Genomic DNA, 104,896 nt, shown 5'->3' with positions numbered 1-104,896 from the left:
AGGCGAATCGATTCGCCTCCACCGCACGGCCCAGAACCACCTGCCCCACCCTCCCGCTGCGGGGGCGGGACGCCGGCCCGGCCGACGTCCCGCCCCCGTCGCGGTTCCTCCGGGGGCGGGTTACCGCTCGTCGCCGTCCTCGCCCTGGTCGTCGCCGTCGCCCCGGTGGAGCCCGGTGGGCTTGGCGAACACCTGGTAGTGCTCGCCCGCCGGGCCGTTGCTGCCGGCGACCAGGTTGCCGCCGGTCGAGTCGAACACCACGGTGGTGCCGGCGGCCGACACGAACGGCTGGTTCGACGCGCCGTTGCCGAACGAGCCGTCCGGCGCGGTGGCGACCCGCTCGGTGCGGCCGGTGCGCAGGTCCTGGCGGTAGACGTCCCAGCCCGGGTGCTGCGGGCCGGGGACCAGGTTGTCGGCGGCGGACTCGAAGTACAGCCAGCGGTTGTCGGCGGTGATCGAGCCGTGGTCGGAGGAGCCGACCGAACTGGTGCCGGGCAGGCCGCCGCTGACCTTCGTCACGACACCCGTGCGCAGGTCCCGGACGTGCAGCACGGTGTGGTACCGGTGGCCGCCGGTCGAGCCGCCGGGCTCGGGCAGGGTGTAGATCGCGTGCCGCCCGTCGGGGCTGATCGTCGCCTCGAAGCTGGAGTGGCCGATCGCGCCGTCGAGGCCCACGCTCACCGGCGTGATCGTCCCGGAGCGGACGTCGTAGGTGTAGTAGACGGCGGAGGTCGGGTTGGACGCGAGCGGCTGCGCCACGTTCCGCGGGGCGCTGTGGCGCGCGGCCTCGGCGGCGCCCGGGGTGAGCTCGACGTCGGCGGCCGCGGCGGCCGCGGCGGCGAGGTCGGGGGTCTGCTCGGGCGGCAGCAGGGCGGAGATGGAGCCGAAGCCGATGGTGCGGCCGTCCGCGCTGATCGTCGGGCGGAAGGACGTGAGCTCGCCCGGCCTGCCGTTCACGTCGTGGGAGACCAGGCGGGTGGTGTGGGTCCAGCGGTCGGTGAGGTAGACGTTGATCTTCCAGGTGTACGGCCTGGCGAGCGAGGGGCCGGTGGTGGGCTCCGGCTCCACGACGGTCGGGTCCAGGTCGTTGCGCGAGGACACGTAGACCACGTACCGGCCGTTCCCGCTGACCTGCGCGTTGTACGAGTAGTGGTACTTGTCCTTGTCGGTGTTGGTGGGGCTGCTGCTGACCAGCTCGGTGCGGCCGGTCCTGCGGTCCCTGATGTACACCTCGGTGCGGTCCTTGACCTGCGCGCCGGGCGCCACGTTCTCGCCTTCGCTCTCGAAGACGACGTAGCGGCCGTCGGCGCTGATCCCGGCCTGGTCGGTCGAGCCGCTCGGCGCCGCACCCGAGTCGGACAGGTTGACCTGTTCGACGCGGCCGGTGCGCAGGTCCTTCACGTAGGCGTTGCTCCAGCCCACCGGGGGCTGGGGCAGCAGGTTCGTGGCCCGGGACGTGAACAGCGCGTAGCGGCCGTCGGCGCTGAGGCCCTGGGCCGAGGACCCGTTGTCGGGCGCGGTGCCGTCGACCCCGGTGCTGACCTGTGCGGTGCCACGTGGCGGCGGGGCGGCCTGGGCGGGCGCGGCGGTGACGGCCAGTACGGCGGCGGCGGCCAGCACGCCGCCGCCCGCCGACCACCGGTTGCGGGTGGTACGTGTCATGAGGTTGTTCCTCCCCAGCGATCGCCCGGCCGGGCTCCCTCCCGGCGACGGGCTTTCGCAGAGCCAATCGTCGGGAGGGCCGAAGGGTCAACGTCCTCGGTTGATGTCGGCGGAAAATACGTCAACGGACGTATGCGGAACGGGAGTCAGGACGTCACAGGTGGCGCAGGTAGACGTCCTGCCGGTCGCCGGTGTTCCCCGGCACCAGGTTGCCGCCGACGGCGGTGAAGATCACCGTGTTCCCGGCGGCGTCCACGGCCGGGCTGTAGGAGGAGGCGCCGGTGGTCTGCTCGCCGTCCCGGGTGAGGCTGACCCGTTCGATCAGGCCGGTCCTCAGGTCGCGGCGGAACACGTCGGTGCTGTCGTTGGTGTCGCCGGGGACGAGGGTCTCGGCGCCGGAGGCGAAGTAGACCCAGCGGTCGTCGAACGTCATGACGCCGCCGAAGGACGACCACTTCGTGCTGGTGCCCGGCAGGTCGGTGTTGACCTTGGTGACCTTGCCGGTGGCCAGCTCGTGGACGTACACGTCCATCCGGATGCCGTGGGCCGGGCCGGGGAAGCCGCCGATGAAGATCGGGAGGCTGTAGACCGCGTAGCGGCCGTCCGGGCTGATCCGGCCGTCCCGGGAGCCGATCAGCTCCCCGGTGTCGTCCAGGCTGCCGCCGACGATGCCGGTGGCGGCGTTCCAGACGTAGTAGCGGTAGTAGCGGGGCCCGGTCAGGCCGGGTGCCCCGCCGTCGGGTGCGGACTCGGCGTCGGCGGTCGGGTCGGTCGCCGGGTCGGTGGTGGGGTTGCCGGCCGGGTCCGGCGGTTCCGGGAGCAGGTTGCCGGCCCGGGAGGTGAAGCCGACCGTGGAGCCGTCCGCGCTGATCGTCGGCTCGAAGGAGTTGTTGTTCGCGCCCTCGCCGTCCGCGCCGACGGTGACCAGCCGACTGGTGTGGGTCCAGCGGTCGGTGATGTAGACGTTGTTCTTGCCGCGCCGCAGGACGCCCGGGGCGAGGTCGCTGCGGTTGGAGACGTAGGCGACGTAGCGGCCGTCCCGGCTGATGCTGGGGCTGAGGGCCCCGTAGCGGCTCTGGTCGTCGGTGCTCGGCAGGGCGGCGGCGGTGACCAGTTCGGTGTGGCCGGTCCAGCGGTCGCGGACGAAGACGTCGCTGGCGTGCTGCACCTGGCCGGGCACCACGTTGGTGGCGGTGGTGCTGAACGCCACGTAGCGGCTGTCGCCGCTGATCGAGGCCTCGGTGGTGGGGGCGTTCAGCGGGGAGCCGTCGTCGGCGACGCTGGCCCGCTCGATGTGCCCGTTGCGCAGGTTCCGCACGTAGATCTCGTCGGAGTTCGGGGTGCCGGCCACGGGCAGCAGGTCGGTCGCGGCGGACGTGAAGAGCGCGGAGCGGCCGTCCTCGCTGAGCCCGAGCGCGGACGAGGGGCCGTTGAGCTGCTCGCCCTTGGGGCCCTCGCTGACCTTGGCGGTGTCGCCCTTGGGCGGCTTGGCCTCGGCGGCGGGCATCGCGGCGCCGGCCACGGCGGTGGCCGCCAGGACGGCGGCGGTGCGGGCCAGCCATCGGCGGGTGCGTGCGGTGGTCATGGATCGTCCTCCCCTGGGGTCGCCCGGCCGCGCTCCCTCCCGGCGGCGGGCTTCCGCAGAGCCAACCGTCGGGAGGGCCGGTGGTCAACGGCCGTGGGTGATCCCGTCGGGAAATACGTCAACAGGCGTATCCCGCAGGGGAGTCAGGCCGTCACAGGCGGCGCCGGAAGACGTCGGTGGTGGCGCTGTCGACGACGGGCGCCAGGTTGCCGTCCTCGGCGCTGAACAGCAGCGTCGTGTCGTCGTCGTCGACCTGCGGGAAGAAGGCGGAGGTGGTGCTCTGCGAGCCGTCCTGGGTGAGGGGGACCCGCTCGGTGAGTCCGGTGCGCAGGTCGGTGCGGAAGATGTCGGCCTGCCCGTTGGTGTCGTCGGGGACCAGGTCGGTGACCTCGGAGGTGAAGTACACCCAGCGGTCGCCCAGCGACATCACGGGGTTGTAGGACGATTCGAGGGTGCTGCCGGACAGCGGCCGGTCGACCTTGGTGGTGCGGCCGGTGGCCAGCTCGCGGACGTGGACGTCCTGGTGGCGGCCGTGCGAACCGGGCCGGCCGCCCTCCTCGTAGACCGTGTAGAGCGCGTAGCGGCCGGAGGGGCTGATCCGCCCGTCGCTGCCGGTGCCGACGAGCTCGCCGGCCGCGTCGTAGCTGGCGCCGGCGATCTTCCCGGTGCGGGCGTCCCAGACGTAGTACGGGTAGGCGCGGATCCCGGCCAGCTCGGCCTGGGCGCCGGCGCTCCGCGGGGCCTGCGGGGCCTGCGGGGCCTCGGCGGCGGGCGCAGCGGCCGCGGGCGGGGTCCGGTCGGCCGGGAGGAGGTTGCCGGCCCGTGAGTTGAAGCCGATGACGGTGCCGTCGGCGCTGATCGTCGGGCGGGAGGAGTTGTTGTCGGCCGGGGTGCCGTCCGCCCCGGTGGAGACCAACCGGGTGGTGTGGGTCCGGCGGTCGGTGACGAAGACGTTGAACTTGCCGCGGCGCACGCCGGGGGCGAGGTCGGTGCGGTCGGAGGAGTAGACCACGTAGCGGCCGTCGGCACTGATGCCGGCGTCGAAGGCGTTGCGGCCGCTCTGGTCGTCGCCCGCGCCGGAGCTGCCGTCGCCGGTGGTGACCAGCTCGGTGCGTCCGGTCCGGCGGTCGCGGACGAAGACGTCGGTGGGGTGCTTCGGCTGGCCGGCCACCACGTTGCCGGCGTAGCTGCTGAACACCACGTACCGGCCGTCGCCGCTGATCGCCGCGTCGTTGGTGCCCGCGTCCAGCGCGGAGCCGTCGGGGGCGACGCTGATCCGCTCGGTGTGGCCGTTGCGCAGGTCCCGGACGTAGACGTCGCCCACCGCCCCGGCGCCGCCGGGCAGCAGGTCGGTCGCCGAGGAGGAGAACAGCGCGTAGCGGCCGTCGCCGCTCAGACCGAGTGCGAACGAGGGCCCGTTCAGCGCCTCGCCCTTGGCACCCTCGCTGACCCTGGCGGTGTCGCTCTTGGGCGGCCGGGCCTCGGCGGCGGGCATCGCGGCCCCGGCCACGGCGGCGGCCACCAGGACGGCGGCGGTGCGGGCCAGTCGGCGGCGGGTGCGTGCGGTGGTCATCGATCATCCTCCCCAGATGACGGCCCCGGGCCCTCGGCCCCCCGTGGCCCGGTCGGTACGAGCCAAGCGCCGTACGGATGGTCGGTCAACGACCTGGAGCGATCTCGTCCGGAAATGCGCCTCCCGTGCCGCCTCCGGCCGAAACCGCTGCTCCGGGCACTGCCGCCGCAGCTCCGGCCGGTCCGGCGTGCCGCGCCGCGCTGGCAGAATTGGTGCGTGATCGACGCACGACGGCTGCGGACCCTGCGGGCCGTGGCGGACCACCGCACCGTGACCGCCGCGGCGGCCGCCCTCTACCTGACCCCCTCCGCGGTCTCCCAGCAGCTGGCCGCCCTGGAGCAGGAGACCGGCCACCACCTGCTCGCCCGGGAGGGCCGGGGCGTGCGGCTGACCGCCGCCGGGGAGATCCTGCTCGGCCACGCCGACGTGGTGCTCGCCCAGCTGGAGCGCGCCGAGGCCGACCTCGCCGCGTACAGCGCGGGCGTCTCCGGGGAGGTCACCGTCGCCTCCTTCGCGACCGCCATCGCCTCCGTGCTCTCCCCGGCCGTCGGCCTGCTCGCCGAGCGCGCGCCCGGGGTGCGGCTCAAGGTGCTGGACGCCGAGGGGGACGCCAGCCTGCCGATGGTGCTGGACGGCCGGGCCGACCTCGCGGTGGCCGTCGAGTACCGGGGCGCGCCGCGCGCCGACGACGCCCGGCTGACCAGGGTGCCGCTGTACGCCGAGCCCTTCGAGGCCGTGCTGCCGCTCGGCCACCGGCTGGCCGCCGAGTCGGGACCGCTGGCCGTCGCCGCGCTCGCCGACGAGCCGTGGATCGGGCCGTACCCGGGCAACCCCTGCCACGACGTGGTGCTGCTGGCCTGCGAGCACGCCGGGTTCCAGCCCCGGCTGCTGCACTCCTCGGACGACTTCCGGGCCGTGGTCGCGCTCGCCTCGGCGGGCCTCGGGGTGGCGCTGGTGCCGCGCTCGGCACTGCGCGGTGTGGACCTCTGCGAGGTCGCGGTGCGCCCGGTGGACAGCGAGCTCGCCACCCGCAGGGTCTTCGCCGCCGTCCGGGCGGGCGCGGACGGGCATCCGCTGGTGCGGCCGGTGCTGGACTCCCTCGCCGAGGCGGCCGCCGCGGGCGGGTGAGCCCGCCGGGCGCGTACCGACCGCAGGACGGCACCGACCTCAGGACGGTACCGATCGGTGCCGTTCGGCGTCGGGGGTGGTTAGGATCTGCCGCATGGCAGTCAACGCGAGGGCGCGCCTGCTGAGCACGGCCGAGTCCCTCTTCTACGCCCACGGGATCCGCGCGGTCGGGGTGGAGCGCATCCTCTCCGAGTCCGGCGTGGGCCGGGCCTCCTTCTACCGGCACTTCGCCGGCAAGGAGGCGCTGGTGACGGCGGTCCTGGAAGGCCGCGACCTCCGGTGGCGGGAGTGGCTCACCGAACGGGTCGCGGCCCACGGCGGCCACCCGCTGTACGTCTTCGACGCGCTGGCCGAACGCTTCGCGGCGCAGGACTTCCGCGGCTGCGTCGCGATCAACACGATGACCGAGCTCGCCGACCCGGCCAGCCCGGCCCGCCGGATGGCGGCCCTGCACAAGAGCCGCGTCATCGAGCTGGTCGAGCAGCTGATGCGGGGCGCGGACGTCCCCGAACCCGGGGAGCGGGCGCGGCAGTTCGCGCTCCTGATGGACGGCGCCATCGTCACCGCCCTGCGCGAGGGCACCCCGGACGCCGCCTGGCGGGCCCGGGGCATCGCCGAGGCCCTGCTGGCGGCCTGACCCGCCGCCGGAGGCCGGGCGAGCCTCCGCCCGACCCGCCCCATAGGGTGGGGGCGGCCGACGACCGCGCACCACAGGAGCCCTCATGAGTTCGACCGCCGCACCCGAGACCCGGCTCCCGGTCGGGGTGATCGGCCTCGGCGACATCGCGCAGAAGGCCTACCTGCCGGTGCTCACCGCGCTGCCCGGCCTCGACCTGCGGCTGATGACCCGGGACGCGGCCAAGCTGGACCGGCTCGGCGAGGCCCACCGGATCGCCCCCGAGCACCGCTTCACCGACCTCGGCGCGCTGATCGACGGCGGCATCCGCGCCGCCTTCGTGCACGCCGCCACCGACCAGCACGTCCCGATCGTCGAGCAGCTGCTCACCGCCGGGGTGGACGTCTACGTCGACAAGCCGCTCGACTACACCCTGGACGGCGCCCGCCGGCTGGTCGACCTCGCCGACCGCACCGGCCGCTCGCTGATGGTCGGCTTCAACCGCCGCCACGCGCCCGGCTACGTCCAGGCCAGGGAGCGCCCGCGCGACCTGATCGTCCTCCAGAAGAACCGCGAGGGCCTGGCCGAGGCCGCCCGCACCCTGGTGTACGACGACTTCATCCACGTCGTGGACCTGCTGCGCTTCCTGGCCCCCGGCGAGATCGAGCACGTGGACGTCCGGGCCCGCACCCGGGACGGGCTGGTCGAGCACGTGGTGCTCACCCTCGGCGGGGCGGGGTTCACCGCGCTCGGCATCATGAACCGGGTCTCCGGCTCCACCGAGGAGGTGCTGGAGGTCTCCGGCGGCGACTCCAAGCGCGAGGTGCGCAACCTGGCCGAGGTGATCGACCACCGCGGCCAGCCGACCGTCCGCCGCCGCGGCGACTGGGTGCCGGTGGCCCGTCAGCGCGGCATCGAGCAGTGCGTGCTGGCCTTCCTGGCGGCCGTCCGCGCCGGGCAGACCCTGGACGCCCACGACGCGCTGCGCACCCACGAGCTGTGCGAGCTGGTCGTCGAGCGGATCGAGGCTTCCTGGGAGTCCGCTGGGAGCGGGCTGTGAGGGGCTCGGACTGACCGTGCGTCACGTCACCCCGGTGGAACCGACAGTTCACCGGCAGGGTCTTGTCGGGGCATTTTCTACGCGCGTATCTTGAGGGGCGCCGCGGGGGGCGGGAGTCCGTCCTCCGCTTCTTCCCCATGCGAGCAGCGCGCGCTCGAAGCGCGCCTCCGCCCGGACCGCCGTGCCACACCAGTGCCGCACGGCGGAGCTAGGAGTCCTGCCCCGGTGACCACCGCCCCCGCACCCCGCCCCCGCAGAGCCCTGCTGCGCGCCGCCCTGATCCCGGCGTCGCTGGCCGCTTCGCTGGTGCTCGTCCCGCTGCCGGTGGCCACCGCCGCCTCCACCGCGACCCCCGCCCCGACCGAGGTCGGCCCGCTGCGGATCCACGACATCCAGGGCAACACCCGGATATCCCCGCAGGCGGGCAAGCCGGTCACCGGCGTGCCCGGCATCGTCACCGGCGTGCGCGCGTACGGCAGCTCCAAGGGCTTCTGGATCCAGGACCCGAACCCGGACGCCGACCCGGCCACCAGCGAGGGAGTCTTCGTCTTCACCGGCGGCAACCCGACCGTGAAGGTCGGCGACTCGGTGCTGGTGAGCGGCAAGGTCACCGAGTACTACCCGAACCTCGGCGGCGGCTCGCAGTCCCTCACCGAGATCTCCGCCCCGGGCATCACCGTCCTGTCGGCCGGCAACCCGCTGCCCGCCCCGGTCGTCGTGGACACCCGCAACATCCCCGGCACCTATGCCCCGCCGGCCGGTGCGGACGGCTCCATCGACGGCGTGAAGCTCGACCCGGAGAAGTACACCCTGGACTTCTACGAGTCCCTGGAGGGCATGCTCGTCCAGGTCAAGGACGTCCGGGTGATCCAGGCGACCGACAAGTACAACGAGCTGTGGGTCGCCGCCGACAAGCAGGACCAGCGCAGCAAGCGCGGCGGCGTGCTGTACGAGTCCTACCGCGAGCCCAACGTCGGCCGCCTGATGATCCAGCAGCAGGCCGCCGTCTCCCAGCAGCCCTTCCCGGTGGCCAACGTCGGCGACGAGCTGACCGGCGCCACCACCGGCCCGCTGGACTACAACAACTTCGGCGGCTACACCCTGGTCGCCGGCACCATGGGCACGCTGAAGGACAACCACCTCCAGCGCGAGGTCACCGCCCAGGCGACCGACCGCGAACTCACCCTCGCCACCTACAACGTGGAGAACCTGGCCCCGGGCAACCCGGACGCCAAGTTCGCCGAGCTGGCCCAGGGCGTCGTCACCAACCTGCGCTCGCCCGACATCGTCGCCCTGGAGGAGATCCAGGACAACAACGGCGCCAAGAACGACGGCACCGTGGACGCGAGCCAGACCGTCGCCAAGTTCGTCGCCGCGATCAAGGCGGCCGGCGGCCCGGCCTACGACTGGCGCTCGGTCGACCCGCAGGACGGCAAGGACGGCGGCGAGCCCGGCGGCAACATCCGCCAGGTCTTCCTGTTCAACCCGCAGCGGGTGTCCTTCACCGACATCCCCGGCGGCACCGCCACCACCGCCGTCGGCGTGACCGGCACCGGCGCGAGCACCGCGCTGACCGCCTCGCCCGGCCGGATCGAGCCGAACGACGAGGCCTGGACCAACAGCCGCAAGCCGCTGGTCGGCCAGTTCTCCTTCCGTGGCAAGAAGGTCTTCGTCATCGCCAACCACTTCAACAGCAAGGGCGGCGACCAGGGCATCGACAGCCGCTTCCAGCAGCCGACCCGCAGCTCCGAGGTGCAGCGGATCAAGCAGGCCACCGTCGAGCAGGCCTTCGTCGCCCAGCTGCTGGCCGCCGACAAGGAGGCCAAGGTCGTCTCCCTCGGTGACTTCAACGACTACCAGTTCTCGCCCGCGCTCGCCGCGCTCACCAAGGGCGGCGTGCTGCGCGACCTGGTGAACGAGCTGCCGGAGACCGAGCAGTACTCGTACGTCTACCAGGGCAACTCGCAGGTGCTGGACCACATCCTGGTCAGCCCCGAAGTCGGTTACGCCAAGTACGACGTGGTGCACATCAACGCCGAGTTCGCCCAGCAGGCCAGCGACCACGACCCGCAGGTGGTCCGCATCAAGCCGTAGTCCCACCCGTAGCTCCACCCGCGGTTTCACCCGTGGTTCCTCCCACGGTTCCTCTCGCGGCTATCCTGCCTCCGCCGCCGGTGATCACCGGCGGCGGAGGCGGTGTCGTGTGACGGGGGAGAGCATGGAGTACCGGATCGAGCGGATCGGGCGGGGCGACTGGCAGCGCCTGCGGAAGGTCCGGCTGGCCCAACTCCTCGACACGCCCCTGGCGTTCGGCGAGACCCACGAGCACGCGAGCCACCACGGCGAGGGCGAGTGGCAGGCCCGGTGCGGCTGGCTCAACGAGCCCGAGCGGCTCGGCCTGGTCGCCGTGGACGCCGCGGGGGAGTGGGTCGGCACCATGCTGTCCGCCCCGAACCGGGCGCAGGTCGGCGCGCTCGACCTGATCGGCGTCTGGGTGGACCCGGCACACCGCGGCCGCGGGCGCGGCGTCGCCGACGCCCTGCTGGACGCGGTACTCGCCTGGGCCCGGGTCCGGGGCGCCGGGCGGATGCTGCTCGGGGTGCACGAGGCGAACCCCCGCGCCGCCGCCTTCTATCTGCGGCGCGGGTTCGCCTACACGGGGGAGGACACCCCGTACGTCCTGGACGCCTCGGCGCGGATCCTGGAGATGGCCCTCCCGCTCGACCCGGCCGCGGCGGCCCGGCCCAGCTAGGACGGCTCAGCCGGGGTAGGACGGCCCGGCTCAGCTAGGACGGCTCAGCCGGGGTAGGACGGCCCGGCTCAGCTAGGACGGCTCAGCCGGGGTAGGACGGCCCGGCCGAGGCAGGACGACTCAGCCCAGGTAGTCGGCCAGCGCCTCGCCGGTCAGCGTGGAGCGGGCCGCGACCAGCTCGGCCGGCGTGCCCTCGAAGACCACCAGCCCGCCGTCGTGGCCGGCGCCCGGGCCGAGGTCGATGATCCAGTCGGCGTGCGCCATCACCGCCGGGTGGTGCTCGATCACGATGACCGACTTGCCGGACTCGACCAGCCGGTCCAGCAGCCCGAGCAGCTGCTCGACGTCGGCCAGGTGCAGCCCGGTGGTCGGCTCGTCGAGGACGTAGACACCGCCCTTGTCCGCCATGTGAGTGGCCAGCCTGAGCCGCTGCCGCTCGCCGCCGGAGAGCGTGGTGAGCGGCTGGCCGAGGCTCAGGTAGCCGAGCCCGACGTCGGCGAGCCGCTCCAGGACGCGGTGCGCGGCCGGGAGCTTCGTCTCGCCCGAGCCGAAGAACTCCTCCGCCTCCGTCACCGACATCGCCAGCACCTCGGCGATGTCCCGCCCGCCCAGGTGGTAGTCCAGCACCGCGGGCTGGTACCGCTTGCCCTCGCAGTCCTCGCAGGTGGTGGCCACCCCGGCCATCATCGCCAGGTCGGTGTAGACCACCCCGGCGCCGTTGCAGGTCGGGCAGGCGCCCTCGGAGTTGGCGCTGAACAGGGCCGGTTTCACGCCGTTGGCCTTGGCGAAGGCCTTGCGGATCGGCTCCAGCAGCCCGGTGTACGTGGCCGGGTTGCTGCGCCGGGAACCCTTGATCGCGCCCTGGTCGACGGAGACCACGCCTTCCTCTGCCCGGATCGAGCCGTGGATCAGCGAGCTCTTGCCCGACCCCGCCACCCCGGTCACCACCGTGAGCACCCCGAGCGGGACGTCCACGTCCACGTCCCGCAGGTTGTGGGTGTTCGCGCCGCGGATCTCCAGCGTGCCGGTGGGCTTGCGCACGGTGTCCCGCAGCGCCGTACGGTCGGCCAGGTGGCGGCCGGTCGCCGTGCCGCTGGTGCGCAGCCCCGCCACGTCGCCCTCGTAGCAGACCGTGCCGCCGGCCGTACCGGCCCCTGGGCCGAGGTCGACCACGTGGTCGGCGATCGCGATGGTCTGCGGCTTGTGCTCCACCACCAGCACCGTGTTGCCCTTGTCCCGCAGGCGCAGCAGCAGCCGGTTCATCCGGTCGATGTCGTGCGGGTGCAGGCCGGTGGTGGGCTCGTCGAAGACGTACGTGGTGTCGGTGAGCGAGGAGCCGAGGTGGCGGATCATCTTGACCCGCTGCGCCTCGCCGCCGGACAGGGTGCCGGAGGGGCGGTCGAGCGAGAGGTAGCCGAGGCCGATCTCCACGAAGGAGTCGAGGGTCTGCCGGAGCGTGCCGAGCAGCGGCGCCACCGAGGGCTCCTGGAGGTCGCGGACCCAGGCGGCGAGGTCGCTGATCTGCATCGCGCAGGCGTCGGCGATGCTGATGCCCGCGATCCTCGAGGAGCGGGCCGCCGCGCTGAGCCGGGTGCCCTCGCAGTCGGGGCAGGCGGTGAAGGTCACGGCCCGCTCCACGAAGGCCCGGATGTGCGGCTGCAGCGCGTCCTTGTCCTTGGACAGCATGGATTTCTGGATCTTGGGGATCAGGCCCTCGTAGGTGAGGTTGACGCCGTTGACCTTGACCTTGGTCGGCTCCCGGTACAGGAAGTCCTGCAGCTCCTGCTCGGTGAACTCGCGGATGGGCTTGTCCGGGTCGAGGAAGCCCGAGTTGGCGTAGACGCCGACCGTCCACCAGCTGTCCGTCTTCCAGCCGGGGATGGTGAACGCGCCCTCGGAGATCGACTTGCCGTCGTCGTACAGCTGGGTGAGGTCGATGTCCGAGACGGTGCCGCGGCCCTCGCAGCGCGGGCACATGCCGCCGGTGATGCTGAAGCTGCGCCGCTCCTTGACCGTCTTGCCTGCGCGTTCGACGGTGACGGCGCCGGCGCCGCTGATCGAGGGGACGTTGAAGGAGAAGGCCTTGGGGGAGCCGATGTGCGGGGTGCCGAGGCGGCTGAACAGGATGCGCAGCATCGCGTTGGCGTCGGTGGCGGTGCCGACGGTGGAGCGCGGGTCGGCGCCCATCCGCTGCTGGTCGACGATGATCGCGGTGGTCAGGCCCTCCAGGACGTCGACCTCGGGGCGGGCCAGGGTGGGCATGAAGCCCTGGACGAACGCGCTGTAGGTCTCGTTGATCAGCCGCTGGGACTCGGCGGCGACGGTGTCGAAGACCAGGGAGCTCTTGCCCGAGCCGGACACCCCGGTGAACACCGTCAGCCGGCGCTTGGGGATGTCGACGCTGACGTCCTTGAGGTTGTTCTCGCGTGCGCCGTGCACGCGGATCAGGTCGTGGCTGTCGGCGACGTGCGGCCGCGCGTCCGTCCGGTTGGGCATCGTTGTCTTCGCTCCCTGGCTCTCGGTGGTCCGTGGGTGTCCTGAAGGGTACGGGTACCGGCGGGGGTCAGCCCAGCTCGTTGAAGCGGACCATGTTGCCCGCCGGGTCGCGGAACGCGCAGTCGCGGACGCCGTACGGCTGCCGGGTCGGCTCCTGGACCAGCTCGGCGCCGCCGGACTTCAGCCGGTCGTAGACGCCGTCCAGGTCGCGGGTGCCCAGGACGATCCGGGCGAAGGTGCCCTTGGCCATCATCTCGGTGACGGTCCGCCGCTCCTCCTCGGTGCGGCCCGGGTCGGCGGACGCCGGCTCCAGCACCAGGGAGACGTCGGGCTGGCCGGCGGGGCCGACGGTGATCCAGCGCATCGGGCCGCCGCCGATGTCGCTGCGCACCTCGAAGCCGAGCAGGTCGCGGTAGAAGGCGAGGGAGGCCTCGGGGTCGGTGTGCGGGAGGAAGGTCCAGTGAATGGTGATGTCGCTCATGACTGCAACGCTAGGCGCGCACCCCGGTCGGGCGCTTCTCGAATCCTGATCGGTCGGCGCGGGCCCTGGCCGGTCGGGGCGGGGCCTGATCGGCGGGGCGGGGCCTGATCGGTCGGCGCGGGCCCTGGCCGGTCACGCGCGGGCGCCCCGGGAAGACGCGACCGTGCCGGCCGCACCACCTCGTCGGTGGCCGCGGCCGGCACGGTCGGCCCGCTCCTAGCAGTCGGGGATGGTCGTGCCGTTGTTGTCCTTGGCCGTGTCGCTGCCCCAGCGCGACAGGTAGTACGCGGACACCCACTGGCCGGCCGGGCCGCCGTCCGCGTCCGTCTTCAGCCACCAGTGGTTGTAGCTGCTGCCGTTCGACACCTCGCGGCCCCAGGCCTTGCAGTAGACGTAGTTCGTCCCCTGGTTCAGCGTCCCGGTGGCGTTGGTGGAGGTCGGCGAGGCGTAGACGCTCGCGCTGGTGAAGGTGTCCACCCAGTACTTCCCGGTGGCGGGCGGGGCGCCGCCGCCGGCGCAGGTCGGGATGGTCGTGCCGTTGTTGTCCTTGGCGACGTCGTTGCCCCACCGGGAGAGGTAGTACGCGGACACCCACTGGCCGCCGGGGCCCACGTCCGGGTCGGTCTTCATCCACCAGTGGTTGTAGGCGCTGCCGTTGGAGACCTCGCGGCCCCAGGCCTTGCAGTAGACGTAGTTGGTGCCCTGGTAGAGGGTGCCCGTGCTGGTGGTGGAGGTCGGGGAGCCGTACACCGGAGCGTTGGCGTTGGTGTCCACCCAGTACTGGCCGCCGTTCGACGGGGGCGGCGTGGTGGGCGGGGTGGTCGGGGTGGAGTTGCCGGGGCCGTACAGGCGGATGGCGCCGTAGTAGTCGCTGTGCGAGGAGAGCGCCACCACCCGGACGTAGCCGCCGGAGTACGGGGCCTCGACGATCCAGCCCTGTCCGAGGTACATCGCGACGTGGTGGATGGTGGAGGCGGTGTTGCCGAAGTACACCAGGTCGCCGGGGAGCAGCGGTGCGGTCCCGTCCGACTTGTAGTAGCGGGCGACGGCCCGCGAGGTCGGCCACTGGGTCCGCGTGGTGCCGTTGATGACGTCCGTGCCGACGGCCAGGTAGTACGCGTAGCGGACCATGCCGGAGCAGTCCAGGCCGCGGACGTTGCAGTCGTTGGGCGCGCCGTTGGCCGAGTCGCAGAGGCCGTACGTCGGGCCGGGCTGGGAGCCGTGGCCGCCGCCCCACGAGTACGGGGTGCCTATCAGGCCGCAGGCGGAGCGGACGGCGGCGTCGGCCTGCGAGGCCGCGCCGGTGGAGAGCACCGCGCAGGAGGGCGCCGCCTGGGCCTCGCCGGCGCCGGCGAAGAACACCCCGACCGACACCAGCAGCGACAGCAGGGCCGCCAGCCGGAGCGGGGCGATCAGCCGTCTTGACAGAAGGTTTACGCGCGTAGTCATGGTGGCGCATCCTTTCGGAACCGCTGACTCCGGGTCAATGGTTGTGGCCCACACACCCCCTGTGGCCGTCCGACCTGCCGGTTTACGGCTCGCGGGCCCCGTCGGCGGCAACTGTGCGGCAAGTTGCCGGAAGGGCCGCCGGGCCTCCCGCCCGGCCAGGGGTCGCCGGTCCGGAGCCCGGCTGTCCACCGGTTCGTGAGCCCCGATCGGGTGACTGTGGCTGGTGCCGCACAGAGCAGGGCCTCCTGGCAGCTCGAAGGTTGTCTACGCCAACAGGCTGTCCGGAAGGCCCTGCTGCCCCGCTCCTACGCTCCCGCCGCCGATCGCGGCACGTGCTGCGGCGTGTCGCGCAACCCGACGCGGCTCAGGTCGGAGCGCACGTCGGTCGGAGCGCCGAGGAGCTTCGAGTGCTTCGCGGCATCGACGGAACCGAGACCGTGGATGGTGAGCTCGAAGTCACGATGCGCCTTGGCGTCCAGGGCCAGCGGCAGGTGGATACGCCCGTCCCCGACCATGCGTCGTACCCTACTGCGGCTCAGACCGAGCCCGAGCATGAGCAGTCGTTCGACCCGGACCGGCGCGGGCAGCTCGAAGCTGACCAGGACCTTGAGCGGTGCCGGGTCGTCGAGTGCGTAGAGGGGCGTGCGGGTCTCCACCTCCCACGTACCGGTCCAGTCGAGGCGGTATCCGTTCTTCGCGGCCAGCGACGCACTCATCGTCAGCTCCCGTACCACGGCTGGGTCGTTGTTCTCGTACGCCACCAGGCGAGCGGGCTCCAGTGAGGAGACGTGGGCGCGCTCGTGGACGGGCACCTTCGAGGTCCGGTCGCACCCCGCACAGCTCAGGAGAAGCCAGACGTCGAGGAGTTTGCCGCTCGCGTTGACACGGATCTTGCCCGAGGGGCGGTGCCGGCTGCCGGAGCAGTCCGGGCAGGGGCGTACGACGGTGGGCAGCGCGGACTCACGCACGGCCCACAGGGCCTTGCGGTCGGTATTCATGGATGTGGTTGCTTTCAGGACTGACCAGGAACTCTCGCAGGCGAGGCTGCGGCTCCTGGGATATGACGGATGCACACGAGGGCGCGAGTCATCGCCTCGGGGCCGAGTCGTCAGGCTCCGGGGTCAACCGCGCGACAGGTTGGCTTTGCTACGTGGCAGCCGTTACAGGTCCATGCGGGCGATCATGATCGAGGCCACGGCCCGCGAGCAACCCGTTTTTCGCGGGCCGTGCCGTGCGCCCGCCGCGTCGGCTGTGAAGATCCGCGTGCGGTCGCCTGGAGCACGGGGATAGACATCCGGCGTGGAAAAGAATCTTGAGTTCCCTGACCTGCTGCGACTGATCGATGAACGGTCGACCGCCTTCCGCGCCGCGGTCGCCGCCGCGCCCGGTCTCGACGCACAGGTGCCGACCTGCCCCGGGTGGACGTTGTTCGATCTGGTGAAGCACCTGGGTGGGGGAGACCGTTTCTGGGCCGCCATCGTCGGCGCGGGGCCTGCCGACGGGCCCCCCCGGCCGAGGCCGCCGTCGCGCGCGCCGCTCTGGAACTGCCGCGGGAGCGTGAGGCCCTGCTGGCCTGGCTGGACGCGTCGACGCAGCTTCTGCTGAGCGACCTGCGCGAGGCGGGACCGGGGAGCGGTTGCTGGACGTGGTGGCCCGCGTCGCAGTCGCCGCAGACGTCCGGTGGTGTCGCCCGGCACCGGGTCCAGGAGACCGCGGTGCACACGTACGACGCCGAGCTCAGCGGGGGCGCCCCGCAGCCGCTGCCGGTCGAGTTGGCACTCGACGGTGTGGAGGAGTTCCTGTTCACCGTCTGCGCGACGCCGAGTGCCTGGCCGCACAAGCCCACGGCCTTCGACTTCCACGCCGCGGAGGGCCGCTCCTGGCGCCTCACGGTCGACGGCGACGGCGCACGCGTCACCCGCATCCCCGCGCCCACCGCCGCGACCGGTGAGGACTCGGACGCAGCCGCGCCGCCGTCCATGGCACGGCCAGTGAGCTGGTCCTCTACCTGTACGACCGGATCAAGGCCGACTCCTTGCACGTTGACGGAGACGCAGGGCTGCTCGACCTGCTCCGCGCCTGGGAGCCGGAGGAGAAGTAGGACGTAGCGGGGGCGGTTGGCCGCGCCTCGAACCGGTAGGACACGGCTCGTCGCCAGGTTCGTCGGTCCCGGCACCGGGCTCAAACCCGCGAGGCGGCCGCGGGGCGTCACCAAGCCGATCGGCTACCCGGTCAGGGCTCGAACTCACGACCTCCGCACGATCAGAGACGAGTACATCGACAGCCGGGCAACCGCAGGCCGGCTCGCTCTCCGTACAGAGCGAGCCGGCCGTTCTGCGTCGCGCCCCTGGCCGCGCTCGTGGTCCCACGAACCCGCCAGATGATCATCCCGTGGAACGGATTCCGGCAAGCCGTCCGGAGCGAGTCGGGGTGCGGGACCGGCTCCCACCACGGCGAAGTCCGGAGCCGCCCGCAGATAGGTCAGAAGCACCACGCACTGTTCGCCGGATGCCCCGAGAAGCCGATGTCGGAAAAACAAGCAAGCATGATTGCTTTTTTCTCGGGGCGGTGCCACGCTGCTGGTCGGCGCCGCCCGCCCGAGGGTGCGCCCAACTCACCGGCAGGGGAGGCGCATTGGCGCGCGACGGCACGGTACTGCGGATCGGCAACGCCTCGGGGTTCTACGGGGACCGCTTCGCGGCGGTGCGGGAGATGCTCACCGGGGGGCCGCTGGACGTGCTCACCGGGGACTATCTGGCCGAGCTGACCATGCTCATCCTCGCCCGGGACCGCTTGAAGGACCCGTCGCTCGGCTACGCCAGGACCTTCCTGCGCCAGATGGAGGAGTGCCTCGGCCTGGCCCGGGACCGCGGCGTGAGGATCGTGGTCAACGCGGGCGGCCTCAACCCGGCCCGGCTCGCCGAGGAGTTGCGCGCGCTGGCCCGGCGGCTCGGCGTCGAGGCGGCCGTCGCCCATGTCGAGGGTGACGACCTGCTCCCGCGCCGCGCAGAACTGGGCCTGCCCGAGGGCCTGTTGGCCGCCAACGCCTACCTCGGCGGGTTCGGCGTCGCGGCCTGTCTGGCCGGCGGCGCCGACGTGGTGGTGACCGGCCGGGTGACGGACGCGGCGCTGGTCGTCGGCCCCGGGATCGCCCATTTCGGCTGGACCCCGCAGGACCTGGACGCCCTGGCCGGCGCCGTGGTGGCCGGGCACGTCCTGGAGTGCGGCGCCCAGGCGACCGGCGGCAACTACGCCTTCTTCCACGAGCACGACGTCACCCGCCCCGGCTTCCCGCTCGCCGAGCTGCACGCCGACGGCTCCAGCGTGATCACCAAGCACCCGGGCACCGGCGGCGCCGTCACCACCGGCACCGTCACCGCCCAACTCCTCTACGAGACCGGCGGATCGCACTACCTCGGCCCCGACGTCACGGCCCGGCTGGACACCGTGCGGCTCACCGGGCAGGGCCCGGACCGGGTCCGGATCGACGGCGTGCGCGGCGAGGCCCCGCCGCCGACCCTGAAGGCGGGCCTCAACCGGCTCGGCGGCCACCTCAACGAGGTGGTGTTCGTCCTCACCGGCCTGGACATCGAGGCCAAGGCCGCACTCGTCCGCCGGCAGTTCGACGACGCCCTGTCGCCCGCCGCCCGCCCCGCCGAACTGCGCTGGACGCTGGCCCGCACCGACCACCCGGACGCCCCGACCGAGGAGGCCGCCTCCGCGCTGCTCCGGCTGGCCGCCCGGGACCCGGACCCGGCCAAGGTCGGGCGTGAACTAGGCAAGGCGGCCGTGGAGTTGGGGCTGTCCGGCTACCCGGGCTTCCACCTCACCGCCCCGCCGGGGCCGGGTGCGCCGTACGGGGTGTTCAGCGCCGCGTACGTCGACGCCAAGGCCGTCGAACACACCGCCGTCCTGCCGGACGGCCGCCGGATCGCCGTACCGCCGCCGCCCGTCACCGGGCAGGCCCGCCCGGTGGAGGGCGAGCTGCCCGAGCCGCTGCCGGCCGGCCCGACCCGGCGGGCCCCGATCGGCCTGGTGGCCGGCGCCCGCAGCGGCGACAAGGGCGGGGACGCCAACCTCGGCGTCTGGGCCCGTTCCGCGGACGGCTGGCGCTGGCTGGCGCACGCCCTCACCGTCGAGAAGCTGCGCGAACTCCTCCCCGAGGCATCGGAGTTGACCGTCACCCGGCACGTGCTGCCGAACCTGCGCGCGGTCAACTTCACCCTCACGGGACTGCTCGGCGAGGGCGTCGCCGCCCGGCACCGCTTCGATCCGCAGGCCAAGGCCCTCGGGGAGTGGCTGCGCTCCCGTCACCTCGACATCCCGACCACGCTCCTGGACAGCCCGGAGGCCCCGCTGTGACCGTCCTGACCACCCGCGTCGACCCGGCCGGGCCCGAGTGCGCCGAGCACCGCGCCGCGATGGTCGGCCGGCTCGCCGAGCTCGCCGCCGAGCACGCCAAGGCGCTGGCCGGCGGCGGCCCCAAGTACGTGGAACGCCACCGCAAGCGCGGCAAGTTGCTGGCCCGTGAGCGGATCGAGCTGCTGCTCGACCCGGACTCGCCCTTCCTGGAGCTGTCCCCGCTGGCCGCCTGGGGGAGCGACCACCCGGTGGGCGCGGCGCTGGTCACCGGCATCGGCGTGATCGAGGGCGTCGAGTGCGTGGTCACCGCCAACGATCCGACGGTGCGCGGCGGCGCCAGCAACCCGTGGACCCTGCGCAAGGCCCTGCGGGCCAACGAGATCGCGCTGAACAACCGCCTCCCGCTGGTCAACCTGGTCGAGTCCGGCGGCGCCGACCTGCCCAGCCAGAAGGAGATCTTCATCCCCGGCGGCGCCCTCTTCCGTGACCTCACCCGGCTGTCCGCCGCCGGGATCCCCACCGTGGCCGTGGTGTTCGGCAACTCGACGGCCGGCGGCGCCTACGTGCCCGGCATGTCCGACCACACCGTGCTGGTCAAGGAGCGCGCCAAGGTGTTCCTCGGCGGCCCGCCGCTGGTGAAGATGGCCACCGGCGAGGAGGCCGACGACGAGTCGCTCGGCGGCGCCGAGATGCACGCCCGGGTCTCCGGCCTGGCCGACCACTTCGCGGTGGACGAGGCGGACGCCCTGCGGATCGCCCGCCGGATCGTCGCCCGGCTGGACCACCGCAAGCCCGGCCCCGCCCCGGACCCGTCCGCCGAGCCGCCGAAGTACGCCGAGGAGGAGCTGCTCGGCATCGTCCCGGGCGACCTCAAGGTGCCCTTCGACCCGCGCGAGGTGATCGCCCGGATCGTCGACGGCTCCGACTTCGACGAGTTCAAGCCGCTCTACGGCAGCAGCCTCGCCACCGGCTGGGCCCGCCTCCACGGCTACCCGGTCGGCGTCCTGGCCAACGCCCAGGGCGTGCTGTTCAGCCAGGAGTCCCAGAAGGCCGCCCAGTTCATCCAGCTGGCCAACCAGCGGAACACGCCGCTGCTGTTCCTGCACAACACCACCGGCTACATGGTCGGCAAGGACTACGAGCAGGGCGGCATCATCAAGCACGGCGCGATGATGATCAACGCCGTCGCCAACTCCAGGGTCCCGCACCTGTCCGTGCTGATGGGCGCCTCCTACGGGGCCGGCCACTACGGCATGTGCGGCCGCGCCTTCGAGCCGCGCTTCCTGTTCGCCTGGCCGAGCGCCAAGTCCGCGGTGATGGGCCCGCAGCAGCTCGCCGGAGTGCTGTCGATCGTCGCCCGGCAGTCCGCCGCGGCGAAGGGGCAGCCGTACGACGAGGACGCGGACGCGGCGATCCGGGCGATGGTCGAGCAGCAGATCGAGGCCGAGTCGCTGCCGGTGTTCCTCTCCGGCCGGCTCTACGACGACGGCGTGATCGACCCGCGCGACACCCGTACGGTGCTCGGCCTGTGCCTGTCCGCGATCCACAACGCGCCGGTCGAGGGCGCGCACGGCTACGGCGTCTTCCGCCTGTAAAGGACCCCCGAGACAATGATCACCAACCTGCTGGTCGCCAACCGGGGTGAGATCGCCCGCCGGGTCTTCCGCACCTGCCGGGAGCTCGGTATCGCGACCACCGCCGTCCACTCCGACCCGGACGCCGGGGCCCCGCACGTGCGGGAGGCCGACGCCGCCGTCCGGCTGCCCGGCGCCGCGCCCGCCGACACCTACCTGCGCGCCGACCTGATCGTCGGGGCCGCGCTCGCCGCCGGGGCCGACGCCGTCCACCCCGGGTACGGATTCCTCTCCGAGAGCGCCGAGTTCGCCCGGGCGGTGCTCGACGCCGGCCTGGTCTGGGTCGGCCCGCTGCCGGCCGCGATCGCCGCGATGGGCTCCAAGACCGCCGCCAAGCGGCTGATGGCCGAGGCCGGGGTGCCGGTGCTGGGCGCGCTCACCGAGCCCGCCGAGGCCGACCTGCCGCTGCTGGTCAAGGCCGCGGCGGGCGGCGGCGGGCGTGGCATGCGCGTGGTGCGGAGCCTGGCCGACCTCCCCGGCGCGCTGGCGGCCGCCCGGGCCGAGGCGGCCAGGGCCTTCGGCTCGGACGAGGTGTTCTGCGAGCGCTACCTGCCCGCCGGACGCCACGTCGAGGTCCAGCTGCTGGCCGACGCCCACGGCACCGTCTGGGCGGTCGGCGACCGCGACTGCTCGCTCCAGCGGCGCCACCAGAAGGTGATCGAGGAGGCTCCGGCCCCCGGCCTGCCGGCCGGGGTCCGCGCCGAACTGCACGCGGCGGCCCGCGCCGCGGCCCGGGCGATCGACTACACCGGCGCCGGCACCGCCGAGTTCCTGCTCGCCGAGGACGGCCGGTTCTTCTTCCTGGAGATGAACACCCGGCTCCAGGTCGAACACCCGGTCACCGAGGCCGTCACCGGACTGGACCTGGTGGCCCTGCAACTCGCCGTCGCCGAGGGCGCCGCGCTGCCGCCCGAGCCTCCGGCCTCCCGCGGGCACGCGATCGAGGCCCGGCTCTACGCCGAGGACCCGGCCAGGGACTGGCAGCCCGCCACCGGCACCCTGCACCGGCTCGAACTGACCCTCCCGTACCAGGAGTTCACCGGTACCGGAGCCGGTACCGGAGCCGGAGCCGGAGCCGGAGCGGGCACCGGACTGCGGCTGGACTCCGGCGTGGCGGCCGGCAGCGAGATCACCCCGCACTACGACGCGATGCTCGCCAAGGTGATCGCCTGGGCGCCCACCCGTGCCGCCGCCGCCCGCCGGCTCGCCGACGCGCTCGCCCGCGCCCGCGTCCACGGCCCCGCCACCAACCGGGAACTGCTGGTCCGCGCCCTGCGCCACCCGGCGTTCCTGGCCGCGGAGCTGCACACCGGCTTCCTGACCGAGCACACCGCCGAGCTCACCGCCCCGGACACCAAGGGCGCCGACCGCGCCGCCCTGGCCGCCGCCCTCGCCGACGCGGCCGGCCGCCGCGGCGCCCTGCCCTCCGGCTGGCGCAACCTGCCCTCCCAGCCGCAGCTCAAGCGCTACCGGGCCGAGGACGGCACCGAGTCGGCCGTCCGCTACCGGCTCACCCGGGCCGGCCTGCTGGCCGAGGACCACCCGGGCGTCGAGCTGGTCGAGGCCGCGCCGGACCGGGTCGTGCTGTCCGAGGACGGGCTCCGCCGCACCTACCACGTCACCCGGTACGGCGACCGGGTGCACGTCGACACCCCGGCCGGCTCCGCCGCGCTCACCGCCCTGCCGCGCTTCCCCGACCCCACCGTCCGCACCGACCCCGGCGCCCTGCTCGCCCCGATGCCCGGCACCGTCGCCCGGGTCGTCGCCGCCGTCGGGGACACCGTCACCGCCGGCCAGCCGCTGCTGGTGCTGGAGGCGATGAAGATGGAACACCGCATCGCCGCCCCGACCGACGGCACCCTCGTCGAACTGCGCGCCGCCCCCGGCCGGCAGGTCGAAACCGGCACCCTGCTGGCCGTCGTCCAGCCCACCGAAGCCTGAGGAAGGACCCCGCATGTCCACCATCGGCAGTCAGCTCCTGGAGACCCCCGAACGCCAGGCCCTGCGCCGGGCCGTCGGCGACCTCGGCCGCCGCTACGGCTCCGCCTACTACCTCGCCAAGGCCCGGGCCGGCGAGCCCGCCGACGAACTGTGGGCGGAGGCCGGCAAGGCCGGCTACCTCGGCGTCAACCTGCCCGCCGAGTACGGCGGCGGGGGCGGCGGCATCACCGACCTTGCCATCGTCCTGGAGGAGCTCGGCACCGCGGGCTGCCCGCTGCTGCTGCTCATCGTCTCCCCGGCGATCTGCGGCACCGTGATCGCCCGCTACGGCACCGAGGAGCAGAAGCGCCGCTGGCTGCCCGGCCTGTCCGACGGCAGCCGCAGGATGGCCTTCGGCATCACCGAACCCGACGCCGGTTCCAACACGCACCGGATCTCCACCGTCGCCCGCCGGGACGGCGAGGACTGGCTGCTGACCGGCCGCAAGGTCTTCGTCTCCGGCATCGACCACTGCGACGCGGTGCTGTTCGTGGCCCGCACCGAGGACGCGCGGACGGGCAAGCTGAAGCCCTGCCTGTTCGTCGTTCCGCGCGAGACCCCCGGCTTCGAGTACCGGGCGATCCCGATGGAGCTCGTCGCCCCGGAGAAGCAGTTCCAGGTCTTCCTGGACGACGTGCGACTGCCCGCCGACGCCCTGGTCGGCGACGAGAACGCGGGCCTGCTCCAGCTGTTCGCCGGCCTCAACCCCGAGCGCGTCCTCACCGCCGCGTTCTCGCTCGGCCTCGCCCGCCAGGCCCTCGGCAAGGCCGTCGAGTACGCGAAGACCCGCACCGTCTGGTCCACCCCGATCGGCGCCCACCAGGGCCTGGCCCACCCGCTGGCCCAGTGCGCGGTGGAGATCGAGCTGGCCCGGCTGATGACCCAGAAGGCCGGGCTGCTCTACGACGCCGGCGAGGACCTCGCCGCCGGGGAGGCCGCCAACATGGCCAAGTACGCCGCCGGCGAGGCCGCCGCCCGGACCGTCGACCAGGCCGTGCAGACCCTCGGCGGCAACGGCCTGACCCAGGAGTACGGGCTGGGCGCGCTGCTGGCCGCCACCAGGGTCGGCCGGGTCGCCCCGGTCAGTCGGGAGATGGTGCTCAACTACGTGGCCCAGCACACCCTCGGGCTGCCCAAGTCGTACTGAGCCCCGACGTCGCGAACGGACGTGCGGACACCCGCGCACCGGTCCCGGTGACCGGTGCGACGGCCCGTGGTCGGGGGAGGTCCAGGGGCGCACGGCCACGGTGCACACCGCCGCGTCGGGCGCCCCCCGGGAGCAACCCGCGCCACACGAGGTCCCGCACGGGTTCCCCACAATGGCCGAGCCGGACCCCCGACTGTCCGTATGCTCCTGAACGCGCCCCGCACGGAACTGCTCGCCGGTTTTGTTGCTACGTCAACTTCCTTACTGGAGGCTCACCTTGGTGTTCCGCAGCGAGTTCCCCGACGTTCCGGTGGTCGACCTGCCGATCCACGAAGCGGTGCTCGGCGCCGCGGCGAGGTACGGCGACCGCCCGGCCCTGATCGACGGCGTCACCGGCGACATCGTCACGTACGCCCAACTCGCCATCACCGTCGAGCGGATGGCCGCCGGGCTGGCCGACACAGGCGTCCGCCGCGGTGACGTCGTCGCCCTCTTCAGCCCCAACTCGACCGCCTACCCGATCGCCTACTACGGCGCGAGCAGGGCCGGCGCCACCATCACCACGGTCTCCTCCTTCGCCACGCCCACCGACCTCGCCGGCCAGCTGAGCGACAGCGGCGCCCGCTGGCTGGTCACCGTCTCCGCCTTCCTGCCGACCGCCCGTGCGGCCGCCGAACTCCTCGCCGAACAGGGCCGCCCGCTGGCCGAGATCGTCGTCCTGGACGGCGCCGAGGGCCACCGCTCGCTCACCGACCTGCTGACCACCACCGCCCCCGTCCCCGAGGTCGCCGTCGACCCGGGCGAGGACATCGCCGTGCTGCCGTACTCCAGCGGCACCACCGGCCTGCCCAAGGGCGTCATGCTCACCCACCGCTCGATCGCCACCAACCTCGCCCAGTGCGACGCCCTCTACCACCCCGCCGAGGGCGAACGGGTGCTCGCCGTCCTGCCGTTCTTCCACATCTACGGCCAGGCCGCGCTGCTCAACCAGCCGCTGCGCTGCGGCGCCACCGTCGTCGTGCTGCCCCGCTTCGACCTGGAGCAGTTCTGCCGCACCGTCCAGGAGCAGCGGGTGCAGGCCCTGGTGGTGGCCCCGCCGATCGCCATCGCGCTCGCCCGGCACCCGATCGTCGACCAGTACGACCTCTCCTCGGTCGAGTACCTGCTGTGCGCCGCCGCCCCGCTCGACCGCGAACTCGCCGACGCCTGCGCCCGGCGCCTGGGCCTGCCGCACCTGCTCCAGGGCTACGGCATGACCGAACTCTCCCCGGTCACCCACGTCGTCTCCCCGCGCGAGGGCGACCCCTCGCCCGGCTCCGTCGGCCGGATGCTCCCCTCCACCGAGCTGCGGATCGCCGCCCTGGACGGCTCCGACGGCGACCTCGGGCCCGACGAGCGCGGCGAGCTGCTGATCCGCGGCCCCCAGGTGATGAAGGGCTACCTCGGCCGCCCCTGCGAGACCGCCGCCGTGGTCGACGCCGAGGGCTGGCTGCACACCGGCGACGTCGGCTTCGTGGACGGGCGCGGCTACCTGCACATCGTCGACCGGGTCAAGGAACTGATCAAGTACAAGGGCTACCAGGTCGCCCCCGCCGAGCTGGAGGCCGTCCTGCTCGGCCACCCGCAGATCACCGACGCCGCCGTGATCGGCGTCCGGGACGCCGAGGGCACCGAGTGCCCCAAGGCCTTCGTGGTCCGCGCCCCCGGCAGCACCCTCACCGAGGACGAGGTCACCGGGTACGTCGCCGGGCAGGTCGCCCCGTACAAGAAGGTCCGCGTCGTGGAGTTCGTGGACACCGTCCCCAAGTCCGCGGCCGGCAAGATCCTCCGGCGCGAACTGCGCGCCCGCGAGGCCGCCCGCACCGCCGTCCGCTGACCGGCCCCGGGCGCCCCGGCGGCCGCGGACCCGCGCCCGTCTGTGAGGATCTTCCTGCCGCGCCCCGACCGGGAGCCGCCGCGCCCCGACCGGAACAGGAACCGCCCGCCGCCATGACCAGCCACCCCGCCGCCCGCACCCCGCAGCAGGACCGCAGCCGAGCGACCAGGGCCCGGCTGCTGGCGGCGGCCGTGGACTGCCTGGCCGAGCTCGGCTGGCACGGCTCCACCGTCGCCGTCGTCGCCGAGCGGGCCGGGGTCTCCCGGGGCGCGGCCCAGCACCACTTCCCGACCCGCGAGGACCTCGTCACCGCGGCCGTCGAGCACGTCACCGCCGAGCGGCTGGCCGCCGTCCGCGCCCACGCGGACGAGCTGCCGGCCGCCGGACCGGACCGCACCCGCGCCGTCGTCGACATGATCGTGCGCCTCTACACCGGCCCGCAGTTCCGCGCCGCCCTGCACCTGTGGACCGCCGCCGCCACCGAGGAGTCGCTGCGTGAGCGGATCATCGCCCTGGAGGGACACGTCGGCCGCGAGGCCCACCGGGCCGCCGTGGAGTTCCTGGACGCCGACGAGAGCCGCCCCGGCGTCCGCGAATCGGTGCAGGCCACGCTGGACCTCGCCCGCGGACTGGGCCTCGCCAACCTGCTCACCGACGACAGCCACCGACGTTCCGGAGTGATCCGGCAGTGGGCGGGCGTTCTGGAGAGTACGCTGCGGCCGGTACGCCCATGACGCCCGTACACCCGGAGCGGCCGGAGGCCCCTGACCAAGGGGTCGCCGGGCGGCCGATGTCCGTGCAGTCTGGAGAAGAACCCGGCCGGCACGGACCGCGAGGCCCAACCGGCCGGGCACGAGCCGAACCGGGGTGCTGCCTGATCATGCACGGACACGAGTGGGACGCTGCCGACGCCGCCGACCCGGCACCGGGCGGTACCCCGGGCCGCCCCGAGGGCGCGCACCCCGAAGGCCACCGGCTCGTCCCGTTCGCGACGGCGCTGCTCCAGGGCGACGGACTGATCCTGCACTGGAGCGAGGACGCCGAGACCCTCCTGGGATACACCGCCGAGGAGGCCGTCGGCAGCTACGCCGCCCAGCTGCTCACCGACGAGTCCGACCGCTCCGAGGTGCTCGAACTCTTCCAGCGGATCATGAGCGGCACCGGCTGGTCCGGTGTCTTCCCGGTCCGCCACCGCGACGGCCACAAGGTCGACCTGGAGTTCCGCACCTACCCGATCGCCGGCCCGGCCGGCACCCTGCTGCTGCTCGCCACCGCCTCCGACACCCGCGCCCTGCACGCCGTCGAGGCCGACCTCGCGGTGCTCGACGGCATCTTCGACCGCTCGCCGATCGGCATGGCCGTCTACGACACCGAGCTGCGCTACGTCCGGATCAACGAGGCACTCGCCCGGATGAACGGGGTACCGGTCGCCGCCCACCTCGGCCGCCGGATACCCGTCGTCCTGCCCGGCATCAACAGCGCCGAGATCGAGCAGATCATGCGCCAGGTGCTCAAGACCGGCAAGCCCGCCCTGGACGCCCGCTCGCACGGCAGGGTCCCCGGCGACCCCAAGCGGGACCACGCCTGGTCCGCCTCCTACTTCCGGCTGCAGGACTCCACCGGCCGGATCTTCGGCGTCTGCTCCTCGATCATCGACGTCACCGAGCGCTTCCAGGCCGAGGCCCGCGCCGCCCGCGCCCAGGAACGGCTCGCCATGATCGCCGAGGCGACCGCCCGGATCGGCACCACCCTCGACCTCCAGCGCACCGCCGAGGAGCTGATCGAGGCCGTCGTCCCCCGGTTCGCCGACTTCGCCACCGTCGATCTGCTGGAGCCGGTGCTGCGCGGCGCCGAGCCCACCGCGATCCCCTCCGACCGCAACATCACGCTGCGCGCCGTCGCCGTCGGGGAGTCCTACGAGACCGGCCTCGCGCACGCCGTGGACGTGATCGGCGAGACCTCCGAGTACGCCCCCGACCGCAGCTACGTCCAGTGCCTGCGCAGCGGGAAGCCGCTGCTGCGCGCCCGCGTGGACGAGGAGGCGCTGCGCGGACTGGTGGCCAGCGAGGACCGGGTGGCCCCCGGCATGGCGGCCGGCATCCACTCGTACCTGATGGTGCCGATCACCGCCAGGGGCATGGTGCTCGGCGGCTCCGAGTTCATCCGGATGCGCAACCCCCAGCCGTTCACCGCCGCCGACGTCGCCCTCGCCGAGGAACTGGTCGCCCGCACCGCGCTGGCGCTCGACAACGCCCGGCTCTACCGCCGCGAGCGGGAGACCGCCCTGACCCTCCAGCGCAGCCTGCTGCCGCAGGAGGTGCACCGCACCCTCGGCCTGGAGATCGCCTACCGCTACCTGCCCAGCAGCGTGGTCAGCGAGGTCGGCGGCGACTGGTTCGACGTGGTGCCGCTGTCCTGCGGGCGGGTCGCCCTGGTGGTCGGCGACGTGATGGGCCACGGCATCCGGGCCGCCGCCACGATGGGCCAGCTGCGCACCGTCGCCCGGACCCTCGCCACCCTCGACATGCCGCCCGAACAGGTCCTCACCCGACTGGACGAGACCGCCTCGGGAATCGGCGAGGGCCAGTTCGCCACCTGCATCTGCGCGGTGTACGACCCGCTGGAGCGCACCGTCCAGGTCGCCTCGGCCGGACACCTGCCGCCGGTCCGGGTCGCCCCCGACGGCACCGCCACCCGGGTGGACGTGCCGCCCGGGGTGCCGCTGGGCGTCGGCGGGGTGGCCTTCGAGTCGATCGAGTTCACCATCCCCGAGGGCGGCATGGTCACGCTCTACACCGACGGCCTGGTCGAGCGGCGCGGCCAGGACCTGGACGCCGGGATCGACCAGCTCGCCCGCACCCTGGCCGGCCCCGGCCGGACCCTGGAGGAGAGCTGCGACGCCGTCCTCGCCGCGCTGGTCACCGACGGCACCGAGGACGACATCGCGATGATCATGGCCCGGGTGCTCCCGCTGCCCGCCGACCGGATCGCCAGCCTGCCGCTGTCCGGCGGCGGCCGGCTGCCCGGCAGGGCCCGCCGCTTCACCCGCGCCACCCTCGAGGCCTGGGGCCTGTCCGCGCTCACCGACTACGCCGAACTGCTGGTCAGCGAGCTGGTCACGAACGCCCTGCTGCACGCGGACGCCCCGCGCCGGCTGAGACTGTTCCGCGACCGGGTGCTCACCGTGGAGGTCTCCGACGCCGGCGGCCAGACCCCGCAGCTGCGCCCGTTCGCCGAGCAGGACGAGGGCGGGCGCGGGATGTTCCTGGTCAGCGAGCTGGCCCAGCGCTGGGGCAGCCGGCTCACCCGGGACGGCAAGGTGGTCTGGGCGGAGCTGGAGCTGCCCTTCGGGGCCTCGTAGGAACGACCGTTCCGCGGACGAGAACGGCCGTTCCCCAGGGGGAAACGGCCGTTCTCATCCGTTCTCGGGCGCCCTTGCGGGTCGCTACGCGTCGACCTTCGGCTGGACGGCCGGCGCGTCGACCGTGCCCTCCGCGCCGGTCTCCGCCCCGGCCCGCCGCTCGGAGAGCCCGCGCAGCAGCCGCCAGGCCATCACGGCCGCACCGACCAGCAGCGCGGCGGCCAGCAGTCCGGCGCTGTTCATGCCGTGGACGAAGGACTCCCGGGCACTCGCCAGCAGCGGCTGGGCGAGCTCCGGCGACAGGCCCTGGGCCGTCTCGACGGCCGAGCCCAGCGACTCGCCGGCCCGGGCGGCGGCCGCCGGGTCCGTCCCGGCCGGGACGGCCAGACCGCTCGCGTACATCGAGCCGACCACCGAGCCCACCAGCGCGATGCCGAGCGCGGTGCCCAGCTCGTACGCCGTCTCCGAGACCGCCGAGGCGGCGCCGGCCTTGTCGGCGGGCGCGGCGCTCAGCACCAGGTCGGCGCCGAGCGTGTAGACGACGCCCTCGGCCGTTCCGACCAGCAGGAAGGAGGCGGCCAGCAGCAGGTAGGTGGTGTCCTGCGACAGCCAGCCGAGCGCGCCCACGCCCAGACCCATCGCCAGCAGACAGGCCGTCAGCGCCTTGCGGGCGCCGAAGCGCCGGGCGATCGCGGCGGTCAGCAGTCCGCCGGCCACCGAGCCGGCGAAGGCCGGCAACTCGGCCAGGCCGGCCTGGAGCGGCTGGTAGCCGCGGACCAGCTGGAGGTACTGCGAGACCACGAAGATCACGCCGGAGAGTCCGACCAGGGAGATCAGCGAGGCCGAGACGGCCGCGGTGAACCGCCGGTCGCGGAACAGCCGGACGTCGAGCAGCGGGGTCTCCAGCCGCAGCTGGCGGCGGACGAAGGCGAACAGCGCGGCGGCGCCCAGCACGAAGGCGACCGGCACGTCCCAGCGGTCCACGCCGTGTGCGGCGGCCTCCTTGACCGCGTACACCACGCCGATCACACCGGCCATCGACAGGAACACGCTCAGCACGTCCCAGCGGCCCGGCTTCGGGTCCTTGGACTCCGGCAGCAGCCAGGCGCCGGACACCAGCAGCAGGATCAGCACCGGGATGTTCATCAGGAACACCGAGCCCCACCAGAAGTGCTCCAGCAGCACCCCGCCGACCACCGGCCCGAGGGCGGCGCCGGCGGTGGCCGCCGCACCCCAGATGCCGATCGCGGTGGCCCGCTCCCGGTCGTCCGGGAAGAGCCCGCGGATCAGCGAGAGGGTGGAGGGCATGATCGTCGCCCCGGCCACGCCGAGCAGCGCGCGGGCCAGGATCAGCCAACCGGCGCTCGGCGCGTACGCGGCCAGCAGCGAGGCGGCGCCGAACGCGGCGGACCCGGCCAGCAGCAGCTTCTTGCGGCCGATCCGGTCGCTCAGGGCGCCCATGCTGACCAGCAGGCCGGCCAGGACGAAGGAGTAGGAGTCGCCGATCCAGAGCAGCTGGGTGCCGCTGGGGCGCAGCGTCTCGCTGATCGACGGGATGGCGAGGGAGAGGACGGTCGCGTCCAGGGCGACCACGGTCACGGCCAGGACGAGGACGGCGAGGCCGGTCCAGCGCTGGCGGGCGGTCAGGGTGCTCACGCTCCCACCTCGCTTCGCTCGGCAGGCGCTTCGCACAATGCGCGCCTCTTGATGATTCGTTCGCTTCGCTCACTCATGGAATATCGGTGTCCGGCCTGTGGTCGGCGGTGCTGTGGGTGGGGGAGGTGGCGGCGGGAGTGCAGGCGTCCGGTCTGCGCAGCGCGCCGCCGAGGAACAGCTCGGCGAGCGAGAAGGCGGCGTCGCGCGGGGCGAGCCGGCCGTCCTGGATGGCCCAGCCGACTCCGGCCACCAGGTCGAAGAAGGCCTCGCTCAGCCAGGCGGCGCTCAGCTCGATGCGGAACACGCCCTGCTGCTGGCCGCGCAGGAACAACGCGTGCAGCCGGGCGATCTGGACCTCCCAGAGGTCGTTGATGTCGTCGTGCTCGTAGAGCTGGTTCTCGCCGGCCAGGAAGGCGCAGAGTGTGGCGTCCGGGACGGAGGCGTCCACCAGGCGGCGCAGCGCGGCCTCGGCGTCACCCTGCTCGACCTCGGCGGTGTCCAGCGCGGTGGCGAACCGGCGCAGTCCGAGCAGGCCGATCTCGCGGATCAGCGCGTCGCGCCCCGGGAAGAGCCGGTGCAGCGTGGCGCGGCTGATGCCGGCGGCGCGCGCGATCTCGTCCAGGTGGGCGGTCGGGCGGCGGGAGAGCACGCCGACGGCGGCTTCCAGGACGGTGTCGCGATCGGTGGCCATGAGTCGAGTCTAGTTCATGTGAGACATGGATGTCTCATTATTGATTTCCGGCTCTCAGCTGAGGCGTGGGGGATCGGTGTCCGGGCAGCAAAAAACCGGGGACGGTGGGTGTACCGTCCCCGGTTCCGGGGTGTCGCCGTCGCGGCTCTGCTCGGCCCTGTTGCGGCGGCTCAGCTCTGGTTGTAGAAGCCGGTGTCGTCCATCGGGCGGTCGATCACCATGACCTCGACGTCGGCCGGGGTGAGCAGGAACACCCGCTTGGCGATCCGCTCGATGCCGCCCCTGGTGCCGAAGATCAGCCCGGAGGCGAAGTCGACCATGCGCTTGGCCTCGGCCTCCGCCATCTCGGTGAGGTCCATGACCACCGGGGTGCTCGCCCGGATGTGCTCACCGACCGTCCGGGCCGCCTCGAAGCCCGTCGGCCGCAGGGAGACGATCTTCGCGGGCGCGGGGACGGCCGGAACCGTCTCCTGATCGACCCACTCGTCGTCGTACACCGCGGCCGGGTAGTTCCCCGAGGGCATCAGCCACCCGTTGTGGTGCTCGTCGCGAAGTGCTCCCATGCCGCGCCTCCCTGCCTCGTCCCGTCCTGGTCCCCCGGGGTCGCGTGCCGTTCTTGACACGTCATCCACTCGTCGGAACTGTCCGAGTATCGCACTGTTCACCGGTCCCGTGCCCGCTCGCAACCCCCGTACGAGTCGTGCCGCGCCGGAAACCCGGGCGAACCCGGGCACTCCCACTGACGCGGCGCAGCGTCGTACGGTTGCGCGCGTTGACCTTATCGGTCGCCGTCACGGCGTAATTGACCTTCTGTCAACAATGCGGAAACGATTTCACCCGCGGCGTCACTCGCCGGTCGCACCGTCGATCAATTCGCGCAGAAGATCCGCGTGGCCGTTGTGTCGCGCGTACTCCTCGATCATGTGGGTGAGCATCCAGCGCAGCGTCACCGGCTCGCCCCGGCGCGGCTTCTTGCCGACGGTGTCCAGCGGCAGGCCGGCGGCGGCGCCGCGGGCGGCCTCGACCTCGGCGCGCCAGGTGGCGAAGTCGGCCGCGACGTCGGCGGTGTCGACGTCGTCGAAGTCGCCGTCCTCGTTCTCCTGTGTCCAGAAGTGGCCGTTGGTGATCTCCTGCCCGAGCAGGACGGACTGGAACCAGTACTGCTCCACCTCGGCCATGTGCCGGACCAGGCCCAGCAGCGAGAGGTTGGACGGCGGGACGGAGCGCAGCCGCAGCTGGTCGTCGGTCAGGCCCTCGCACTTCAGCGCGAGGGTGTCGCGGTGGTAGTCGAGGAAGGCGGTCAGGGTGGCGGCCTCGTCGGCCGTCGTCGGCGGGTCCACCCGCGGGTCCGTTTCGGTCATGCGCGCCATCCTGGCGTCCGGCCGCGCCCGGGCGCGAACGATTTTACGCCGCGGGGGCATGGTGGCTTGCTTGCGCCGGGTTCAGCCCGCCGTCGCTTGGCGTCGGGTGCGGGCCGTCCGCCACAGGCCGACCACGCTGCCCAGCACCAGCAGCGCGATCACCCCGGCCGACAGCAGGAAGGCCGCCGAGCCCGGCCGGCCCGCGCTGGCCGCCGCCGTGACGTACACCGCGGTGGTCGGCACCACGCCGATCGCGGTGGCCAGCACGAAGGGCAGGAAGCGGACGCCGGAGAAGGCCGCGCCGTAGTTGGCGGCCTGGAACGGCATGCCCGGCAGCAGCCGCAGCACCAGCACGCTGCGGAAGCCCTGCTCGGTGAACCGCCGGTCCAGCGTCCCGAGCACCTTGCCGCGCAGGTACGGGCGCAGCGCCTCGCGGCCCAGGCCCCGCCCGAGCACGAAGGCCAGGGCGGCGCCCACCGTGGTGCCGAGCACCGCCAGCAGCACGCCCTGCTGGATGCCGAGCAGCAGCCCGGCCGCCGCGTTGAGCGCCGGCCGGGGCACGAAGGCGAGTGTCCCCACCGCGTAGACCAGGGCGAACAGCGGGCCGAACCAGTACCCCGGCATCCGCTCCGACAGCCCGCCGGACAGCAGCTCCGTCGGGCTCCACAGCAGCAGCGACCCGGCGGCCGCCGCGAGCACCGCCACCAGCAGGGCGAACCGCCACCAGGGCGAACGCGACTGGACGGCGGCGGGCGCCGGCGGCGCGACGGGCGGCGCGGGAAGGGCCACGACGGGCGGCGCGGGAACGGCATCGGGCTCGAACACCGCCCGAGCCTAACCGGTGCCCGGGCCCCGCCCGCGCCGGGTCCCGGCTCAGCTGTACGGGCTCTTCTCCGGGTTGTAGTGCCAGTACTGGTTGTAGGCGCCCGAGAGGTACTGCCACTGGATCACCGGGGTGCCGTTGTCGATGACGCCGCCGGAGACGTCGAGGACCTGGCCGCTGTTGGCGTTCACGATCCGGCGCGGGGTGCCGGGGTGGCTGGCCGGCGGGTCGCTCCATTGCTGGTTGCGGCCTCCGTTGCAGCTCCACTGGCTGGCCTGGGTGCCCGGGACCTTGCTGAAGGCGGCGATCTCCAGGCACTTGCCGCTGTGCAGGTTGATCCAGCCCTGGGCGGTCTGGGTCCACTTCTGGTTGTCGCCGCCGGTGCAGGTCCAGATCCGGACCGGGGCGCCGTTGTCGGTGCGCCAGTCGGCGACCTCCAGGCAGAGGTCGTTCGGCCCGGCGTACATCCCGGTGCGGATCTCGGCGGGCCCGAAGTCGGCGGTGGTGGAGGCAGAGGTGGCGGTGGACGCGGTGGCGGGCGGGGCGGTGAGGGCCACCGCCGCGGTGGCGAGGACGGCGGCGGCGGTGGAGAGACGGGCTCTGAGGGGCATCTGTTCGACCTCCGTGGTCAGTGCACCTGACGCGGCCGGGCGAGGAATCCCAGCAGGCGTTGCCAGGAATCCCTGGCCGCGTCGGCGTGTTCGACAGCGGAGAGTTCGAAGAAGTTGTGCGGTGCGCGTGGATATTTGACGAACTCGTGCGGGCAGCCGGCGGTGGTGAGGGCCGCGTCGAAGGCCGCGACGGTGTCCGCCGGGATGTGCTCGTCGGCACCGCCCCAGAAGGCGAGGATCGGGGCGGTCAGCTCCCCGGCCAGCTGGGTGGGCCCCGGGGCGCCGTTGATGGCGTCCGGGTAGCCGTAGTAGCCGACGGCGCCGGCCAGGCCGAAGCGCGGCGCGGCGGTACGGAAGGCCTGCCGGCCGCCGAAGCAGAAGCCGAGCGCGACCACCTCGGCGGGCCCGACGGCGCGCAGCCGGGCCAGGGCGGCGGTGATGTCGGCGTCCAGCCCCTCGGGGGTGAGCGCGAGCAGGTGGGGGAGCAGGTTCGGCAGTTCGCCGAATTCCGCCGGCCGCTTTTCCGGGAATGCGCCGGCGGTGCGGCCGTAGTAGTCGAGGACGAGCGCCGGGTGGCCCTGTTCGGCGAGTCGGGCGGCGGTCTGCCGGTAGAACGCGGAAAGGCCCTTGTTGTCCGGCAGGACGAGCATGCCCGGCCCGGTGGCGATCTCCGGGCGGGCCAGGAAGGCACCGAAGCGGGTGCCGTCGGCCGAGGTCAGGACCAGTGGGGCGGCCTCGGCCAGCGGCCACGGGGCGGGTGCGAAGGCGGGCGGGGCGGCGTCCGGGTCGTAGCACACGGGGAATCCCTCTCGCGGAACACGAAGAACCGCCGGGCGCGGCTGCGCCCGGCGGTTCGAGACCTTAGCCGGGAATTCCCTCGGGAATTCACCATCATATCGCGTGGAGATCTTTTCCGGAAGGCTTTTCCGGTGACGGTGTGGTCACGTTTTCACCGGGCCCGCTTTTGCCGGCGGCGTTTTTCCGGGGGTGCCTTCGCGGCCGGAATTCCGCTCGGCCAGCCGCAGCGCCCCGGCGCTCAGCAGCAGGGCGCAGGCGAGCGCGGTGACCAGCCCGAAGGAGACGGTCAGCGAGGTGGCCTGGGCGAGGGCGCCGATGACCGCGGGGGCGATCAGGCCGGAGGTGTAGGTGACGGTGGCGACACCGGCGATGGCCTGGCTGGGATTGGTGCCGATCCGGCCGGCCGCGGCGAAGGCGAGCGGGACGATCACCGCGATGCCGATGCCGATCAGGCCGAAGCCGGGGATGGCCAGGGCCGGGCTGTCGGCGGCGACCACCAGCAGGCCGCCGGCGGTGGCGACGGCGCCGCCGATGCGGGTGGTGCGGACGGCGCCGAGGCGGCGGATCACCGCGTCCCCGGCGAGCCGGCTGACCGCCATGGTGAGCGAGAAGGCGGTGTACGAGGCGGCGGCGACGGTGGCCGAGGCGCCGGTGACGTCCCGCAGGTAGACGCCGCTCCAGTCCATCGAGGCTCCCTCGGCGAAGACCGCGCAGAAGCCGACCAGCCCGATCACCAGCGAGCTGCGCGGCGGCAGGGCGAACCGCGGCGGCTCCTCCGCGCCCTCGTGCGCCCGGATGTCCGGCAGGCCGCGGCAGACGGCCTGGGCGAGGACGAGCAGGACCGCCGCGGTGACGGCCAGTTGGAGCCGGGCGTCGAGGTCCAGGTGGGCGGCGAGGATGCCGAAGGGGGAGGCCAGCAGACCGCCCGCGCTCCACATCCCGTGCAGGCCGGACATGATCGGGCGGCCGAGCCGCTCCTCGATCTCCACGCCCTGGGCGTTCATCGCCACGTCCGCCATCCCCGAGGTGGCGCCGTACGCCAGCAGCGCCACGCACAGCGCCGGCAGCGAGGGGGCGAGCGCGGGCAGGGCGAGGGCGAGGCACCAGAGGGAGAGCAGTCCGCGCACCGCGGCCCGGCCGCCGTAGCGGTGGACGAAGCGGCCGGCCAGCGGCATGGCGAGGGAGGAGCCGATGGCGGGCATGACCAGGGCCAGTCCGAGCTGGCCGGCCGAGAGGTGGAGGTGGTTCTGGATCCAGGGGATGCGGGTGACGAAGCTGCCGGTGACGGCCCCGTGCACGCAGAAGACCAGGGCGATGCTCGCCCGGGCCCGGCGCGGCGCGGTCAGCGGCTCCGGCGGTGGTGGTGTGGTGGTCCCGGTCATGCGGTGTCCCTCCCGGTCGCGCGGCGCGGGCGCGACAGTGCCCTTGACGGTCGATAAATTATCAGGGAGGGATCCTGATAGAAAGGCTCTGGAAGGATGATCTGCCATGACCACCGCGCGTACGGCCACGCCGAGCACCGCCCGGGCGATCAACGACCGGCTGGCGCTCAACCTCCTGCTCGAACAGGGGCCCCTCACCGCGACCGAGCTGCGCGACCTCACCGGCCTGTCCCGGCCGACCGTCGCCGACCTGCTCGAACGCCTCCAGCGCACCGGCCTGGTGGCCGTCGTCGGTGAGCGCGGAGAACAACGGCGCGGCCCCAACGCCCGGCTCTACGCGCTGGTCGCCTCCCGGGCGCACCTCGCCGCCGTCGACGTCCGCTCCGGCGGCGTCAGCCTGGTCGTCGCCGACCTGGCCGGGCGCAGCCTGGCCACCGCCGAGGTCCCGGTCGACGGGGACGGCGGGCCGGACACCGCCGGGGCGATCGTCGCGACCCTGCTGGAGACCGCCCACGGCGTCGGCGTCGAACGGCTGCACACCGTCGCGGTCGGCGCCCCCGGACTGGTCGACCCGGCCACCGGGCGGCTGCAGAGCACCGGCAAGCTCCCCGGCTGGCACGCCGAACTCCTCGCCGCGCTGCAGGAGCTGCCCGGCACCGAGGTGATCCCGGAGAACGAGGTCAACCTGGCCGGGCGCGCCGAGTACCGGGTCGGCGCCGCGCGCGACCGCGACACCTTCGTGCTGATCTGGCTCGGCCACAGCGTCGGCGCCGCCGTGATCCTGGACGGCCGGCTGCGCCGGGGCTTCTCCGGCGGCACCGGCGAGATCTGCTTCCTGCCCGTCCCCGGCACCGTCGGCCTGCCCAGCGCCGACAGCTGCGAGGGCGGCTTCCACGGCCTGGTCGGCAGCGCCGCGATCTGCGCGCTGGCCCGTGCCCACGGACTGCCCGCCGACCAGGCCGGGGACGCCTCCGCCGCCGAGGCCGCCATACGGGCCGCCCTGGCGGCCGGCCCGGCGGGCGAGGGCTTCCTGGACGAGCTGGCCGAGCGGATCGCACTCGGCGCGGCGAGCGTCTGCGTGGTGCTGGACCCCGGCTGCGTGGTGCTCGGCGGCGAGGTCGGCCGGGCCGGCGGGCCGGAGCTGGCCGGCCGGGTCGAACGGCGGCTGGCCCTGCTCTCCCCGCTGAGCACCGAGGTGCGGGCCGGTACGGCGGGCGGCGGCGCGGTGCTCGCCGGCGCGGTGCTCACCGCCGGCGACGCGGTGCGGCGCGACCTCTTCGGCGAGCCGTGACGGCCCTCGCGTAACCGTCCGTGCCGCCGGTACGGCAGGATGGCGCGGGGGCGCACGCCTCCCGATCCCGAACCACCGTCAGGAGACGCACATGGGCCAGCCCGAGGCGCCGGCCAACCCGTACCGCATCGGCGAGGCCGCGGCGCTGCTCGGCGTCAGCGCCGACACCATGCGGCGCTGGGTGGACGCCGGGCGGGTCGCCGCCGCGCGGGACGAGAACGGGCACCGGATCATCCCGGGGGCCGAGCTCGCCGCCTTCGCCCGGGAGCTGGCGCGGCCGGAGAACGCCGAGACGGAGGGCCGGCCGTCCTCGGCCCGCAACCGCTTCCCGGGGATCGTCACCGACGTGGTGCTCGGTGACGTGGCCGCGCAGGTGGAGATCCAGGCCGGGCCGTTCCGGGTGGTGTCGCTGATCAGCCGGGAGTCGGCGGAGGAGCTGAACCTGGTGCCCGGCGCGCCCGCCACGGCGGTCATCAAGTCCACCAATGTGATGATCGAACGGCGCTGACGCTCCCCGCAGGAGCCGTCGCACCGAGTCGCCGCAGGAGTCCCGCACGAGTCCCCGCAGGACTCGCCGCAGGACCCCCGTCACGAGTCCCGGAACCGAACGAGAGGCCCGGATGCCACCCCCGCACCTGCCGACCACCCAGAGCGCCGTGCTCGCGATCGAGGCCGTGGCCGCCCGGCACGGTCGCACCGTCCGCGCCCAGCACGACATCGGCCGCGACCGGACCTTCGCCGGGCTGGTCGGCCCGGACGGCCCGGGCGACGAACTCGACGGGGCCTGCGGCGCCATCCCGCACGAGGCGCTGCTGGAGTTCGACGGCAGCCCCGCCGTCACCGTCCGGCTGTTCACCCACGACGAGGTCACCGTCACCGTCGAGGGCATCGCCTTCGACGTCGACCGCGACCGCGTCCCCGGCTTCCTGAACGCCGTCTGGTCCGACCTGGTGCACGTCAGGGCGCGCACCTTCCCGCCGTCCACCACGCTGATCGTCAGCGTCCCCGGGGAGCCGAGCCACCGCGAGGACGTCGGCGTCCGCGACCTCACTCCCTGGCTCGCCGGAAGGATCCGTTGACTTCCTCCCGCCTCCTGCAGGGAGGCGGTTTCCCCTCAGCCTCGCGGCTGAGCCGCAACGCGAGGGCGCTGCGGTCGGGAGGTTTCCTGCTTCATCGACGACTGCCCGCCCGGAGTGTTCCGTTGAGGTCCTACGCCGTCTCCACAGGCTGTCACCGCCAGTCCGGCGGCCAGGATGTTGAGGGCTGCGTTCACGTCCCGGTCGTGGGTCGCACCGCAGCCGCACGTCCACTCGCGGACATTGAGCGGCATCGTACTCCGCAAGGTGCCGCAGGCGGAACACAGCTTGGAGGACGGAAACCATCGGTCGACAACGACCAGTTCTCTGCCGTACCAGTCGGCTTTGTACTCCAGCATGGACCGCAGCTCGGACCACGAAGCACCAGCGATGGCGCGGGCAAGCTTGTGGTTCTTGAGCATGTTCTGAACAGCCAGGTCTTCGATCACGAGCGTTTGGTTCTCACGCACGAGAGCGGTTGTGACCTTGTGCAGGAAATCCCTGCGGCGGTCCGCGATACGGGCATGTGCCCGAGCGACCTTGATCCGCGCCTTCGCCCGGTTGTTGCTGCCTTCGGCCTTGCGGGACAGGTCGCGTTGGGCCTTTGTGAGGCGGGCACGGTCCTTCTGTTCGTGCTTCGGGCTGCGGATCCTCCCCTGGTCGTCGGTCAAACCCGCGATGGGGCGGGACAACGTGAGCAGGAAGGTGAGTCCGACATCGATGCCGACAGCGGTGTCCGTCACCGGCATCGGTGCGAGCCGATCGATGCACAGCAGGGAGACGAACCAGCGTCCGGCACTGTCCTGCGACACGGTGACGGTGCTCGGATCGCTGCCCTCCGGCAGTGCCCGGGACCACACGATCGCCAGCGGCTCCGTCATCTTCGCCAAGGTCAGCCGGCCGTCCCGGAACCGGAACGCCGAGCTGGTGTACTCGGCGGAGCGGCGGGACTTCTTCCGGGACTTGAATGTCGGGTACCCGGCCCGCCTCTGAAAGAAGTTGGTGAAAGCCCCTTGCAAGTGCCGCAGTGTCTGTTGCAACGGGACCGACGACACCTCGGCGAGGTAGGCCAGTTCCTCGGTCTTCTTCCAGGCGGTCAGCATCGCGCTGGTGGCGTTGTAGCCGACCCGCTCCTGACGAAGCGTCCACGCCTCCGTTCGGGCCTGCAACGCCATGTTGTAGACCTTTCGCACGCACCCGAATGTGCGCGACAGCTCAGCTGCCTGCGCATCGGTCGGATAGAAGCGGTACTTGAACGCCCGTCTCACCTGACGCGTGGTCATGTTCACAAACTAGTGCGGCCGCCGGTGAAGACCAAACCTGCCGGTCACGGCACCGCGGTTCGCACTTGATAGTGAATCACCTGTTGTCCCGCTCCGCGGGAGTCTCGCTTTCTCCCCTGACTGAATCCGGGGGTATCCACCAATGAGGACTCCGATGAACACCGCAGCCAAGCCGCTCGCCGTCGCCCACCGCGGCGACCCGTTCCGCTTCCGCGAGAACACCCTGCCCTCCGTCGAGTCCGCGCTCGCCGCCGGGGCCGACGCCGTCGAGGTGGACGTCCAGCTCACCCGCGACCGGGTGCCCGTGCTGCTGCACGACCGCACCCTGGGCCGGCTCTGGGGCGACCCGCGGTCGATCGACCGGGTCACCGCCGAACAGCTGGAGGAGCTGCGCCGGGGCCCGCTCGCTGTCCCCACCCTCGCCGAGGCGGTCAAGGCGGTGGCCGCCGTCGAGGGCCGCCGGCTGCTGATCGACCTGGACGACGCCGGGCCGGCCGCGGCCACCTGGGAGGTGGTCACCGGCCTCGGCGCCGAACGGGCCGTCGCCTTCTGCGGCCCCACCACCGCCATGCTCGCGGTGCGCGAACTCAGCCCCGACGCCGAGATCGCGCTCACCTGGAAGCAGCCCCGGATGCCCGTGCGCGCCCTGCTGGACGACCTGCGCCCGCGCTACCTCAACCCGCCGTTCGGCCTGGTCACCCCCGACTTCACCGCCGCCGCGGCGGGCGAGGGGCTCGCCGTGTCCACCTGGACCGCCGACCTGCGCCGCACCATGCGCCGACTGCGCGACACCGGCGTCGCCTCCATCACCTCCAACCGGATCGGCGTGCTGCGCTCGGTGCTGGACGGCCGCCGGTGACCGAACCGGCCCTCGGGCGGCGGGCGCTCGGCCGGGTCCTGCCGGCCCGCCGGCACCTGCTCGCCAGCACCGACCTGGCGCCGGCCGCGCCGGTCCACCACCTCGGCGGCCGTCGGGCCGATCGGCGGGCGACGGAGGCCGGGGCGGAGCGGGTGCCGGCCTTCGCGGGGGCGGGTGAGGGCGGGTCCGTGCGGTTCGGGGAACCCGGGTAGCTCGTTCGGGTGCTCCCGGTCGATCCGCCGCGCGGGCCGTCGGAACCTCTGCTGAGCTGGGGCGGTTCGGAAACGTCGACGACCCCCGGCGGAGGTGGCCGTGCCCGTGGAGCGTGCGCCCGGTGAGGAGCCGCGGCCGGACCACCGCAGGCCGTACCTGATGCTGCCGCCCGCGCTGCGGCAGGCGGCGGCCTGGTCGCTGGCGGTGATCCTGCTGATCGCCGTCGCCTCGCTGGTGGTCTTCGCGCTGGTCGAACTGCGGGCGGCCACCGTGCCGTTCATCCTGGCCCTGCTCGGGGCCTCGCTGCTCCACCCGGTGGTGCCCTGGCTGGTGCGCCGGGGCGTCGGACGGAGCCTGGCCGCCGGGCTGACCTGCGCGGTGCTGGTGGCCGCGGTCGGCGGGGTGATCGCGCTGCTGGTCAACTCCCTGGTGCACAGCGCCCCGCAGATCGCCTCCTCGCTCCCGGCGGCCGGGCGGCGGCTGGCCGGCTGGCTCGGACCCTTCGGGGCGAAGATCGAGCACGCGCTGAGCAACGCCAGGGGCGAGACCAACTCGCTGATCTCCACCCTCACCAACGGGGTGCTCTCCGGGCTCGGCCTGCTCACCCAGGTGATCACCGGCGGGGTGCTGGCGCTCGCCCTGGTGTTCTTCTTCCTCCGGGACGGGCATCGCACCGGCGACGCCATCCGCGCCTACCTGCCGGAGCGCAGCGCCACCACCGTGATCGCCTGCGCGGAGCGGGCCTTCGAGGCGATGGCCGGGTTCATGCGCGGCACCACCCTGATCGCCCTGATCGACGCGAGCTTCATCACCATCGGCCTGGTCGCCCTCGGCGTGCCGGGTGCGCCGGGGCTCGGCGCGCTGGTCTTCATGGGCGCCTACATCCCCTTCGTCGGCGCGTTCCTGTCCGGCACGGCGGCGGTGCTCGTGGCCCTCGCCAACGGTGGCCTCGGTACGGCCCTGTGGGCGCTCGGCGTGGTGCTCGCGGTGCAGTTGATCGAGGGCAACATCCTCCAGCCCGTCATCCAGAGCCGCACGGTCGAGCTGCACCCGGCCACCATCATGGTCGCCGTGGTGGCCGGCGCCGGCATCGCCGGCATCATCGGCGCCCTGCTCGCCGTCCCGGTCTGCGCCGCCGGCATGGGTGTCGTCACCGTGCTGCGGGGCGACCGGGAGCGGGCGGGGAAGTCGCTTGCCGGGCCGTGAGTCGCCGTGTGATCATCACTAATGCGAAACAAGTCGCAATAGTGCTTGAGGGGGCGTTCATGGAGCTGATCGAGGTGGCCGGGGCGGGGGCCGGGCCGTACGGGGTGGCGGTGGGGGCCGACGGGGGTGTCTGGTTCACCCTGGTGCACGGCGGGGAGATCGGACGGCTGGCTCCCGACGGGGCGGTGGAGCGGTTCGGGCTCGGGGCGGCCGGGTGCGGGCCGGCGGTGATCGCGGCGGGGCCGGACGGGGCGATGTGGTTCAGCCGGTTGCGGGACCACCGGATCGGGCGGATCGACGCGGGCGGGGCGACGGCGTCCTTCGCGCTGCCGACGGCGGACGCCGGGCCGTACGGGATCGCCGCGGGGCCCGACGGGGCGCTCTGGTTCACCGAGTTGAACGCGAACCGGGTCGGGCGGATCACCGTCGACGGCGAGGTGACGGAGTACCCGCTGCCGGTCGACGGGGCCTTCCCCTCGCTGATCACGGCCGGGCCGGACGGCGCCCTGTGGTGCACGCTCCACCAGGCGGACGCGGTGGCGAGGGTCGCCACGGACGGCGAGGTGACCGTCCACCGGCTGCCCACCGGGGGCACCGCGCCGGTCGGGATCGCTGCCGGGGCGGACGGGGCGCTCTGGTACGTCGGGATCGGCGGCGGGCTGGTCGGGCGGATCACCGTCGACGGGGAGGTGACGGAGTACCCGCTGGCCGACCGCTCGGCCAGGCCGCACGCGATCGCGGCCGGGCCGGACGGCCGGCTCTGGTTCACCGAGTGGGGCGCCGGGCGGATCGGGGTGCTCACGCCGGACGGCCGACCGGACGGGTACCCGATCTCCGGCGAGCGCGCCGAGCCGCACGGCATCGCCGTCGCCCCGGACGGCACGGTGTACGCGGCGCTGGAGCGCGGGCAGATCGCCCGGCTGACGCCGTAGCAGCGCCCGACGGCCGGTCAGGAGGTCCCGGTCGCCCGGTCGGGAGGTCCCGGTCGCCCGGTCGGGAGGTCCCGGTCGGGGCCCGGGAACTCGGGCCCAGCGGCCCCGGGCGGGCGGGCCGAAGGGCCCTGGGGTGCGGAGGCGGCGAATTCGGATCATGGATCGCCATCCATTCGCACGACGTTCCGAAGGAGTGCGTCCTTGAGCGCCACCCAGGCACAGGGCGACCCCACCTCACCGCCAACGGCCATCCCCGCGGGGACGGTCAGGGCCAGGAGGCCCGGCTCGGCCCTGGTCAGGCTGCTGACCACCACCGACCACAAGACGATCGGCACCATGTACCTGGTGTCATCGTTCGCGTTCTTCCTGATCGGCGGCATCCTCGCCCTGGTCATGCGCGCCGAGCTGGCTCGTCCCGGGACCCAGATCCTGTCGAACGAGCAGTTCAACCAGGCGTTCACGATGCACGGCTCGGTGATGCTGCTGCTGTTCGCCATGCCGCTGTTCACCGGCTTCGCCAACTGGATCATGCCGCTCCAGATCGGCGCCCCGGACGTCGCCTTCCCGCGGCTGAACATGCTGTCGTACTGGCTGTTCATGTTCGGCTCGCTGATCGCCGCGGCCGGCTTCGCGACCCCGCAGGGCGCCGCCGACTTCGGCTGGTTCCTCTACGCGCCGCTGTCCGACGCGATCCACTCGCCCGGCGTCGGCGCCGACATGTGGATCATGGGCGTGACGCTGTCCGGCTTCGGCAGCATCTTCGGCGCCGTCAACTTCATCACCACCATCATCTGCATGCGCGCGCCCGGAATGACCATGTTCCGGATGTCCATCTTCTGCTGGAACGTGCTGCTCACCTCGGTGCTGGTGCTGCTGGTCTTCCCGGTGCTGGCCGCCGCGCTGCTGGCGCTGGAGTGCGACCGCAAGTTCGGCTCCCACGTCTTCGACCCGGCCAACGGCGGGGCGATGCTCTGGCAGCACCTGTTCTGGTTCTTCGGGCATCCCGAGGTGTACATCCTGGCGCTGCCGTTCTTCGGGATCGTCTCCGAGGTCATACCGGTGTTCAGCCGCAAGCCGATGTTCGGCTACGCCGGCCTGATCGCCGCGACGGTGGCCATCGCGGGCCTGTCGGTGACGGTGTGGGCGCACCACATGTACGTCACAGGACAGGTCCTGCTGCCGTTCTTCTCCTTCATGACCTTCCTGATCGCCGTCCCGACCGGGGTGAAGTTCTTCAACTGGGTCGGCACCATGTGGAAGGGCTCACTGAGCTTCGAGACCCCGATGCTCTGGACGGTCGGCTTCCTGGTCACCTTCCTGTTCGGCGGCCTGACCGGCGTGCTGCTCGCGGCCCCGCCGATCGACTTCCACGTCTCCGACTCGTACTTCGTGGTCGCGCACTTCCACTACACGCTGTTCGGCACCGTGGTCTACGCGATGTTCGCGGGCTTCCACTTCTGGTGGCCGAAGATGACCGGCAAGAAGCTCGACGAGCGGCTCGGCCGGATCACCTTCTGGACGCTGACCATCGGCTTCAACGCCACCTTCCTGGTCCAGCACTGGCTGGGCGTGGAGGGCATGCCGCGCCGCTACGCCGACTACCTGGCCTCGGACGGCTTCACCACCCTGAACACCGTCTCGACCATCGGCTCGTTCCTGCTCGGCCTGTCGATCCTGCCGTTCCTCTACAACGTCTGGAAGACCGCCAAGTACGGCGAGAAGGTCACCGAGGACGACCCGTGGGGCTGGGGCCGCTCGCTGGAGTGGGCCACCTCCTGCCCGCCGCCGCGGCACAACTTCGTCAAGCTGCCGCGGATCCGCTCCGAATCCCCGGCCTTCGACCTCCACCACCCGGACATCGCGGCCCGGGACATCCTGGAGAACAGCGGCAAGCCCGCCACGCACCTGGGTGACGTGGAGCCGGCGAAGTACGACCGGCCGCTGAGCCGGGCGGACCGGGCGGCCGCCGCCGTCGCCACCAAGGACCCGGACGCCGGGCCCACCGAGGGCGGCTGATCCCGCCCCCCGAACGCCGTCCCCGCCCGCGTCGCTGCCCCCGGGCGGGCGGGGACGGCCCCTCCGCTCCTGATCTCTCCCCTCTCCTCACCCCTTCGTGACCAGGAAGGCCGGGTCGTGAACCACACCGTTCTCGCCATCGGCACCGCCGCCCTCACCGCGAGCGGCTGTGTCTGGTACCTGCCCGCCATCGCCGACCTCCAGGCCGGCGCCGACCGGCCCCGCTCCACCCGCACCGCCGCCGCGGCGTGCGTGCTGTGGTGGGCCGGGCTCGCGCTCGCGGGCGGGCTGCTGCTCGTCATCACGGACTGGCGGCCCGCCGCGCAGGTCGCGCTCGCCGGACTGGTCGGCGGCGCGGCGCTGCGGCTGCGGGCCCTGTGGGACCGCCGCCGGGAGGTGCGCGAGACGGCGGCCCGCTGGGCCGCCCTGGACGCCGGGCCCGCCCCGCGCTCCAACCGCCCGCCGGCGCTGGCCCTCGCCGGGTGGCTGGTGGTCGGTACGGCCGTCGCCCTGCTCGGGGCGGTGGCCATCCTGCTGTCCGGCGGCGGCGAGGTCGTGCCCAGGGTGGCGCTCGCGGCGGTCAGCGGCGCGGGCGTCGCGCTCGCCTTCCTGCTGATGGGGCTGGGCAACGTCCGGCGGCAGGGGCGCTGAGACGCGCCCGCCGGCCGGGTCCTGTGTCCCGGTCGCAATGGGGCCCTTGGGCCCTGGGCCGGCCGGCGGGCCGTGCGGGATGATGCCCTGGGCCCCGCTGGGAGTGTGCGGGGGTGACGAAGGTGGAGCCGCGTGATGGCGACCAAGACGGAGGGTGCCGAGGCCTCGGCACCGGTCCGGGTGTTCCTGCTGGACGACCACGAGGTGGTGCGCCGCGGGGTGCACGACCTGCTGGACGGCGAGCCGGACCTGGAGGTGGTCGGGGAGGCGGCGACGGCCGAGCAGGCGCTCGTCCGGGTGCCCGCGCTGCGGCCCGACGTGGCCGTGCTGGACGTCCGGCTGGGCGACGGCGACGGCGTCTCGGTCTGCCGTGAGCTGCGCTCGCGGATGCCCGGCCTCGCCTGCCTGATGCTGACCTCCTTCGACGACGAGGAGGCGCTGCTGGACGCCGTGATGGCGGGCGCCGCCGGATACGTGCTCAAGCAGATCAGCGGGACCGACCTGGTCGCCGCCGTCCGCACCGTCGCCTCCGGGCGCTCGATGCTGGACCCCGGCGCCGCGACCCGCCTCCTCAACCGGCTGCGCAGCGACGCCGAGCCCGCCCAGCCGGTGACCACGGGACCCGGCCTGACCGTGCGCGAGCAGGAGGTCCTCGAACTCATCGGCGAGGGCCTGACCAACCGGCAGATCGGCGAGCGGCTCTACCTCGCCGAGAAGACCGTCAAGAACCACGTCTCGCGGCTGCTCGCCAAGCTCGGCGTCGAGCGGCGGGTGCAGGCCGCCCTGATCGCCACCGAACTGCGCCAGGCCGCCGCCCCGCAGTCCTCCGGGCTGCGCTCCGGCCGGTACTGACCCGGCCGTTCGCGGCTGTCCGGGCCCGTTCGGCGTTGTCCGGGCCCGTTCGGCGTTGTCCGGGCCCGTTCGGCGTTGTCCGGGCCCGTTCGGGGCCGAACGGGCCTTCGGTCCCGGGGTCGGCGGTCCTCGGGGCGGGGCCCTCACCGGGACCATCGGCCCTCGCGACCGGGCCCGGGCCCGGGCGAGCATCGCTCGCATGAACCGCGACCACGTCCCGTCCCCCCGGCCCGTCCCGTACGACCTTCCCGAACTCCGCGAACTCGACCGCAGGCGCTCGCTGGAGCTGCTGGCCAGGGCCGACGTCGGCCGGGTGGTCTACACCGTCGACGCCCTCCCGGCCGTCCTGCCGGTGCCGTTCCGGCTGGGCCCCGGCGGCGTGCTGCTCTCGGCGCCGGCCGGCTCCGAACTGGCCCGGGCCGTCGACGGCGCGGTGATCGCCTTCGAGGCCGACGAGGTGGACGGCCGGGACGGCTCCGGCTGGTTCGTCACCGTCCTCGGCCGCGCCCAGGTCCGCCCGGCCACCAGGAGCACCGATCCGGGCGACACCGTACGGATCCGGATCCGCCCGGAACTGGTCATCGGCCGCTGTCTGGCCTGAGCCCGGCCCGGGCCCCATCGCGGGTCACGGCCCCAGCAACGTCTTGGCGGTGCGCAGGAGTTCGGCGTCCGCCGCCGCGTCCGGGCGGCCGGCCAGGCCGGAGCGGAAGAGCGAGGCGCCCTCGACGAGCATGATGAACACCCGGGCTCGGGCGTGCCGTTCCTCCTCCGCCAGGGCCGGGTGCCGTTCGGCGAGGAAACAGGCGACCAGATCCCGGTAGCGGTCGTAGAAGGCCTGGACGGCGGCGGCCACCGAGGGGTCGTGGGCGGCCAGTGCCCACAGTTCGGCGAACAGCCGGACCAGCCGGACGTCCTGCTGCTCGGCGAGGAGTTCGCGGATCAGGGCGTCCTCCTCGCGGGCCGGATCGAGCAGTGGGTCGAGCCGTTCCACCGAGCGGCCCAGGACGCGTTCCAGGACGGCGGCCACCAGCTCGGCGTGGGTCGGGAAGTAGTGCTGGAGGTGGCCGAGGCGGACGCCCGCGGCGGTGGCCACCGCCCGCATGGACAGTTCGGTGCCGCCCGCGGTGACCAGCAACTCCTCTGCTGTGTCGAGTAGTTGCTCCCGGCGCTGGGCGCCCTTGCCGCTCAGGCCGCGGACGCTGCTCATGCCGCCGCCTCCGTGTCGCGCCGCTCGTCGGCGGAGGTGACCGTGACGGTGACGTTCAGTGCCGCCAGGTCCGCGAGCACCTGTCCGGGGCGCGGGGTCTGCTCCGGGAAGGCCACCCCCTCGGGCGGCGGGGCGCCGTCCGTACCGAGCGCCCGGCGCAGCGCGAGGAGGGCGCCGACGGCGGTGAGCCGGGCCTGGCCGGCCCGGTCCTCCACGGTGGCGGTGAGGGCGCGTCCGCCGTGGCCGACGTCGGTGCGCAGCAGGGCGGTGCCGCCCTCGCCGGGGGAGTACAGCAGGGCGCGGCGGGCCGGCTCCCAGCGGTCGCCGCGGCCCCAGCGGAACAGACCGACGCGCCGGGCCGCCAGCAGGGCGGTGGTGGAGGAGCGGGAGCTGAAGCCGATCCGGGTGGCGGCGGTGGTGGTGCCCAGGGTGAGCGGGAGGGTGAACTGCTCGGGGGTGTCGATCCCGGCGACCAGGGTCGGGGCGTCGCCGATCCGAACGGTCCGCGGGCGGCTGAGCGGGGCGACGGAGCGGCGCCGGCCGTCCTGCACCACCTCGTAGTCGAGCCCGAGGCGGTCCATGAACTCCACCGAGTCGGCGCCGGCCCGGTCCGCGAGGTCCCAGCGGATGGCGGTCTCGATCCGCTCGGCCCCGCCGAGGCGGTCCGCCAGGGCGGCGGCGACCAGGCTGGTCACCCCGCCCATCCAGGCGGAGGAGAGCAGCACCGGGGCGGTCGGGCGCAGCAGGGCGGCGAGGGTGGCCGCGCGCTGGAGCCGGGCGGTCCAGCGGGTGACGTCCACGTACGGGACGCCCGCGCGGACGGCGGCTCGCAGCACCCGGTCGTCCGGGTCGTTGACCACCCCGACCACCGCCCGGACGTCTGCGGTGAACGGTGCGGGGTCGCTGAGGTCCCAGCGGCGGGCGGTGGCGTCGTCGAGTTCGGCGGCGAGGGCGGCGCCGCGTTGCTCGGAGCGGCCGGTGAGCAGCAACGGCCAGGCGGGGGCGGCGAGTCGGGCGAGTTCGGCGCCGACGGTGCCGTAGCCCCCGACCAGCAGGACGGGTCCGTCGGGGTTGTGGCCGAGGCGGTCGGAGGGGAAGGTGGGGTGCGCGGGGCCGTCGGAGACGGGTTCGATGCTCATGCGGACAAATATAGGTCGTCTGACCTAAAATTGTCGTCATGACTGAATCCACCGCTACCGGTTCCCCTGACGACCTGCGCTCCTTCGACAGCGGCCACGGCCGCCTCGCCCACCTCGACGCCGGTACGGGCGAACCGCTGGTGCTGCTGCACGGCGGCCTGCTGGACCACCGGAGCTGGGCGGACCAGCTCCCCGCCCTGCTGCCCGAGTACCGGGTGATCGCACCGGACACCCGCGGCCACGGCGCCTCCGCCAACGCGAGCCGGCCGTTCCGCCCCGCCGACGACCTGGCCGACCTGCTGCGCCACCTCGGCCTCGGTCCCGTGGTCGTGGTCGGGCTCTCCATGGGCGGGACGATCGCCCTCGACCTGGCCCTCGAACACCCCGAGCTGGTCCGCGCGCTGGTGATCAGCGGCAACGGCACCGGCGAGTCCGAGTTCAAGGACCCGTGGCTCGGCGAACTCCGCGACGAGCAGAACGCTGCGCTGGCCGAGGGCGACGGCGAGCGCTGGCTCGACTCGTTCACCCGCCTCGCCTCCGGGCCGCACCGCCGCCTGGACGAGGTCGATCCCGAAGTGGTGCGCCGGCTCAAGGAGATGACCCGGAACACCGTCGCCAAGCACACCCCCGACGAGCCCCAGTACCTGGTGCCGGTGACGGACACCTGGAAGCGGCTGACCGGGATCACCGTCCCGCTGCTGGCGATCAACGGCGGCATCGACTCCGTGGACCACATCGGCCTGGCGGAGCGGGTCGTCCGCACCGTCGTCGACGGGCGCGCGGTGATCGTCGAGGACACCGGGCACTACCCGAACATGGAGCGGCCGGAGGAGTTCAACGCCCACCTGCTCGGCTTCCTGCGCGCCCTGCGGGGCTGACGGCCCGGGCCCGTCGGTGGGCGGCCGGCACCCGGTGGCGGGCCTCCGGCGGTGGGCCTCCGTGTCGGGAGGGGTCCTCAGGACCCGATCGGGGCCTCCCACACCAGCCGGGTGCCGCCGCCCTCGGCCGGGTCGACGGTGAAGGAGCCGCCGGCCCGGTCGGCGCGCTCGGCGAGGTTGCGCAGCCCGCTGCGCCGCCCGCCCTCGGGCACGCCGACACCGTCGTCCGTCACGGTCAGCACCACCCGCCCGGCCAGGGCGCGCAGCGTCACCTCGACCCGGGACGCCCGGGCGTGCCGGGCGGCGTTGCTGAGCGCCTCGGCGAGGACCGCGACCACGTGCCCGGCCAGCTCCTGCGGCACGTCGGTGTCCAGCAGGCCCTCCATGCTCAGCCGGGGCGGGAACCCGAGCGTGCCCTGGGCCTCGGTGACCACCCGGGTGGCGCGGGCGCGCAGGCCGCGGTCCGGCTCGCTGTGGGCGCGCAGGCCGAAGATGGTCGAGCGGATGATCTTGATGGTCTCGTCCAGGTCGGCCACCGCCCGGGCCACCCGGTCCGCCGCGGCCTGGCTCTCGATCAGCCGGCCCGCGCTCTGCAGCGTCATCCCGGTCGCGAACAGCCGCTGGATCGCCAGGTCGTGCAGGTCCCGGGCGATCCGGTCCCGGTCCTCCAGAAGGTTCAACTGCTCGGCGTCACGCCGCCGTTCGGCCAGCTCCAGGGCCAGCGCGGCCTGGTCGGCGAAACCCAGCAGCGGGCCGGTCTCCTCCGGCCCGAAGGCCGGCTGCCCCTGCGCCCTGGCCAGCAGCAGCACGCCCCGCCCGTACCCGGCACCGGTGCCCAGCGGCACCGCCACCGCCGCGCCCAGCCCGTCGAAGCGGCCCGCCGGGCCGGCCTTGAACCGGGCGTCGCAGGCCAGCTCGTCACTGGTGGCCGGCGAGCCGGAGGCGTACGCGGCACCGGACAGCGTGCCGTCCACCGGCACCGTCACCCCCAGCCGCGCCGACGGCGTGCCGCCCAGCGCGACCTCCACCGTCAGCTCCTCGGCCCGCTCCTCCGGGCCGGCCAGCGCCACCGAGACGTCCGCCAGCTCGGCGCCCGAGATCTCCCGCGCCCGGCGGGCGATCAGCTCGACCACCTCCAGCCGCGGCGCCCCCGACAGCAGGCTGCGGGTGATCTCCGTGCTCGCCCGCAGCCAGCGCTGGCGCAGCTGCGCCTCCTCGTACAGCCGGGCGTTGTCGATCGCCACGCCGGCCGCGACCGCCAGGGTGGCGATCACCGCCTCGTCGTCCTCGTCGAAGTCCAGTCCGCCGCGCTTGTCGGTCAGGTAGAGGTTGCCGAACACCTCGCCGTGCACCCGCACCGGCACCCCCAGGAAGGTGTGCATCGGCGGGTGGTTCGCCGGGAAGCCGATCGAGGCCGGGTGGTCGGACAGCACCGGGCAGCGCAGCGGCTGCGGCTCGCGGATCAGCTCGCCCAGGATGCCGCGGCCCGACGGCGGTGGGCCGATCTCGGCGATCTCCTCCTCGGTCAGGCCCACCGTCAGGAACTGCGACAGGGTGTGCCCGTCCGGCCCGATCACCCCGAGCGCCGCGTACCGGGCGTCCACGAGGTCGGCCGCCGCCTCCACGATCCGGTGCAGTGCCTGCGCCAGGTCCAGCTCCCGCCCGACCGCCAGCACCGCCTCCAGCAGGCTGTGCACCCGGTTCTGGGTGCCGCGCGCCGCGTCGATCCGCCCCTGGAGCTCCTCCAGCAGCTCGTCCAGGCGCAGCCGTGGCATCCGCGCGCCGCCACCCGTCGCGCTGCCGTCCGCTCCGCCCACCGCTGTCCTCCTCGTCGTGCCGCCCTGACCGGCCCGTCCACCGTCCGGACGTGCCCCATCCGCCCTGCGGACGGCCGCTCCCACCGCCCGGCCCGGCTCGGGCGCCGTCCGACCAGCGGGAATGTCCATTACACGATAGACCGAACGGGGGACCCGACACCGGGCCGGGGAGGGATCCGGGCGGCCGACGGGCCCGAGGTGTCAGTGGCGTGTGCCGGCCTTCCGGTGGGCGCGGGACGGAACGGGACGGAACGGGACGGCGGTGAGGTGGTGACGACGCGGGGCGGAACGGGACGGCGGTGAGGTGATGACGACGCGGCAGGACGCCGTGGGGAGCGGGGCGGTGGGAGCCGGGCACCGGCTGCCGTGTCATTGGTGGGGACGGCGGGGTCGGCCGTAGGCTCCGTCGGGCGGGGCCTTTCGTCCCGCCGCAGGGGGTCCTGCGGCCTCTGCCGCCGGTCCTGCGTCGCTGCAAGGGTGGGGGAGGAGCGGACGGGGCGTCAGAACGCACCGCGGCCCGCACCGAACCGCCGAGCGTCGACAGCGTGTCGACAGTGTGGAGGAACTCTCATGACGTCAACCGTGCTGGCCGGGGTCGACGGCTCGCCGCAGAGCACCGCGGCCGCCCACTGGGCCGCCGCCGAGGCGGTGCGCCGCGGCGCCTCGCTGCGCCTGGTGCACGCCTGGCCGTGGCTGACCGACGGGGTGTCCTCCTTCGCCGAGCAGGACGACCTGCCCGCGGCCGTCCGCCGCACCCTCGCCGAGGCCGCCGAGGACGTCCGCCGCCTGCACCCGGACCTGATCGTGGAGACCGACGCCGTCCTGGACGCGCCGGTGGACGGTCTGGTGGCCGCCGCCGCGGAGGCGGAGCTGCTGGTGCTCGGCTCGCGCGGCCGCGGCGGCTTCACCGGCCTGCTGCTCGGGTCGGTCAGCATGTCGGCGGCCGGGCGCAGCAGCGTGCCGCTGGTCGTGGTGCGCGAGGAGGGCGAGGCCGGCGAGGGCGAGGTGGTGGTCGGCGTCGACGCCCACACCCCCGAGACGGAGGTGCTCGACTTCGCCTTCCGCGAGGCGGCCCTGCGCGGCGCCCGGGTCCGGGCGGTGCACGGCTGGGACCTGCCGCCGGTGTTCGGCTACGCGGGCGGCGCCGTCCCGGCGGCCGAGCTCGCCCAGCTGGAGGCGCTGGAGGCCAAGCTGCTCTCGCTCGCCCTGGCCGGCCCGCGCGAGCAGCACCCGGAGGTCGAGGTGGTCGAGGACGTGCAGCTCGGCGCCGCCCGCGCCCTGGTCGAGGCCTCCGCCGGAGCCGCGCTGGTCGTCGTCGGCCGTGGCCGCCGCCCGATCGAGATCGGCCCCCGGCTGGGCCGGATCGCGCACGCCGTACTGCACCACGCCGAGGCCCCCGTCGCGGTCGTCCCGCACGGGTGACGGAGCGGCCCGTCCGGTGGATCCGCCCCCGTCCCGGATCCACCGGACGGGCCCGATGACGGGCCGAAGGAGGGGCCCAAGGGCCCTGTCCTCGGGCACCACAGGGCGCGCACGCTCGGAAGCAGCGGGACCTCCTGGCGGGTGCGCGTGCCCGGAGGCGAAGCCGACGCCCCGCGGTTGAAGGAGTGGATCGCCATGACGCTCGACCCGGCTCTCACCCAGATGCTCAGCGCGGCCGACCTGCGCCTGCTCGCCGCCGCCGGCGGCGCGGCGCCGTCGCTGCACAACAGCCAGCCCTGGCGCTTCGTGCCGACCCCGGACGGGCGCGGGCTCGCCGTGTACGCCGACACCGCGCGCTCCGTACCGCTGGCCGACCCGGTCGGTGCCGCCGCGCACATCGCGGTCGGCGCGGCCCTGTTCAACCTGCGGGTGGCGGCCGGGCAGCTGGACCGGGAACCACTGACCCGGCTGCTGCCGGACGCCGACGAGCCCGAACTGCTCGCCGTGCTCGACCTCTCCCGCCCGGCCGCCGCGCTCACGCCCTTCGGCCGGGACCTCTACCCCGCCATCGCCGCCCGGCACTCCAGCCGCGAGCCGTTCGCCCAGCGCGACGTGCCCGAGGCGGTGATCGGTGAGCTGATCGACGCCGCCCGCGAGGAGGGCGTCACGCTGGCCGCGCTGGAGGAGGAGGGCGTACGGCGGGTGGAGGCGCTCACCGCCGAGGCCGAGAGCCGCAACGCCGCCGACCCGGGCCGTGCCGCCGAGTCCCGGGCCTGGCTGCGGTCCGACGACGGCACCGCCGAGGACGGTATCCCGCACGCCGCGCTCGGCCCGCAGGACCACGACGCCCGGGTGCCGATGCGCGAGTTCGGCGGCCGCCCGCCGGAGGCCCCCGCGCAGCCGTCCCAACGCTTCGAGGCGCTGCCCCAGCTGTGCACCCTCACCACCCCCGGCGACGGCCCGCTGGACTGGCTGCGCACCGGGCAGGCGCTGGAGCGGGTCTGGCTGCTGGCCACGGCGCACGGCGTCCGGCTCTCCATCTGGCACCAGGCGATCGAGTGGCCGGACACCCGCTGGGCGCTGCGCGACCCGGACACTGGGCCGGGCCACGTCCAGCTGGTGCTGCGGGTCGGCTACGGCCCGTCCGGCGCGGCCACCCCGCGCCGGACGGTCGAGGAGACGCTCGGGGAGCGGCCTTCCTGATCGCTGCCCCGAGTCGGTGGGAGTGGCCGGAGCCGACAGGAGTGGCCCGGGCCGGTGGGAGCGGCCCGGGCCGTCGCCGTCGCTCGTCGCGGTCGCTCAGCGCGGTCGCTCGGCCGCGGGCAGCACCCGGGCGCCGAGCCGCAGCGGCGGGCTGTGGCGGAAGGTGAGGGTGAACTCCACCCACTGGCCGGCCCGCAGCGGCGGCGGGTCGGCGATCATCAGGTCCGCGTCCTCCGGGGTCATCCGCAGCTCGCCGCGGCCCGGCACCGGCAGCGCCGACGCCGGCTCCCAGCGGCCCGCCGCACCCTGGTGCAGATGCCGCTTCGGGGTGATCCGGCCGCCGAACTCCCAGCTGGCGCCGGTCAGTTCGTCGGGCACGTCGCCCGGGTTGCGGACCGTGAAGAAGGCCGCCGTGGCGGCGGACGCGCCCGCCGTCGGCAGCAGCACCCAGCCCGGCCCGGCCTCCACCGGGCGGGTGCGGCCGGCCCCGCCGACCGCCGTCCACCCGGTGAGCAGGACCAGCGCCAGTGCCGCCGCGCCGACCGGCGGGCCCGCCACCCCGAACCTCTCGGACAGCTTCACCGGCGTCCCCCTCGGCTCTTGCCCCGGCCCGGCTCCCAGGTGCGCAGCCGCAGGCTGTTGCCCACCACGAGCAGCGAGCTGAGCGACATGGCGACCGCCGCCAGCATCGGGTTGAGCAGTCCGACGGCCGCCAGCGGGATCAGCACCAGGTTGTAGCCGAAGGCCCAGAGCAGGTTGGCCCGGATGGTCGCCAGGGTCTGCCGCGCCAGCCGTACGGCGTCCACCACCGCCTCGATGTCGCCGCGCACCAGGGTCAGCCCGGCCGCGCCGACCGCGGCGTCGCTGCCGGAGGCCAGCGCCACCCCGAGGTCCGCCGAGGCCAGGGCCACCGCGTCGTTGACGCCGTCGCCGACCACCGCCACCGTCCGTCCGGCGGCGCGCAGTTCGGCCACCACCTCGGCCTTGCGCTCGGGGGAGGCCGAGGCGTGCACCCGCTCGATGTCCAGCTCGGCGGCCACCGTCCGGGCGGCGCCGGGGCCGTCCCCGGTCAGCAGGACGGTCTCCAGGCCCAGCCCGCGCAGCCGGTGGAGCGCCCGCCAGCTGCCCGGGCGCAGCGTGTCGCCGACCGTCAGCACGGCCGCCGGCCGTCCGTCCAGCTCGACCACGACGGCCGTGCGGCCGGCCTTCCCGGCCCGCGCGACCGCCTCGGCCAGGTCCGGCGGCAGGACGGTGTCGTCCGGCCGCACCACCCGTACGGCCCGGCCCTCGACCGCCCCGGACACCCCGAGCCCGGTGGCGGCCCGGAAGCCCTCCACCGCGGGCAGCGGCCCGCAGCGCTCCCGCGCCGCCTGCGTGACCGCCCGGCCGATCGGGTGCTCGGAGCGGTGCTCGACCGCGCCGGCCAGGCGCAGGGCCTCGTCCCGGGTGAGGCCGCCGGTGGTGGTGACGTCCGCCAGTTCCATCCGGCCGGTGGTCAGCGTCCCGGTCTTGTCCATCACCACCGTGTCCACCCGGCGCAGGCTCTCCAGCACCTCCGGGCCGCGCACCAGCACGCCCAGCTCCGCGCCCCGCCCCGTCGCCGCCAGCAGTGCCGTCGGCGTGGCCAGCCCCAGCGCGCACGGGCAGGCCACCACCAGCACCGCGACCGCCGCCGTCACCGCCGCCTGCGGGGCCGCGCCCGCGCCCAGCCAGAAGCCCAGCACGCTCGCCGCGACCGCCAGCACACAGGGCACGAACACCCCGGCCACCGCGTCCGCCAGCCGCTGCGCCCGCGCCTTGCCGGCCTGGGCCTCCGCCACCAGGGCGGTGATCCGGGCCAGTTGGGTGTCCGCGCCGACCGCCGTGGCCCGGACCACCAGCGCACCGCCGACGTTCACCGTCGCACCCGCCACCACGTCCCCGGGGCCGACCTCGACCGGCACGCTCTCCCCGGTCAGCAGGCTCAGGTCGAGCGCCGAACCCCCTTCGACCACCACCCCGTCGGTGGCCACCCGCTCGCCCGGCCGCACCACGAACTCCTGCCCGGGCAGCAGCAGCTCGATCGGCACCAGTCGCTCCTCGCTGTCCGCCCCCCGCAGGCACACCTGCTTGGCGCCCAGCTCGGCCAGCGCCCGCAGCGCGGATCCGCTGCGCCGGCGCACCCGGCCCTCCAGCAGCCGCCCGGCCAGTACGAACAGCGGCACGCCGACCGCCGCCTCCAGGTACACGTGCGCGGTGCCGCCGCCGTCGGCGGTCAGCGAGAACGGCATCCGCATGTCCGGATCGCCGGCCCCGCCGAGGAACAGCGCGTACGCCGACCAGCCGAAGGAGGCCACCACGCCCAGGCTGACCAGGGTGTCCATGGTCGCCGCCGCGTGCCGCAGCCCCTGCCAGGCCCGGCGGTGGAAACCGGCCGACCCCCAGGTCACCACCGGGACGGCGAGCGCGAAGCAGACCCACTGCCAGGCGGTGAACTGCGCCGACGGCACCATCGACAGCACCAGCACGGGGACGGCCAGCAGGGCGGTGACCAGCAGCCGCCACCGGTCGTCCGGCTCCTCGGCCGCGACCCCGACCGGCGCCCCCGCGGGCAGCGGCTCGGCGGTGTAGCCCGCCCGCTCGACGGCCGCGACCAGCTCCGCGACCGGCACCCCGGCCGGATGCAGCACCCGGGCCCGCCCGGTCGCCAGGTTCACCCCGGCCGTCACGCCCTCGATCCGGGCCAGCCGCTTCTCGACCCGGCCCACACAGGCGGCGCAGGTCATCCCGCCGACCGCCAGATCGGTGGCGACCACGGGCTCGGCGACGGCGCTCATCGCATCCCGCCCATGTCGTGCCCGCCCATCCCGGGCGAGGCGCCGCCCCCGCTGCTCGGCCGCAACCCGGGCGCCACCGGCCCGACCTGCCGTCCCACCCCGTAGGCCACCACGAACACCACCACCAGCAGCAGGACGAACCCCGCCAGCACACTCAACGGCCGGACACCCGGCGACTTCGCACTCACGTCCCAGCAGTCGGACGGGCACCGCGATCGGTTCCCGTACGGTCCGAAGTCGGAGCGCCGATCAATTCGGATGACGGCCGCGGCCCGAGCGGGTAGCGTCCCGGACGGCGCCTCCCGATGCGCCCCGGCCCCGGTTACTTCCTGACGAAACCAAGTGCACCCGGTGCCACTTCTGATCCCGGGAGGCGCCCGCTTCAGCCCGTGCCCGCTTCAGCCCGTGCCCGTTTCGGCCCGTGCCCGTTTCGGTCCGTGCCCGTTTCGGTCCGTGCCCGTTTCGGTCCGTGCCCGCTTCAGCCCGTGCCCGTTTCGGCCCGTGCCCGATTCGGCCCGCACCCCGCACCCCGCACCCCGCACCCCGCACCCCGCGCCTGCGCGCCCGCCTCAGCCTGACCACCCACCAGGGGGACCTCTGCATGACCCGGTTCAACCGCCAACGGACCAAGGCCGCCACCAGGGCCGAGATCCAGCGAGAACTGCCGGGACTCACCAGGCGAGGCGTGTCCTCCCCGCTCGCCACCGGCGACCTGTGGCCGATTCCGGCGATCGAGCACCTGCGCTCGGCACCGCCCCCCGTCGTCCGCAGGGCGGGCACCGCGAAGGCCGCCCCGGGAGCGGCGGTCACCAACCACCAGGGCGGCACCGGCCACCTCCGGGAACCGAAGGAGGAGCTGTTCCTGCTGGCCGTCACCCACCTGTACGGACAGGAGAGCTTCTACGAGGCGGCCGCCGAACGCGACGAGCGCTACCGGCGACTGATCCGCGAGCACGCCGTGAGCGACCCCGAGTGGACCCTCGACCTGCTGCGCCGGCTGCGCACCGAGTTCCGCATCCGTACCGCCGCCCTGGTCGGCGCCGCCGAGTTCGTCCACGCCAGGGCCGCGGCAGGAGCCGCCGGACACTCCCGGCAGGCCGTCGACGCGGTGCTCCAACGCCCCGACGAGCCGGGCGAGTTGCTGGAGTACTGGACGGGCCGGTACGGCCGCCGGCTGCCCCAGCCGCTGCGCCGGGGCATCGGCGACGCGGTGCGCCGGCTCTACACCGGCCGCGCCCTGCTGAAGTACGACACCCCCTCGCACCGCTTCCGCTTCGGCGACGTCCTGGAGCTCACCCACCCCGCGCCCGACCCGGACAAGCCCTGGCAGGGCACACTGTTCCGGTACGCCCTGGACCGCCGTCACCACCCGGACCGCGCCCAGCCGCCCGCCGGCGAGCACCTGCTGAGCGCCCACCACGCGCTGCTCGCCGTCCCGCGGGCCGACCGCCGCGCGCTGGTCACCGAGCCCGGCGGCGCGCGGCGCCTCGCCGACGCCGGGATGACCTGGGAGGCACTGGCCGGCTGGCTGCATGGCCCGCTGGACGCCGCCGTCTGGGAGGCCGTCATCCCCTCGATGGGCCTGATGGCACTGGTGCGCAACCTGCGCAACTTCGACCAGGCCGGGGTCGGCGACGAGGTGGCGGCGCGGGTGGCCGACCGGATCGCGGACGACGAGGAGGTTCGGCGCTCCCGGCAGTTCCCGTTCCGGTTCCTGGCCGCCCACCGCGCGACCGGGTCCTCGCGCTGGTCCGAGGCGCTGGAGAGCGCCCTCGGCCACTCGCTGGCCAGGGTTCCCGCGCTGCCCGGCCGCACCCTGGTGCTGGTGGACCGCTCGGGCTCGATGTTCGACCGGCCGTCGGCCCGGACGCGGCTCAACCGGGCGGACACGGCCGCCCTCTTCGGCACCGCGCTGGCCCTGCGGGCCGAACAGGCCGACCTGTTCCAGTTCGGCACCGGCAACCGGGCGGTCGAACCGGAGCCGTCGGTGCTGGGGACCCTGCGGCTCTTCCGGAACATGGGCGGCACCGACACGGCCGCCGTGGTCCGCCGGCGCTACCGGGAACACGACCGGGTGGTCGTGGTGACCGACGAGCAGGCCCACCAGTCGCGGGCCGACCCGTTCGCCTCCGTCCCCGAGGACGTTCCGGTGTACACGTGGAACCTCGCGGGCTACGCCACCGGCCACACCGCCCCGGGCCCGCACCGCCACACCTTCGGCGGGCTCAGCGACGCCTCCTTCGAGCTGATCCCGCTGCTGGAGAGTGGCCACCCCGCCGGCCACCCCTGGGAGCGGTCGGCTCCGTACACCGCGCGGCCGGTGACGGTGGCGCCCGGGCCGGTGTCCTCCGGGCAGGCGTGCTCTGTCGGTGGGGCGTCGTAGGTTTGCTCCGTACGTCGAACACCAGGCGTACGACCGAGGGGCACCGAAGGGGGAATCAGCGGTGAAGCGTATGAAGAAGCACAGCTTCGTGGCGGTGGCGGGGGCGGTGGGGGCGGTTCTCGCCGTCGCCGGGACGGCGGTGGCGGAGCCGGCCACGGGTGGGGCCGCGGCTCCCGTCAGGGCTCTGGGCCAGCCGGGGACGGGCGAGATCCTGCCGCACCCGGGGCCGGAGGGGCTGCTCTGGATACCGGACTGGATCGGCGACGGCGGCGCGGTGTCGGCCTCGGTGAACCCGTCGCTGCCGTTCACGTTCACGCTCGGCTGCCGTGGCGGAGGCTCGGTGGACGTGCACATCGGCGGCGAGGCGCCGGCCGACTTCACGGTCCAGTGCCCGGCGGACTCCACCGGCATCGGCTCGGTGGAGGTCCCCGCCCGCCCGGGCCGGGACCTGCTGTTCACCGCGCACACCTCGGACCCGTCCATCCACTGGGGCATGTACGCCGTCCAGGCCGACTGAGGTCCTACAGCCGCACGCTGCGCGGCCCGGTGACGGTGGCGCCCAACGCGCCGACCCGGGCCCGCAGTTCGCGGTCGGCGGTGGCGACCAGGCAGGTGCGGGCAGGGTGTCGGGCCTTCTCGCCCCGGACCAGCTCCACGATCCGGTCGTCCCCGCTCCCGCTCGCCTCCACCACCCGCACCCCCGGCACCCCGGCGACACCCCGGGCCGCGCCCTCCACCACCAGGACCACCTCCAGCGGGCCCGGCAGCTCCGGCACACCCCGCCCGGCGACGGCGACCAGCGCGTCCCGCAGCCGCTCGGCGGCGCCCCGCCGGTCCCGCCACCAGCCGTCCGGCACCGATCCGACCACGTTCGCGCCGTCGACGACCAGCAGGGGGAGCGGCGCGGCCTCGTTCTCGTCCATGGCCGTCAGCCTGCCACCCCCGCCCGCGGGACTCCTCAGGGAGTGGCGGTCCGGCGGACCGGGTGGCCCGAGGAGTCGGTGGTGAGCCAGGAGCCGTCACCGAGCGGCAGGAGGTCGTACGGCTCCGCCGTGCGGGCGTCGAACTCGCCCAGGATCCGGCCGGACCGGGCGTCGACGAGGTAGTGCCCGAACCAGTCCTGCTCGTCCTCGGTCTCGCCGACGAGGGTGGCGACGAGGGTGTCCGCAGTCAGGTAGCCGCCGCTCCACTCCAGGTAGACGGCTTCCGGGTCGTGCCCGAAGTCCTCGGCCGTCAGGGTGAACGCCACCTCGCCCCCGGGGAAGGCGTGCACGGCGAGGTCGTTCTGCGCGTGGTCGACGGTCAGGAACCGGTGGCCGTCGGGCGAGAGGTCGATGAGGCACCGGTCGACCCAGGGGTAGCCGACGAGATCGATCCGACCGTCGGCCAGCGACGCGTGGTGGACGACCGTGCCGTCCTGCCCCTCGCCCACGTTGAGGAAGATCCGGCCGCTCGCCGGGTGCGGCAGCTGGATGCCGCCGTGCCCGGCCGTCTCCAGGTCCGTCCGGGCGAGGACCTCTCCCGTCGCGGCGTCCACGGCGACCCACTGGTCCGGCCGGTCGCGGCCCGCCAGCACGTCGGGCCGGTAGACCCAGAGCACCCGTCCGTCCGGGGACAGCTCGCAGGCGGGCCGGTGGCCGTGGACGGGGTGCGCCTGCGGCTCGAACCGCGACCGCCAGACCTCGGCGCCGTCCGCCGTCGCCACGCAGACGGCGGCGTCGAGCGTCGTGTAGTAGGCGTGCCGGAGGTCGGCGGCGACGGTGTGGCCGACGACCTCGTCCCCGGCGGCCGGCCGGCAGGCCACGGCGGGCGACAGCACGCCCACGGCGTCGGGGGCGGGGGCGTAGGCGCAGACGAGTCCGTCGACGAGCCGGGTGGTGGGCCGAACGGGGCGGGGAGAGGAGGCCATCCCCGGAGGCTAGCGAACCCGGTCCCCCGCCCGTCCGTCCGCCCGGGCCGGTCCCCGGTCGGGGTCAGTCCGTGAGCGTGATCCGGATGCCGACGGTGCCGCGCTCGCCGCGCCGCAGCCGGCTGCCGAGCAGGGTGAGCACGCCGAGCAGGCCGTACTTCTGACGCAACAGGGTGCGGTAGGCGGAGGTGCGCTCGGGGCCGAGGATCTCGGCGGTGGCGGGGTACTGCTCGCCGGTCGGGCGGCCCTTGACGTCGCACGGGCCGACCAGCACGTCGGCGTGGTTGCGGATCCGCTTGACCTTCCAGGAGTCCGCGACCGTCCAGACGCCCAGCGCCTCCCCGTCGCGCACCACCCACACCGGGGTCGGTACGGCGGTGCCGTCCTTCTTGTACGTGGTGACGAGCAGGTAGCTCCCGGCGGAGAGCCGGACGATCCGGTCGAGCCGGGCCGCGGGGGAGGAGTCGGGCGTGGTCATGGCCGGAAGTCTAGGGCGTGTCTGACAATGCCCGCCTGGCGCGAATTGTCAGACACGCCCTGGGGCCGGTCGGCGCGGGACACCCTGCGGGGCCGTCCGGCGAACGACGGTCACCGGCGGGCGGCCCGCCAGGCCGGGATGTCGGCCTCGGTCACCGGGGTCCGCGGCCACGGGCGGTACGGACCAGGGCGCGGGCCCGGCGGGTGAGGTCGCGCGGGCCGTGCCCGCCGACGCCGGTGGCGCCGCCGCGGGCGGTCGTGCCGCCGCCGGACCCCGGGGCGGCCGCGGATTCGCCCGGCGCTGTGCGGCGGCGGGCGGCGACCCGGGAGATGACCCAGGCGACGAGGGCGGTTCCCAGGATGGCGGCGGTCCAGACGGCGGGGGCGAGGCCGGGGCCGGATCCGCCGGCCACCGGCGGGCGGGACCAGGGCGGCAGCTGCTCGTCGGTGTCGGACCGGCCCTGGGCCGTGGCGCTGGGGGAGAGCGCGGCGGTGTCGTCGACCAGCTTGCCGACCGGCTGGACCTTCCCGGCGGCCGCGAAGCCCCAGTCGAGCAGGCTGGCGGCCTCGTCGTACACCGCGCCCTGCACCTTGGGGTGCATCACCGTCACCAGCAGGGTGCGGCCGTCGCGTGCGGCGGCGCCGGTGAAGGTGGCGCCCGCGTTGGTGGTGTAGCCGTTCTTGACGCCGATCAGGCCGGGGTACTTGCCGAGCAGCCGGTCGGTGTTGGCGATGTCGAAGCTGATGCGCTGGCCGGTGATCTTGTCCAGCCCGCCGGGGAAGCGCGCGGTGCGGGTGGAGCAGTAGGAGCGGAAGTCGGCGTTGCGCAGCCCGGCCCGGGCGAAGAGCGTGAGGTCGTAGGCGGAGGAGACCTGGCCGTCCATGTCGTAGCCGTCGGGGGAGATCACCTTGGTGTCGCGGGCCTGGAGCGTCCGGGCGCGCTCCTGCATCTCGGCGACGGTCCGCTGGATGCCGCCGTTCATGTGGGCGAGCACGTGGACGGCGTCGTTGCCGGAGCTGAGGAACACGCCCCGCCAGAGGTCCTCGACCCGGTACGGCAGGTTCTCCTTGACGCCGACCAGGCTGCTGCCGACGCCGAGGCTGGCGAGCTCGGCCGGGGTGACCTGGTGCTCCAGCGCCCGGTCGAACTTGGGCAGCACGGTGTCCGCGAACAGCATCTTGAGGGTGCTGGCCGGAGGCAGCGGCAGGTGGGCGTCGCGGGCGGCGAGCACCTCGCCGGTGGACGCGTCGGCGACCAGCCAGGAGCGGCCGGTCAGCTCGGACGGCAGCGCGGGTGCCCCGGCCAGCGGCGCGACCTGGACGGCGGTGCGGCCGAGCCGCTCCCCGCCCACGGCGGGGACGGCGTCCCGGGCGAGGGCGGACGGGGCGACGGCGGTGAGCACCAGGGCGGAGGCGGCGGCGCCGGCCGCGACCCTGGTGACGGAACGTTTCTTCTGCGCCGCGTGGGTGGGGAGCACACGGCGAACGTACCCGGGCCGCCGCCGGGGCGCCGGGCCTGCTGCTCCGTCCGGAGCCACGCGGGGCGGGGACGACTTTGGTGGCGCCGGACCGCACCGAAAGTCGGATGTCCGGCCGTGGGCGGCTTCCTAGGCTCGGGAGCATGAAGACCCTGCTCGGCTACCTCGGTTTCGTGTTGATCGTCGGCGGCGCCTCCGGCCTGGTGTCCGGCTGGGTCGCCGGCTTCCGGCTGTTCGGTTTCGTCCGGTTCCTGGTGCCGGAGGGCCACGAGACCGCCGGGTACGCCGTCCTGGTGGCGCTCGGCGTCCTGCTGGCGATCCCCGCCGCCCGGCGGGGTTAGGCGGTCTCCGAAGGGTCCTCCGCCGACGGCTGCCGCGCCGACGGTTCCCCCACCGACGCTTCCCCCGCCGACGGCTGCCGCGCCGACGGTTCCCCCACCGACGCTTCCCCCGCCGACGGCTGCCGCGCCAACGGTTCCCCCACCGACGGCTGCCGCACCGCGATGCCGTCGAGGAGCACGGCGAGCCCGCTGCGGAAGGCCTCCCGGTGGCTGTCCTGCGGGGCGCCGCCGCCCGTGCTCTGCAGGGCCACGAGCAGCGGGAAGCGTTCCGCGAAGTCCGGTGCCAGCTCGGCGAGTCGGGCGGAGCGGCCGGCCCACCACTCCTCGTCGGCGACCCCGGTCGCGGCCGCCGCGCCGCGCGCGTCGGCGGTGGTGGCGGCCAGGCCGCGGACGAACTGCCAGAGCGCGGCGACCGCCCCGCGCAGCCGCAGCGGCGACAGCCCGGCCGGTCGCAGCGCGCCCAACAGCGACTCCATCGCGGCCAGTTCGGCCGGGCCGAGGACCGGGCGGGCCTGCGAGACCTGGAGCACCCAGGGGTGGCGCAGGTAGCAGGCGTACAGTTCCTCGGCCCAGGCGGTGACGGCATCCCGCCAACTGTCCGACGCCCGCTGCCCGGTGGGGATTTCGGCGAGCGCCCGGTCGTGCATCAGGTCCAGGAGTTCGGCCTTGCCGGGCACGTAGGTGTAGAGCGCCATCGCGGTCCGGCCGAGCCGTTCGCCCACGGCGCGCATCGAGAGCGCGGCCATGCCCTCGGCGTCGGCGACCGCGATTCCGGCGGACACGATCGCGTCCACGCTCAGGCCGGGCTTGGGGCCGCTGCGCCCGGCGCGCGGTTCCTCGGGTGCGCCCCAGAGCAGGGCGAGTGAGCGGTGGGCGTCGCCCTGCCCGGCGTAGACGGTCATCCGGCATCTCCTTATGGCGTAAAGTATCGTCGCGACGGCAACTCTTTATGCCGTAAGGTTATCAATCGAAGGGGTTTCGCGATGACATTGCCCGTCACCTTCGTCGAGGTCGTCGAGGTCCGCCGGATCACGCCCCGCACCGCCCGGATCACCTTCGCCGCCGAGGAGCTGTCCGACACCGTCGGCACCGTCCCCGACCAGCAGCTCAAGCTCTGCTTCCCGCGCCCCGGGCAGCGCGAGCCGCTGCTGCCCGCCCGGCAGGACGACCCGATGGACTGGTACCGGGCCTACCTGGCGATCCCCGAGGAGCAGCGCCCGCTGCTGCGCAGCTTCACCCTGCGCGGCCGCCGCCCCGGCACCCGGCTGGTCGAGATCGACTTCGTGCTGCACGGTGACACCGGCCCGGCCGCCGCCTGGGCGCTGCGCGCCGCGCCGGGGGACCGGCTCGGGATGGTCGGCCCCTCCGCGCTGTACGCCCCGCCGGTGCCGTTCGCCGAGACTGCGGCCGCCGCCGACTGGGTGCTGCTGGCCGGGGACGAGACCGCGCTGCCGGCGCTCGCGACGCTGGTCGGGGCGCTGCCCGAGGGGGTGCGGGCGTACGCGTGGATCGAGGTCGCCGACCGGGCGGAGCGTCAGGAGCTGGCGAGCCGCGCCGAGCTGGAGGTGGTGTGGCTGTACCGCGACGGGGCGGCTCCGGGCGCCGTGCTGGCCGAGGCGTTTCCGAGCGGCGTGCTGCCGGCCGGCGAGCCCTTCGTCTGGCTGGCCGGGGAGGCGGGGGCGGTCCGGGCGATCCGGCGGCACCTGGTCGAGCGGGAGGGGGTGCCGAAGCAGAACATCGACTTCACCGGCTACTGGCGCCACCGACTGACCCAGGACGACGCGCCGACCGCCGAGGACCTGGCGGACGCTCAGGAGCGGGCGGCCGGGTACTGACCAGGGGGAACGGGGCCGGATCCGCTCGGGGCCGATCGGCTGAAAGATGTGGATTCGGCCCGATTTCCTCCCTGAATTTTACTGATTGATGGTCAACTTTACTTTCTGATGGGGATTTACCCCCTTGTCGTGATCCTCTCAGGTGCGTTGGAATGCGTCAGCTATCCATTCGACTACCCATCTGACGAGAGGATTTATATGATCGGCTGGCGCAAAACCCAGCTAGCAGCCGCCGTCACGGTCACCGCCGCGTCCATGGTCCTGAGCCTCGGGACCATCGCGAGCGCGGCCCCGGCCCCCGACCCGCAGAACGCCCGGGCGGCGTCCGCGGACGGGGCTCCGGTGCCGGTGATCGTGATCCTGAAGGACCAGGTCGCGGACGCCCCGGCCGACCACGGCCACCTGGGTGCCCGGCAGCAGAAGACCGCCTCCGCGCAGGCGCCGCTGCTGAACAAGGTCAAGGCGGGCGGCGGCACCGACATCAAGAGCTTCGTGGTCGGCAACGCCTTCTCGGCCACGGTCAGCCCCGCCCTGCGCGCCCAGCTCCAGGCGGACCCGGCCGTCTCCTCCGTGGTGGCGGACACCCAGGTCCAGGTCGCCCCGCCGGCCGCCGCCAAGGCGAAGGCGGCCAAGGACACCGCCGCAGGTGCCGGCGCCAAGGCCCCCAAGGCCGACGCCGCTGCGCAGGCCGTTACGGGCAGCAACGGTCAGGGCGCCGAGGAGAACGCGACCAACACGGTCTGCCCCTCCGACCCGGGCAAGCCGCTGCTGGAGCCCGAGGGCCTGTACTCCACCCGGGCCGTCACCGGCAACGGCAAGCCCGGCGTGGAGGACCTGGCCACCGGCAAGGGCGTCAAGGTCGCCTACATCGCGGACGGCCTCGACCCGAACAACCCGGACTTCATCCGGGCCGACGGCTCGCACGCCGTGGTCGACTACCAGGACTTCGCGGGCGACGGCTGGGACGCGCCGACCGGCGCGGCCGAGGCCTTCGGCGACGCCTCGGCGGTCATCGCCCAGGGCCGCCAGGTCTACGACGTCTCCAAGTTCGTCAACTCCTCGCACCCGCTGCCGGCCGGCTGCAACATCCGCATCCGCGGCCTCGCCCCGGACGCCGACCTGGTCGCGCTGAAGGCCGGCGGCGAGATGATGTCCAACTCCTCGATCCTGCAGTCGATCGACTACGCGGTGCGGGTCGCCCACGTCGACGTGCTGAACGAGTCCTTCGGCGGCAACGTCACGCCGGACAGCGGCGCGCACGACACCATCTCGCTCTTCAACGAGCAGGCCGTCAAGGCCGGTGTCACCGTCGCCGTCTCCAGCGGTGACGCCGGGATCAGCGGGACCATCGGCACCCCGGCCACCGACCCGTACGTGATCGCGGTCGGCGCCTCCACCGACAACCAGAACTACCAGCAGACCGGTTACGCGGCCTCCAAGTTCTCCAACGGGACCTGGAGCGACAACCGCATCTCCGCGCTCTCCTCGGGCGGCTTCACCCAGGCCGGCCGGACCGTCGACCTGGTCGCGCCCGGCGAGTCGGACTGGGCGCTGTGCACGCCCGACACCAGCAAGTACACCGACTGCACCGGCTACAACGGCCAGCCCTCGCCGATCCAGCCGTTCGGCGGCACCAGCCAGTCGGCCCCGTTCGTCACCGGCGCCGCGGCCCTGGTCATCCAGGCCTACCGCGACACCCACGGCGGCGACTCGCCGTCCCCGGCACTGGTGAAGAAGTTCCTCACCGGCACCGCCACCGACCTCGGCGTGCCGGCCGAGGAGCAGGGCGCCGGCCTGCTGAACGTCCGCGCCGCCGTCGAGGCCGCCCGCGGCTACGACGACGGGGACGGCACCGACGGCGCCAGGACCGTCGTGGTCGACACCGGCCAGGTCGACATCGCCGGCGCCCCCGGCTCGACCCACACCGCCGACGTGACCGTCACCAACACCGGTGACAGCACCCAGACGGTGAGCGCCGCGACCCGCAGCTTCGTCCCGCAGTCGGGCGACCGGCAGACCGTCCAGCTGGACCCGTCCTCGAAGGACACCTTCAAGTACGCGACCAACGGCTCGGACTGGGTGCAGAAGCAGGTCAAGTTCACCGTCCCGGCCGGCGCCGACCGCCTCGCGGCCTCGATCGCCTGGCAGGGCGCCCCCAACCCGGTCACCAACGGCCCGGTGGTCCGTATGACGCTGCTCGACCCCTCGGGCCGCTTCGAGACCAACACCCGTCCGCAGGGCGGCGCCACCCCGGCGAACTTCGGCCTGGTGGACGTCCCGCACCCGGTGGCCGGCGAGTGGACCGCGATCCTCTACACCCCGGCCGGCAAGGCCGGCTACAGCGGCGCCGTCCAGCTCGGCACCGCCACCCAGCGCGCGGTGCCGGCCGGCGCCGTGAGCCCGAACACCACCGACCTGAAGCCGGGCCAGACCAAGACCCTCAAGGTCCAGCTCGCCACCCCGGCCACCAGCGGCGACTCCAGCGAGGCCGTCCTGGTCTCCGGCTCCAACGGGAACACCACCAGCGTCCCGGTCGTGCTGCGCAGCCTGGTGCCGGTCAACCAGGGCAAGGGCACGTTCACCGGCACCATCACCGGTGGCAACGGCCGCAGCTCCTCGCCGACGCAGAGCTTCTCGTACGCCTTCGACGTCCCGAAGGGCCAGCGGGACCTGCGGGTCGGCCTGACCGTCGCCAAGGACCCGAAGCTGCTCATGCAGGGCGCGCTGATCAGCCCGAACGGCACCCCGGTCGACATCGAGGGCAACGGGCAGTTCGACGCCCAGGGCAACCTGGCCGGCACCGGCAACGGCGTCTCGGCCACCGCCGTCAACCCGGCCGCCGGCCGCTGGCGGTTCGTCCTGAACGTGCTCGGCCCGGTCAGCGGCCAGGAGCTCGCCCAGGACTTCACCGGCACCGTCGCGTTCAACCAGAACCAGGCCACCGCGGCCGGTCTGCCGAACGACCCGCGCACCGGGCTCGCGGCCGGCAAGCCGGTCACCGTCCAGGTGAACTACACCAACAACACCGTCGCGACCCAGCGGATCGCGGCCGACGGCCGACTGGACCGCCGGGTGGACGTGCCGCTGGTGCCGCAGGGCTCCTCGGCGACCGTCAGCCTGCCGCTGAGCCTCAGCTCCGCCGTGCCGTCCTTCCTGGTGCCCCCGGGCACCGACCGGCTCAAGGCCGTGGCGGCGTCCTCGACGCCGGCGCAGATCGAGCTGAGCGCCACCACCGGCTCGCCGGACCTGTTCGGCGACCTGAAGAAGGCCCAGGACGGCTCGACCGTCTCGGTGGTGACCGACAACGGCACCCCCGAGCAGCCGGTCGTCCCCGGCACCTGGGGCACCTTCGTCCAGCAGATCGGCCCGTTCGGCAGCGGCTCCGCGCCGGCCGGCACCTCCACCATCACGGCCACCGCGCACACCCAGGCCTTCGACCCGGCGCTGACCTCCAGCACCGGTGACCCGTACGCCGCCTCGGTGAACGCCTCGGCCGCGGCCGCCACCCCGGTGACCGTCGCCCCCGGCGCCACCGGTTCGCTCCAGGTGACGCTGACCCCGACCGGCCCGAAGGGCAGCACCGTCAAGGGCGTGCTGTACCTGGTGTCCGGCCCGACCGGCGTGGCCACCGCCAACAACGTCCTGAACACCACCGGTTCGGTGCTCGCGGCGATCCCGTACAGCTACACCGTGAACTGACGAAACGTCAATTCATCTGAAGCCGAGGCCGTCCCGGAGTTCCGGGGCGGCCCCGGCCGCTTCCGGTGGGCCGCGTTCCGCGGAAACCTTCGGGTGCTGCCGGTCGTTGGGCCGGGCAGGGGCCGTTGCGGCCCGACCGACCGACCAGGGAGCGGGAGTTGAACGACGCGATCAAGCACGGCGAGGTCGAGGTCAACGGCGTACGGCTGCACTACGCGGAGCAGGGCGAGGGGCCGCTGGTCCTACTGCTGCACGGCTTCCCGGAAAGCTGGTACTCCTGGCGGCACCAGTTCGCACCGCTCGCCGAGGCCGGGTACCGGGTCGTCGCGCCGGACCAGCGCGGCTACGCCCGCAGCTCCCAGCCCGAGCGGGTGGACGCCTACACCCTGCTGCACCTGGTCGGCGACGTGACCGCGCTGATCGGCGCACTGGGCGAGGAGCGGGCCGTCGTGGTCGGCCACGACTGGGGCGCGCCGGTGGCCTGGACCACCGCGGCGCTGCGGCCGGACCTGGTGCGCGGGGTGGCCGGACTGAGCGTGCCGCCGCTGCCGGTGGGCGGGCCGCCGCCGCTCGAGGCCGCCCGGGAGGCCTTCGGCGAGGGCTTCTACCAGGTCTACTTCCAGGAGCCCGGAAAGGCCGACGCCGAGCTGGCCGCGGACGTCAAGTCCAGCCTGCGGCGCATCCTCTGCGGCAAGCAGCCGGACGGCGTGCCGCGGCCGTGGATCGTCCCCGATGGCGGGAAGCTGCTGGACACCGTCCCGGAACCGGAGCGGCTGCCCGACTGGCTCACCGACGCGGACCTGGACGTCTTCACGGCCGACTACGCCGCCCACGGCGAGCGCGCCTTCACCGGCGGCCTCAACTGGTACCGCAACCTCGACCGCAGCGCCGAACTCCTGGCCGCCTTCAGCGGGGTGACGGTCGAGGTGCCCGCGCTGTTCGTGGTGGGCGAGCAGGACCTGGTCAACGCGCTGGTCCCGCGCCCGGTGCTGGACCACCTGTTGGGCCGGCTGCCCAGGCTGCACGGCCACGTCCGGCTGCCGGACACCGGGCACTGGACGCAGCAGGAGCGCCCGGCCGAGGTGACCGAGGCGCTGCTGGACTTCCTGGCGCACCTGGACAAGTAGTCGGGCCGGGCGCCGTCCGCGGCCGTCCGCAGTCGTCGGCCGCGGCCGTCCGGGGACGGAGGGCCGCGGCCGGCGGCGTCAGACCGGCAGCAGGCGGGCGATCAGCTCGCCGAGGCGGCGGGCGTTGCGGCAGGAGTGCATCTCCACCACGCCCGCGTAGGCGAGCGCGGCGGAGTCGCCGGTCGGCCAGAGCGAGGGCTGCTCCGGGTTGAGCCAGAACACCCGGCGGGCCCGGCCGGCGATCCGGCGCAGCGCGTCCAGGTTGGGGTCGCGCTGGTTGTTCCTGGCGTCGCCGAGGACCAGCACGCAGGTGCGCGGGCCGACGGCGTCCAGGTGCCGCTCGGCGAACTCGCCGAGCGCGGCGCCGTAGTCGCTGTTGCCGTGGTAGCCCGTCACCTTGGCCTCGGCGAGGATCCGGGCGGCCAGCCGCGCCGGGTCGTCGCCGCCGCGCAGCAGTCCGGTGACCTCGGCGGTGCGGTTGACGAAGGCGAACACCCGGACCTTGCTGAACTGTTCGCTCATCGCCTGCACCAGCAGCATGGTGAAGTCGGCGAAGCCCGCCACCGAACCGGAGACGTCGCACAGCAGCACCAGCTCCGGCCGGGCCGGGCGGCGCAGCCGGTACGCGGGGCGCAGCGGCACCCCGCCGGTGGTCAGCGAACGGCGCAGGGTGCGGCGCAGGTCGATCTCGCCGCGGGCGGCACGGCGGCGCCGGGCGGCCAGCCGGGTGGCCAGCTTGCGGGCCAGGGGGTGGACGGTGCGGCGCAGTTCGGCGAGCTGGGTGCGGCCGGCGTAGAGGAAGTCGACCAGGTCGGTGGTCGGGGCGACGGCGCGTTCGGCGATCCGCTCGGGGCCGCGCAGCTCGGCGACCCGGCGGCGGGCCTCGCCGGCGGCCATGGCACGGAAGTCCCGGATGCGGCGGCGGATCTCGTCGGCGAGCACCCGGTCGGAGAGGTCCCGGGTGTTCTGCCCCTCGCGCAGGGCGGCGAGGACGCGGGCGAGCAGGGTGTCGGGGGCGAGCCGGCCGAGCGCCTGCTGGGCGGACCAGCCGTCGGAGCCGGGTGAGCTGCCGACGCCGTACCGGCCGAAGGCCTCCAGCACCTCGCCGGCCAGCCGGGCCTGGGCGGCGCGGTCGTCGGCGGCCAGCGCGGCGGCGAGCCGGTCGCGCAGCTGATCGCGCAGCGGGTCGGGGCGGCCGAAGCGCGGCGGCTCCGGGTCGTCCGGGATCGGCGGCGGGTCGGCCCGCACGGCCTCCGGGGTGCCGACGCCGAGCGGGAAGAACAGGTCGAAGGTGGCGTCGAAGACCGCCCGCTGGCTCTGCGAGCGCAGCAGGGCGGCGGCCAGGCCGGCCCGCATCGGCTCGCGGTCGGTGAAGCCGAGGACGTCCAGGACGGCGGCGGCGTCCACCGTCTCGGCCGGGCCGATCGGCAGGCCGTGGCCGCGCAGGGCGCGGACCAGGCCGGTGAGGCGGGCGGCGGTGTCGGCTTCCGGGGGCGGCGTCGTCACGCGAGGGTGAGCTTCTGGGTGGCCTTGCGGACGTCGTCCTGGTGCTTGAGGATCACCCCGAGGGTGTCCCGTACGACGGCGTCGTCCAGGGTGTCGGCGCCGAGGGCCAGCAGGGTGCGGGCCCAGTCGATGGTCTCGGCGACGGACGGCGCCTTGCGCAGCTCCATCGCGCGCAGCGCGCCGACCACCCGGACCAGCGACTCGGCCAGCGTCTCGTCCAGCCCGGGCACCTTGAGCCGGACGATCTGTCGCTCCAACTCGGCCTCGGGGTAGTCGAGGTGGAGGAAGAGGCAGCGGCGGCGCAGCGCCTCGGAGAGCTCGCGGGTGGCGTTCGAGGTGAGCAGGACGAAGGGGCGGCGGCTCGCGGTGATGGTGCCGAGCTCGGGGACGGTGACCTGGAAGTCGCTGAGCACCTCCAGCAGCAGCGCCTCCACCTCGACGTCGGCCTTGTCCATCTCGTCGATCAGCAGCACGGTCGGCTCCTCGCCGCGGATCGCGGTGAGCAGCGGGCGGGTGAGCAGGAACTCCTCGCCGAAGATGTCGGTGCGGGCGTCCTGCCAGCCCTCGTCGCGGCCGGCGGTGATCCGCAGCAGCTGCTTGGCGTGGTTCCACTCGTAGAGCGCGCGGGCCTCGTCGATGCCCTCGTAGCACTGGAGCCGGACCAGCCGGGCGCGGCCGATCTCGGCGACGGCCTTGGCGAGTTCGGTCTTGCCGACCCCGGCCGGGCCCTCGACCAGCAGCGGCTTGCCGAGCCGGTCGGCGAGGAACACGGTGGTGGCCACGGAGGTGGAGGCCAGGTAGCCGGTGGCGGCCAGCTGTTCGGCGGCGTCCGCCACCGAGGTGAAGAAGCCCGTGCCGTTGTCGCTCATCCGTCTGCCCCGTTCCGGTTCGCCGTCTCCGTGCGGCGCCACCCTACCGGCCGGTCACTTCGCTGTCTCGGGTTCGTTGGCTCGGCGTTCGCCGTCTCGGGGTTCGCTGCCTCGGGGACGGGGTGGTGGCTTCGGTGCGGTGCAGTGCAGTGCGTGCGGTGTGTGCGGTGCCGGGGCACGGCGGTGCGGCGGCGTACGGCTCCGGTGAGGGTGCCGTACGCCGCCGTCGTCACGACGGGCCGGGTGGGCCCTGGTGTCAGTTGACGAAGAGGACCGGCTGGCCGGGGGCGGTGATGTCGATGACCTGGCCGTAGGTGGCGCTGAAGAAGCCGGTCGAGAAGCACAGGCTCGGGCCGGAGACCAGGGCGAACGGCTGGCCGGAGAAGCCGATGGTGTTGCCGGTGTTCGAGGTGGTGCCGTTGATCCCGGTGCTGTTCTGGTAGTTGCAGCTGATGCTGCCCAGGATGGTGTTGAGCACCACCGTGGTGCCCATCACGCCGGCCGCGCCGGGGGTGAGCTTGACCGGGTTGCCGGGCGCGTCGCTGACCGTGTTGGTGAACGGCAGGTTGGTGACGCTGATGCTCTTGACGCCGGTGACGCCGATGACGTTGGACGTGCAGGACCCGAAGCTCTGGGTGTCGAGCCGCTCGACGGCGCTGCCCGGCGCGGCCGGGTTGGAGGTGACGGTCGCCGAGAAGGAGGAGGCGGCACACTTGACGCCGGTCGTGCCGGTGGCGCTGTTGTAGAAGGTCGCGTAGGTGCCGGAGACCAGGTTGGCGGTCAGTACGTCGCCGACGGCGACGGCCGGGCCGCTCGGGCTGCCGGTGGTCAGGACCGCGCCGGCGGCCTGGGCGGGGGCGACGGCCGCGCCGGTGAGGGCGAGCGAGGCGAGTGCGGCGGTGGCGAGGGTGCGGCTGATGCGCATGAGGGTGCCTCTCTCCGTCCGGTGGACGGGTGGGGGAACCCCCGCGTGCGGGTGTGGTGGTGTGCACGGCGGGGGAGGTGCATGGCGTACCGGGGGCTTCGTACCGGCGGCCGGTGCCGAACGCCGCTTCGGAGGCCTGGAGTCGCGGGCGTCGTCCGGTGGGCTTCGGCACAGGCCGAGGGGCGGGCGGGCCCGGCGCCACGGGCCCGTCCGTGCGGTACGGCGGTGCGGACGTACGCGAGGGTGGGCGCGTACGGCGGTGCGGTGGTACGACAGTGCGGTGGTGCGGTGGTGCGGTGGTGCGACCTTGCGGTGGAACCGCGGTGCGGTGGTGCTGACGTGCGTACGGGCGGCGGCGTGGACACCAGCGGCACTGCGCCGTTCGGTCGGGGACGTGCGGTGCCGTGGGGCACGTGGACGGCTGCCACCGTCGCGTCCCCGCCTCCGCCGTGGTCCCGTGGCCTGGGCGTTCGCCCGGGCCGTCGGAGCCCCCGGAGGGTCCGTCCGGTGGTGGCCTGCTGGCCCACCGGTTGGAAACCTGTCAGTGTTGTAAGCCCGGTGTTCCGTCAATGTCAATACAGGACACAGGAGTTGGTGATGGATCGGAACTACCTCCGCGGAGCCGACGTGGTCCTGCTGCCGGGTGCCCGGACAGGCCGCGATCCGGCCCGCTCGATCAAGCCCGGGCCGCGCCGACTGCCCGCCGGCGTGGTCGCCGCGACCCAGCGCGAACGGCTGCTGGACGGGCTGGTGCGGACCGTGGCCGAACGCGGCTACCAGCACGCCACGATCAGCGACATCTGCCGTGCGGCGGGCGTGACCAGGCCGGTCTTCTACGAGCTGTTCAGCGGCAAGGAGGACGCCTTCCTGGCCGCGCACCGGTACGGCACGGGCGTGGTGATCCGCCGGATGGCGGAGGCCTACACGGCCGAAACCGACTGGTGCCGGGGCATCCGCAAGAGTCTCGGGGTGATGCTCCAACTGCTCGCGGGAACACCGGCGTTCGCGACGATGGCGGTGATCGAGGTCGAGGCCGTGGGCCCGGCCGGCCGCTGGGAGCGGGCCCAACTGCTCACCAGGTTCCGCACGTTCTTCTCCGAGGTGCCCCAACTCCCGGGCGGGGTGGAGTCCAAGGAGATGGTGGACGCCGTGGTGGGCGGCGTCTACAGCGTCATCTACCGGCGGATCGACTCCGGAAGGACCGAACAACTGCTGGAGATCCTCCCGGTGTTGACCATGTTCTGTCTTTCGTCGTTCCTCGGCCCGGCGGAGGCGGCCGAGCGGCTGGGGGTTCGGGACTGGCCGAAGCGGGTCGCGGATTGGTCAACGACCCGGGACTGAGGTTCCAGGCTTGCAGTTCACCGTGTGTCCGACGGGTCGCCCCGTCCGTGGTGTCCGCGTCTGACCAGCGCTCTACGTGAGAGTGCTGGTGGGGGCGTTGACTGCTCCCCGCTTCCACGCATCAGCCGCACGGTGGCGGATGTTGCGGGAGCCGTTGATGTCCGCATGCATGGTCACGCCGCAGGAGCGGCACGCGAACGTGGCCTGGTCCACTCGGTTCTGCCTGTGGGTGTGCCAGCAGACGGAGCACTGCCGGGAGGTGTTACGCGGGTCCACGTGGACCAGGGGCACACCCGCCCGCTGCGCCTTGTACTCCACGAACGCTCCGAGCTGGGCGAACGCCCAGGAGTGGAGGCGGTACCGCTGGTCCTTCTTGGCCTTGACCCTCTCGCGGATGCCCGTGAGGTCTTCCAGGGCGATCCCGCGCGAGGTGCGTTCAGCGGTGGTGACGATGGTCTTGGAGATGATGTGGTTGGTCTCGGTCGCCCGGCGCGACTCCTTACGGCGCTGCCGCTTCAGGACCCGCTTGGCAGACTTGGTGCCCTTGGAGCTTGGCGCGCAGCGCCACCATGCGGGCGCGGTGGCGGTTCAGGCCTCGTCCGGCCATGACCTGGCCGTCGCTGGTGGTGGCGATGTTGACGATCCCGAGGTCCATCCCGATCCAGTCGACGGGCTCCGCGACGGGCTGCACGGGAATGTCGCAGGTCGCGAACAGATACCAGGTCCCGTCACGGAACACCAGGTCGGACTCGCCCCGTCGATGCTCGGCCAGCATCGCGAGCGCGTCCTGGGAGCAGCGAAATCCGATGCCCTTCAACCGGCTCGCCGTGGTCCAGATGCTCACGGTCTTCGTGTCGGTGTTCCACGACAGCATCCGGTCGTCGAACGGCTGGGCGGCGTCCTCGCGGAATCTGATCGGCTTGGACTCGGCCTTGTTGCGACGCTTGCTCCCCTTCGGGCCGAGGTTGCCGGCCCGAAGGTTCGCCGTCAACGCCGCGTAGGCGTCACAGACCTTCTTCACCGACCGCACAGCGGCCTGCGCCCCGAGGTCGTATTCGTCCTTGACGTACCGGTACACCAGCGGCTGCAACCCGTTGCGCCGGATCTCACCCTTGGCGAACGCCACCTGCGAGATGTGGTTCGCGGCCCGGTTGCACGTGCGCAGTGTCGCAGCGAGCGCGTCCGCCTGGTACGGCGACGGCTCCAGCTTCACCCGGACCACGATCTTCATGCGCAGGAAGGTAGTTGACCCAAAATCGAACGATCAAATCGGAAGGTCAGAACACATGGAAGAGGACTCCGCCGCTTCGCGGCTCCGGTCCAAGGAGCCGATTCGCCCCCGCAAGCGGGAGGTACCCCCACTCAGGGCTGAAGCCCTGGGCTTCCTCGGCAGAAATCAGGTGAAGATCCTTCGTGCACCCGTATTGACCCGGCCAATACCGAGCAGTAGCTTCCCAGTTACTTACCGCGTGCTGACCGGAAGAACCCCGCTGCCGAGGGGTTGACGGCCCGGTCGCGCCGAAGAACGCTGTCCGCGCCAGGACAACGTGCCAAGTGCCTGCACACCCATCCACCCACAGGGAGCACACACATGGCCATGTCCGAGGACGCCGCCACGGCGGCCGAGGCCCCGCAGACGCCGGGCACGCCGAGAAGAGGCCGGGTCCGCCTCAAGCGCACCGCCCTGATGGCCGTACCGGCCATCGCGGCCGGTGGCGTCCTGATGGCGCTCACCGCCCAGGGCGTGCTCGCCGCCCAGTTCTCCATCTCCGGCATGCCGTTCACCATCACCGCCGACAAGCTGGAGGGCGAGGGCTTCGCCCAGTTCGGCGCGCTGGACTCGATGATCCCCGACAGCCCCAACGCCGGCTCCACCGGCGGCCAGGTGCTGGTCGCGGTGTCGGCGATCAAGAAGGCCGAGATCACCAACCTCTGCCAGAGCGTCGACCTCGGCGGCGTCAACCTGGTGATCCACGCGGGCGACGGCGGCACCCCCGTCTCCGCCAGCAACCTCACCACCGACTCCGACCTGCTCTCCGGCGACGCGGAGTTCACCAACATCGAGATCGGCGGCGACGCCAGCACCTACACCAAGGCCGGTCCGATCGGCAAGGGCGGCCCCGGCGTGTTCGGCCAGCAGGCCGACACCGTCAAGCTCACCCACCTGAACCAGCACAACTACGCGAGCACCGCCGTTGGGTTCAAGCTGCCCAACCTGCGGCTGAGCTTCAGCTCCACGGGCTGCTGACCATGACGGAGTCCGTACCGGAGCCGGCCGGCACCGGCGAGGGCACCGCGGCACGGGCCGAGGGGGTGGCCGCCGAGGGGACGGCGGCCACGCCCGCCCAGGCCGTGGCGGCCCCCGTCGCCGCGCCCGCCGCACACCCGGTCAAGAACGACTGGCGGGGGCGGCGACCGTTCTGGGGCGGGCTGCTGGTGACGCTCGGCGGCGCCGAGATCCTGTTCACCCTGAAGGCCCCGCTGCCCGTCCTCCTGCACATCGGGATGGAGGGGCTGGCCGGGTACCTGGTGCCCGCGGTGATGGTGCTGTGCGGCCTGCTGATCCTGTTCAACCCGGCACAGCGGCTGTTCTACTCCATCCTCGCCGTGCTCGCCTCGCTGGCCACCTGGGTCACGTCCAACCTGGGCGGCTTCGTGGTCGGGATGATGCTCGGGGTGGTCGGCGCCTGCCTCACCTTCGGGTGGCTGCCCGAGCAGCCGCTGCGCCAGGGCCGGCAGCGGCGGCTGGAGCGCCGGGAGGCGCGCCGGGCGGCGGTCTGACGGCGGTGCCCCGGGTCCTGGTGGTGGGAGAGCACCAGGGCGTGGGGCACCTCACCGTCGGCGCGCCCGCTGCGGTCGCTGTGCCCGCAGCGGTCCGGGGTGGTCCGGGGTGGCCGAAAACCATCCCGGACCGCACGCACCGACGCAATGGGCCGAAGGTCCCGGGTCTCTCCGGGGCGATCGGCCCTTCTCGCGTTCGGCGGCCGGGCAGTTGACTGGACAGGACATGGACAACAGCAGCAGCATGAGCACTGGCACCGCCGCCACCGCCACCGCCGAGTACGACCGCCTGATCGCCCGCCATCACGCGATGCGCCTGCGACGCCAACTCCTCGCCCCGTCCTCCTCGGGCGGCGGCGAATTCGGGTACGGCGCCTACGGCGAGGACGGCGGCTACGACGGCGCCGCCGACCAGCACCTGATCCGGCGCGACCTCGACCTGATCTCCCCGCTCTCGGACCTGATCGACCACCTCTACGCGGTGATGTTCAGCCACCGCCCCTACCTGCGACCGCTCTTCCCCGCCTCGATGGAGTTCCAGCAGCTCCACCTGGAACGGATCTTCCACCACCTGATCGACCACCTCGACCGCCCGGCGGAGCTGGAGCAGACGCTGCGTCAACTCGGCCGCGACCACCGGAAGCTGGGCGTCCGGCCGGTGCACTACGAGGCCTTCGAGGAGGCCCTGTGCGCGGCCGTCCGGCACCGGGCCGGCGAGCGCTGGACCGAGGACCTGGAGGGCGCCTGGGTGCGGATGCTGCGCTTCGCCGTCGGCGCGATGGTGGCCGGCGCCGACTCCGCGCTCACCGAACCGCCGTACTGGCACGCCGTGGTGACCGGGTACGAGCGCCGCCGCCCCGACCTCGCCGTGCTGCGGGTGCGCACCGGCGAGCCCTACCCGTACCAGGCCGGGCAGTACGGCACCGTCGAGCACCCGGCGCTGCCGCACACCTGGCGGCAGTACTCGATGGGCTGCGCCCCGCGGTCCGACAACGAGCTGGAGTTCCACGTCCGCCGCACCGGCCTCGGCGGGGTCAGCGCCGCCCTGGTCGACCACACCGCCATCGGCGACCGGCTGCGCCTCGGCCCGCCGCGCGGCAGCCTGCTGCCCGACGGCGACCCCCGCGACCTGCTGCTGGTCGCGGGAGGCACCGGCCTCGCCCCGATGAAGGCGATCGTCGAGCAGCAGACCACCCAGCGGCCGACCGGCCGACGGGTCCACCTGTTCGTCGGCGCCCGGGATCGCGGCGACCTCTACGACTGGCAGGCGCTGTCCGAACTCGGCCTGCACAAGCCGTGGTTGACCGTCACCCCGGTCACCGTCGGCGAACTCGCCGACGCCGTCGCGGCGGCCGGCGACTGGCGCGAGCACCTGGCCTGCGTCACCGGCCCCGTGGGCATGGTCGGCTCCGTCCGCACCCGGCTGGCGGAAGTCGGGCTGCCGTCGACGCAGGTGCGGTTCGACCAGGCGCTCTTCCGCTGAGGACCGGTCGGCGCCGGATTGGTTTCGGCGCCGGTGGCGGTAGCGGTGGCGGTGTCAGTGCCTGCGCCGGTGTCGGTGCCCGCGCCGGTGTCGGCGTCAACGTCCGGGGCAACGTCCGGGTCAGCGGAAGCAGTAGGAGTCGGAGGAGGCGTCGCCGCCCGCCAGATGGGTCTGGTGGACGCGCAGACCCCGGAAGTCGGCGCCGTGCGGGAAGAAGCGCTCGTCCACGCTCAGCCCGCCGGCCTCCGGATCGGCGTCCAGCTTGACCATCCAGGGCTCGATGCCGTCCGGGTAGAACTGGTCGTCCCAGGCGCCGTAGAGCGAGTTGGTGAGGTAGAGCCGCCGGCCGTCCCGGCTGATCTCCACCATCTGCGGCGCCCCGCTCAGCGGACGGCCGGGCTCGGCCGGGTGCGGGGTGCGGGCGGCGATCCCGCCGAGCCGCACCGAGTCCGTCAGCCGGGGGTGGAACGGGTCCGAGACGTCGTACTGGAACAACTCCCCGGTGCCCCAGGCGGACACGTACAGCCAGCGGTCGTCCACCGACAGGTTGATGTCGGTGACCAACGGCGGCACCGCGCCGAACGGCTGCAGCGCGGGCGGCAGGTCCTCGGCCTTCGCCGGCTGGGCGGGGATCTCGATCACCTTGCGCGCGGTGAACGCCGGCCCCTCCCGGTACCAGAGCCAGACCGAGGAGGACAGGTCCTCGACGTTGGTGACCACCCCGACGAACCCCCACTCCGCCTGCGGGTCGTGCGCCGGACGCAGCTCCAGCACCATCTGGTACTGGTCGCCGAGGTCCACCCGCTGGAGGTGGCGGCCGGAGTCCAGCTCCCAGAAGTGCAGCGCGTGGCCGTACTTGCGCCCGAGCAGGAGCTCCGGCACCACCCCGTCCTCGACCATCCGCGGGGTGCCCCACTCGCTGGTGATGCCCACGTTGGTGCCCAGGTGCCACCAGACGTCGTACGCGAAGTGCTGCGGCCCGCGCTCGGTCTCCCAGGCGCGCAGCACGTCGAAGGTCGTGTGGTCGAGCAGCGCCACCCCGCCCGGGCCGTCGTCGTCCTCGCCGCTGCCGAGGCAGGAGAGGAAGACGCCGTCGGGGCCGCAGTGCAGGGTGTGCGGACGCGAGTAGCCGGCCTTCGCGGCGAGCTCCTCGGCCTCGATCGTCTTCACCAACCGCGGGCGGACCGGGTCGGGCCGGGTGTCCAGCACGTGCAGCCGGGAGGAACGCAGCCCGGGCAGCAGCAGGTAGCGCCGCTCCGGGTTCTCGTGGCAGGCGTGGGCGAGGGCGCTGGAGCAGGCGTTCCAGCCGAAGTGGTGCAACTCGTCGCCGAGCGTGGGCAGTTCGGCGAAGTTCAGGACCTTCCCGTAGCTCGCCGAGTCCGGATCGGTGTCGACGCTCAGCAACGCATCCGGCTGCCGCCTCGACCGGTCGAACCCGGCCACGTACGCCAGCTTCTCCGGCGGAGCGGCGATCGCCTCGGCGGCCGAACGGTAGAGCGACGGATCGGTATGCCCGTGCTGCATGCAAACTCCCCAACTCGCCGTGTCTGTCCGGGAAGCGTTCCACAGGGACACCGGCGCACAGCAGGCGCACGAGGGGCGGACGGGGGCGGTCCGGAGGCGGGCGCGGAGTGGTTCGGTCGGGTGGCGGTCCGGAGGCGTCGGGTGGACGTTCGGAGGGGCGCCGGGTGACGGTCCGGACACGGTCGGGAAGTGCGGGCGGCTACCCTCGGCCGGGTGCACAACAGTATTCGCGGGGGGAACTTCCACGGCCCGGTCGTCCAGGCCGACACGGCGTACGTGACGGTGACGGCCCGGCCGCCGACGATCGCGGGGCTCCCGCCACTCACCTCCGCCTTCACCGGCCGTGACCGGGACCTGGCGGACCTCCAGGCCCTGTTGGCCGTCGACGGCCCGTCGACGGTGGCGGTCACCGGCCTCGGCGGCATCGGCAAGACGACGCTGGCGATCGCCGTCGGCCACGCCCTGCTCGACGCCGGCCACGTCGGCGCCGCCTTCTTCGTGGACCTCCGCGGCTACGCCGAGACCCCGGTCGGGGCCGGGCAGGCGCTCGACACCCTGCTGCGGGCGCTCGGCGTGCCCGCCGACCACATCCCCCCGGACCCGGAAACCCGCGCCGCCCTCTATCGCGAGCGGCTGGAACGGCACGGCGGAGGCGTCCTCGTCATCGCCGACAACGCCTCCGCCGCCGACCAGGTCCGTCTCCTCCAGCCCTCGTCCACCCGCCACCGGCTCCTGGTCACCTCCCGGGAGACCCTCCCCAGCCTCGGCGCCCGCCTCCACCGCCTCGGCGTCCTGGACACCGACGCGGCCACGGCCCTCCTCGACGCCGCCGTCCGCGCCGCCCGGGCGGACGACGACCGCGGCACGGCCGACCCGGCGGCCGCCCGGCGGATCGCGAAGCTGTGCAGCCGACTCCCGCTCGCCCTGCGGCTCGCCGCCGCCCAGCTCGTCCTGGACCCGCACCTGCGCGCGGACGAACTCGCCGCGGACCTGGCCGACCACGCCGCCCGGCTCGACCTCCTGGACGACGGTGAGATCGGCATCCGCATCGTGCTCGACCGCTCCTACCGGAGGCTCGGCGAGCCGCAGGCGGAGCTGTTCCGGCTGCTGGCCCTCAATCCGGGACCCGACGTCTCGACCGAGGCCGCCGCCGTGCTGGCCGACGTGAAGGTCCGTGAGGCCCGGTCCAAGCTCGCCCAGCTCGCGGGCAGCGCCCTGGTCGAACAGACGGCGGGCGGCGGCCGCTGGTACCTGCACGACCTGGTCCGCGACTACGCCCTGGAACAGGCCGATCGGTACCCGGAGGCCGGTTGGACCGCCCTGTGGCGCCTGCTGGTGTACTACGCGGATACGGCCGTGGCCGCCGACCAGGAGATCGGGGCGCTTCCCGTGAGCCCGGGCCCCGGCCGGTTCCGGGACCGGGTCGAGGCCCTGGCTTGGCTGGAGTGCGAGCGGGCCGCCCTGGTCGTGACCGTGCGTCTGGCGGTGGCGATCGGCCTGCTCGACGTGGCCATGAGGCTCTCCTCGTCGCTGGTCGGCTATCTGGTCCGGTGGTCCCGGATCGATGACGCCGTCTCGATGACGACGGCCGTGTTGTCCGCCGCCCTCGACGTCGGGATCAGGGCCGAGGAGGCGATGGCGTGGCACAACCTCGGCTTCGCGCAGGGCAAGGCCCGCCGGTTCGAGGAGGCGGTGGAGGCACTGCTGACCGCCGGCGAGATCTTCCACGAGGTCGAGGACCAGCAGGGGGTGGCCTCGGCCCACGCGAACATCGCCGAGGTCCTGGCGAGCCTGGGCCAGCGGCAGGCGGCCATCGACGTGCAGCGGTACGCCCTCACCCTGGTGGACGGTCGGGACGATCGGCGGTGGGACGCCCGACTGTCGTTCAACCTTGCGGTCCTGCTGGTCGACGCGGAGCGGTTGGACGAGGCCTACGAGACGTTCCGGCGGACGGCGACGGTCTTCGGGGAGCTCGGTGACCGGAGCGGTGAAGGGATGTCCTGGAACCGCGTCGCCCAGATCCTCAGCCTCCGGGGTCGTCACGAGGAGGCGATCGAGGCCCAGCAGCGGGCGCGGGTCATCTGTCAGGAGGTTGGCGACCGGCAGAACGAAGCACTGGTGCTGGGCGATCTCGGCGTCACCCTCGTGGGGGCGGGCCGGATCGGGGAAGCGGTCGAGGCCTACGAGCAGGCCGGCCGCCTGCTGCGGGAGACCGGTGACCGCCAGGGGGAGAGCCTGAGCCTGCGCAACCTCGGCATCGCCCTGCGGCGCGCCGGGAAGGCGGACGAAGCCCTGGTGGCGCACCGGCGGTCCCTGGCCATCTGTCAGGAACTCGGCGATCGCGCCGCCGAGGGCAGGACCTGGGGTGTACTCCAAGCCGTGTTCGAGGACCTCGGGCGGCCCGAGGACGCCGAGGAGGCCCGCCGGCAGGCGGACCGTGCCATCGGCGACGCCTACGAAGCGCTCTCCGAAAGCATTGCGATCATCACATCGCGGCAGGTCGGGGATGCCGGGGACGGGAACGGCTGAGCCAGTACAGTCACCCTCATGGAGTTCCGTGAAGACATCCTGGGTGCCCCCTACGAGGCGGCCGAGCTGACGCTGCGGCCCGACGACGAAGGGGCCGTGTGCGCGACGCTCGTCCGTCGGCCGGTGCCCGGGTCGGAACGGGCCGTGCTGTACATCCACGGCTACAACGACTACTTCTTCCAGACCAACCTCGCGGACCACTACACCGCGCTCGGGTTCTCCTTCTACGCCCTCGACCTGCGCAAGTACGGCCGCTCCCTGCGCCCGCACCAGTCGCCGAACTTCGTCCGCGACCTCGCCGAGTACGACGAGGAGATCGACGAGGCCGTCCGGATCATCCGCGAGGTGGACGGGCACCGGCAGCTGCTGCTGAACGGGCACTCCACCGGTGGGCTGATCGGGGCCCTGTGGGCCGGGCGTCGGGCGGGACGTGGAGTCGTGGACGGGCTGTTCCTCAACTCGCCGTTCCTGTCGATGCCGGCCGCGCCCGCCGTCCGCACGCTCGGCGGGCCCGCCGTGACGGCGCTCGGGCGGCTGGCGCCGACCCGCGTCCTGCCGTCCGCGCTCAACCCCCACTACACCCACAGCCTGCACAAGGACCACCAGGGCGAGTGGGACTTCGACCTCACGCTCAAGCGCCCCCAGAGCTTCCCGCTGTACGCGGGGTGGCTGTCGGCGATCCACCAGGGCCACCGGCGACTGCAGCGCGGGCTGGGCATCGACGTGCCGGTGCTGCTGATGGCCTCGACCCGCTCCATCTCCACCACCAAGTGGCACAACGCGCTGCACCACGCCGACGCCGTGCTGCGCGCCGACGACATCGCCGCGCAGGGGCCGCGGCTGGGCCGGCACGTCACCACCGTCCGGATCAAGGGCGGTATGCACGACCTGGTCCTCTCCGGCGAGGCGGCCCGCACCGAGGTGTTCGCCGAGCTGGACCACTGGCTCGCCGCCTACCTCGACGTCCGGCCCGTCGGGGAGCGCGCGTGACCTCCGAGCGCGACTCGCACGACCCGCAGGACCAGGCGGGCGGGCACGACTCGCACGACCCGCAGGACCCGCAGGACTCGTACGACGAGCCCGTGCCGGTCGGGCGGCGCACCGACCTGGGCTTCGCCAAGCTCATGCCCGACCTCGACCGCGACGGCGGCTGGCTGCTCACCCTGGACGGCACCCCGCAGTCGTACGTCGACCTCGCCGACCCGACCCACCTGGAGTTCGAGTACACCCGGCGCCTCGGCCACCTCGCCGACGCCCTCGCCCCCGCCGGCCGGCCGCTGGACGCGCTGCACCTCGGCGGCGGCGCCCTCACCCTGCCCCGCTACCTGGCCGCCACCCGGCCCGGCTCGCGGCAGCAGGTGGTCGAGGTGGACGGGCCGCTGCTGGAACTGGTCGCCGAACAGCTGCCCTGGCAGGGCCCCGGCGCGGACATCACCGCGACCGTCGGCGACGCCCGGGCGGCCCTCGCCGAGACGCCGGCCGGCTCGCAGGACCTGGTGATCGCCGACGTCTTCCACGGCTCGCGCACCCCCGCGCACCTCACCTCGGTGGAGTTCCTGCGGCTGGCGGCGGCCGCGCTGCGCCCCGGCGGCTGCTACGCGGCGAACCTGGCGGACGGCCCGCCACTGGCCTTCGCCAAGGCACAGGCGGCGACGGTGCGGGCGGTGTTTCCGTACGTCTGCCTGGTGGCGGAGGCACCGGTGCTGCGCGGCCGCCGGTACGGCAACATCCTGCTGGCCGGCTCGACGGCGCCGCTGCCGGTGGCCGAGCTGACCCGGCTGCTCGCGGGCGACATCTTCCCGGCCCGCCTCACCGAGGGCGAGGACCTGGCGGCCCTGGTCGGCCGCACCGCCCCGGTCACCGACGCCGAGGCCACCGACTCCCCGCCCCCGCCGGACGGCGCCTTCAGCATCGGCTGACCCCGCGCCCGACGGCCCGGGGCGGTCGGATGGAGTAGGTCATGAATCCGCCGCGTTCACCGGTCGGGACGAATCCCGCCTTGAGCAGGACCCGGCCGGAGGCGGGGTTGTCGGCGCGATGCCTGGCGCGGACCTGCGGCAGGCCGAGGTGACCAAAGGCCAGGGCGACGATCCTGCGGACTCCTTCGGTCGCGTAGCCCCGGCCCCAGGCGTCCGCGCGCAGGATGTAGCTGACGGCGGCGACCGGCCGGTCACGGTGGAGCTTGACGACCCCGAGGAGGTCTCCGTCCACGGCCAGGCCGAGCACGTACAGGGCGCGCGGCGACTGTGCCGCAGCCGCCGCGACGTCGCGTACGCGGTGGCGGGCCTCGTCGGCGTCCATCGGTGCCCGGCCCAGGTACCTGGTCGACTCCGCGCTGTAGATCCGCAGCAGGGCTCCAGCGTCGCCAGGACCAAGCTCCCGGAGCTCGATCACCCGTCCACCGCTTCGATCAGCTTCGCCAGTTCGGCGGCGGTGGGCCGGTCGTCGGGGGCAGCCAGCAGGACGTCGCGCAGCCGGTCCTGGAGGGCGGGCCAGGGCGTCGCGGTGGAGAGCGGGACGGCCCGGTGGGCGATGGCCTTGCGGATCTCCTCCACCGGCGTGCCCGTTTCGAGAGCGGCGGTCTCGTAGTCCAGCGGCCACGTGCCGGTGGCGCAGGTCCACAGGGTTCCGGCGAGGGCGTAGACGTCGGCGGTGCGGGTCGTTTCGACGGGTTGGGGGCCGTTGATGATTCGGGCGGCCAGTTCGGGCGCGGTGAGGTGGATCATCGTGCCGTCGAACCTCGGCCACGGGGTGCTGCCGATCCGCCGCGTCCAGGCGAAGTCGAGGAGGCGCACCGTTCCGTCCTCGCCGTGGACGCCGTGGGCGGGCTGGAGGTCACCGTGCACCCAGCCGTCGGCGTGGAGGTCGGCCACGGCCCGGCACAGCCCGACGGCGGCGGCAAGGGCTTCCTCCTTCCCGCCTTCGCCCTTGCGGACGGGTCGGAAGACGTGCCACGTGGAGGGTCCGGCCAACCATGGGGTGACGTACCAGACGCCGTCGGCGAAGCGGCCGGTGCTCATGGTGTAGCCGGGGAGCTGGCCGAGGACGGAGGCCTCGCGGGCGGTGACCTCGGCGGCCTCCCCGGTGCCGAGCTTGATGCTCGCCACTCCATGCGGCCCGGTGGCCTTCCACACCGCCGAGCCGCGCCGGTTGCTGATTTGCGCCAGCTTAAGCGGCCCGCAGACGGCCTCCGCGGCCTTCAACGCGGCTCCGGCCTCGGAAGTGAACTCGCCCATTGTCTGACTGCCTTCCACTCGCAGGGGATGTGCTCGAAGACGTCCCGGCCGTCGTCCGCCGCGACGGCGAGCGCTGCGGCGAGATCGGGCGTCTCCGAGAGGAACTTCGGGTCCAGGGGCCGTACGCCCGCCCGCACCGGGAGGAACGAGAACGGCGGTGGCGGGATGCCCTGCCCGCGCCGGCCGTGCTCGGCAGCGCCCTGGGGGAACTTGCCGAACATGACTCCGACTTGCGCGTACAGGTGCTTCAGCGCCCAGTGCGGCCAGGCCATCAGCTCGCGGTGATCGGCCCCCTCGCAGTGCCCGATCAGCACCACGTTCTCGCAGGCGAGGACGCCGTACGGCCTGCCGATCAGCGGGCGCACCCATTCCGCGGCCCGGACCCCGGCGTGGAACAACTCGGCTTCCACGGCGTATCGGTGGCTGCCCGGGGCGATCTCGTAGACCGTCCACCCGGTCATGCCCCGACGGATGGACGGCCGCAGGAACGGGCAGTGCTCGTACAGGCCGACGAGGTAGCCGTCGACATCGATGCCGACCGGGTGCTCCGTCCGCGCTTCGGTGAGGCGGAGCGCCCCGGTGGTCGGCCGGGACGCTCCGTCGGATGGTGCAGTGATCACAGGTACGACGCCACCGGGACCAGGTCATCACCGTCGCCGGGCGCGGGCGCGCAGTTCCACTCCGCCCAGACCTCGCCGCTCTCGCGGTAGCGGGCCAGGGCCTCGGCGTCGACCGTGCCGTCGGCGTCGGTGAACCAGACCTCCGGCAGGGGGCCGTACGCCTCCTCGTACGCGCCCACCCAGGAGACGAAGCCGGAACCGGCGCTCTCCACGTGGGCCAGCCTGCGGCCGGCGTGCCGGAGCGTGAACGCCTGGTGCACGGCCGGGGCGTCGGCGAGCCGGTGCCACGTGGCGTCGATGGCGGCGGAGAACATCTCCGGCGCGCTCTGACCGGCGTCGATCCGACGCGCGGTGATGGTGAAGAACTTTCCCAGCTCGTCCAGCTCGACGCTGGACTTGGTGATGGTGCTCATGTGCCTCTCCAATCGGGGTCGGCGCTGCTCGCCGGGACGGGGACGAGCAGCTGCGAGGGATTTGCAGGCCCGGCCCGGCACGACCCATTCCGACGGGCCGGGAGTTCGTGGTCGCCCAGGAGACGGGCGTGGGGTTAGCGGAGCCGGCCGGAGACGACCAAGGCGGTCACCAGCGCTATCAGGCTTGTCAGACTGACGGTGCCGACGCGGGAGTGCGGCGAGCCGTGCAGTCTCGACAGGCGCAGGTGGATCGCACGGCGGCGAGCTGGAGCAGCGTTCCCGCAGAGGGGGCACGATCGGCCGATCGGGCCGCCCGGTAGTCGTCCAGCGGGCTCCAACTGACGGGGAGTCGGTTCAACTCGGACTTCGAAGGCCTGGTCACGACCTCGCGGTACACCCGTGGAGTGGTGCGTCTCGCCATCGGTCTGTCCTCCTTCGCCATGGCGGTGGGGGGCGCGTGATAGACCGTAGGGAGTCGGCTACAGACGGTGCCACGAAGTTGCACGCGGTTGCACAGGTTCACCCGAGAGTGCTGCGGGCCTTGGCGATTCGGCTTCGAGCTTCGGCTCCGTGAACGGCGATCTTGGCCAGTTCGGCGAAGGCGCGAAGGTAGCTGCGGATCTCGCCAGGAGCTGTGACGTTGATCTCCGCCGTCAGCGTCTCGACTGCCACGAGGCTCTCGTCGAATGCGTAGAACGCTTCGAGTGGCCAGACGGTCCGGCGGGCCCGGAACGGGATGACTCCGACGGAAACGTTCGGGAGGGAGGAGATTCCAAGCAAGTGGTCAAGTTGACCAGCGAGCGCTTCGTCGTCGCAGACGCCGTAGTAGAGAACGGCCTCTTCCAGGATCAGGGCGAACTGATGGCCGGCGTCGTGCAGGACGCGGGACCGCTTCAGCCGGGCCTTCACCGCGTCCTCCACGTCGTCCGGGGTGCCCTGGAAGGTCGTGATCGAACGGAGCAGCCCGGTCGCGTACGGGGCCGTCTGCGTCATCCCCGGCATGACGTTGGAGGCGTACACCTTGAATCTCCGTGTCCGCTGGTAGAGCGGCAGCGTCTTTTGATGCACCCTCCTCATGCCGTCGCGGTGGAGGTCTCGCCACTGCGTGTACATCGACTCGGCGGTGCGCGACGCCGCGATCAGATCCGATGCCTTGTCCGCAGAACCGCAGGCCGTGCACCAAGCACGGATGTCGCTGTCAGAGGGGACCGTCAGACCGCGGGCGATGCGGGAGGACTTGGACTTGTGCCACCCACACCGCACGGCCAGTTCAAGCCCTGAAAGCCCGGCGTCCCGCCGGATCCGGTCGAGCTGATCGGCGAGCGCCTTCCGTGCGGCTTGGGCGCTGGAGAGGGGAGAAGAGGACATGAACTGGCCGGCTGCGGTGACTACTCGGCGATGCGGTAAGCCTCGTGAGGGACAGCACGCTCCCACACGGCGTCGAAAGCCGCTGCGCAGCTCCGTGTCACAGCGGGATCGTCACTTTGGTCCGTGTGCATCCATCGGCCATCGCCGTCAAAGATGTTGAACTGGACGATCTCGCCGTCGAACAGCCAGAAGTCATTTCCGGGCAGCAGAAGATCAGAGGCAGCCCGGCGGGGGAGCCACCTCACTTGCTCGCCGCCGGCCACGTTGGTGAACGTGAACGAGTGCTCGTACCGGATGTACTCGCTGGCGGGCTCCGAAATGACCCTGGCTCGTCGCAAGGAGACACCGTTGGCGGTTACCTCCTGGACGAGGTCGAGCCAGGGCCTCCACCACGACGCGCGGTCAGCCGGGTCGAGTCGATGACCGGACTTCCATGCCCGGAAGCCTTCGTCCTCGTTGTCGACCGAGTAGACATCGCGCAGTTCCAGGTGGACCGCCGACTTCCGAGCAGACCTCAAAAGGTCAGCGAAGCTGTTCAAGCTCTGCGACATCCAACGCCTCCTTGAGCGCCTTGGCCATGCGGGCAGGGATGCGGACCACGGTCTCATGATCCGGGATCGGTCCGTCAGCCAAGCAATCCGCCGTCGTTGCCTCGTCGATCTTCCAACCCTGGATGACGAAGTCCCTGGTCTCCGGGTCCACCCACACAGTGGGAGAGCCGTGATCCCCCGACTTCTCGTCCTTCGCGACGAACCGTAGTGCCATCTGATCCTCCCGTGTCGAGCCAGTTACGCTCAGTTGCAGACCTGGGCCAGTGCTCATACTCAGCCCTGGAGACTCCCGCTGTCAGGACTTTCCAGTTCTGATGAACCGCCAGATATGAGGCAATCTGGGGGCTGTCTTGCTGACCGAGGTGTCGTCCGGCCGTGCGCGCACGTCGATGCAGGAGGCACACTCCTACCTTGAGCTGCTGAACCCCTCCCTGGCCGCAGCGAGCACCGCCCACCTGATCGCCTGAAGGAGAACCGTGCAGACGCCCGTCTTCGAGACCTTCACAGATCCGGATGCCGCTGCCCGCATGCTGGACGAAATAGCCCCGCTGTACGAGCAGGTGTTCGCGGAGCCGCCCTACTTCGAAGGTCCTCGCGACCTCGCCGGGTTTTTGGAGGGCTACGAAGCTTTCCGCACCATGCCGGGATTCCGGCTGGTGCTGGCACGCTCAGGCTCGTCGCTGGTCGGGTTCGCTTTCGGTCTCCTCCTCCAGTCGGACAGTCGTTGGTGGAGCGGTCTCGGCCTGGACGAGGGCTTCACCCGCGAAGACGGACACCGGACGTTCGTGATCCGAGAGATCGCTGTGGCTTCGGATCACCGACGGCGGGGGTTGGGCCGAGAGCTGCACACAGCCGTACTCGACGGGGTCCGGGTGGAACGCGTCACGCTTGCGGTCCGCCCCGACGCACAGGCTGCAATGAAGCTCTACGAATCGCTTGGGTATCACGAGTTGGGAGACAAGCTGCCTGCTTGGGAAGGCGCCCCGGTGTACCGCTACATGGTCCGCTAGAGCACCCTCCCCGGCCCCCGCTTCCGTACGGAGGCGGGGTGCTTCGCGTCTTGGGCCTCCTTCTCCGGTCACGAGGAGTGGGTGGGGCCTGGTGCCAGCGACTCGCGGGGCTGGTGGAGCAGTGGTGGGTGGAGGCCGCGGGGGTGGGGTCCGGTGTCCGCTGCCCGATCTCGACGTCGTCGGCGAGCAGCTACCGGACGGCGGCCTCGGTCTGGTGCCGGTAGCGGCGGCGGGAGACGAAGTGGCCGTTCTCCCGGACCTCGTACATGGCCTCCGCGAATTCGCCGGTCGTTGAGGACGACGTCGAGGCGGCGGTCGTGACCCGAGCCGGTGACGCTCCAGCGGCCGCACCCACCGCAGACCACGTGAGGTCGATGTCCGCTCCGGTGTGGGTCCGCTCGGCCTGCTCGTCGGTTCGGCGCCGGCGCTCGGCCGGCGCACCCCCGGCCACCGCACCTCGGTGGAGTTCCTGCGGCTGGCGGCGGCCGTGCGGCGAACCTGGCGGACGGCCCGCCGCTGGCCGGCTCGACGGCGCCGGTGCCGGTGGCCGAGCTGACCCGGCTGCTCGCGGGCGACATCTTCCCGGCCCGCCTCACCGAGGGCGAGGACCTGGCAGCCTTGGTCGGCCGCACCGCCCCGGTCACCGACGCCGAGGCCACCGACTCCCCGCCCCCGCCGGACGGCGCCTTCAGCATCGGCTGACCCCGCGCCCCGACGGCCCGGCCCCGGAAATCCACTGGGTCTCCGCCCGTCCCCGCCGGTAGCGTGCGGGGACGATCCCGGAGGTGAGACGGTGCGGCCGCTGCTGCTGGTGGACGTCGACGGGCCGCTGAACCCCTACGCGGCGAAGCCGTACCGGCGGCCCGACGGCTACCGGACCCATCGGCTGATGACGCCGAGCTGGGCGGCCGCCGAGCGCCGCCGGCTCGCCGCGTGGGGCCTGCCCCACAAGACGCCGAAGCCCCTGCGGGTCTGGCTCAACCCGGCTCACGGCCCGGCCCTCGGTGCGCTTCCGTACGACCTGGTGTGGGCGACCACGTGGCAGGAGGAAGCGGACGCCTTCATCGCCCCCCTGCTCGGGATGCCCGCCCTGCCACACATCGCCTGGTCCGAGCCACGGCCCGAGCCGGACGGCGGGGTGTTCTGGAAGACCCCGCAGATCGTCGACTGGGTGCGCGGCCGCCCGTTCGCCTGGGTCGACGACCTGATCACCGACGCCGACCGGGCGTGGGTCCAAGCCCACCACCGAGGACCGGCCCTTCTCCACCACGTTGACCCGAAGGCCGGCCTGACGGCGGACGACTTCGCCCGGCTGACGGACTGGGCCCGCCAGCTCGGCTGACGCCGGCGGCGAGCCACCGGCGGCGCCACTTCCTCCGAGTCCTTCGACCCCGAGTTCGGTGGGGCCGGCGCCTCGCCCGCACCGGCGTGCTGCCCCAGACCCCACCGCCCGCGCCCCGCGAGCGCGAGGCCGACACCGCGCTGTCCACCGAGATCTTCCAGGCCGCGGAGCAACCCCCGCGAGCGCGAGGCCGACAGGATCACCGGGATGTCGATCCGGCTGGGAGCGGACGCGGGGCCGATCCGACATCCCAGCCGCCGGGCCCCGCGAACAACGAGCAATCCCCGCGAGCGCGGGGCCGATTCGGCGTTCGGGGTCATGGAGCGGTCGAACCAGGAGCAACCCGCGCGAGCGCGGGGCCGACGACACCCCCGCCGCCGAGCTGCTCGCCGAGGCCGAGCAACCCCCCGCGAGCGCGGGGCCGACAAGCGGGGCGTTTGGCCGCCCCAGTCCCCCGGGGAGCAATCCCCGCGAGCGCGGGGCCGACGCCGTCGTCCTGCTCTGGCAGCACTCCGAGGCGGAGCAATCCCCGCGAGCGCGGGGCCGACGATCTGCTTCAGCTTCAGCAGGCTGTCGGTGAGGAGCAATCCCCGCGAGCGCGGGGCCGACGACCCCATGGACCTGATCTACCTGCTCGGCATGGAGCAATCCCCGCGAGCGCGGGGCCGACCCATTCCCCCAGGGTGACTTTGCCGGCTATGAAGAGCAATCCCCGCGAGCGCGGGGCCGACCTCGCGCAGGACATCGAGGGCATGGAGGACCGGGAGCAATCCCCGCGAGCGCGGGGCCGACCGCCTTCGTCGGGTCGACGGCCGGTGCAACCCAGGGAGCAATCCCCGCGAGCGCGGGGCCGACGTCGACCACAGACCGGCCTCCATGGACCGCCCCGAGCAATCCCCGCGAGCGCGGGGCCGACTCCGGCGGCCTGGGGATCCCCACCCGGGTGCCGGAGCAATCCCCGCGAGCGCGGGGCCGACAGCATCCTGCGCAACCTGGCCCCGCTCCCGGGGGAGCAATCCCCGCGAGCGCGGGGCCGACACTTGCTGACCTGCGGCGATTGGCGTCAGGGGGCGCCGATTAATTCAGTTCGATTGGCTGGAAACCTGGAGGGCAAGTGATGTCGTACCGTCATTCCCTTCGCCCCAATCCGAGTTGCCAGCATCATGTCCTGTACTCCCGAAGCGTACTCGCACGTGGGGGTCGGGATGATGGTCGAGGACCTCTGGTGGCGGTACCCGCTGCCCGAAGTCAGAGGCTGGTTGCGCGCCTTGTGGGACAAGCTTGCGAGCGAGGAAGGCCGGTGGGGCGCTCCGGCTTCCGGCAGCTTGACCATGGGCAGCATGACCAGGGAGGACTTCCTGCCCTGCCCTGTCCCGCCGGGACCGGCGACCACCAACCGGTGCGGCGTGAGCGCTCGGAGCCGCGCGACCGCGTCCTCGAACCCGAGCTGTTCAGGCAGTCCCGTGCGCGAGTCGCTTCCGTGCGGCTGCTCCAGCTCCCACGGAATCGGCATCGTGACCCGTTTTCCCGTAGACCGCGGCTGTCGGCCTTGCCACGCCCTGCTCCAGGACCTCGTGGGTCACCCCGTCCAGGGCGGCTTCCTCGGTGTTGGCGGCGGCGGCCTTCCGACTTGGGGTAGGGGGCGGAGCCGAGATGCAAGGTGCCGGTCCTTCTCATGGACCACGTTCCCCGGGCGGCCCGTCGATTCGGTTGATCACCGGGGCGAACCGCCGGAGACCTCGCTCGCTGACCAAGGCCGCAAGCATGAGGAACACCCGCAGCCTTCCGATCCGGCGACCCGTAAAGCCGGGTGCGGGCCATCCCCTGTGCTGCCGTAACATCCGGACGGCACGACGCACACCTGTTCACGGGGGAGTACCGCACTTGTTCAAGAGATCGACGCCCGCGCTGTCCGGAGCGGCCATACGGGCCGCCCGTGCGGCCGTACTGACGGTGTCGGGTGCCCTGGTGCTCAGCTCGTGCTCGCTCGTGGAGCCACTGGTTGGAGGGGCGGAGAAGCCGAGCAAGCCGGTACGGGTCGAGTCCCGGGAGGCGGCGCTGGCGCGGGCGGACCAGGTTCAGAACCATGTGCGCGAGCTGACGGGCCTCGAACGGGATCCGTGGACGAAGCTCATCGCCTACTACCGGTGTTCGGGGCGGGGGATGGGCATTGCCGATGAGGGTGAGGCGTACGAGCTCAGTTCGGCGATCCGCTTGAAGGCTACGGATGACCAGCGTCCCGAGGTGGTTCGGGCGCTGCGGGAGAAACTCGCGGGCGAGGGCTTCAAGGTCACCTCGAGCGAGCCGGATTCGGCCGATCAGTCCACGTGGGAGTTCGAGGCCGTCCACGAGCCCGACCGCTACACCGTTCGCGCGGGTAAGGCGAAGCCCGGTCAGGGCGTGGGCGTCATCGTCACGCTGCCTTGCCAGGCTCCGCCGACCACCGCGGCCTCGCCTGCTCCGACGGCCACCCTCTGACGACTCGCGGCGGCGAGCACCCGCTCGGCGGCGGTGACGGTGTGCCGGGTGGGCGGCTGACGGCGGCAGGCTGGTGGGTCCGGAACGAGTGGTCGAACCACGGGCGCCGCGGCCGTCTACCGTCTGGTCGTGGCCGCCTCGGCCGGCCCTTGGCCCTGGTCCGATCCGGACGCCGGCCCCGGGCCGCCGATGTTCACCGCTACCCGGCGGCAACTGCCGCCGGGCGACGTGTGGTTCGCGGTTAGCCGAAGCCGCGAGCGTCCTGCTTCAGAGCGGTGTCCACGGTGAGCGCGGCCGCCAGGACCAGGCTGAGCAGCGGGTCGGCGAGCGGGCGGTGGATCTGGAGCACGTAGTTGTCGGCCGTGGTGAACATCGTCTTCGCCAGGCCCTCCCACGTCTTGGTGATCCGGGCGACCTCGGTGTCCGTCGCGTCGACGATGGAGAAGTTCCAGGCCCGCCAGTTCTCGGCCTTGATGGCGCCGATCCTCTGGCCGTCGACCTCCATCGCGAAATCGATCTTTCCGATGACGTTCTGCTGGATGATCTGGCCGACCTCCTGACCGTTCGGACGCTGCACGATCACCCGCGACTTGATCAGCTTCGCCGGGCGGGTCAGCAGCAGCACCGGGGTGCCGTGCGCGTCGCGGATCTCGAGCTTGTGGGTCAGGTACTGGTCGAGGGAGGAGACCAGCCGTAGCACCTTGCGCAGAGCGCTCTGGCCGACCTCGACCACCGAGCCCAGCGTGGCGCCCTGCTGGTCGAAGACCGCGTACTCGTTGGTCAGCTCGATCAGCTTGGCCTTCTGGTTCACCACCAGGACGGGCTCGGAGAAGAGGGTGCCGCCGCCACCGGAGACGGGGCCGACGCCCGCCTGGTGCTGTACCTGGCGCTGCACCCTGGCGGCGTCGCCGGACGGGGCGGCCGACTGCCCGGGGTAACCGGAGGTGTTCGTGTTCTGGGACATGGCGGGCAGGCTAGGGCCAGCCCGCCGCGGACAGCCAGATCATTTTCACCGGCTCCCGGGTTCGTTCGGTCGCGAACTCGGCAGGTGGGGCGGGGCGTTGCGAATGACAGCCGACCGGTACTCGGCGGAGCAGATGTGGCTGATGTCACATCCACTCGACCCGATTCGAGTTCCGTGTCGGCGCCTGGCCCGTCGCTCAGGCAGTGTGCAGCGGAGAGGTGTCCGGCTGCTCCGGTCCGACTGCCGGGACGACCGTCGGGGGAGCGGGGGCCTCGGCGTCCGCGCCCTCCTCCGACCGGCGGGTCAGCTTCGACTTGAGGCTGATCAGGCCGCTCCTGACATGCGGAGCGGCCTTCGCCGCGGCGACCCCCAGGACGACGCCCGCGCCGAGGATGCCCAGGGCCACCTTGGTCCCGGGGAACAGTACGGCGTGCGTGGTGAGTTCGTTGTCGTCGTTCCGCGCCAGCGCGCTCTTCCCGCCAGGAGTGCTTGACTCCGAGAGGTGCGTATCGGAGGGGCGCTGTACCAGCAGCAGTTCCCAGGTCGAGTTGTCCCAGTTGACGTCCATGGCGCCACTGTAGGGGTGGCAGGGTGCGCCGCGGTCCGGAACGTCGCTAGGGATGGTCCTTCTTGCGGTGGTTGACGATGCTGGCGGGGGCGCCGCTGTAGTTGCAGTCGGCGCACTTCTGCCACGAGCAGTCCGGATCGGCGACAGCGGCATGGCGGACGGAGTGGTGCGAGCCGTAGCCGTGGGCGTGGAGCAGTTGAGCGACGGACCCGTCGTACTTGAGCGCCATGAGCGCTGCTTCGGCGATCTTGTCGTGGCCGGCGGCGAAGAACTTGCCCAGGCCGACGTCCTTCCCGCAGCCGCACCAGCACTTGCCGGTCGGGATGAGGCGGGGCTTCTCGTTGTTTGACATGAAGCCAAGGTAGCAATCCTTGGATTGATGTCAAGGTATCAATTCAAGGGTTACATGCAAGAGTTGGGTTGCTGTCAGGTGGCGTGCAGGCGGCTGCGGGCAGGACTGCTGCACGAGGTCTCTCCGGGGGCGCGACGACCCGTCATTGGCCCAGTTCGGGGTAGTAGCCGCGCTGGTGCGGCGACAGATCGGTGACAGCGAGCTCCGCCGCACCCCGGCAGATCACGCAGACGCGACGCCGGTGGCAGGAAGGGCAGTTGGCCCGCCCGCGGGCCGCATCGGGGCGCCAGCCGCGACCTCCGCAGTCGTGGCACCAGCCCAGGCCGTCGCACTCGTAGCACAGTACGTATCCGGGGGTGACGGTCTCGGGCGTGAGCAGTGGTTCCGGGCGTCGGAACTCCTCCGGCTCGTACAGGGCCATCGCCGGTGTCTGCCCGCTGAACCAGAGGGTGGACATGTGGTCGACCGCGCGGATCTCGATGCCGCAGCCGTGACGGCGGCCGGTGACGATGGTGCCGACCGTCCCGCCGGCCTCCTCCCGCGAGGCCGTGACCGCCCAGCCGGCTGAGTCGAGCAGAGCGGCCGCGCGGGACGTGGCGTCGGCGGCGGTGACGTTCGCGGGGCGCATTCCCGTGAAGCAGCCGACCGAGTACCGGTAGCGGAGCGGCTCGTGCCAGTCGACGACCTCCGGCTCGGCGAGGAACAGCGGGCTCAGATCGCTGCCGGGGGCCAACTCGTCGATCAGCTCGACGAGTTGTTCCCGCAGTGGGTGGCCCAGCCGGTCCAGCTCCTCCCGCGCGCCTGGTACGGGCCCCATGGCGCCCTCCTCCTCGCCCGGACCTGCCGTCGCCGGGATTCTATGCGGGGATCATGCACCGGGCCTGTGTCGGCGAACGGTCGTGACCGGTGCGGCCCTCAAGCCGATCCGGACCTGGTTGAGAGATCCCCGCGAGCGCGGGGCCGAGGGCGAACGCCACCATTTCCAAGCTCAAGCGGTAGAGCAATCCCCGCGAGCGCGGGGCCGAGAGTGTATCGGCCGCGTTGAAGCTGGGGAAGCGGGAGCAATCCCCGCGAGCGCGGGGCCGAGGGGTGGGCGGAGGCCGACATCGGGAGTGTGGCGGAGCAATCCCCGCGAGCGCGGGGCCGAGTGCTGGCCCTGGCCGATCTGTGTGGCGGCCGGGGAGCAATCCCCGCGAGCGCGGGGCCGAGCACTTGGGGATCCGCACGAAGCAGGTCACCAAGGAGCAATCCCCGCGAGCGCGGGGCCGAGGGCCTCCAAGGGGTCTGTGAGGGACTGTGGCGGGAGCAATCCCCGCGAGCGCGGGGCCGAGTTTTATGGCCGAGATCTCGGACGAGATGGCCGAGAGCAATCCCCGCGAGCGCGGGGCCGAGCACCGCCACCGCCTTCGCGGCCGGGCGGGCGCGGAGCAATCCCCGCGAGCGCGGGGCCGAGGCTTCGTGACCTGCGCCGATTCTCCTCAGAGGTCGCCGATTGATTCAGTTCGAATCGGTAGACGGTCCATGGCAGCACTCATGTGGTGTCGTCACCTCTTCTCACTGCCAGGCCATTGTCAATGCTGCGGCTCCCGAAGGGTACTCGCTCGTGGAGGGCGGGATGAGTGGTACTGCCTGAGGTCACGGGCGGGCTGGGTTGTGAGCAAAGTCGGCTGGGCGAGGCCGGGGTTCTGCCAATTTGCCATTGCCTCGCTGCTGCTGGTCCGCCCGGGAACTGTGCCGGCCAGGATGGCGCCGAGGGCGACCATTCGGTCGGTCGGGAGGATGCACGCTTCGGTGTAGGCGGCCGTCTGTGCGACCGAGTCCGTGAGGAGGAGTTGGGCGCGGTCCATGTACGACCAGAAGCAGGACAGGTTCTCGTTGCGCAGATGCCCCGCCTTGAACACCAGGCGTCCGTCTCCAAGGTCGGCGCCGACCTGGGGCGGCGTATCGAAGACGCGTTGATGGACAGTCACGAGCGCGCGTCGGACGGCACGGGCGGCCGGCAGCCCATCGAGGCAGGCGCACACGGCACTGCGCGCGCCCCCGCCGTCGTCGTACCCGCCCCCCGCCGACGGTCGGCGCGTCGGCGGGAGGGGTGGGGCGGACGGGGTGTCAGAATCGGCGGGTTCATGCCCATGGCGGGGATGCGTCGGGAGTGCGGCGCCACGTCCGAAGGAGCGAGCGATGAGTGGCGGCGGGGAGCAGCCGGAGCTGGGGCAGGTACCGGAGACGGCGTTGTGGACGCTGTGGCACCGGGCGGTGGAGGCGCGGCGGCCGGACACCGTGTTGCCGGATCCGGTGGCGGTGGAGCTGGTGGAGCGGATCGACTATCCGTTCGCGGCGCGGTTCGGGGAGAACGCGCTGGTGAGCCAGCTCCAGGCGCTGCGGGCGGACTGTTTCGACCGTGAGGTGGCGGACTTCCTGATCCGCTGCCCGCGCGGCACGGTGGTCGGGCTCGGGGACGGGTTGGAGACCCAGGCCTGGCGGGTCGACAACGGGCGGGCGAGCTGGTTGTCGGTGGACCTGCCGGAGGTCGCCGAGTTGCGGCGCCGGCTGTTGCCGCCGGACGAGCGGCACCGGATCGTCGCCAGTTCGGCCACTGACCCGGGCTGGATGGACGAGGTGGATCCGGCGAACGGGGTGCTGATCAGTGCCGAGGGGCTGCTGATGTACCTGCGGCCGCAGGAGGTGCGCGCCCTGATCGCGGCCTGCGCCGAGCGCTTCCCCGGCGGGGCGATGGTGTTGGACGCGGTGCCGCGCTGGTTCAGTCGGCGGGCCGTCGAGGGCAAGCTGCGGGACCGGTACTACCAGGCGCCGCCGATGCCGTTCGGGATGGACGCGGACGAGTGTGACCGGCTGGCCTCCGCGCACCCGCGGGTCACCGACGTCCGTGAGGTCTATCCGGAGGGCGGGCGCCGGCCGCTGAGCGCCCTGCTGCCGCTCGTGCGCTGGATCAAGCAGCGCCCGTCCGTCGTCGCACTGCGTTTTGCCGAATCTTGAAGAAACGCAGGTCAACCTGGAACCATGGTGTGTGGGGCGTACGTCGTAACCACGGGTGATCGGCCGGGGGGACAGGCCGCCCGGCACGTTAGGCTCGCTCCGGTGGGAGCGGCCTGGTGCCGCCATCGGAATGAACTGCCGGGACGGGCACGCTGCTCCAGGGGGAGCGCGGCTGGTCCCGTCCTGCCACGGAGGGACTGGCCTTGCACATCGACGCCTGGATCGAGGGGATTCCGCCGACGGCGGTGTACGCCGTGGTCGGTCTGATCATCGGGCTGGAGTCGTTGGGTATCCCCTTGCCCGGCGAGATCGCCCTGGTCACGGCGTCCCTGATGGCGGTCAAGGGTGTGGTGAGCCCGTGGGGCGTCGCGATCTGCGCGATCGCCGGCGCGATCATCGGTGACTCGATCGGTTACTCGATCGGACGCAAGGGCGGCAAGCCGCTCTTCGAGAAGCTGGGACGCAAGTTCCCCAAGCACTTCGGGCCCTCGCACCTGGCCACCGCCGAGCGCTCCTTCCAGAAGTGGGGCATGTGGGCGGTCTTCTTCGGCCGCTTCATCGCCCTGCTGCGCATCTTCGCCGGTCCGCTCGCGGGCGCGCTGAAGATGCCGTACTGGAAGTTCCTGATCGCCAACGTGCTGGGCGGCGTCGTCTGGGCCGGTGGCACGACGCTGCTGGTCTACAAGGTCGGCAAGAGCATCGAGCCCTGGCTGGCCCGGTTCTCCTGGGCGGGCCTGGGGGCGGCCCTGGTGATCGGCCTGCTCTCGGCCTGGATCATGAAGCGCCGCACCGCCAAGACGCACGCCAAGATCGAGGCGGAGGAGGCGGCCAAGGCCGCCGCCGCGGCGAAGGAGCCGGTCGCCGACTGACCACTCCCCTCCGGCCGGTCTCCCGATCGGTCGTCCGTCCGGTCTCCTGGCCGGTCCTGCGGAGGACCGGTCACGGACGGGTCCTCCTCCGCAGCCACCGTCGTGGTGCCCTCGGGCCCTCGGAGTAGCATCGGCCGGGTACTGCCGATCTTGCACTCCGGAGGGCCCGATGTCTTTGCAGCCGACCTGGGACGCCGTGGACGCCTACTTCTCCGAGCAACTGGTCGGGCACGACCCGGTGCTGGAGGGGGCCACGGCCGCCGCCGACGAAGCCGGGCTGCCGAGGATCGCAGTGGCACCCAACCAGGGCAAGCTGCTGCACCTGATGGCACTGACCCAGGGCGCGAAGCGGATCCTCGAGGTCGGCACGCTCGGCGGCTACAGCGCGATCTGGCTGGCCCGGGCGCTGCCCGAGGACGGAACCCTGCTCACCCTGGAGCTGGACCCCCGGCACGCCGAGGTCGCCCGGCGCAACCTGGCGGCCGCCGGGCTGGCCGGGACCGCCGAGGTGCGGGTGGGCCGGGCCGCGGACTCGCTGGCCGAGCTCGTGGAGCAGGGCGTGGACCCCTTCGACCTGGTCTTCATCGACGCCGACAAGCCGAGCAACCCGGAGTACTTCCGGCGGGCGCTCCAGCTGACCAGGCCCGGCTCGTTGATCATCGTCGACAACGTGGTGCGCGGTGGCGCGGTCGCCGACGCGGCCAGCACCGACCCGGCGGTGGTCGGCACCCGGGCGCTGCACGACCTGATCGCGGCCGAGCCGAGGGTCGACGCGACCTCGGTGCAGACGGTCGGCAGCAAGGGCTACGACGGCTTCACCCTGGCCCGCGTCCGGGGCTGACCGCGGGCCTGGCGCCGGCTGTCCGCGGGCCTGGCGCCGGCTGACCGCGGGCCTGGCACCCACTCGCTCGCCTGCCACCCACTTGCCACCCACTTGCTCATCTGCGACTGACCCGCGCGCCCGCGAGTCACTCGCCCACCGGAGAACGGAGACATCGTGCGGATCGGACTGCTGGGAACCGGCCCCTGGGCGGAACGGGTGCACGCGCCCGTCCTGGCCGAGCACCCCGGGCTGGAGTTCACCGGCGTCTGGGGCCGCCGACCGGAGGCGGCCGAGGCGGTGGGCGCCGCGCACGGCGTGCCCGGGTACGCGGACCTCGACCGGTTGCTGGCCGAGGTGGACGCGGTCTCCGTCGCACTGCCCCCGACCGTGCAGGCCGGCCTCGCGGTGCGGGCCGCCGAGGCCGGGTGCCACCTGCTGCTGGACAAGCCGGTCGCGCTGACCGTGCCGGACGCCGAGGCCGTGGTCGAGGCTGTGCGCGAGCACAAGGTCGCGTCGGTGGTCTTCTTCACCGTGCGCTTCGGCGGCGAGCAGATGCCGTGGATCGAGCGGCAGGCGGAGCTCGGCGGCTGGTTCACCGGCCGCTCGGACTGGCTCGGCTCGGTGTTCGCACCCGGCAGCACCAGCCCGTACGCCGCCTCGCCGTGGCGGGTGGAGAAGGGCGCGCTGTGGGACGTCGGCCCGCACGCGCTGTCCGTGCTGCTGCCGGTGCTGGGTGACGCGACGCAGGTGACGGCGGTGGCCGGTCCGCTGGACACCGTGCACCTGGTGGTGCGGCACGCCGGCGGAGCCTCCAGCACGCTCGCGCTCAGCCTGACCGCGCCGCTCGCGGCCGGCGGGACGGGCATGGAGCTGCGCGGCGAGCACGGCGTGGTGCAGCTGCCCCCGCGCGGCGAGGGCCCGGTCGCGGCGCTGCACCGGGCGCTGGACGCCCTGCAGGCCTCGGCGGCCTCGGGCGAGCCGCACCCCTGCGGGGCGGACTTCGGCCTGCGGGTGGTGGAGATCCTGGCCGCCGCCGAGCGCTCGCTGGCGGGCGGCGGACCGGTGGAGGTCTGAGCACTGGCGGACGCCTGAGCAGGTGAAGCGGCGGGGGGGGGGGGGGGGGGGGGGGGGGGGGCCCCCCCCGCCCCCCCCCCCCCCCCCCCGGGGGGCGGGGGGGGGGGCCCCGCCGGCCCCCCCCGGGCCCGGTTCCCGCCCCGGGCCCCGGCGGGCGGGGGCGGGAACCGGGCCCTGCTCGGTCAGCCGGCCGACACCCGGGCCAGCCGGTCGGCGATCCGGCCGTTGATGTCCCGCTGGTGGTGGGCCAGGAAGAAGTGCCCGCCCGGCAGGACGGTCAGGTCCGAGCCGCCGGTGGTGTGCCGCTCCCACGCCCGGGCCTCGTCGATGGTGGTCTTCGGGTCGTCGTCGCCGGTCAGCACGTGCACCGGGGCGGCGATCACGGCGTCCTGCTCGGGCCGGTAGGTCTCGATCGCGGTGTAGTCGGCGCGGATCGCCGGCAGGATCATCCGCAGCAGCTCCTCGTCGCCGAGCAGGGCGGCGTCGGTGCCGCTGAGCTCGTGCAGCTCGCGGACGAGGCCGTCGTCGTCGCGCAGGTGCACCGTCTCGTCCCGGACGCAGGACGGCGCGCGGCGGCCGGAGGCGAACAGCGCGGCCGGGCCGTTGCCCTCCCGCTCCTGACGGCGGGCCACCTCGAACGCCAGCACGGCGCCCATGCTGTGGCCGAAGAAGACGGTCGGGCGGTCGGCCCAGGGGGCGAGCGCGGCGTGGACGAGGTCGGCCAGCTCGGCTATGGAGTCGACGCACGGCTCGGTGCGGCGGTCCTGGCGGCCCGGGTACTGCAGGCACAGCACGTCGGTGCGGTCGGCGAGGGCCGCCGACACCGGGAAGTAGAAGCTCGCCGAACCGCCCGCGTGCGGGAAGCAGACCAGTCGGGTCGGGCTGTCGTCGTTCGGGTGGAAGCGCCGGACCCACAGGGCGGCCTGGCTCACGGACACGGACATCTCAGGGTGTTCCCCTCGTCGGTCCGCCGCCCCGGGACCGGGGCGGCGGAGGGTTTCCAGAGCCCGGCCTGGGCGCGCGGTGCGGGCGCGCGCCCCGGCCGGACTGGCGGCGGGTCGGACGGAATCAGCTCGTCCGGGAGGTCAACCACTCACCGACCGCCGAGGCCACCGCCTCGACGTGCTGCTCCTCCATCATCGAGTAGTGGTCCCCCGGGACGTCCACGACGCTCTGCGCGGACTCCCAGCCGGACTTCCACTCGCGCTCCCCCCAACCGGTCATCGGCTCGGCGGCACGGACCAGCAGCGTGGCCGCCCCGACCGGGCTCGGCTCCGCCTCTTCCAGGAGCCGGAACCAGCCTCCCATGGCGGTCAGCCGGTCGTCGTCCATCGACGCGAACACCCCGTCCCGCTCCGCCATGCCGCCCATGAGGGCGGGCAGCAGCGGAGCCACCAGGTCACTGCCCGGCGCGTAGATGTCTAGCAGAACGAGCGCGACAGGGGGCACCCCTATCTCCTCCAGGTACCGGGCCAGGGCGTGCGCCAGGACCCCTCCGGAGGAGTGGCCGACCAGGACGACGGGCTCGCCCTGCGCCAGTTCGGCGGTCTGCTCGGCCAGCGCGCGCACCCCCGCCGCCAGCGTCGCCGGCAGCGGCTCGCCGGTGCCGAAGCCGGGGGCCCGCAGGGCGCCGACCCGGAACCGGTCGCCCAGCGCCGCGGCGAACCGGGCGTACTGGTGCGGGCCGGAGATCGCCGTCACCGACGGGCAGCAGACCACCACCGGCCGCCCCGCGCCGCCGGACAGCCGCACCGGGGCCGGCAGCGGCCCGGCCAGCGCCGGGTCGGTGAAGGCGGTCCTGAACCCGGCGACGCTCTGCAGCATCGCCGCGAAGTCCGCGATCCGTCCGGACGCGACGGCCTGACGGAGCATCGGGGCCAGCGTGCCGGTCGCGGCGGCCGGCGGCGCGTCCTGCGGCACCTCGGCGGCGAGGTGCCCGGCGAGGGCCGCCGGGGTCGGGTAGTCGTAGATCAGCGCGGCCGGCAGCTCCCGCCCGGTCAGGGCGGTCAGCCGGTTGCGCAGCTCCACCGCGGTCAGCGAGGCGAAGCCCTGCTCCAGGAAGTCCCGGTCCGGGTCGACCGCGTCGCCGGAGCGGTGGCCGAGCGCCAGCGCGGCCTCCGTCCGGACGGTCTCCAGCAGGACGGCGTGCCGCCCGCCGGGGCCCGCCTCGGCCAGGCGGCGGGCCAGCGCTCCGGCCGCGTCCCGGACCGGCTCGGCGGACCGGGCCACCGGGTCGCGGTCGGCCGCGTCCGGACCGGCCAGGGCCGCCAGCAGCGGGACGGCGGCACCGTCGCGCAGGGTGCGGGCGAACCAGCTCCAGCCGTCCCCGGCGATCACCAGGCCGTGCTCGCCGAGGGTCACGGCGTGGCCGAGGACCGATGCCGCCTCGTCGACGCCGGGCGCCCGCCCGGTCGGCCCGTCCGAGCCGGTGTCGGCCAGGGCGACCGTCCGCAGCGGGACGTCCCCCTCGGCGCGGCCGCGCGCGACCGCGTCCAGGTGGGCGCCGCAGACCGCGGCCACGGCCTGCCCGGCGCCGCCCCACACCGACTCGCCCGGCAGGCAGACGACCTGTGCGGCGAGTCCGGGGCCGCCGGCCGGCAGCGCGGTGGCGGCGGCGACCGCCTCCGCCAGCGTCCGCGCGTCCAGGCCGTCCAGGGCGACCGGCTCGGCCGGGGCCAC

At 73.4% G+C, this 104,896-nt stretch carries 94 protein-coding genes, 1 pseudogene and 1 CRISPR repeat array (1 of these 96 cut by a window edge); of the genes and pseudogenes, 48 read left to right on the top strand and 47 right to left on the bottom strand.

Translation table 11 applies throughout. The annotated features are described in order from the left end of the window. Positions 1-120 precede the first annotated feature (120 nt). From ACGF0D_RS00545 to ACGF0D_RS00535, 3 genes are all read right to left on the bottom strand, one after another. Positions 121-1,662 (bottom strand): TolB family protein, encoded by a 1,542-nt coding sequence (locus ACGF0D_RS00545; protein ID WP_392913296.1) that lies wholly within the window; start codon positions 1,660-1,662, stop codon positions 121-123. Positions 1,663-1,816: 154 nt separating this feature from the next. After that, a complete protein-coding gene (locus ACGF0D_RS00540; protein WP_392913294.1) occupies positions 1,817-3,247 on the bottom strand; it encodes a hypothetical protein in 1,431 nt (476 codons plus the stop codon). 151 nt (positions 3,248-3,398) lie between these two features. Beyond that, positions 3,399-4,820, bottom strand: a complete 1,422-nt coding sequence (locus tag ACGF0D_RS00535) for a hypothetical protein (protein WP_392913292.1) — start codon at positions 4,818-4,820, stop codon at positions 3,399-3,401. Between the two features lie 216 nt (positions 4,821-5,036). Between ACGF0D_RS00535 and ACGF0D_RS00530 the strand changes: the two genes are divergently transcribed. The 5 genes from ACGF0D_RS00530 (at position 5,037) to ACGF0D_RS00510 (ending at position 10,376) form a co-directional block, all read left to right on the top strand. Then, positions 5,037-5,948: a LysR family transcriptional regulator gene (locus tag ACGF0D_RS00530; RefSeq protein ID WP_392871204.1), complete on the top strand. Its 912-nt coding sequence runs from the start codon at positions 5,037-5,039 to the stop codon at positions 5,946-5,948. A 94-nt stretch (positions 5,949-6,042) separates the two neighbouring features. Next, the gene (locus tag ACGF0D_RS00525; RefSeq protein WP_392871207.1) at positions 6,043-6,585 is read left to right on the top strand and encodes a TetR/AcrR family transcriptional regulator; all 543 of its coding nucleotides are present in this window, start codon (positions 6,043-6,045) and stop codon (positions 6,583-6,585) included. An 85-nt stretch (positions 6,586-6,670) separates the two neighbouring features. Next, the gene (locus ACGF0D_RS00520; RefSeq protein WP_392871210.1) at positions 6,671-7,624 is read left to right on the top strand and encodes a Gfo/Idh/MocA family protein; all 954 of its coding nucleotides are present in this window, start codon (positions 6,671-6,673) and stop codon (positions 7,622-7,624) included. 225 nt (positions 7,625-7,849) lie between these two features. Further along, positions 7,850-9,718 (top strand): endonuclease/exonuclease/phosphatase family protein, encoded by a 1,869-nt coding sequence (locus tag ACGF0D_RS00515; protein ID WP_392913290.1) that lies wholly within the window; start codon positions 7,850-7,852, stop codon positions 9,716-9,718. A 109-nt stretch (positions 9,719-9,827) separates the two neighbouring features. Further along, entirely contained in the window at positions 9,828-10,376 is a 549-nt protein-coding gene (locus tag ACGF0D_RS00510) for a GNAT family N-acetyltransferase (RefSeq protein ID WP_392913288.1), read from the top strand. A 120-nt stretch (positions 10,377-10,496) separates the two neighbouring features. Here the strand turns inward: ACGF0D_RS00510 and ACGF0D_RS00505 are convergent, their stop codons facing one another. The 4 genes from ACGF0D_RS00505 to ACGF0D_RS00490 all read right to left on the bottom strand — a co-directional run bounded on the left by ACGF0D_RS00505 (position 10,497) and on the right by ACGF0D_RS00490 (position 15,800). After that, on the bottom strand, positions 10,497-12,872 hold the full coding sequence (locus ACGF0D_RS00505; RefSeq protein WP_392913286.1) for an ATP-binding cassette domain-containing protein: 2,376 nt from the start codon (positions 12,870-12,872) through the stop codon (positions 10,497-10,499). A gap of 67 nt (positions 12,873-12,939) precedes the next feature. Continuing rightward, positions 12,940-13,353: a VOC family protein gene (locus tag ACGF0D_RS00500; RefSeq protein WP_392913285.1), complete on the bottom strand. Its 414-nt coding sequence runs from the start codon at positions 13,351-13,353 to the stop codon at positions 12,940-12,942. A gap of 216 nt (positions 13,354-13,569) precedes the next feature. Continuing rightward, positions 13,570-14,802, bottom strand: a complete 1,233-nt coding sequence (locus ACGF0D_RS00495) for a C40 family peptidase (RefSeq protein ID WP_392913283.1) — start codon at positions 14,800-14,802, stop codon at positions 13,570-13,572. A 305-nt stretch (positions 14,803-15,107) separates the two neighbouring features. Further along, positions 15,108-15,800 carry a DUF1062 domain-containing protein gene (locus ACGF0D_RS00490; RefSeq protein ID WP_392913281.1) on the bottom strand — a complete coding sequence of 231 codons (693 nt, stop codon included), beginning with the start codon at positions 15,798-15,800 and terminating at the stop codon, positions 15,108-15,110. Between the two features lie 301 nt (positions 15,801-16,101). Here ACGF0D_RS00490 and ACGF0D_RS00485 point away from each other — a divergent pair. From ACGF0D_RS00485 to ACGF0D_RS00450, 8 genes and pseudogenes are all read left to right on the top strand, one after another. Further along, a pseudogene (locus ACGF0D_RS00485) lies at positions 16,102-16,903 on the top strand (maleylpyruvate isomerase family mycothiol-dependent enzyme). A gap of 533 nt (positions 16,904-17,436) precedes the next feature. Beyond that, positions 17,437-19,164 (top strand): acyclic terpene utilization AtuA family protein, encoded by a 1,728-nt coding sequence (locus ACGF0D_RS00480; RefSeq protein WP_392913279.1) that lies wholly within the window; start codon positions 17,437-17,439, stop codon positions 19,162-19,164. After that, positions 19,161-20,759: an acyl-CoA carboxylase subunit beta gene (locus ACGF0D_RS00475; RefSeq protein WP_392913277.1), complete on the top strand. Its 1,599-nt coding sequence runs from the start codon at positions 19,161-19,163 to the stop codon at positions 20,757-20,759. Before ACGF0D_RS00480 ends, ACGF0D_RS00475 begins: the two co-directional genes overlap by 4 nt. Before the next feature lie 15 nt (positions 20,760-20,774). After that, on the top strand, positions 20,775-22,739 hold the full coding sequence (locus ACGF0D_RS00470; protein WP_392913275.1) for an acetyl/propionyl/methylcrotonyl-CoA carboxylase subunit alpha: 1,965 nt from the start codon (positions 20,775-20,777) through the stop codon (positions 22,737-22,739). A gap of 13 nt (positions 22,740-22,752) precedes the next feature. Then, complete coding sequence (locus ACGF0D_RS00465; RefSeq protein WP_392871246.1) at positions 22,753-23,925, top strand: acyl-CoA dehydrogenase family protein; 1,173 nt, start codon at positions 22,753-22,755, stop codon at positions 23,923-23,925. Positions 23,926-24,202: 277 nt separating this feature from the next. Then, positions 24,203-25,801, top strand: a complete 1,599-nt coding sequence (locus tag ACGF0D_RS00460) for a 4-coumarate--CoA ligase family protein (protein WP_392871249.1) — start codon at positions 24,203-24,205, stop codon at positions 25,799-25,801. Between the two features lie 113 nt (positions 25,802-25,914). Next, a complete protein-coding gene (locus tag ACGF0D_RS00455; RefSeq protein ID WP_392871252.1) occupies positions 25,915-26,535 on the top strand; it encodes a TetR/AcrR family transcriptional regulator in 621 nt (206 codons plus the stop codon). Positions 26,536-26,681: 146 nt separating this feature from the next. After that, a complete protein-coding gene (locus ACGF0D_RS00450; protein ID WP_392871255.1) occupies positions 26,682-29,162 on the top strand; it encodes a SpoIIE family protein phosphatase in 2,481 nt (826 codons plus the stop codon). Positions 29,163-29,246: 84 nt separating this feature from the next. On the opposite strand, the gene ACGF0D_RS00445 is transcribed toward ACGF0D_RS00450, so the two are convergent. The 8 genes from ACGF0D_RS00445 to ACGF0D_RS00410 all read right to left on the bottom strand — a co-directional run bounded on the left by ACGF0D_RS00445 (position 29,247) and on the right by ACGF0D_RS00410 (position 36,484). After that, on the bottom strand, positions 29,247-30,818 hold the full coding sequence (locus ACGF0D_RS00445; RefSeq protein ID WP_392913272.1) for an MFS transporter: 1,572 nt from the start codon (positions 30,816-30,818) through the stop codon (positions 29,247-29,249). A gap of 73 nt (positions 30,819-30,891) precedes the next feature. Then, positions 30,892-31,509, bottom strand: a complete 618-nt coding sequence (locus tag ACGF0D_RS00440) for a TetR/AcrR family transcriptional regulator (RefSeq protein ID WP_392913270.1) — start codon at positions 31,507-31,509, stop codon at positions 30,892-30,894. Positions 31,510-31,679: 170 nt separating this feature from the next. Beyond that, complete coding sequence (locus ACGF0D_RS00435; protein WP_392871264.1) at positions 31,680-32,072, bottom strand: cell division protein SepF; 393 nt, start codon at positions 32,070-32,072, stop codon at positions 31,680-31,682. 282 nt (positions 32,073-32,354) lie between these two features. After that, the gene (locus tag ACGF0D_RS00430; protein WP_392913267.1) at positions 32,355-32,870 is read right to left on the bottom strand and encodes a DinB family protein; all 516 of its coding nucleotides are present in this window, start codon (positions 32,868-32,870) and stop codon (positions 32,355-32,357) included. 81 nt (positions 32,871-32,951) lie between these two features. Next, positions 32,952-33,695, bottom strand: coding sequence for a TVP38/TMEM64 family protein (locus ACGF0D_RS00425; RefSeq protein ID WP_392871270.1), 744 nt, complete (start codon positions 33,693-33,695; stop codon positions 32,952-32,954). 48 nt (positions 33,696-33,743) lie between these two features. Beyond that, positions 33,744-34,304 (bottom strand): RICIN domain-containing protein, encoded by a 561-nt coding sequence (locus ACGF0D_RS00420; protein WP_392913265.1) that lies wholly within the window; start codon positions 34,302-34,304, stop codon positions 33,744-33,746. 17 nt (positions 34,305-34,321) lie between these two features. Further along, a complete protein-coding gene (locus ACGF0D_RS00415; RefSeq protein ID WP_392913263.1) occupies positions 34,322-35,101 on the bottom strand; it encodes a dienelactone hydrolase family protein in 780 nt (259 codons plus the stop codon). A gap of 144 nt (positions 35,102-35,245) precedes the next feature. Next, positions 35,246-36,484 carry an MFS transporter gene (locus tag ACGF0D_RS00410; RefSeq protein WP_392913261.1) on the bottom strand — a complete coding sequence of 413 codons (1,239 nt, stop codon included), beginning with the start codon at positions 36,482-36,484 and terminating at the stop codon, positions 35,246-35,248. Between the two features lie 106 nt (positions 36,485-36,590). On the opposite strand from ACGF0D_RS00410, the gene ACGF0D_RS00405 reads away from it, so the two are divergent. From ACGF0D_RS00405 to ACGF0D_RS00395, 3 genes are all read left to right on the top strand, one after another. Continuing rightward, positions 36,591-37,775 (top strand): ROK family transcriptional regulator, encoded by a 1,185-nt coding sequence (locus ACGF0D_RS00405; protein ID WP_392913259.1) that lies wholly within the window; start codon positions 36,591-36,593, stop codon positions 37,773-37,775. A gap of 91 nt (positions 37,776-37,866) precedes the next feature. After that, on the top strand, positions 37,867-38,283 hold the full coding sequence (locus ACGF0D_RS00400; RefSeq protein WP_392871285.1) for a molybdopterin-binding protein: 417 nt from the start codon (positions 37,867-37,869) through the stop codon (positions 38,281-38,283). Between the two features lie 112 nt (positions 38,284-38,395). Continuing rightward, the gene (locus tag ACGF0D_RS00395; protein ID WP_392913257.1) at positions 38,396-38,854 is read left to right on the top strand and encodes a hypothetical protein; all 459 of its coding nucleotides are present in this window, start codon (positions 38,396-38,398) and stop codon (positions 38,852-38,854) included. Positions 38,855-38,889: 35 nt separating this feature from the next. Here ACGF0D_RS00395 and ACGF0D_RS00390 read toward each other — a convergent pair whose 3' ends face one another. Beyond that, positions 38,890-40,134, bottom strand: coding sequence for an RNA-guided endonuclease InsQ/TnpB family protein (locus ACGF0D_RS00390; protein ID WP_392913255.1), 1,245 nt, complete (start codon positions 40,132-40,134; stop codon positions 38,890-38,892). Positions 40,135-40,288: 154 nt separating this feature from the next. On the opposite strand from ACGF0D_RS00390, the gene ACGF0D_RS00385 reads away from it, so the two are divergent. The 8 genes from ACGF0D_RS00385 to ACGF0D_RS00350 all read left to right on the top strand — a co-directional run bounded on the left by ACGF0D_RS00385 (position 40,289) and on the right by ACGF0D_RS00350 (position 47,464). Further along, on the top strand, positions 40,289-40,993 hold the full coding sequence (locus ACGF0D_RS00385) for a glycerophosphodiester phosphodiesterase (protein ID WP_392913253.1): 705 nt from the start codon (positions 40,289-40,291) through the stop codon (positions 40,991-40,993). Then, positions 40,990-41,205: a hypothetical protein gene (locus ACGF0D_RS00380; RefSeq protein ID WP_392913251.1), complete on the top strand. Its 216-nt coding sequence runs from the start codon at positions 40,990-40,992 to the stop codon at positions 41,203-41,205. Before ACGF0D_RS00385 ends, ACGF0D_RS00380 begins: the two co-directional genes overlap by 4 nt. 106 nt (positions 41,206-41,311) lie before the next feature. Then, positions 41,312-42,412, top strand: coding sequence for an AI-2E family transporter (locus tag ACGF0D_RS00375; protein ID WP_392871297.1), 1,101 nt, complete (start codon positions 41,312-41,314; stop codon positions 42,410-42,412). 59 nt (positions 42,413-42,471) lie between these two features. After that, the gene (locus ACGF0D_RS00370; RefSeq protein ID WP_392913249.1) at positions 42,472-43,344 is read left to right on the top strand and encodes a virginiamycin B lyase; all 873 of its coding nucleotides are present in this window, start codon (positions 42,472-42,474) and stop codon (positions 43,342-43,344) included. Between the two features lie 336 nt (positions 43,345-43,680). Beyond that, the gene (gene ctaD / locus ACGF0D_RS00365; protein WP_392871669.1) at positions 43,681-45,360 is read left to right on the top strand and encodes a cytochrome c oxidase subunit I; all 1,680 of its coding nucleotides are present in this window, start codon (positions 43,681-43,683) and stop codon (positions 45,358-45,360) included. Positions 45,361-45,477: 117 nt separating this feature from the next. After that, positions 45,478-46,011: a hypothetical protein gene (locus ACGF0D_RS00360; protein WP_392871302.1), complete on the top strand. Its 534-nt coding sequence runs from the start codon at positions 45,478-45,480 to the stop codon at positions 46,009-46,011. A 135-nt stretch (positions 46,012-46,146) separates the two neighbouring features. Continuing rightward, positions 46,147-46,863 (top strand): response regulator, encoded by a 717-nt coding sequence (locus tag ACGF0D_RS00355; protein ID WP_392913247.1) that lies wholly within the window; start codon positions 46,147-46,149, stop codon positions 46,861-46,863. A 199-nt stretch (positions 46,864-47,062) separates the two neighbouring features. Next, positions 47,063-47,464 carry a pyridoxamine 5'-phosphate oxidase family protein gene (locus tag ACGF0D_RS00350; protein WP_392871308.1) on the top strand — a complete coding sequence of 134 codons (402 nt, stop codon included), beginning with the start codon at positions 47,063-47,065 and terminating at the stop codon, positions 47,462-47,464. A gap of 24 nt (positions 47,465-47,488) precedes the next feature. On the opposite strand, the gene ACGF0D_RS00345 is transcribed toward ACGF0D_RS00350, so the two are convergent. Together ACGF0D_RS00345 and ACGF0D_RS00340 are read right to left on the bottom strand one after the other, a co-directional pair. After that, positions 47,489-48,070: a TetR/AcrR family transcriptional regulator gene (locus ACGF0D_RS00345; RefSeq protein WP_392913245.1), complete on the bottom strand. Its 582-nt coding sequence runs from the start codon at positions 48,068-48,070 to the stop codon at positions 47,489-47,491. Beyond that, entirely contained in the window at positions 48,067-49,209 is a 1,143-nt protein-coding gene (locus tag ACGF0D_RS00340; RefSeq protein ID WP_392913243.1) for a saccharopine dehydrogenase, read from the bottom strand. Before ACGF0D_RS00340 ends, ACGF0D_RS00345 begins: the two co-directional genes overlap by 4 nt. A 38-nt stretch (positions 49,210-49,247) precedes the next feature. Here ACGF0D_RS00340 and ACGF0D_RS00335 point away from each other — a divergent pair, with 38 nt between their 5' ends. Beyond that, positions 49,248-50,087 (top strand): alpha/beta fold hydrolase, encoded by an 840-nt coding sequence (locus ACGF0D_RS00335; RefSeq protein ID WP_392913241.1) that lies wholly within the window; start codon positions 49,248-49,250, stop codon positions 50,085-50,087. Positions 50,088-50,164: 77 nt separating this feature from the next. On the opposite strand, the gene ACGF0D_RS00330 is transcribed toward ACGF0D_RS00335, so the two are convergent. Further along, a complete protein-coding gene (locus ACGF0D_RS00330; RefSeq protein ID WP_392871672.1) occupies positions 50,165-51,862 on the bottom strand; it encodes a GAF domain-containing protein in 1,698 nt (565 codons plus the stop codon). 612 nt (positions 51,863-52,474) lie between these two features. On the opposite strand from ACGF0D_RS00330, the gene ACGF0D_RS00325 reads away from it, so the two are divergent. Next, complete coding sequence (locus ACGF0D_RS00325) at positions 52,475-53,326, top strand: universal stress protein (protein ID WP_392871320.1); 852 nt, start codon at positions 52,475-52,477, stop codon at positions 53,324-53,326. A gap of 195 nt (positions 53,327-53,521) precedes the next feature. Next, positions 53,522-54,529 carry an Acg family FMN-binding oxidoreductase gene (locus tag ACGF0D_RS00320; RefSeq protein ID WP_392913239.1) on the top strand — a complete coding sequence of 336 codons (1,008 nt, stop codon included), beginning with the start codon at positions 53,522-53,524 and terminating at the stop codon, positions 54,527-54,529. 96 nt (positions 54,530-54,625) lie between these two features. Here ACGF0D_RS00320 and ACGF0D_RS00315 read toward each other — a convergent pair whose 3' ends face one another. The 3 genes from ACGF0D_RS00315 to ACGF0D_RS00305 are packed head-to-tail and all read right to left on the bottom strand — an operon-like array spanning position 54,626 to position 57,533. Next, the gene (locus tag ACGF0D_RS00315; protein WP_392871326.1) at positions 54,626-55,111 is read right to left on the bottom strand and encodes a copper chaperone PCu(A)C; all 486 of its coding nucleotides are present in this window, start codon (positions 55,109-55,111) and stop codon (positions 54,626-54,628) included. After that, complete coding sequence (locus ACGF0D_RS00310; protein ID WP_392913237.1) at positions 55,108-57,345, bottom strand: heavy metal translocating P-type ATPase; 2,238 nt, start codon at positions 57,343-57,345, stop codon at positions 55,108-55,110. The genes ACGF0D_RS00315 and ACGF0D_RS00310 overlap by 4 nt, the downstream gene beginning before the upstream one ends. Beyond that, complete coding sequence (locus tag ACGF0D_RS00305) at positions 57,342-57,533, bottom strand: hypothetical protein (RefSeq protein ID WP_392913235.1); 192 nt, start codon at positions 57,531-57,533, stop codon at positions 57,342-57,344. The genes ACGF0D_RS00310 and ACGF0D_RS00305 overlap by 4 nt, the downstream gene beginning before the upstream one ends. 413 nt (positions 57,534-57,946) lie before the next feature. Here ACGF0D_RS00305 and ACGF0D_RS00300 point away from each other — a divergent pair, with 413 nt between their 5' ends. Together ACGF0D_RS00300 and ACGF0D_RS00295 are read left to right on the top strand one after the other, a co-directional pair. Continuing rightward, positions 57,947-59,728 carry a TROVE domain-containing protein gene (locus tag ACGF0D_RS00300; protein WP_392913233.1) on the top strand — a complete coding sequence of 594 codons (1,782 nt, stop codon included), beginning with the start codon at positions 57,947-57,949 and terminating at the stop codon, positions 59,726-59,728. 70 nt (positions 59,729-59,798) lie between these two features. Continuing rightward, complete coding sequence (locus ACGF0D_RS00295) at positions 59,799-60,245, top strand: hypothetical protein (RefSeq protein ID WP_392871334.1); 447 nt, start codon at positions 59,799-59,801, stop codon at positions 60,243-60,245. Positions 60,246-60,249: 4 nt separating this feature from the next. Here ACGF0D_RS00295 and ACGF0D_RS00290 read toward each other — a convergent pair whose 3' ends face one another. The 4 genes from ACGF0D_RS00290 to ACGF0D_RS00275 form a co-directional block, all read right to left on the bottom strand. Next, entirely contained in the window at positions 60,250-60,651 is a 402-nt protein-coding gene (locus ACGF0D_RS00290; RefSeq protein ID WP_392913231.1) for an NTP pyrophosphohydrolase, read from the bottom strand. A 35-nt stretch (positions 60,652-60,686) separates the two neighbouring features. Beyond that, positions 60,687-61,637 carry a PQQ-binding-like beta-propeller repeat protein gene (locus ACGF0D_RS00285; RefSeq protein WP_392913229.1) on the bottom strand — a complete coding sequence of 317 codons (951 nt, stop codon included), beginning with the start codon at positions 61,635-61,637 and terminating at the stop codon, positions 60,687-60,689. Positions 61,638-61,701: 64 nt separating this feature from the next. Beyond that, complete coding sequence (locus ACGF0D_RS00280; RefSeq protein ID WP_392913227.1) at positions 61,702-62,115, bottom strand: PPOX class F420-dependent oxidoreductase; 414 nt, start codon at positions 62,113-62,115, stop codon at positions 61,702-61,704. Positions 62,116-62,266: 151 nt separating this feature from the next. Then, positions 62,267-63,592, bottom strand: coding sequence for a D-alanyl-D-alanine carboxypeptidase family protein (locus tag ACGF0D_RS00275; RefSeq protein WP_392913225.1), 1,326 nt, complete (start codon positions 63,590-63,592; stop codon positions 62,267-62,269). A gap of 143 nt (positions 63,593-63,735) precedes the next feature. On the opposite strand from ACGF0D_RS00275, the gene ACGF0D_RS00270 reads away from it, so the two are divergent. Further along, a complete protein-coding gene (locus tag ACGF0D_RS00270) occupies positions 63,736-63,933 on the top strand; it encodes a hypothetical protein (protein WP_392871349.1) in 198 nt (65 codons plus the stop codon). On the opposite strand, the gene ACGF0D_RS00265 is transcribed toward ACGF0D_RS00270, so the two are convergent. Beyond that, a complete protein-coding gene (locus ACGF0D_RS00265) occupies positions 63,930-64,835 on the bottom strand; it encodes a TetR/AcrR family transcriptional regulator (RefSeq protein WP_392913223.1) in 906 nt (301 codons plus the stop codon). The two genes, ACGF0D_RS00270 and ACGF0D_RS00265, sit on opposite strands and share 4 nt — an antisense overlap. Positions 64,836-64,916: 81 nt before the next feature. On the opposite strand from ACGF0D_RS00265, the gene ACGF0D_RS00260 reads away from it, so the two are divergent. The 3 genes from ACGF0D_RS00260 (at position 64,917) to ACGF0D_RS00250 (ending at position 70,594) form a co-directional block, all read left to right on the top strand. Then, the gene (locus ACGF0D_RS00260) at positions 64,917-65,768 is read left to right on the top strand and encodes a siderophore-interacting protein (RefSeq protein WP_392913221.1); all 852 of its coding nucleotides are present in this window, start codon (positions 64,917-64,919) and stop codon (positions 65,766-65,768) included. 198 nt (positions 65,769-65,966) lie between these two features. After that, complete coding sequence (locus ACGF0D_RS00255; RefSeq protein WP_392913219.1) at positions 65,967-69,467, top strand: S8 family serine peptidase; 3,501 nt, start codon at positions 65,967-65,969, stop codon at positions 69,465-69,467. Between the two features lie 158 nt (positions 69,468-69,625). Further along, entirely contained in the window at positions 69,626-70,594 is a 969-nt protein-coding gene (locus ACGF0D_RS00250; RefSeq protein ID WP_392913217.1) for an alpha/beta fold hydrolase, read from the top strand. 78 nt (positions 70,595-70,672) lie between these two features. On the opposite strand, the gene ACGF0D_RS00245 is transcribed toward ACGF0D_RS00250, so the two are convergent. From ACGF0D_RS00245 to ACGF0D_RS00235, 3 genes are all read right to left on the bottom strand, one after another. Next, positions 70,673-72,100: a VWA domain-containing protein gene (locus ACGF0D_RS00245; RefSeq protein ID WP_392913215.1), complete on the bottom strand. Its 1,428-nt coding sequence runs from the start codon at positions 72,098-72,100 to the stop codon at positions 70,673-70,675. Beyond that, the gene (locus ACGF0D_RS00240) at positions 72,097-72,969 is read right to left on the bottom strand and encodes an AAA family ATPase (protein WP_392913213.1); all 873 of its coding nucleotides are present in this window, start codon (positions 72,967-72,969) and stop codon (positions 72,097-72,099) included. The genes ACGF0D_RS00245 and ACGF0D_RS00240 overlap by 4 nt, the downstream gene beginning before the upstream one ends. Positions 72,970-73,225: 256 nt before the next feature. Further along, complete coding sequence (locus ACGF0D_RS00235; RefSeq protein ID WP_392913211.1) at positions 73,226-73,894, bottom strand: Tat pathway signal sequence domain protein; 669 nt, start codon at positions 73,892-73,894, stop codon at positions 73,226-73,228. A 597-nt stretch (positions 73,895-74,491) separates the two neighbouring features. Between ACGF0D_RS00235 and ACGF0D_RS00230 the strand changes: the two genes are divergently transcribed. Further along, positions 74,492-75,235, top strand: coding sequence for a TetR/AcrR family transcriptional regulator (locus ACGF0D_RS00230; protein WP_392913209.1), 744 nt, complete (start codon positions 74,492-74,494; stop codon positions 75,233-75,235). A gap of 72 nt (positions 75,236-75,307) precedes the next feature. On the opposite strand, the gene ACGF0D_RS00225 is transcribed toward ACGF0D_RS00230, so the two are convergent. Together ACGF0D_RS00225 and ACGF0D_RS00220 are read right to left on the bottom strand one after the other, a co-directional pair. Further along, positions 75,308-75,754, bottom strand: coding sequence for an RNA-guided endonuclease TnpB family protein (locus ACGF0D_RS00225; protein WP_392871678.1), 447 nt, complete (start codon positions 75,752-75,754; stop codon positions 75,308-75,310). After that, the gene (locus ACGF0D_RS00220; protein ID WP_392871375.1) at positions 75,735-76,466 is read right to left on the bottom strand and encodes a hypothetical protein; all 732 of its coding nucleotides are present in this window, start codon (positions 76,464-76,466) and stop codon (positions 75,735-75,737) included. Before ACGF0D_RS00220 ends, ACGF0D_RS00225 begins: the two co-directional genes overlap by 20 nt. A gap of 360 nt (positions 76,467-76,826) precedes the next feature. On the opposite strand from ACGF0D_RS00220, the gene ACGF0D_RS00215 reads away from it, so the two are divergent. The 3 genes from ACGF0D_RS00215 to ACGF0D_RS00205 all read left to right on the top strand — a co-directional run bounded on the left by ACGF0D_RS00215 (position 76,827) and on the right by ACGF0D_RS00205 (position 79,499). Continuing rightward, positions 76,827-77,483: a DUF6230 family protein gene (locus tag ACGF0D_RS00215; RefSeq protein WP_392913207.1), complete on the top strand. Its 657-nt coding sequence runs from the start codon at positions 76,827-76,829 to the stop codon at positions 77,481-77,483. Between the two features lie 2 nt (positions 77,484-77,485). Next, positions 77,486-78,016: a DUF6114 domain-containing protein gene (locus ACGF0D_RS00210; RefSeq protein WP_392871381.1), complete on the top strand. Its 531-nt coding sequence runs from the start codon at positions 77,486-77,488 to the stop codon at positions 78,014-78,016. A 244-nt stretch (positions 78,017-78,260) separates the two neighbouring features. Next, the gene (locus ACGF0D_RS00205; RefSeq protein ID WP_392871384.1) at positions 78,261-79,499 is read left to right on the top strand and encodes a globin domain-containing protein; all 1,239 of its coding nucleotides are present in this window, start codon (positions 78,261-78,263) and stop codon (positions 79,497-79,499) included. A gap of 120 nt (positions 79,500-79,619) precedes the next feature. Here ACGF0D_RS00205 and ACGF0D_RS00200 read toward each other — a convergent pair whose 3' ends face one another. Next, complete coding sequence (locus ACGF0D_RS00200) at positions 79,620-81,023, bottom strand: selenium-binding protein SBP56-related protein (RefSeq protein WP_392913205.1); 1,404 nt, start codon at positions 81,021-81,023, stop codon at positions 79,620-79,622. A 213-nt stretch (positions 81,024-81,236) separates the two neighbouring features. Here ACGF0D_RS00200 and ACGF0D_RS00195 point away from each other — a divergent pair, with 213 nt between their 5' ends. From ACGF0D_RS00195 to ACGF0D_RS00185, 3 genes are all read left to right on the top strand, one after another. Continuing rightward, the gene (locus tag ACGF0D_RS00195; protein ID WP_392913203.1) at positions 81,237-83,552 is read left to right on the top strand and encodes a tetratricopeptide repeat protein; all 2,316 of its coding nucleotides are present in this window, start codon (positions 81,237-81,239) and stop codon (positions 83,550-83,552) included. An 18-nt stretch (positions 83,553-83,570) separates the two neighbouring features. Then, complete coding sequence (locus ACGF0D_RS00190; RefSeq protein ID WP_392871393.1) at positions 83,571-84,542, top strand: alpha/beta hydrolase; 972 nt, start codon at positions 83,571-83,573, stop codon at positions 84,540-84,542. Between the two features lie 134 nt (positions 84,543-84,676). After that, positions 84,677-85,471, top strand: a complete 795-nt coding sequence (locus ACGF0D_RS00185) for a spermidine synthase (protein WP_392913515.1) — start codon at positions 84,677-84,679, stop codon at positions 85,469-85,471. Here the strand turns inward: ACGF0D_RS00185 and ACGF0D_RS00180 are convergent. From ACGF0D_RS00180 to ACGF0D_RS00150, 7 genes are all read right to left on the bottom strand, one after another. Continuing rightward, on the bottom strand, positions 85,458-85,946 hold the full coding sequence (locus ACGF0D_RS00180; protein ID WP_392913201.1) for a GNAT family N-acetyltransferase: 489 nt from the start codon (positions 85,944-85,946) through the stop codon (positions 85,458-85,460). The genes ACGF0D_RS00185 and ACGF0D_RS00180 overlap by 14 nt on opposite strands. Then, positions 85,943-86,788, bottom strand: a complete 846-nt coding sequence (locus ACGF0D_RS00175; protein ID WP_392913198.1) for a hypothetical protein — start codon at positions 86,786-86,788, stop codon at positions 85,943-85,945. The genes ACGF0D_RS00180 and ACGF0D_RS00175 overlap by 4 nt, the downstream gene beginning before the upstream one ends. Beyond that, on the bottom strand, positions 86,752-87,408 hold the full coding sequence (locus ACGF0D_RS00170; protein WP_392913196.1) for a hypothetical protein: 657 nt from the start codon (positions 87,406-87,408) through the stop codon (positions 86,752-86,754). The genes ACGF0D_RS00175 and ACGF0D_RS00170 overlap by 37 nt, the downstream gene beginning before the upstream one ends. Next, positions 87,405-87,821, bottom strand: coding sequence for a hypothetical protein (locus ACGF0D_RS00165; RefSeq protein ID WP_392913193.1), 417 nt, complete (start codon positions 87,819-87,821; stop codon positions 87,405-87,407). The genes ACGF0D_RS00170 and ACGF0D_RS00165 overlap by 4 nt, the downstream gene beginning before the upstream one ends. Before the next feature lie 519 nt (positions 87,822-88,340). Then, the gene (locus ACGF0D_RS00160; RefSeq protein WP_392913190.1) at positions 88,341-89,189 is read right to left on the bottom strand and encodes a helix-turn-helix domain-containing protein; all 849 of its coding nucleotides are present in this window, start codon (positions 89,187-89,189) and stop codon (positions 88,341-88,343) included. Between the two features lie 20 nt (positions 89,190-89,209). Beyond that, positions 89,210-89,740, bottom strand: a complete 531-nt coding sequence (locus tag ACGF0D_RS00155; protein ID WP_392913188.1) for a DUF6879 family protein — start codon at positions 89,738-89,740, stop codon at positions 89,210-89,212. Next, on the bottom strand, positions 89,712-89,954 hold the full coding sequence (locus ACGF0D_RS00150; RefSeq protein WP_045704700.1) for a hypothetical protein: 243 nt from the start codon (positions 89,952-89,954) through the stop codon (positions 89,712-89,714). The genes ACGF0D_RS00155 and ACGF0D_RS00150 overlap by 29 nt, the downstream gene beginning before the upstream one ends. Before the next feature lie 262 nt (positions 89,955-90,216). Here ACGF0D_RS00150 and ACGF0D_RS00145 point away from each other — a divergent pair, with 262 nt between their 5' ends. After that, complete coding sequence (locus tag ACGF0D_RS00145) at positions 90,217-90,750, top strand: GNAT family N-acetyltransferase (RefSeq protein WP_392913185.1); 534 nt, start codon at positions 90,217-90,219, stop codon at positions 90,748-90,750. Between the two features lie 190 nt (positions 90,751-90,940). On the opposite strand, the gene ACGF0D_RS00140 is transcribed toward ACGF0D_RS00145, so the two are convergent. Next, positions 90,941-91,201: a hypothetical protein gene (locus ACGF0D_RS00140; RefSeq protein WP_392913183.1), complete on the bottom strand. Its 261-nt coding sequence runs from the start codon at positions 91,199-91,201 to the stop codon at positions 90,941-90,943. A 92-nt stretch (positions 91,202-91,293) separates the two neighbouring features. Here ACGF0D_RS00140 and ACGF0D_RS00135 point away from each other — a divergent pair, with 92 nt between their 5' ends. The 3 genes from ACGF0D_RS00135 to ACGF0D_RS00125 all read left to right on the top strand — a co-directional run bounded on the left by ACGF0D_RS00135 (position 91,294) and on the right by ACGF0D_RS00125 (position 94,570). After that, entirely contained in the window at positions 91,294-91,452 is a 159-nt protein-coding gene (locus ACGF0D_RS00135; RefSeq protein ID WP_392913180.1) for a hypothetical protein, read from the top strand. Between the two features lie 100 nt (positions 91,453-91,552). After that, a complete protein-coding gene (locus tag ACGF0D_RS00130) occupies positions 91,553-92,092 on the top strand; it encodes a hypothetical protein (RefSeq protein WP_392913513.1) in 540 nt (179 codons plus the stop codon). A 1,884-nt stretch (positions 92,093-93,976) separates the two neighbouring features. Continuing rightward, positions 93,977-94,570, top strand: coding sequence for a hypothetical protein (locus ACGF0D_RS00125; protein WP_392913178.1), 594 nt, complete (start codon positions 93,977-93,979; stop codon positions 94,568-94,570). 241 nt (positions 94,571-94,811) lie between these two features. Here the strand turns inward: ACGF0D_RS00125 and ACGF0D_RS00120 are convergent, their stop codons facing one another. The 4 genes from ACGF0D_RS00120 to ACGF0D_RS00105 form a co-directional block, all read right to left on the bottom strand. Then, entirely contained in the window at positions 94,812-95,534 is a 723-nt protein-coding gene (locus ACGF0D_RS00120) for a phospholipid scramblase-related protein (RefSeq protein ID WP_392913176.1), read from the bottom strand. Between the two features lie 196 nt (positions 95,535-95,730). Further along, entirely contained in the window at positions 95,731-96,102 is a 372-nt protein-coding gene (locus ACGF0D_RS00115) for a hypothetical protein (RefSeq protein ID WP_392871427.1), read from the bottom strand. 46 nt (positions 96,103-96,148) lie between these two features. Next, positions 96,149-96,454 carry a hypothetical protein gene (locus ACGF0D_RS00110; RefSeq protein WP_392871430.1) on the bottom strand — a complete coding sequence of 102 codons (306 nt, stop codon included), beginning with the start codon at positions 96,452-96,454 and terminating at the stop codon, positions 96,149-96,151. A 142-nt stretch (positions 96,455-96,596) separates the two neighbouring features. Next, positions 96,597-97,271: a hypothetical protein gene (locus ACGF0D_RS00105; protein WP_392913174.1), complete on the bottom strand. Its 675-nt coding sequence runs from the start codon at positions 97,269-97,271 to the stop codon at positions 96,597-96,599. A gap of 120 nt (positions 97,272-97,391) precedes the next feature. Next, a CRISPR array of direct repeats spans positions 97,392-97,907; the repeat unit is 28 nt; unit sequence GAGCAATCCCCGCGAGCGCGGGGCCGAG. Between the two features lie 728 nt (positions 97,908-98,635). On the opposite strand from ACGF0D_RS00105, the gene ACGF0D_RS00100 reads away from it, so the two are divergent. The 4 genes from ACGF0D_RS00100 to ACGF0D_RS00085 all read left to right on the top strand — a co-directional run bounded on the left by ACGF0D_RS00100 (position 98,636) and on the right by ACGF0D_RS00085 (position 102,217). Then, positions 98,636-99,451 (top strand): class I SAM-dependent methyltransferase, encoded by an 816-nt coding sequence (locus ACGF0D_RS00100; protein ID WP_392913172.1) that lies wholly within the window; start codon positions 98,636-98,638, stop codon positions 99,449-99,451. A gap of 203 nt (positions 99,452-99,654) precedes the next feature. Beyond that, positions 99,655-100,320 (top strand): DedA family protein, encoded by a 666-nt coding sequence (locus ACGF0D_RS00095; RefSeq protein ID WP_392871439.1) that lies wholly within the window; start codon positions 99,655-99,657, stop codon positions 100,318-100,320. A gap of 169 nt (positions 100,321-100,489) precedes the next feature. Beyond that, positions 100,490-101,161, top strand: coding sequence for an O-methyltransferase (locus ACGF0D_RS00090; RefSeq protein WP_392871442.1), 672 nt, complete (start codon positions 100,490-100,492; stop codon positions 101,159-101,161). A 156-nt stretch (positions 101,162-101,317) separates the two neighbouring features. Further along, a complete protein-coding gene (locus ACGF0D_RS00085) occupies positions 101,318-102,217 on the top strand; it encodes a Gfo/Idh/MocA family protein (RefSeq protein ID WP_392913170.1) in 900 nt (299 codons plus the stop codon). A gap of 182 nt (positions 102,218-102,399) precedes the next feature. On the opposite strand, the gene ACGF0D_RS00080 is transcribed toward ACGF0D_RS00085, so the two are convergent. Beyond that, the gene (locus ACGF0D_RS00080; protein ID WP_392872698.1) at positions 102,400-103,161 is read right to left on the bottom strand and encodes a thioesterase II family protein; all 762 of its coding nucleotides are present in this window, start codon (positions 103,159-103,161) and stop codon (positions 102,400-102,402) included. 124 nt (positions 103,162-103,285) lie between these two features. Then, positions 103,286-104,896: the 3' portion of a type I polyketide synthase gene (locus ACGF0D_RS00075; protein ID WP_392913168.1), read on the bottom strand. 13,626 nt of this gene lie beyond the right edge of the window; only the last 1,611 of its 15,237 coding nucleotides appear in the window; its start codon lies off the right edge, out of view; its stop codon occupies positions 103,286-103,288.

The sequence above is a fragment of the Kitasatospora sp. NPDC048298 genome, from assembly GCF_043201465.1.
In the GTDB taxonomy this organism is placed as follows: domain Bacteria; phylum Actinomycetota; class Actinomycetes; order Streptomycetales; family Streptomycetaceae; genus Kitasatospora.
Note: the sequence above shows the minus strand (reverse complement) of the source record. Positions and strands in the feature narration are given on the sequence as shown.

What these genes read in the sequence shown, in the direction of transcription:
- ACGF0D_RS00545 (WP_392913296.1), bottom strand. Translation starts at nt 1,662, where the DNA reads ATGACACGTACCACCCGCAACCGGTGGTCGGCGGGCGGCGGCGTGCTG.
- ACGF0D_RS00540 (WP_392913294.1), bottom strand. Translation starts at nt 3,247, where the DNA reads ATGACCACCGCACGCACCCGCCGATGGCTGGCCCGCACCGCCGCCGTC.
- ACGF0D_RS00535 (WP_392913292.1), bottom strand. Translation starts at nt 4,820, where the DNA reads ATGACCACCGCACGCACCCGCCGCCGACTGGCCCGCACCGCCGCCGTC.
- ACGF0D_RS00525 (WP_392871207.1), top strand. Translation starts at nt 6,043, where the DNA reads ATGGCAGTCAACGCGAGGGCGCGCCTGCTGAGCACGGCCGAGTCCCTC.
- ACGF0D_RS00520 (WP_392871210.1), top strand. Translation starts at nt 6,671, where the DNA reads ATGAGTTCGACCGCCGCACCCGAGACCCGGCTCCCGGTCGGGGTGATC.
- ACGF0D_RS00505 (WP_392913286.1), bottom strand. Translation starts at nt 12,872, where the DNA reads ATGCCCAACCGGACGGACGCGCGGCCGCACGTCGCCGACAGCCACGAC.
- ACGF0D_RS00500 (WP_392913285.1), bottom strand. Translation starts at nt 13,353, where the DNA reads ATGAGCGACATCACCATTCACTGGACCTTCCTCCCGCACACCGACCCC.
- ACGF0D_RS00495 (WP_392913283.1), bottom strand. Translation starts at nt 14,802, where the DNA reads ATGACTACGCGCGTAAACCTTCTGTCAAGACGGCTGATCGCCCCGCTC.
- ACGF0D_RS00490 (WP_392913281.1), bottom strand. Translation starts at nt 15,800, where the DNA reads ATGAATACCGACCGCAAGGCCCTGTGGGCCGTGCGTGAGTCCGCGCTG.
- ACGF0D_RS00470 (WP_392913275.1), top strand. Translation starts at nt 20,775, where the DNA reads ATGATCACCAACCTGCTGGTCGCCAACCGGGGTGAGATCGCCCGCCGG.
- ACGF0D_RS00465 (WP_392871246.1), top strand. Translation starts at nt 22,753, where the DNA reads ATGTCCACCATCGGCAGTCAGCTCCTGGAGACCCCCGAACGCCAGGCC.
- ACGF0D_RS00455 (WP_392871252.1), top strand. Translation starts at nt 25,915, where the DNA reads ATGACCAGCCACCCCGCCGCCCGCACCCCGCAGCAGGACCGCAGCCGA.
- ACGF0D_RS00450 (WP_392871255.1), top strand. Translation starts at nt 26,682, where the DNA reads ATGCACGGACACGAGTGGGACGCTGCCGACGCCGCCGACCCGGCACCG.
- ACGF0D_RS00440 (WP_392913270.1), bottom strand. Translation starts at nt 31,509, where the DNA reads ATGGCCACCGATCGCGACACCGTCCTGGAAGCCGCCGTCGGCGTGCTC.
- ACGF0D_RS00435 (WP_392871264.1), bottom strand. Translation starts at nt 32,072, where the DNA reads ATGGGAGCACTTCGCGACGAGCACCACAACGGGTGGCTGATGCCCTCG.
- ACGF0D_RS00430 (WP_392913267.1), bottom strand. Translation starts at nt 32,870, where the DNA reads ATGACCGAAACGGACCCGCGGGTGGACCCGCCGACGACGGCCGACGAG.
- ACGF0D_RS00420 (WP_392913265.1), bottom strand. Translation starts at nt 34,304, where the DNA reads ATGCCCCTCAGAGCCCGTCTCTCCACCGCCGCCGCCGTCCTCGCCACC.
- ACGF0D_RS00410 (WP_392913261.1), bottom strand. Translation starts at nt 36,484, where the DNA reads ATGACCGGGACCACCACACCACCACCGCCGGAGCCGCTGACCGCGCCG.
- ACGF0D_RS00405 (WP_392913259.1), top strand. Translation starts at nt 36,591, where the DNA reads ATGACCACCGCGCGTACGGCCACGCCGAGCACCGCCCGGGCGATCAAC.
- ACGF0D_RS00400 (WP_392871285.1), top strand. Translation starts at nt 37,867, where the DNA reads ATGGGCCAGCCCGAGGCGCCGGCCAACCCGTACCGCATCGGCGAGGCC.
- ACGF0D_RS00395 (WP_392913257.1), top strand. Translation starts at nt 38,396, where the DNA reads ATGCCACCCCCGCACCTGCCGACCACCCAGAGCGCCGTGCTCGCGATC.
- ACGF0D_RS00390 (WP_392913255.1), bottom strand. Translation starts at nt 40,134, where the DNA reads ATGACCACGCGTCAGGTGAGACGGGCGTTCAAGTACCGCTTCTATCCG.
- ACGF0D_RS00385 (WP_392913253.1), top strand. Translation starts at nt 40,289, where the DNA reads ATGAACACCGCAGCCAAGCCGCTCGCCGTCGCCCACCGCGGCGACCCG.
- ACGF0D_RS00370 (WP_392913249.1), top strand. Translation starts at nt 42,472, where the DNA reads ATGGAGCTGATCGAGGTGGCCGGGGCGGGGGCCGGGCCGTACGGGGTG.
- ctaD (WP_392871669.1), top strand. Translation starts at nt 43,681, where the DNA reads ATGTACCTGGTGTCATCGTTCGCGTTCTTCCTGATCGGCGGCATCCTC.
- ACGF0D_RS00355 (WP_392913247.1), top strand. Translation starts at nt 46,147, where the DNA reads ATGGCGACCAAGACGGAGGGTGCCGAGGCCTCGGCACCGGTCCGGGTG.
- ACGF0D_RS00350 (WP_392871308.1), top strand. Translation starts at nt 47,063, where the DNA reads ATGAACCGCGACCACGTCCCGTCCCCCCGGCCCGTCCCGTACGACCTT.
- ACGF0D_RS00345 (WP_392913245.1), bottom strand. Translation starts at nt 48,070, where the DNA reads ATGAGCAGCGTCCGCGGCCTGAGCGGCAAGGGCGCCCAGCGCCGGGAG.
- ACGF0D_RS00340 (WP_392913243.1), bottom strand. Translation starts at nt 49,209, where the DNA reads ATGAGCATCGAACCCGTCTCCGACGGCCCCGCGCACCCCACCTTCCCC.
- ACGF0D_RS00335 (WP_392913241.1), top strand. Translation starts at nt 49,248, where the DNA reads ATGACTGAATCCACCGCTACCGGTTCCCCTGACGACCTGCGCTCCTTC.
- ACGF0D_RS00330 (WP_392871672.1), bottom strand. Translation starts at nt 51,862, where the DNA reads ATGCCACGGCTGCGCCTGGACGAGCTGCTGGAGGAGCTCCAGGGGCGG.
- ACGF0D_RS00325 (WP_392871320.1), top strand. Translation starts at nt 52,475, where the DNA reads ATGACGTCAACCGTGCTGGCCGGGGTCGACGGCTCGCCGCAGAGCACC.
- ACGF0D_RS00320 (WP_392913239.1), top strand. Translation starts at nt 53,522, where the DNA reads ATGACGCTCGACCCGGCTCTCACCCAGATGCTCAGCGCGGCCGACCTG.
- ACGF0D_RS00310 (WP_392913237.1), bottom strand. Translation starts at nt 57,345, where the DNA reads ATGAGCGCCGTCGCCGAGCCCGTGGTCGCCACCGATCTGGCGGTCGGC.
- ACGF0D_RS00300 (WP_392913233.1), top strand. Translation starts at nt 57,947, where the DNA reads ATGACCCGGTTCAACCGCCAACGGACCAAGGCCGCCACCAGGGCCGAG.
- ACGF0D_RS00295 (WP_392871334.1), top strand. Translation starts at nt 59,799, where the DNA reads ATGAAGAAGCACAGCTTCGTGGCGGTGGCGGGGGCGGTGGGGGCGGTT.
- ACGF0D_RS00290 (WP_392913231.1), bottom strand. Translation starts at nt 60,651, where the DNA reads ATGGACGAGAACGAGGCCGCGCCGCTCCCCCTGCTGGTCGTCGACGGC.
- ACGF0D_RS00285 (WP_392913229.1), bottom strand. Translation starts at nt 61,637, where the DNA reads ATGGCCTCCTCTCCCCGCCCCGTTCGGCCCACCACCCGGCTCGTCGAC.
- ACGF0D_RS00280 (WP_392913227.1), bottom strand. Translation starts at nt 62,115, where the DNA reads ATGACCACGCCCGACTCCTCCCCCGCGGCCCGGCTCGACCGGATCGTC.
- ACGF0D_RS00270 (WP_392871349.1), top strand. Translation starts at nt 63,736, where the DNA reads ATGAAGACCCTGCTCGGCTACCTCGGTTTCGTGTTGATCGTCGGCGGC.
- ACGF0D_RS00265 (WP_392913223.1), bottom strand. Translation starts at nt 64,835, where the DNA reads ATGACCGTCTACGCCGGGCAGGGCGACGCCCACCGCTCACTCGCCCTG.
- ACGF0D_RS00260 (WP_392913221.1), top strand. Translation starts at nt 64,917, where the DNA reads ATGACATTGCCCGTCACCTTCGTCGAGGTCGTCGAGGTCCGCCGGATC.
- ACGF0D_RS00255 (WP_392913219.1), top strand. Translation starts at nt 65,967, where the DNA reads ATGATCGGCTGGCGCAAAACCCAGCTAGCAGCCGCCGTCACGGTCACC.
- ACGF0D_RS00240 (WP_392913213.1), bottom strand. Translation starts at nt 72,969, where the DNA reads ATGAGCGACAACGGCACGGGCTTCTTCACCTCGGTGGCGGACGCCGCC.
- ACGF0D_RS00235 (WP_392913211.1), bottom strand. Translation starts at nt 73,894, where the DNA reads ATGCGCATCAGCCGCACCCTCGCCACCGCCGCACTCGCCTCGCTCGCC.
- ACGF0D_RS00230 (WP_392913209.1), top strand. Translation starts at nt 74,492, where the DNA reads ATGGATCGGAACTACCTCCGCGGAGCCGACGTGGTCCTGCTGCCGGGT.
- ACGF0D_RS00220 (WP_392871375.1), bottom strand. Translation starts at nt 76,466, where the DNA reads ATGAAGATCGTGGTCCGGGTGAAGCTGGAGCCGTCGCCGTACCAGGCG.
- ACGF0D_RS00215 (WP_392913207.1), top strand. Translation starts at nt 76,827, where the DNA reads ATGGCCATGTCCGAGGACGCCGCCACGGCGGCCGAGGCCCCGCAGACG.
- ACGF0D_RS00210 (WP_392871381.1), top strand. Translation starts at nt 77,486, where the DNA reads ATGACGGAGTCCGTACCGGAGCCGGCCGGCACCGGCGAGGGCACCGCG.
- ACGF0D_RS00205 (WP_392871384.1), top strand. Translation starts at nt 78,261, where the DNA reads ATGAGCACTGGCACCGCCGCCACCGCCACCGCCGAGTACGACCGCCTG.
- ACGF0D_RS00200 (WP_392913205.1), bottom strand. Translation starts at nt 81,023, where the DNA reads ATGCAGCACGGGCATACCGATCCGTCGCTCTACCGTTCGGCCGCCGAG.
- ACGF0D_RS00190 (WP_392871393.1), top strand. Translation starts at nt 83,571, where the DNA reads ATGGAGTTCCGTGAAGACATCCTGGGTGCCCCCTACGAGGCGGCCGAG.
- ACGF0D_RS00185 (WP_392913515.1), top strand. Translation starts at nt 84,677, where the DNA reads ATGCCCGACCTCGACCGCGACGGCGGCTGGCTGCTCACCCTGGACGGC.
- ACGF0D_RS00175 (WP_392913198.1), bottom strand. Translation starts at nt 86,788, where the DNA reads ATGGGCGAGTTCACTTCCGAGGCCGGAGCCGCGTTGAAGGCCGCGGAG.
- ACGF0D_RS00165 (WP_392913193.1), bottom strand. Translation starts at nt 87,821, where the DNA reads ATGAGCACCATCACCAAGTCCAGCGTCGAGCTGGACGAGCTGGGAAAG.
- ACGF0D_RS00160 (WP_392913190.1), bottom strand. Translation starts at nt 89,189, where the DNA reads ATGTCCTCTTCTCCCCTCTCCAGCGCCCAAGCCGCACGGAAGGCGCTC.
- ACGF0D_RS00155 (WP_392913188.1), bottom strand. Translation starts at nt 89,740, where the DNA reads ATGTCGCAGAGCTTGAACAGCTTCGCTGACCTTTTGAGGTCTGCTCGG.
- ACGF0D_RS00150 (WP_045704700.1), bottom strand. Translation starts at nt 89,954, where the DNA reads ATGGCACTACGGTTCGTCGCGAAGGACGAGAAGTCGGGGGATCACGGC.
- ACGF0D_RS00120 (WP_392913176.1), bottom strand. Translation starts at nt 95,534, where the DNA reads ATGTCCCAGAACACGAACACCTCCGGTTACCCCGGGCAGTCGGCCGCC.
- ACGF0D_RS00115 (WP_392871427.1), bottom strand. Translation starts at nt 96,102, where the DNA reads ATGGACGTCAACTGGGACAACTCGACCTGGGAACTGCTGCTGGTACAG.
- ACGF0D_RS00110 (WP_392871430.1), bottom strand. Translation starts at nt 96,454, where the DNA reads ATGTCAAACAACGAGAAGCCCCGCCTCATCCCGACCGGCAAGTGCTGG.
- ACGF0D_RS00105 (WP_392913174.1), bottom strand. Translation starts at nt 97,271, where the DNA reads ATGGGGCCCGTACCAGGCGCGCGGGAGGAGCTGGACCGGCTGGGCCAC.
- ACGF0D_RS00100 (WP_392913172.1), top strand. Translation starts at nt 98,636, where the DNA reads ATGAGTGGCGGCGGGGAGCAGCCGGAGCTGGGGCAGGTACCGGAGACG.
- ACGF0D_RS00090 (WP_392871442.1), top strand. Translation starts at nt 100,490, where the DNA reads ATGTCTTTGCAGCCGACCTGGGACGCCGTGGACGCCTACTTCTCCGAG.
- ACGF0D_RS00080 (WP_392872698.1), bottom strand. Translation starts at nt 103,161, where the DNA reads ATGTCCGTGTCCGTGAGCCAGGCCGCCCTGTGGGTCCGGCGCTTCCAC.